Source organism: Rhizobium sp. R635 (genome assembly GCF_002211285.1).
GTDB lineage: Bacteria > Pseudomonadota > Alphaproteobacteria > Rhizobiales > Rhizobiaceae > Rhizobium.
This window is the reverse complement of the sequence record NZ_LOKX01000023.1, coordinates 115,344-228,829: the sequence shown is the minus strand read 5'-3', so window position 1 is coordinate 228,829 and position 113,486 is coordinate 115,344. Positions and strand designations below refer to the sequence as shown.

The 113,486-nt window shown below is 62.9% G+C and carries 101 protein-coding genes and 1 pseudogene (2 of these 102 cut by a window edge); 38 read left to right on the top strand and 64 right to left on the bottom strand.

Features of this window, described 5'->3' with window-relative positions; all coding sequences use genetic code 11:
- Window positions 1-184 carry the 3' portion of a cellobiose phosphorylase gene (locus ATY78_RS17800; protein WP_088683627.1) on the top strand. The gene continues 3,092 nt to the left of window position 1, outside the view, so the window shows 184 of its 3,276 coding nt (coding positions 3,093-3,276); its start codon lies off the left edge, out of view; its stop codon occupies window positions 182-184.
- A gap of 4 nt (window positions 185-188) precedes the next feature.
- On the opposite strand, the gene ATY78_RS17795 is transcribed toward ATY78_RS17800, so the two are convergent.
- From ATY78_RS17795 to ATY78_RS17770, 6 genes are all read right to left on the bottom strand, one after another.
- A complete protein-coding gene (locus ATY78_RS17795) occupies window positions 189-935 on the bottom strand; it encodes a FadR/GntR family transcriptional regulator (protein WP_088683626.1) in 747 nt (248 codons plus the stop codon).
- A 183-nt stretch (window positions 936-1,118) separates the two neighbouring features.
- Window positions 1,119-1,874 carry a 2-dehydro-3-deoxy-D-gluconate 5-dehydrogenase KduD gene (gene kduD / locus ATY78_RS17790; RefSeq protein ID WP_088683625.1) on the bottom strand — a complete coding sequence of 252 codons (756 nt, stop codon included), beginning with the start codon at window positions 1,872-1,874 and terminating at the stop codon, window positions 1,119-1,121.
- 5 nt (window positions 1,875-1,879) lie between these two features.
- Window positions 1,880-2,716, bottom strand: coding sequence for a 5-dehydro-4-deoxy-D-glucuronate isomerase (kduI, locus tag ATY78_RS17785; protein WP_088683624.1), 837 nt, complete (start codon window positions 2,714-2,716; stop codon window positions 1,880-1,882).
- A 123-nt stretch (window positions 2,717-2,839) separates the two neighbouring features.
- Window positions 2,840-3,160, bottom strand: coding sequence for a hypothetical protein (locus ATY78_RS28590; RefSeq protein WP_088683623.1), 321 nt, complete (start codon window positions 3,158-3,160; stop codon window positions 2,840-2,842).
- 162 nt (window positions 3,161-3,322) lie between these two features.
- On the bottom strand, window positions 3,323-3,469 hold the full coding sequence (locus ATY78_RS17775) for a DUF1127 domain-containing protein (RefSeq protein ID WP_011428254.1): 147 nt from the start codon (window positions 3,467-3,469) through the stop codon (window positions 3,323-3,325).
- 154 nt (window positions 3,470-3,623) lie between these two features.
- Entirely contained in the window at window positions 3,624-4,604 is a 981-nt protein-coding gene (locus tag ATY78_RS17770) for a 3'-5' exonuclease (RefSeq protein ID WP_088683622.1), read from the bottom strand.
- A gap of 115 nt (window positions 4,605-4,719) precedes the next feature.
- On the opposite strand from ATY78_RS17770, the gene ATY78_RS17765 reads away from it, so the two are divergent.
- A complete protein-coding gene (locus ATY78_RS17765; protein WP_088683621.1) occupies window positions 4,720-5,988 on the top strand; it encodes an NAD(P)/FAD-dependent oxidoreductase in 1,269 nt (422 codons plus the stop codon).
- Between the two features lie 211 nt (window positions 5,989-6,199).
- Complete coding sequence (locus tag ATY78_RS17760; RefSeq protein ID WP_088683620.1) at window positions 6,200-7,231, top strand: aldo/keto reductase; 1,032 nt, start codon at window positions 6,200-6,202, stop codon at window positions 7,229-7,231.
- A gap of 98 nt (window positions 7,232-7,329) precedes the next feature.
- Here ATY78_RS17760 and minE read toward each other — a convergent pair whose 3' ends face one another.
- The 4 genes from minE to ATY78_RS17740 form a co-directional block, all read right to left on the bottom strand.
- The gene (gene minE, locus ATY78_RS17755) at window positions 7,330-7,590 is read right to left on the bottom strand and encodes a cell division topological specificity factor MinE (protein WP_011428260.1); all 261 of its coding nucleotides are present in this window, start codon (window positions 7,588-7,590) and stop codon (window positions 7,330-7,332) included.
- Window positions 7,587-8,402 (bottom strand): septum site-determining protein MinD, encoded by an 816-nt coding sequence (gene minD / locus ATY78_RS17750; RefSeq protein ID WP_088683619.1) that lies wholly within the window; start codon window positions 8,400-8,402, stop codon window positions 7,587-7,589. The genes minE and minD overlap by 4 nt, the downstream gene beginning before the upstream one ends.
- Window positions 8,403-8,433: 31 nt before the next feature.
- Window positions 8,434-9,159: a septum site-determining protein MinC gene (gene minC / locus ATY78_RS17745; protein ID WP_088683785.1), complete on the bottom strand. Its 726-nt coding sequence runs from the start codon at window positions 9,157-9,159 to the stop codon at window positions 8,434-8,436.
- A gap of 334 nt (window positions 9,160-9,493) precedes the next feature.
- Window positions 9,494-10,084, bottom strand: a complete 591-nt coding sequence (locus ATY78_RS17740) for a TetR/AcrR family transcriptional regulator (RefSeq protein WP_088683618.1) — start codon at window positions 10,082-10,084, stop codon at window positions 9,494-9,496.
- A gap of 98 nt (window positions 10,085-10,182) precedes the next feature.
- Between ATY78_RS17740 and ATY78_RS17735 the strand changes: the two genes are divergently transcribed.
- The 3 genes from ATY78_RS17735 to ATY78_RS17725 all read left to right on the top strand — a co-directional run bounded on the left by ATY78_RS17735 (window position 10,183) and on the right by ATY78_RS17725 (window position 15,367).
- Window positions 10,183-11,301 (top strand): efflux RND transporter periplasmic adaptor subunit, encoded by a 1,119-nt coding sequence (locus tag ATY78_RS17735; RefSeq protein ID WP_088683617.1) that lies wholly within the window; start codon window positions 10,183-10,185, stop codon window positions 11,299-11,301.
- A complete protein-coding gene (locus ATY78_RS17730) occupies window positions 11,301-14,411 on the top strand; it encodes an efflux RND transporter permease subunit (RefSeq protein WP_088683616.1) in 3,111 nt (1,036 codons plus the stop codon). The genes ATY78_RS17735 and ATY78_RS17730 overlap by 1 nt, the downstream gene beginning before the upstream one ends.
- Before the next feature lie 134 nt (window positions 14,412-14,545).
- Window positions 14,546-15,367, top strand: a complete 822-nt coding sequence (locus ATY78_RS17725) for an oxidoreductase (RefSeq protein ID WP_088683615.1) — start codon at window positions 14,546-14,548, stop codon at window positions 15,365-15,367.
- Between the two features lie 116 nt (window positions 15,368-15,483).
- Here the strand turns inward: ATY78_RS17725 and purU are convergent, their stop codons facing one another.
- The 7 genes from purU to ATY78_RS17690 form a co-directional block, all read right to left on the bottom strand.
- Window positions 15,484-16,368, bottom strand: coding sequence for a formyltetrahydrofolate deformylase (gene purU, locus ATY78_RS17720; protein WP_088683614.1), 885 nt, complete (start codon window positions 16,366-16,368; stop codon window positions 15,484-15,486).
- Window positions 16,369-16,443: 75 nt separating this feature from the next.
- Window positions 16,444-17,751, bottom strand: coding sequence for a type III glutamate--ammonia ligase (gene glnT, locus ATY78_RS17715; protein WP_088683613.1), 1,308 nt, complete (start codon window positions 17,749-17,751; stop codon window positions 16,444-16,446).
- An 80-nt stretch (window positions 17,752-17,831) separates the two neighbouring features.
- A complete protein-coding gene (locus ATY78_RS17710; protein WP_088683612.1) occupies window positions 17,832-19,160 on the bottom strand; it encodes an FMN-binding glutamate synthase family protein in 1,329 nt (442 codons plus the stop codon).
- Between the two features lie 14 nt (window positions 19,161-19,174).
- Entirely contained in the window at window positions 19,175-19,861 is a 687-nt protein-coding gene (locus ATY78_RS17705) for a GXGXG domain-containing protein (protein WP_088683611.1), read from the bottom strand.
- A 57-nt stretch (window positions 19,862-19,918) separates the two neighbouring features.
- Window positions 19,919-20,824: a glutamine amidotransferase family protein gene (locus tag ATY78_RS17700; RefSeq protein WP_088683610.1), complete on the bottom strand. Its 906-nt coding sequence runs from the start codon at window positions 20,822-20,824 to the stop codon at window positions 19,919-19,921.
- Between the two features lie 88 nt (window positions 20,825-20,912).
- The gene (locus tag ATY78_RS17695) at window positions 20,913-21,596 is read right to left on the bottom strand and encodes a helix-turn-helix domain-containing protein (RefSeq protein ID WP_088683609.1); all 684 of its coding nucleotides are present in this window, start codon (window positions 21,594-21,596) and stop codon (window positions 20,913-20,915) included.
- 78 nt (window positions 21,597-21,674) lie between these two features.
- Window positions 21,675-22,631 (bottom strand): GlxA family transcriptional regulator, encoded by a 957-nt coding sequence (locus ATY78_RS17690; RefSeq protein WP_088683608.1) that lies wholly within the window; start codon window positions 22,629-22,631, stop codon window positions 21,675-21,677.
- Between the two features lie 87 nt (window positions 22,632-22,718).
- Between ATY78_RS17690 and ATY78_RS17685 the strand changes: the two genes are divergently transcribed.
- The 4 genes from ATY78_RS17685 to ATY78_RS17670 are packed head-to-tail and all read left to right on the top strand — an operon-like array spanning window position 22,719 to window position 27,753.
- A complete protein-coding gene (locus tag ATY78_RS17685; protein WP_088683784.1) occupies window positions 22,719-23,969 on the top strand; it encodes a sarcosine oxidase subunit beta family protein in 1,251 nt (416 codons plus the stop codon).
- Window positions 23,970-23,982: 13 nt separating this feature from the next.
- Entirely contained in the window at window positions 23,983-24,264 is a 282-nt protein-coding gene (locus ATY78_RS17680) for a sarcosine oxidase subunit delta (RefSeq protein WP_088683607.1), read from the top strand.
- Entirely contained in the window at window positions 24,261-27,215 is a 2,955-nt protein-coding gene (locus ATY78_RS17675) for a sarcosine oxidase subunit alpha family protein (RefSeq protein WP_088683606.1), read from the top strand. The genes ATY78_RS17680 and ATY78_RS17675 overlap by 4 nt, the downstream gene beginning before the upstream one ends.
- Entirely contained in the window at window positions 27,208-27,753 is a 546-nt protein-coding gene (locus ATY78_RS17670) for a sarcosine oxidase subunit gamma family protein (protein ID WP_088683605.1), read from the top strand. The genes ATY78_RS17675 and ATY78_RS17670 overlap by 8 nt, the downstream gene beginning before the upstream one ends.
- A gap of 159 nt (window positions 27,754-27,912) precedes the next feature.
- Here the strand turns inward: ATY78_RS17670 and ATY78_RS17665 are convergent, their stop codons facing one another.
- The 3 genes from ATY78_RS17665 to ATY78_RS17655 all read right to left on the bottom strand — a co-directional run bounded on the left by ATY78_RS17665 (window position 27,913) and on the right by ATY78_RS17655 (window position 29,705).
- On the bottom strand, window positions 27,913-28,776 hold the full coding sequence (locus tag ATY78_RS17665; protein ID WP_088683604.1) for a methyltransferase domain-containing protein: 864 nt from the start codon (window positions 28,774-28,776) through the stop codon (window positions 27,913-27,915).
- Between the two features lie 36 nt (window positions 28,777-28,812).
- On the bottom strand, window positions 28,813-29,460 hold the full coding sequence (locus tag ATY78_RS17660) for a TetR/AcrR family transcriptional regulator (protein WP_088683603.1): 648 nt from the start codon (window positions 29,458-29,460) through the stop codon (window positions 28,813-28,815).
- Window positions 29,461-29,561: 101 nt separating this feature from the next.
- On the bottom strand, window positions 29,562-29,705 hold the full coding sequence (locus tag ATY78_RS17655) for a hypothetical protein (RefSeq protein WP_190237489.1): 144 nt from the start codon (window positions 29,703-29,705) through the stop codon (window positions 29,562-29,564).
- A 43-nt stretch (window positions 29,706-29,748) separates the two neighbouring features.
- On the opposite strand from ATY78_RS17655, the gene ATY78_RS17650 reads away from it, so the two are divergent.
- Window positions 29,749-30,642: an NAD(P)/FAD-dependent oxidoreductase gene (locus ATY78_RS17650; RefSeq protein WP_088683601.1), complete on the top strand. Its 894-nt coding sequence runs from the start codon at window positions 29,749-29,751 to the stop codon at window positions 30,640-30,642.
- 250 nt (window positions 30,643-30,892) lie between these two features.
- Here ATY78_RS17650 and ATY78_RS17645 read toward each other — a convergent pair.
- Window positions 30,893-32,202, bottom strand: a pseudogene (locus tag ATY78_RS17645) (ATPase, T2SS/T4P/T4SS family).
- Window positions 32,203-32,680: 478 nt separating this feature from the next.
- Here ATY78_RS17645 and ATY78_RS17635 point away from each other — a divergent pair.
- Genes ATY78_RS17635 through ATY78_RS17585 form a run of 11 tightly spaced genes read left to right on the top strand, consistent with a single transcriptional unit; the run spans window position 32,681 to window position 43,032 of the window.
- Window positions 32,681-32,884 carry a hypothetical protein gene (locus ATY78_RS17635; protein ID WP_088683600.1) on the top strand — a complete coding sequence of 68 codons (204 nt, stop codon included), beginning with the start codon at window positions 32,681-32,683 and terminating at the stop codon, window positions 32,882-32,884.
- 13 nt (window positions 32,885-32,897) lie between these two features.
- Entirely contained in the window at window positions 32,898-33,461 is a 564-nt protein-coding gene (locus ATY78_RS17630; RefSeq protein WP_088683599.1) for a prepilin peptidase, read from the top strand.
- A gap of 5 nt (window positions 33,462-33,466) precedes the next feature.
- Entirely contained in the window at window positions 33,467-34,264 is a 798-nt protein-coding gene (locus ATY78_RS17625) for a TadE/TadG family type IV pilus assembly protein (RefSeq protein ID WP_088683598.1), read from the top strand.
- The gene (locus ATY78_RS17620) at window positions 34,261-35,904 is read left to right on the top strand and encodes a Tad domain-containing protein (protein WP_088683597.1); all 1,644 of its coding nucleotides are present in this window, start codon (window positions 34,261-34,263) and stop codon (window positions 35,902-35,904) included. Before ATY78_RS17625 ends, ATY78_RS17620 begins: the two co-directional genes overlap by 4 nt.
- A complete protein-coding gene (locus ATY78_RS17615; protein ID WP_088683596.1) occupies window positions 35,876-36,556 on the top strand; it encodes a TadE family protein in 681 nt (226 codons plus the stop codon). The genes ATY78_RS17620 and ATY78_RS17615 overlap by 29 nt, the downstream gene beginning before the upstream one ends.
- 1 nt (window position 36,557) lies before the next feature.
- Window positions 36,558-37,487, top strand: a complete 930-nt coding sequence (locus ATY78_RS17610) for a hypothetical protein (RefSeq protein WP_088683595.1) — start codon at window positions 36,558-36,560, stop codon at window positions 37,485-37,487.
- Entirely contained in the window at window positions 37,484-38,422 is a 939-nt protein-coding gene (locus tag ATY78_RS17605) for an RcpC/CpaB family pilus assembly protein (protein WP_088683594.1), read from the top strand. The genes ATY78_RS17610 and ATY78_RS17605 overlap by 4 nt, the downstream gene beginning before the upstream one ends.
- Before the next feature lie 22 nt (window positions 38,423-38,444).
- On the top strand, window positions 38,445-40,343 hold the full coding sequence (locus tag ATY78_RS17600) for an ATPase, T2SS/T4P/T4SS family (RefSeq protein ID WP_088683593.1): 1,899 nt from the start codon (window positions 38,445-38,447) through the stop codon (window positions 40,341-40,343).
- A 45-nt stretch (window positions 40,344-40,388) separates the two neighbouring features.
- Window positions 40,389-41,252, top strand: a complete 864-nt coding sequence (locus ATY78_RS17595) for a type II secretion system F family protein (protein ID WP_088683592.1) — start codon at window positions 40,389-40,391, stop codon at window positions 41,250-41,252.
- Window positions 41,249-42,154 (top strand): type II secretion system F family protein, encoded by a 906-nt coding sequence (locus ATY78_RS17590; protein ID WP_088683591.1) that lies wholly within the window; start codon window positions 41,249-41,251, stop codon window positions 42,152-42,154. Before ATY78_RS17595 ends, ATY78_RS17590 begins: the two co-directional genes overlap by 4 nt.
- A gap of 2 nt (window positions 42,155-42,156) precedes the next feature.
- On the top strand, window positions 42,157-43,032 hold the full coding sequence (locus tag ATY78_RS17585) for an FHA domain-containing protein (protein WP_088683590.1): 876 nt from the start codon (window positions 42,157-42,159) through the stop codon (window positions 43,030-43,032).
- A gap of 70 nt (window positions 43,033-43,102) precedes the next feature.
- Here the strand turns inward: ATY78_RS17585 and ATY78_RS17580 are convergent, their stop codons facing one another.
- The gene (locus tag ATY78_RS17580; protein ID WP_190237483.1) at window positions 43,103-43,501 is read right to left on the bottom strand and encodes a RidA family protein; all 399 of its coding nucleotides are present in this window, start codon (window positions 43,499-43,501) and stop codon (window positions 43,103-43,105) included.
- A gap of 154 nt (window positions 43,502-43,655) precedes the next feature.
- On the opposite strand from ATY78_RS17580, the gene ATY78_RS17575 reads away from it, so the two are divergent.
- Complete coding sequence (locus ATY78_RS17575; protein ID WP_088683588.1) at window positions 43,656-44,294, top strand: TetR/AcrR family transcriptional regulator; 639 nt, start codon at window positions 43,656-43,658, stop codon at window positions 44,292-44,294.
- Window positions 44,295-44,619: 325 nt separating this feature from the next.
- Here ATY78_RS17575 and ATY78_RS17570 read toward each other — a convergent pair whose 3' ends face one another.
- The 7 genes from ATY78_RS17570 to ATY78_RS17540 all read right to left on the bottom strand — a co-directional run bounded on the left by ATY78_RS17570 (window position 44,620) and on the right by ATY78_RS17540 (window position 55,672).
- A complete protein-coding gene (locus tag ATY78_RS17570) occupies window positions 44,620-47,025 on the bottom strand; it encodes a serine/threonine protein kinase (RefSeq protein WP_088683587.1) in 2,406 nt (801 codons plus the stop codon).
- 41 nt (window positions 47,026-47,066) lie between these two features.
- Window positions 47,067-48,278 (bottom strand): serpin family protein, encoded by a 1,212-nt coding sequence (locus tag ATY78_RS17565; RefSeq protein ID WP_088683586.1) that lies wholly within the window; start codon window positions 48,276-48,278, stop codon window positions 47,067-47,069.
- Window positions 48,279-48,292: 14 nt separating this feature from the next.
- Window positions 48,293-50,797: a trypsin-like serine protease gene (locus tag ATY78_RS17560; protein ID WP_088683585.1), complete on the bottom strand. Its 2,505-nt coding sequence runs from the start codon at window positions 50,795-50,797 to the stop codon at window positions 48,293-48,295.
- Complete coding sequence (locus ATY78_RS17555; RefSeq protein ID WP_088683584.1) at window positions 50,794-52,410, bottom strand: caspase family protein; 1,617 nt, start codon at window positions 52,408-52,410, stop codon at window positions 50,794-50,796. The genes ATY78_RS17560 and ATY78_RS17555 overlap by 4 nt, the downstream gene beginning before the upstream one ends.
- A 22-nt stretch (window positions 52,411-52,432) precedes the next feature.
- Complete coding sequence (locus ATY78_RS17550; RefSeq protein WP_088683583.1) at window positions 52,433-54,361, bottom strand: DUF4384 domain-containing protein; 1,929 nt, start codon at window positions 54,359-54,361, stop codon at window positions 52,433-52,435.
- 212 nt (window positions 54,362-54,573) lie between these two features.
- Window positions 54,574-54,951, bottom strand: coding sequence for a hypothetical protein (locus ATY78_RS17545; protein ID WP_088683783.1), 378 nt, complete (start codon window positions 54,949-54,951; stop codon window positions 54,574-54,576).
- A 130-nt stretch (window positions 54,952-55,081) separates the two neighbouring features.
- Window positions 55,082-55,672 (bottom strand): hypothetical protein, encoded by a 591-nt coding sequence (locus ATY78_RS17540; RefSeq protein ID WP_088683582.1) that lies wholly within the window; start codon window positions 55,670-55,672, stop codon window positions 55,082-55,084.
- A gap of 149 nt (window positions 55,673-55,821) precedes the next feature.
- Here ATY78_RS17540 and ATY78_RS17535 point away from each other — a divergent pair, with 149 nt between their 5' ends.
- On the top strand, window positions 55,822-57,426 hold the full coding sequence (locus ATY78_RS17535; RefSeq protein WP_088683581.1) for a hypothetical protein: 1,605 nt from the start codon (window positions 55,822-55,824) through the stop codon (window positions 57,424-57,426).
- A gap of 6 nt (window positions 57,427-57,432) precedes the next feature.
- On the opposite strand, the gene ATY78_RS17530 is transcribed toward ATY78_RS17535, so the two are convergent.
- From ATY78_RS17530 to ATY78_RS17500, 5 genes are all read right to left on the bottom strand, one after another.
- Window positions 57,433-58,692 (bottom strand): isoprenylcysteine carboxylmethyltransferase family protein, encoded by a 1,260-nt coding sequence (locus ATY78_RS17530; protein ID WP_088683580.1) that lies wholly within the window; start codon window positions 58,690-58,692, stop codon window positions 57,433-57,435.
- A gap of 16 nt (window positions 58,693-58,708) precedes the next feature.
- Entirely contained in the window at window positions 58,709-59,398 is a 690-nt protein-coding gene (locus tag ATY78_RS28895; RefSeq protein ID WP_245313591.1) for a tail fiber domain-containing protein, read from the bottom strand.
- Window positions 59,399-59,422: 24 nt separating this feature from the next.
- Window positions 59,423-62,002, bottom strand: a complete 2,580-nt coding sequence (locus ATY78_RS17510; protein WP_088683578.1) for a caspase family protein — start codon at window positions 62,000-62,002, stop codon at window positions 59,423-59,425.
- A 245-nt stretch (window positions 62,003-62,247) separates the two neighbouring features.
- Window positions 62,248-63,525 (bottom strand): L-fuconate dehydratase, encoded by a 1,278-nt coding sequence (locus ATY78_RS17505; RefSeq protein ID WP_088683577.1) that lies wholly within the window; start codon window positions 63,523-63,525, stop codon window positions 62,248-62,250.
- 85 nt (window positions 63,526-63,610) lie between these two features.
- A complete protein-coding gene (locus tag ATY78_RS17500) occupies window positions 63,611-64,345 on the bottom strand; it encodes an SDR family oxidoreductase (RefSeq protein WP_088683576.1) in 735 nt (244 codons plus the stop codon).
- 18 nt (window positions 64,346-64,363) lie between these two features.
- Between ATY78_RS17500 and ATY78_RS28990 the strand changes: the two genes are divergently transcribed.
- From ATY78_RS28990 to ATY78_RS17485, 4 genes are all read left to right on the top strand, one after another.
- Entirely contained in the window at window positions 64,364-64,486 is a 123-nt protein-coding gene (locus ATY78_RS28990) for a hypothetical protein (RefSeq protein WP_280950449.1), read from the top strand.
- Window positions 64,487-64,644: 158 nt separating this feature from the next.
- Window positions 64,645-65,430 (top strand): IclR family transcriptional regulator, encoded by a 786-nt coding sequence (locus ATY78_RS17495; protein WP_088683575.1) that lies wholly within the window; start codon window positions 64,645-64,647, stop codon window positions 65,428-65,430.
- A 72-nt stretch (window positions 65,431-65,502) separates the two neighbouring features.
- Window positions 65,503-66,339 (top strand): amidohydrolase, encoded by an 837-nt coding sequence (locus ATY78_RS17490; protein WP_088683574.1) that lies wholly within the window; start codon window positions 65,503-65,505, stop codon window positions 66,337-66,339.
- 207 nt (window positions 66,340-66,546) lie between these two features.
- Window positions 66,547-66,951, top strand: coding sequence for a helix-turn-helix transcriptional regulator (locus ATY78_RS17485; protein WP_088683573.1), 405 nt, complete (start codon window positions 66,547-66,549; stop codon window positions 66,949-66,951).
- 40 nt (window positions 66,952-66,991) lie between these two features.
- Here ATY78_RS17485 and ATY78_RS17480 read toward each other — a convergent pair whose 3' ends face one another.
- From ATY78_RS17480 to ATY78_RS17425, 13 genes are all read right to left on the bottom strand, one after another.
- Window positions 66,992-67,258 carry a hypothetical protein gene (locus tag ATY78_RS17480; RefSeq protein ID WP_088683781.1) on the bottom strand — a complete coding sequence of 89 codons (267 nt, stop codon included), beginning with the start codon at window positions 67,256-67,258 and terminating at the stop codon, window positions 66,992-66,994.
- Window positions 67,259-67,324: 66 nt separating this feature from the next.
- A complete protein-coding gene (locus ATY78_RS17475; RefSeq protein WP_088683572.1) occupies window positions 67,325-68,071 on the bottom strand; it encodes a TfuA-like protein in 747 nt (248 codons plus the stop codon).
- A complete protein-coding gene (locus ATY78_RS17470) occupies window positions 68,068-69,330 on the bottom strand; it encodes a YcaO-like family protein (protein ID WP_088683571.1) in 1,263 nt (420 codons plus the stop codon). The genes ATY78_RS17475 and ATY78_RS17470 overlap by 4 nt, the downstream gene beginning before the upstream one ends.
- A 12-nt stretch (window positions 69,331-69,342) precedes the next feature.
- Window positions 69,343-69,486: a hypothetical protein gene (locus ATY78_RS28585; protein WP_190237482.1), complete on the bottom strand. Its 144-nt coding sequence runs from the start codon at window positions 69,484-69,486 to the stop codon at window positions 69,343-69,345.
- 107 nt (window positions 69,487-69,593) lie between these two features.
- Window positions 69,594-71,546, bottom strand: a complete 1,953-nt coding sequence (locus tag ATY78_RS17465) for a BTAD domain-containing putative transcriptional regulator (RefSeq protein ID WP_088683570.1) — start codon at window positions 71,544-71,546, stop codon at window positions 69,594-69,596.
- 259 nt (window positions 71,547-71,805) lie between these two features.
- Complete coding sequence (gene nadC, locus ATY78_RS17460; protein ID WP_088683569.1) at window positions 71,806-72,705, bottom strand: carboxylating nicotinate-nucleotide diphosphorylase; 900 nt, start codon at window positions 72,703-72,705, stop codon at window positions 71,806-71,808.
- Between the two features lies 1 nt (window position 72,706).
- Entirely contained in the window at window positions 72,707-74,248 is a 1,542-nt protein-coding gene (locus tag ATY78_RS17455) for an L-aspartate oxidase (protein ID WP_088683568.1), read from the bottom strand.
- Window positions 74,245-75,216, bottom strand: a complete 972-nt coding sequence (gene nadA, locus ATY78_RS17450) for a quinolinate synthase NadA (RefSeq protein WP_088683567.1) — start codon at window positions 75,214-75,216, stop codon at window positions 74,245-74,247. Before nadA ends, ATY78_RS17455 begins: the two co-directional genes overlap by 4 nt.
- 69 nt (window positions 75,217-75,285) lie before the next feature.
- Window positions 75,286-76,182, bottom strand: coding sequence for a hypothetical protein (locus tag ATY78_RS17445; protein WP_088683566.1), 897 nt, complete (start codon window positions 76,180-76,182; stop codon window positions 75,286-75,288).
- Between the two features lie 258 nt (window positions 76,183-76,440).
- Window positions 76,441-77,247, bottom strand: coding sequence for a 3-methyl-2-oxobutanoate hydroxymethyltransferase (locus ATY78_RS17440; protein ID WP_088683565.1), 807 nt, complete (start codon window positions 77,245-77,247; stop codon window positions 76,441-76,443).
- A 30-nt stretch (window positions 77,248-77,277) separates the two neighbouring features.
- Window positions 77,278-78,504: an FAD-dependent oxidoreductase gene (locus ATY78_RS17435; protein ID WP_088683564.1), complete on the bottom strand. Its 1,227-nt coding sequence runs from the start codon at window positions 78,502-78,504 to the stop codon at window positions 77,278-77,280.
- 10 nt (window positions 78,505-78,514) lie between these two features.
- Window positions 78,515-78,829: a MocE family 2Fe-2S type ferredoxin gene (locus tag ATY78_RS17430; RefSeq protein ID WP_088683563.1), complete on the bottom strand. Its 315-nt coding sequence runs from the start codon at window positions 78,827-78,829 to the stop codon at window positions 78,515-78,517.
- 21 nt (window positions 78,830-78,850) lie between these two features.
- Window positions 78,851-79,939 carry a fatty acid desaturase family protein gene (locus tag ATY78_RS17425; protein WP_088683562.1) on the bottom strand — a complete coding sequence of 363 codons (1,089 nt, stop codon included), beginning with the start codon at window positions 79,937-79,939 and terminating at the stop codon, window positions 78,851-78,853.
- Window positions 79,940-80,071: 132 nt separating this feature from the next.
- Between ATY78_RS17425 and ATY78_RS17420 the strand changes: the two genes are divergently transcribed.
- Together ATY78_RS17420 and ATY78_RS17415 are read left to right on the top strand one after the other, a co-directional pair.
- On the top strand, window positions 80,072-81,100 hold the full coding sequence (locus ATY78_RS17420; protein ID WP_088683780.1) for a LacI family DNA-binding transcriptional regulator: 1,029 nt from the start codon (window positions 80,072-80,074) through the stop codon (window positions 81,098-81,100).
- A gap of 162 nt (window positions 81,101-81,262) precedes the next feature.
- A complete protein-coding gene (locus ATY78_RS17415; RefSeq protein ID WP_088683561.1) occupies window positions 81,263-82,075 on the top strand; it encodes a TIM barrel protein in 813 nt (270 codons plus the stop codon).
- A 59-nt stretch (window positions 82,076-82,134) separates the two neighbouring features.
- Here ATY78_RS17415 and cobM read toward each other — a convergent pair whose 3' ends face one another.
- Together cobM and cbiE are read right to left on the bottom strand one after the other, a co-directional pair.
- Window positions 82,135-82,893, bottom strand: coding sequence for a precorrin-4 C(11)-methyltransferase (gene cobM / locus ATY78_RS17410; protein WP_088683560.1), 759 nt, complete (start codon window positions 82,891-82,893; stop codon window positions 82,135-82,137).
- A gap of 4 nt (window positions 82,894-82,897) precedes the next feature.
- Window positions 82,898-84,130, bottom strand: a complete 1,233-nt coding sequence (gene cbiE / locus ATY78_RS17405) for a precorrin-6y C5,15-methyltransferase (decarboxylating) subunit CbiE (protein WP_088683559.1) — start codon at window positions 84,128-84,130, stop codon at window positions 82,898-82,900.
- On the opposite strand from cbiE, the gene ATY78_RS17400 reads away from it, so the two are divergent.
- A complete protein-coding gene (locus ATY78_RS17400) occupies window positions 84,129-84,896 on the top strand; it encodes a cobalt-precorrin-6A reductase (protein WP_088683558.1) in 768 nt (255 codons plus the stop codon). The two genes, cbiE and ATY78_RS17400, sit on opposite strands and share 2 nt — an antisense overlap.
- Here ATY78_RS17400 and ATY78_RS17395 read toward each other — a convergent pair.
- The 5 genes from ATY78_RS17395 to cobF form a co-directional block, all read right to left on the bottom strand.
- Window positions 84,860-85,624, bottom strand: a complete 765-nt coding sequence (locus tag ATY78_RS17395) for a precorrin-3B C(17)-methyltransferase (RefSeq protein ID WP_088683557.1) — start codon at window positions 85,622-85,624, stop codon at window positions 84,860-84,862. The genes ATY78_RS17400 and ATY78_RS17395 overlap by 37 nt on opposite strands.
- Window positions 85,621-86,352: a precorrin-2 C(20)-methyltransferase gene (locus ATY78_RS17390; RefSeq protein ID WP_088683556.1), complete on the bottom strand. Its 732-nt coding sequence runs from the start codon at window positions 86,350-86,352 to the stop codon at window positions 85,621-85,623. Before ATY78_RS17390 ends, ATY78_RS17395 begins: the two co-directional genes overlap by 4 nt.
- A complete protein-coding gene (locus ATY78_RS17385; RefSeq protein ID WP_088683555.1) occupies window positions 86,349-86,981 on the bottom strand; it encodes a precorrin-8X methylmutase in 633 nt (210 codons plus the stop codon). Before ATY78_RS17385 ends, ATY78_RS17390 begins: the two co-directional genes overlap by 4 nt.
- 2 nt (window positions 86,982-86,983) lie before the next feature.
- Window positions 86,984-88,366, bottom strand: coding sequence for a precorrin-3B synthase (gene cobG, locus ATY78_RS17380; protein ID WP_088683554.1), 1,383 nt, complete (start codon window positions 88,364-88,366; stop codon window positions 86,984-86,986).
- A gap of 72 nt (window positions 88,367-88,438) precedes the next feature.
- A complete protein-coding gene (gene cobF, locus ATY78_RS17375; protein ID WP_088683553.1) occupies window positions 88,439-89,203 on the bottom strand; it encodes a precorrin-6A synthase (deacetylating) in 765 nt (254 codons plus the stop codon).
- A gap of 203 nt (window positions 89,204-89,406) precedes the next feature.
- Here cobF and repA point away from each other — a divergent pair, with 203 nt between their 5' ends.
- From repA to ATY78_RS17355, 4 genes are all read left to right on the top strand, one after another.
- Window positions 89,407-90,603, top strand: a complete 1,197-nt coding sequence (repA, locus tag ATY78_RS17370; protein ID WP_088683552.1) for a plasmid partitioning protein RepA — start codon at window positions 89,407-89,409, stop codon at window positions 90,601-90,603.
- Entirely contained in the window at window positions 90,600-91,595 is a 996-nt protein-coding gene (gene repB, locus ATY78_RS17365; RefSeq protein ID WP_088683551.1) for a plasmid partitioning protein RepB, read from the top strand. Before repA ends, repB begins: the two co-directional genes overlap by 4 nt.
- 155 nt (window positions 91,596-91,750) lie before the next feature.
- Entirely contained in the window at window positions 91,751-92,965 is a 1,215-nt protein-coding gene (repC, locus tag ATY78_RS17360; protein ID WP_088683550.1) for a plasmid replication protein RepC, read from the top strand.
- A 180-nt stretch (window positions 92,966-93,145) separates the two neighbouring features.
- Window positions 93,146-94,279: an RHE_PE00001 family protein gene (locus tag ATY78_RS17355; RefSeq protein WP_088683549.1), complete on the top strand. Its 1,134-nt coding sequence runs from the start codon at window positions 93,146-93,148 to the stop codon at window positions 94,277-94,279.
- A 172-nt stretch (window positions 94,280-94,451) separates the two neighbouring features.
- Here the strand turns inward: ATY78_RS17355 and ATY78_RS17350 are convergent, their stop codons facing one another.
- The 3 genes from ATY78_RS17350 to ATY78_RS17340 are packed head-to-tail and all read right to left on the bottom strand — an operon-like array spanning window position 94,452 to window position 96,476.
- Window positions 94,452-95,162 (bottom strand): Bax inhibitor-1/YccA family protein, encoded by a 711-nt coding sequence (locus tag ATY78_RS17350; RefSeq protein WP_088683548.1) that lies wholly within the window; start codon window positions 95,160-95,162, stop codon window positions 94,452-94,454.
- A gap of 20 nt (window positions 95,163-95,182) precedes the next feature.
- A complete protein-coding gene (locus tag ATY78_RS17345; RefSeq protein ID WP_088683547.1) occupies window positions 95,183-95,950 on the bottom strand; it encodes an anti-sigma factor in 768 nt (255 codons plus the stop codon).
- Window positions 95,937-96,476: a sigma-70 family RNA polymerase sigma factor gene (locus ATY78_RS17340; protein WP_088683546.1), complete on the bottom strand. Its 540-nt coding sequence runs from the start codon at window positions 96,474-96,476 to the stop codon at window positions 95,937-95,939. The genes ATY78_RS17345 and ATY78_RS17340 overlap by 14 nt, the downstream gene beginning before the upstream one ends.
- 186 nt (window positions 96,477-96,662) lie before the next feature.
- Between ATY78_RS17340 and ATY78_RS17335 the strand changes: the two genes are divergently transcribed.
- A complete protein-coding gene (locus tag ATY78_RS17335) occupies window positions 96,663-96,971 on the top strand; it encodes a hypothetical protein (protein ID WP_088683545.1) in 309 nt (102 codons plus the stop codon).
- Between the two features lie 5 nt (window positions 96,972-96,976).
- Here the strand turns inward: ATY78_RS17335 and cueR are convergent, their stop codons facing one another.
- The 5 genes from cueR to ATY78_RS17310 all read right to left on the bottom strand — a co-directional run bounded on the left by cueR (window position 96,977) and on the right by ATY78_RS17310 (window position 110,236).
- Window positions 96,977-97,366 (bottom strand): Cu(I)-responsive transcriptional regulator, encoded by a 390-nt coding sequence (cueR, locus tag ATY78_RS17330; RefSeq protein ID WP_088683544.1) that lies wholly within the window; start codon window positions 97,364-97,366, stop codon window positions 96,977-96,979.
- Between the two features lie 9 nt (window positions 97,367-97,375).
- Entirely contained in the window at window positions 97,376-99,904 is a 2,529-nt protein-coding gene (locus ATY78_RS17325; RefSeq protein WP_088683543.1) for a heavy metal translocating P-type ATPase, read from the bottom strand.
- A gap of 115 nt (window positions 99,905-100,019) precedes the next feature.
- Window positions 100,020-102,629, bottom strand: a complete 2,610-nt coding sequence (treY, locus tag ATY78_RS17320; RefSeq protein WP_088683542.1) for a malto-oligosyltrehalose synthase — start codon at window positions 102,627-102,629, stop codon at window positions 100,020-100,022.
- 60 nt (window positions 102,630-102,689) lie between these two features.
- Window positions 102,690-104,771 (bottom strand): penicillin-binding protein 1C, encoded by a 2,082-nt coding sequence (gene pbpC / locus ATY78_RS17315; protein WP_088683541.1) that lies wholly within the window; start codon window positions 104,769-104,771, stop codon window positions 102,690-102,692.
- On the bottom strand, window positions 104,771-110,236 hold the full coding sequence (locus tag ATY78_RS17310) for an alpha-2-macroglobulin family protein (protein ID WP_088683540.1): 5,466 nt from the start codon (window positions 110,234-110,236) through the stop codon (window positions 104,771-104,773). The genes pbpC and ATY78_RS17310 overlap by 1 nt, the downstream gene beginning before the upstream one ends.
- 577 nt (window positions 110,237-110,813) lie before the next feature.
- Here ATY78_RS17310 and ATY78_RS17300 point away from each other — a divergent pair.
- A complete protein-coding gene (locus ATY78_RS17300) occupies window positions 110,814-111,254 on the top strand; it encodes a response regulator (RefSeq protein WP_088683538.1) in 441 nt (146 codons plus the stop codon).
- A gap of 15 nt (window positions 111,255-111,269) precedes the next feature.
- Here ATY78_RS17300 and ATY78_RS17295 read toward each other — a convergent pair whose 3' ends face one another.
- Complete coding sequence (locus ATY78_RS17295) at window positions 111,270-112,010, bottom strand: TetR/AcrR family transcriptional regulator (protein WP_088683537.1); 741 nt, start codon at window positions 112,008-112,010, stop codon at window positions 111,270-111,272.
- 171 nt (window positions 112,011-112,181) lie between these two features.
- Here ATY78_RS17295 and ATY78_RS17290 point away from each other — a divergent pair, with 171 nt between their 5' ends.
- Window positions 112,182-113,381 (top strand): multidrug effflux MFS transporter, encoded by a 1,200-nt coding sequence (locus ATY78_RS17290; protein WP_088683536.1) that lies wholly within the window; start codon window positions 112,182-112,184, stop codon window positions 113,379-113,381.
- Between the two features lie 16 nt (window positions 113,382-113,397).
- Here ATY78_RS17290 and ATY78_RS17285 read toward each other — a convergent pair whose 3' ends face one another.
- Window positions 113,398-113,486: the final stretch of a LacI family DNA-binding transcriptional regulator gene (locus ATY78_RS17285; protein ID WP_088683535.1), read on the bottom strand. 949 nt of this gene lie beyond the right edge of the window; only the last 89 of its 1,038 coding nucleotides appear in the window; its start codon lies beyond the right edge, outside the window; its stop codon occupies window positions 113,398-113,400.

Sequence of the window (113,486 nt, the reverse complement as noted above, 5' to 3'; positions counted from 1 at the left end):
CGACGGCGGATGGCGCATCTATTCGAGCGGACCCGGGCTTTATACCCGAAGCTTCGTCGAAAATATCCTGGGCTTCAAACGGCGCTTCGGCCGGCGTCAGCGCAAGCCGCTGCTGCCCACGGCTCACGCCTCCATCGATTTGCGGACCGATCACGCCGCCTGGCGTCGGCTGATGAAGCCGTAAAGGTTCAGGACGAGGTGCTGGCGTCGCGCAGCTCTTCGAAGCGCGCCGTACTTTTCGACAGGTGGGTGCGGATGGCGCGCCGCGCGGCGGCTTCGTTGCCGTCGCGGATCGCCGTGAATATGGCGTGGTGTTCCCTGCGCATGCGCGTTGCATGGCGCTTGCGCTCGGCAGCCGTCATCTTGTCCAGGCGCGCCCATTGCCGTGGCACCATGATGTTGCCGAACGTATCGAAGAGCCGGCCGTAATAGGAGTTCTGCGTCGCGACCAGAATGGACCGATGGAAGGCATAGTCCTCCTGCGCGCCATATCCGCCTTCTTCGAGCGCCTTGTCGAGGGCGTCGAGGCGATCCTGCATGCGGTCGATGTCTTCCTGGGTGCGCCGCAAGGCGGCAAGGCCGGCCGCTTCATATTCGACGCCGATGCGAAGCTCCAGCACGCGCAGGACCTCGTCGATCGACTGCAGGTCGTTCGGAATGATGGAGAAGGATCTCGGCGTCGGATCGTTCGAGACGAAGGCGCCGAGGCCCTGGCGGGTGGTGATCAGCCCCTTCGCCCGCAGTGTGGCAAGCGCCTCGCGCACGATCGTCCGGCTGACACCGGTCGCCGCCATGATCGCCTGTTCGGTCGGCAGGCGCTGGCCGGGCTGCAGGTCGCCGGACTCGATCTGCGCCATCAACGTATCCGCAAGGCCGCTGCGCAGGTTCGGCGGTTGCCGAGTGGTATTGAAGACCGCGTTGTCCCTGTCCGTCATCCCGTGTCGAATCCTGCCTGTCGATGCGGCTGCGCCCGCCTCATTTCCATTTGCTAACGCATGCCGGCCGGAAAGGCAAAACGACGTCGGTCACGGCAGCTCTATGCCGACAGCGCCACGCGTCGTTTCAGACGCGCGGCGCTGTTGCACTTTAAATTATGCAGTCGTCGTTCAGTGAGCGGATTACCGTGCCAGCCAGCCGCCGTCGACCGGCAGCACCGTTCCGTGCACGTAATCGGATGCCGACGACGCCAGGAACACCGCAGCGCCGCCGAGTTCATCAGGCGTTCCCCAGCGCCCGGCCGGAATGCGGGCGAGGATGGCGGCGTTGCGGTCGGGATCTTCGCGCAGTGCCGTCGTGTTGTTGGTGACGAAATAACCCGGCGCGATGGCGTTGACGTTGACGCCCTTGCCGGCCCATTCGCAGGCAAGCAGCTTGGTCAGTCCGGCAAGCCCGCTTTTCGAGGCGGTATAGGACGGAATGCGGATGCCGCCCTGGAAGGAGAGCAGCGAGGCGATGTTGATGATCTTGCCCCTGCCCTTCTCGACCATGTGGCGGCCGGCCGCCTGCGACAGGAAGAAGGCGGTCTTCAGGTTGACGTCGATGACCGCGTCCCAGTCTTCCTCGGTGAAGTCGAGCGCATCGGCGCGGCGGATGATGCCGGCATTGTTGACGAGAATGTCGAGGCCGCCGAAGGTGCTGATCGTCTCGTCGACGATCCCCTTCACCGGCTCGATGGTGGAGAGATCGGCCTTGACGACATGGAAGCGGCTTCCCGCCTGCTTCACCAGTGCTTCGGTCTCGTCCATCGAGGAGCGTCCGACGGCGACGATCGCTGCACCGGCCTCAGCCAGCGCGGCAGCGATGGCCTGGCCGATGCCGGTGTTGGCGCCGGTGACGACGGCAGTCCTGCCGGAAAGGTCGAAGGGATTTGCCACGGCGCTTACCTCAGATCCGCAACGGCGATGTGGTCCATGTCGGTAAAGCTCTTGTTGTCACCGGCCATCGCCCAGATGAAGCTGTAGTTACGGGTGCCGGCGCCGGAGTGAACCGACCACGGCGGCGAAATGACCGCCTGTTCGCTGGCGACGACCATGTGGCGGGTCTGCTGCGGCTCGCCCATGAAGTGGAAGACGCGCTGGTCGGCTTCGAGGTCGAAATAGAGATAGGCTTCCATGCGCCGGTCATGCGTGTGGGCCGGCATGGTGTTCCAGACGCTGCCGGTTTCCAGCATGGTGAGGCCCATGGTCAGCTGGCAGGACTGGCAGATCTCCGGATGGACATACTGGTAGATCGAGCGCTTGTTCGAGGTTGCCGGGTCGCCGGGGCTCAAGTGCCGCGCCTTGTCGCGGGTGAGCAGCACGGTCGGATGCGTGGCATGCGCCGGGGTCGAGACGAGGTAGAACTTCGCCGGATCGGCGGCATCGGCGCTTTCGAAGCGGACATCGCGCGCCCCCTTGCCGACATAGAGGCAATCATATTTGGCAAGATCGTAGCTCGTGCCGTCGACGACGATGCGGCCGGCCCCACCGATGTTCAGCGCGCCGAGTTCACGTTCGGCAAGGAAGGTTTCCTGCCCGATCGCCGTCGGCGCCGTCAGAGGCAGGCCGTTGCCGAGTGGTGTGGCGCCGCCGATGACCATGCGGTCGTAATGGGAATAGGTGAGCCGGATCTCGCCGCCTTCGAAGATGGTCTCGACCAGAAAATGACGCCGCAGCGTTTCGGTGTCGAAATTGCGCACGGCCTCGGGATGGGAGGCGTGTCTCACGTCGATCTGCATGTCGAATTTCCTTCAGCTTCGTTGTCGTCAGGCATTGTCGCTATCGCGGAAGCCGGTCTTGCCTGCCGTCTTCCGCCCGCGTGGGTATCTACCTGGTTACATAGTTGTACGACAAGTTGGGTGTCAACAGGTTTGTCCGGTGCTCGCTGGAGAAGGCACGCGGCCCGCAGGAACCTGGCAGCAAATCTGGGAATAACGGGAGAAATTGTCCGGGGTGATGACCGCCATCACAAAGCGGCCGCCCTCGGCGCGGTGCGGCATTTCCCTCGGCAAAATGAAAAAAGCCTGCCGCGGGAGGAGGTGCGGCAGGCTTTCGATAAAACCGAACGACAGCTGGGAGGAGGAGTGCTGCCGTTCCCGCAAGCGACCCTGGGAGGAGGATGGGGCGCCTGCATGTCCGAAGGGATGCGGGAGGAGGTGCATCGCTTCGATGGAAATAATCATACTTATTTCCTGCTCAGTTCATAGGCATTTCTTTGCAGGGCAGCTATGCGTTATGCGAAAAGCGGGCGGCTCGTCATCTGCCGGCAAGCGCAAAAAGTAAAGCGCCCGCTCGGGAGGAAGCAGGCGCTGGGCAAGTCTCGAAAAATGTAGTCTGCGTGGCCGTTAGCGGGCGATGGCTGCGCGCGCAACGTTGCGGATGTCGCCGCGGCCGATGCCGAGGTCGTCCAGTTCGCGCGTGGACATACGGCCCAGTTCAGCGACCGTCTGACGATACTTGCGCCAGTTGTTGAAAGAGCGTGCTACGTTCATGATGATCCCCTTTCCGTGGGCTTTCGAAGCTTAGCTGCCAGTCCTTGGCGCTTCGTTCGCTTCGATGAGCTTCATATAATACGGGACCTTCGATTGTTGCAGCGCCAATGCATCACTGCACCTATGCAGCAAATGCATGGATTGTCGAAGAGGGTCAGAGTTTGAAGCGGTCGAAGGCCGTCAGCCGCATGATCGGCGGGTCCGCTTCTTTCCACCGGTAGATTTCCGAGCGTAGATAGGAAAGCTCTTCGGCGAGATCTTCCTCGCCGATCTCGATCCACCAGGATTTCAGGCGGCCGTCGCTTCCATCCGACCAGCGGTAGCCCCGCGCCTTCAGGTGATCCTTCATCTCGAACGGGCTGTGCTCGGCAAAGATGCGGATACGGGAGCGCTGGCTGGCGCGGTAAAGCTCCGCGAAGGGGTTTTCACCCTCGCGCGGTGCCCGGTCGAGGATTTCGAGCAGGGCGTGGCAGTCGTCCACCGCGCGATGGCCTTCGTGGAAATAACCGGCCTGGCCGACGAGATAGCCGAGCTTCGTGCCCTCGAAACCGCGTGTGCTCCAGTCGATCTCCGAAACGGAACATGCCCAGGCTTTGCCGGCGAAGATCTTCGAGAAGGCCTCGCAGAACGGACGGTCGAAACCGGCATTGTGGGCAATGATCAGATCTGCCGGCTCGATCAGGGCGCTGAGTGTCCTGATATCGATGACCTGTCCTTCGACCATCGCATCGGTGATTCCTGTCAGCCGGGTAATCTCGGCCGGGATCGGCTTTGACGGCTGCTGCAGGCCGCCATAGATGCCGACGACATCGCCGACCGCGCCGTCATCGTCGAATGTGAAGGCGACCGCGCCGATTTCGATGATCTCGTCGCTGCGGTGGTTGAGGCCTGTCGTTTCGGTATCGAGAACGACGCCGAGCCGCGAAAATTCCGGTCGCCGGATTGCGGCAATCGGCCGGGGCGCGAGTTTTCTGAGGATGCGATAATTGCCGCTCTCCTCTAGCACCCGCGCCATGTCTTCCTCGGAGCGGGCGGCCGGCTGCGATTGCCGCCGGCGCGACGGACCGTGCGCCTTGGCGATCGCGGGCGATGCCTTGGCAAACATGTCGAGTTGCGAATCTCTGTTCACGCTCATCGGATCTATATGTCACGGAGACGCGGCTTAATCCATCGGGCGCGGCGTTATATCGAGCCCTTGTCTTTCAGGGAGAGGGAAGTTTAGCTGAGGATGAGCGATTAAAGGAGATCATATGCCCGGCGACAACGGCAAGGGTGCGGACGAGGACGTCGTCATCATCGGCGCGGGTGCCGCCGGCATTGCCGCAGCCCGCCGTCTGCAGGCAATCCGTCCGGATCTCTCCATCCTCCTGCTCGAAGCCGGAAATCGTCTCGGCGGCAGGGCCTGGACGGTCGGGCTGCCGGGAGCAGACAATGTCCGGCTCGACCTCGGCTGCGGCTGGCTGCATGGGGCGCGGACCAATGCCTGGACTGAAATAGCCGGCGAAGTCGGTTTGACGGTCGACCGCACGCCTGCGCCCTGGAATGGCGGGCGGCAGCTCGAGCGGGATGATGCCGACGCGCGTGCCTCGCAGGAGGCGATCGGCGCCTATTTCGAACGTCTCGAAAGCCATGAAGGCGGCGATACCGATCTGGCCGCAAAGCTCGAACCCGGCAATCCCTGGAACGGCCATATCCGGGCGATCGGCACTTACATCACCGGCGCCGAGCTGGAGCGGTCTTCGGTCGCCGACTACAACAGATACGATCCCGGCCCCGGTCCCGACTGGCGGGTGCGCGAGGGCTATGGGACGTTGATCTCGCGCTACGGCAGTCCGGTTCCCGCCAGACTCGGTGTCGAAGTCACGCGCATCGACCACCGCCATGCCGGCCGTATCGGCATCGAGACGAACCAGGGGACGCTCAGCGCCCGCGCCGTGCTCGTGACCGTTTCGACCAACGTGCTTGCCGCAGGCCGGATCGCCTTCGACCCTCCCCTGCCCGGAAAGGCTGAGGCGGCCGCCCGTCTGCCGCTCGGGCTCGCCGACAAGCTCTTCCTCAGGCTCGCCAATCCGGAGGCGCTGCCGGCGGATACGCATATGCTCGGCTCGACCAGCCGCGGTGCGACCGGCACCTATCAGCTGCGGCCGTTCGGCGCGCCCGTCGTCGAGGCCTATTTTGCCGGAGACCTCGCGCGTGATCTCGAGCGGGAGGGCCGAGAGGCTGCCTTTTCCTTCGCCGCCGATGAACTGGCAGCGCATTTCGGGGCGGATATCCGCAAGGAGTTATCGGTGGCCGCGATCTCGGCCTGGGCCGCGACACCCCACATCGGCGGCTCCTATTCCTACGCCGAACCCGGCGCTTCCGATTTGCGCGGGGAGCTTGCCGCGCCGCATAACGGGCGAATCTTCTTCGCGGGCGAAGCCTGCTCGCGCTCGCGTTATTCGACGGCGCACGGCGCTTACGAGACCGGCGTTGACGCCGCCGATCTTATTGCCGGTTCGTTTCAGCAGAATCCGTAAACGTTGTCGGAAATATTTTTTCCCACTTGTAGCACGGGCGGGATTGGCTATGCTGCCCTTGCCCCTCGCGCTACCCGAGCCCAGGGCGCCATACCTCATCCCGGCGGCAAGCCGCCGCCTCAAGCACGATATTGTCATTGATTGCAGGAGCCCCGGCTTCTACCCCGACGATTTCGCACGTCGGCTGCGGCATCCGTATGAGGAGGAAGAAATGGATTATCGCAAGCTCGGTCCGAGCGGGACCGTCGTCACCGCCTATTGCCTGGGCACCATGACCTTCGGCGCGGAGGCCGACGAAGCGGCCTCGCACAAGCTGCTCGACGATTATTTCGCCTGGGGCGGCAATTTCATCGATACGGCTGATGTCTACAGCGCCGGCAAGTCGGAGGAGATCATCGGACGCTGGCTGAAGGCGCGCCCGACCGAAGCCCGCCAGGCGATCGTCGCCACCAAGGGGCGGTTTCCGATGGGCAACGGGCCCAACGATATCGGCCTGTCGCGCCGGCATCTCGGCCAGGCGCTCGACGATTCACTTCGCCGCCTCGGCCTGGAGCAGATCGACCTCTACCAGATGCATGCCTGGGACGCGCTGACGCCGATCGAGGAGACGCTGCGCTTCCTCGACGATGCAGTTTCATCAGGCAAGATCGGCTATTACGGCTTTTCCAACTATGTCGGCTGGCACATCGCCAAGGCGTCCGAGATCGCCAAGGCCCGCGGCTACACGCGTCCGGTGACGCTGCAGCCGCAATACAGCCTGCTCGCGCGTGACATCGAGCTCGAAATCGTCGCGGCCTGCCAGGATGCCGGCATGGGCCTCCTGCCCTGGTCGCCGCTCGGCGGCGGCTGGCTGACCGGCAAGTACAAGCGCGACGAGATGCCGACCGGCGCCACCCGCCTCGGCGAAAACCCCAACCGCGGCAGCGAATCCTATGCGCCGCGCAATGCGCAGGAACGCACCTGGGCGATCATCGCGGCCGTCGAGGAGATCGCCAAGGCACGCGGCGTCAGCATGGCGCAGGTGGCGCTCGCCTGGACGGCGGCACAGCCGGCCGTGACCTCGGTCATTCTTGGCGCCCGCACGCCCGAACAGCTTGCCGACAATCTCGGCGCCATGAAGGTCGGGCTCTCCAACGAGGAGATTGCGAGGCTCAACGAGGTCAGCGCGCCCCAGCCCCTGGATTATCCCTACGGCAAGGGCGGCATCAACCAGCGCCACCGCAAGATCGAAGGCGGCCGCTGAGCCTTTCGCCTCTGCATGACGAGAACGGTCCGCATCAATAGAAAAGTCGCCATGCTTCCATGGCGACTTTCACAAGGAGGGGAAACTCGTCGTTGCCGTCAGGCGGCCTGCACGGCAGCGTTCAGCGGGATTTCGACATCGATCTCCAGGGTCGAGACAAATTCGTTGCGGTCGATCGTCACCTGAACCTTGTCGTGGTCGAGCTCGACATGCTTGGCGATGACCGCAAGGATTTCCTCGCGCAGCAGGGAGACGAGGTCCGATCCCGCCGAGGAACGCTCATGGGCGAGGAGTACCTGGAGGCGTTCGCGGGCGGCGGGCGCCGTGCGCTGCTTGTTGAAGAGACGGAAAATATTCATGCCGCTCTCCTTCCGAAGATCTTGCCGAAGATATTCCGCTTTTCCTCAGGGATCGCGATCGGCAAAGTTTCGCCGGCGAGCCGGCGAGCGGCGTCGAAATAAGCCATGGCGGCTGCGCTGCGGCTTTCCGCCAGCGTCACCGGTGCGCCGATATTGGAAGCGCGCAGCACGTCCATGCTTTCGGGCACGATGCCGAGCAGCGGGATGGAAAGGATCTCCAGAACGTCGTCGACCTTGAGCATGTCGCCGCGCTCGGCGCGGTTGGCGTCGTAACGGGTCAGCAGCAGGTGCTTTTCCATCCGCTCGCCGCGTTCGGCCTTGGCGGTCTTGGCATCGAGCAGGCCGATGATGCGATCGGAATCGCGCACCGACGAAACTTCCGGGTTGGTGACGACAACGGCAACGTCGGCATGGCGCATGGCAAGCGTTGCACCGCGCTCGATCCCGGCAGGGCTGTCGCAGATGATCCAGTCGAAATAGCGCTTCAGATCGTTGATGACGCGCTCGACGCCTTCGGCTGTCAGATTGTCCTTGTCGCGCGTCTGCGAGGCCGGCAGCAGGAACAGGGTTTCCAGCCGCTTGTCGCGGATCAGCGCCTGGGGAAGCTTGGCATCGCCCTGGATGACGTTGATCAGGTCGTAGACGACCCTGCGTTCCGCGCCCATCACCAGGTCGAGATTGCGCAGGCCGACGTCGAAATCGACGACGACGACTTTTTCATTGCGTTGCGCCAGCGCCGCTCCCAATGCGGCCGTCGAGGTCGTCTTTCCGACCCCGCCCTTACCTGACGTGACGACGATCACTTTCCCCATTTCTCTCTCCTTTGCCGTGGCCGCAGCCGGGTCAGATCAGTTTTTCCGCCATGATCGCATCCTCTTCGAGCCAGAGCTGAACTGCCTGTCCGCGAAGATTGGGGGCCATGTCTTCCGCCATTTTGTAGATGCCGTCGATTGCAACGAGTTCGGCCTCGAGCTTCCGGCAAAAGATCCGCGCGGATGCGTTTCCGATGGATCCTGCCATGGCTCGGCCGCGCAGCGCCCCATAGATATGGACGGAGCCGCCGGCGATGACTTCCGCGCCCGAGGCGACGGAGCCGACGATCGTGACGTCGCCTTCCGGGAAGATCACCGACTGCCCCGAGCGCACCGGTTCCCGGATGACGATGGATTGCGTCGTTGCCGGACGGATCTCGGTCGCCGCCGGTTTGCCGACCGGATCGGCAGGCTCATTCGACGCCTGAACCTCGATGTCGGAAGCGGAACGGCCGCCTTTGAGCGCCGGAGGCATGCCGGAGCCCAGAATGGAAGGCCGCGCGCCCTCGATGCCCATGATGCTGACATTGCGCTTGCCGAGTTCGGCAATGAGTTCCTTGAGCTGCGGCTTGTCGATCTGCAGATCCGTCAGGTCGAGGACGACGGGGCGTCCCAGGAAGAAGCCGGCCGAACGTGCGGCCAGATCGTCCAACCTCGCCAACCAATCGTCGAAAGGAAGGTCCGGGGACAACATGACGGCCAGGAAGGAGCGGCCCTTGATTCGGATAGAGCGAGCGTCTGTTAGCACTTTGGTCATCTGTGTGAATAAATCGTTGACCATCTGTACCGCCGACATGGTTAACAAAAAGTTAACGCGACCCCGAAATTCCCTAACGTAATGTCACTTCCGTCGGTCGATGAATTTATTTAAGCGAATGAAAAGATTGAATGAATATGAAGAGTGAATAATCCTCATATATGATCGGAATGAGGAGCTGTTGCTCGGCGATCACGTCGACACCATCAGGCGGTTCTCAGCGCTGCGTTAACCCCTCGGCGACTCACACTCTACGCTCGGAGGCGCAGCTTCCGGGGCTTGCCGGGAAGACGACGGTGCGATTGCTGTCGTCCGAGGAATGTCAGGCGGGATCTCATTCCTCCTCCGCAGTTTCACCCGCGATCCGTTTGACTGCATCGGCCGCGGCTTCGAGCAGACGCTCCGACATGCCCTGGTCGGTCATGATGCGAGAGATGGTTACGGCGCCCACCATGAGGGACAGGACGACCATGGCTTTGTCATAGGGTTTCGTGCCGTCCGATGCCGGGATCAATTCGTCGAGAATCTGAAGATGCGCCTCGATGCCATTCTGGAACGGGACTCGCACTTCTTCACTCTGGCGTGCCGCATCTGACCCAAGCGCAGCCAAGGGGCAGCCGTCACCTTTCTCTTCCTGGTGCCCGGTCGACAGATACATGCCGACAACCGCGGCGAAGGGATCGGCACTTCCGGCGGCAACCCGCGACCACCTGCGAATGGCGCTCTCCATTGCTCGGCCGGATGCCAGCGCCGCAAGATCATCCTTCGATGCGAACTGCTTGTAGAAGCCGCCTTGCGTCAGACCGGCCCCTTTCATCAGGTCCTTCAGGCCGATGCCGTCGAATCCATGCTCTCGGAAAAGCCGGCTTGCGACGTTGATCACCGTTTCACGATTGGCCTCGGCTTGAGCACGACTGACTCTCATTGCGATCTCCAATTAGATTTCATTTGACATCTATAGCGGAATTAGAGTTAGATCGCAATCTAATTCAAAGGCTGCGCCCGTCAATAAGGCTTACTGACATGAACCGCAAAATCCTCCTCGCCTCTTTCGGCCTTCTGGCGGCTGCCGGCGCCACGGCGTTCGTGCTTTTCGGAGTCTCCTCGAAAGGAAGCGCGCAAGCCGCCGATCCCCGAATCGCGCCGCCGTTCGTCAAACTGGTGGAAGCGAAGAAGCCGGAAACGGCCGAACGCGCCTTTACGGGCACCATCGCCGCCCGAGTGCAGAGCAATCTTGGTTTTCGCGTACCGGGCAAGGTCGTCCAGCGTTATGTGGACGTTGGCGAGCAGGTCGAAGCCGGTCAGCCTTTGATGCGCATCGATGAGACCGATCTGCGTCTCGCGCTGACTGCGAAACACAACGCAGTTGTCTCCGCGCAAGCTGTGTTGATCCAAGCGCAAGCCGATGAGAGACGCTACGCTGCTTTGGCGAAAAGCGGATTGGCGGCGGCTTCGCCGCAGCGCTATGAACAGGCAAAGGCGGCGCTCGACACTGCAACGGCTCAACTGGCTGCGGCGGAAGCGGAGGCAAGGGTCGCTGAAAACGCCGCAACTTACTCCTTGTTGGTTGCTGATGCTGACGGGACCATTGTCGAAACGCTCGGAGAGCCGGGTCAAGTCGTGACGGCGGGACAGATTGTGATCCGCCTGGCGCAGGCCGGCCCGCGCGAAGCGCTCGTCTGGCTTCCGGAGTCGCTGCGGCCGCAAATCGGCGAGATAGCCGACGCCAGCATCTACGGAAACGAGAGCCGGCAGGACAAGGCGCGGCTTCGGCAGATCTCCGACGCCGCCGATCCTCAAACCCGCACCTATGAGGCGCGCTGGGTTCTGGATGGCGCCGCAGCATCGGCGCCGCTGGGCGCGACGGTGACGATCAGAATCTCCAGCAGCGCCGGCCAATCGCATGCCGCGGTGCCGGTCGGCGCCTTGTTGGACGATGGCAGCCGAACCGGCGTCTGGGTCTTCGATCAGGCATCTTCGACCGTCCACTTCCGGCAGGTGAAAATAGAACAATTGGGTGAGGAGGTCGCGGTGGTTTCCAGCGTCAAATCAGGCGAGCCGGTCGTCGCTCTCGGTGCCCATCTGCTGCAGGACGGCGCCAGCGTGCGCACCAAGGTAGAACAGGCAGAGGCGGCAAACTGATGACCTTCAACCTCTCCGCGCTCGCTGTTCGCGAGCGGGCCGTTACGCTGTTCTTCATCGTCCTGCTGGCCGCCGCCGGCGCCTATGCCTTCGTCAAGCTCGGGCGCGCCGAGGATCCTTCCTTCACCATCAAGACTTTGACCGTGACGACCGTCTGGCCGGGCGCGACTGCGCGCGAGATGCAGGATCTGGTCGCCGAGCCGCTCGAGAAGCGCCTCCAGGAACTCACCTGGTACGATCGTGTCGAGACGACAACCCGGCCGGGATACGCCTTCTTGACCGTCACCTTGAAGGACAGCACGCCGTCCACGGCAGTCGAGGAGGAATTCTATCAGGCGCGAAAGAAGCTTGGAGACGAGGCACGGAGCCTTCCCCGGGGCGTGCTTGGCCCCTTTGTCAACGACGAGTACTCGGATGTCAGCTTCGGCCTTTATGCGTTGAAGGCCAAGGGCATGCCGATGCGTGAGCTCGTCCGCCAGGCCGAGGTGATCCGCCAGGATCTTCTGCATGTGCCTGGAGTCAAGAAGATCAACATCCTCGGAGAGCGGCCCGAACGGATCTTCGTCGAATTCTCCTATGCCAAGCTTGCCACCCTTGGCATTTCGGCCCAGGACGTCGCGGCCGCCTTGCAGCGGCGAAACACGGTGACGCCGGCGGGATCTATCGATACGCGCGGGCCGCAGGTCTTCATTCGCTTCGATGGCGCCTATGACAGTATCCAGGCGATCGCCGACACGCCGATCGTCGCGGCCGGACGCACGTTGAAACTCTCGGATTTTGCCGAAGTGCGGCGCGGCTATGAGGATCCGGCCACCTATCTCATTCGCCATGACGGCGAGCCCGCCATCATGCTTGCCGCGGTAATGCAACAGGGATGGAACGGTCTGGAGCTAGGCAAGGCCCTGGAAGAAAGATCCGCCGCGATCGCGAAGACCCTGCCGCTCGGCATGACGCTCGCCAAGGTCAGCGACCAGGCCGTCAACATCGAGGAAGCCGTCGGCGAGTTCATGCTGAAATTCGCCATGGCCCTCGGCGTCGTATTGTTCGTCAGCCTTGTCAGCCTCGGTTGGCGTGTCGGCATCGTCGTGGCTCTGGCCGTTCCGCTGACGCTTGCGGTCGTCTTCCTCATCATGCTGGAGACCGGCCGGTTCTTCGATCGCATCACTCTCGGAGCGCTCATCCTGGCGCTCGGCCTTCTGGTCGACGACGCCATCATCGCCATCGAGGTGATGGTGGTGAAGATGGAAGAGGGGATGGATCGCATCAAGGCGGCCGCCTATGCCTGGAGCCATACGGCGGCGCCCATGCTATCCGGCACGCTCGTAACGATCATCGGGTTGATGCCCGTCGGCTTCGCCCGCTCGACCGCCGGCGAATATGCCGGCAACATCTTCTGGGTCGTGGGCTTTGCGCTCATCGTATCCTGGATCGTTGCGGTGATCTTCACGCCCTATCTCGGCGTCAAGATGCTGCCGGCGATCAAACCGGTCGAAGGGGGCCATCACGCCATCTATAACACCCCGAACTACCGGCGCCTGCGGCGGCTGATCGAGTTTACCGTGCGCCACAAGTTCGTCACCTGTGCGGTGGTCGTAATCGCCATGGGAACCTCCGTCGTTGGGATGGGAGCGGTGAAAAAGCAGTTCTTCCCGACGTCGGACCGTCCCGAAGTCCTCGTCGAAGTCCGCATGCCGGAAGGCACCAGCATCGAGACGACGACGGCAGCGGTCAAGAAGCTCGAAGGGTGGCTGCAGAAGCAGCCGGAGGCAAAGACCGTCACGAGCTATGTCGGTCAGGGCGCTCCCCGCTTCTTCTTTGCCATGGCGCCGGAATTGCCGGACCCGTCTTTCGCCAAGATCGTCGTGCTGACCCCTGACGCTCACACGCGCGAGGTATTGAAGCTTCGGCTGCGTGCGGCCATTTCGGACGGGCTTGCCCCCGAGGCCTATGTCCGCGTTACGCAGCTCGTCTTCGGGCCTTACACGCCGTTTCCGGTCGAGTTCCGGATCACCGGCCCTGATCCGGAGCAATTGTACCAGATATCCGAAAAAGCCCTCGATATCATGAAGAGCGTGCCGGATGTGCGCCAGGCAAACCGCGATTGGGGCAACCGCTCGCCGGTGCTGCGCTTCGTTCCCGACCAGGATCGGTTGGGCCTCATCGGCCTGTCGCCGGCCGAGGCAGCGCAGCAGCTGCAATTGCTGCTGAGCGGAATTCCGATCACTGAGGTTCGCGAGAATATCCGCAACGTGCCTGTCGTTGCGCGCAGTGCCGGCGGAAACCGGCTTGACCCGTCACGATTGGCAGACTTCTCACTGATGAGCCGGGATGGGCGACAGGTCCCGCTCGATCAGATCGGCCATTCGGAAATCCGGTTTGAGGAACCGATCCTGAAACGTCGTGACCGCACGCCTGTCATCACCATCCGGTCCGATATCAACGAGGCGTCCCAGCCGCCAGAAGTATCAGAGCAGATTCTAAAGGCGCTTCAGCCGCTGATCGCCTCGCTGCCTGTGGGGTATCGTATCGAGATGGGCGGGAACATCGAGGAGTCGCTCAAGGCCAACGCCGCCCTCGTCAAAATCTTCCCGGCAATGATTGCCGCCATGCTGATCGTGATCGTGCTGCAGGTCCGCAGCCTGTCGACGATGACCATGGTCATGCTGACGGGGCCTCTCGGCCTTGCCGGGGCGGTTCCGGTGCTGCTGCTCTTCGATAAGCCCTTCGGCTTCAATGCCATTCTTGGATTGATCGGGCTGGCGGGAATTCTGATGCGCAATACCTTGATCCTGACGGAACAGATCAAGGAGAACAAGTCAGCCGGTCTCGACGATTATCACGCCGTCATCGAGGCGACAGTGCAGCGGACGCGTCCCGTCATCCTGACAGCCCTTGCCGCCGTCCTTGCCTTCATTCCTCTCACCCATTCGGTGTTCTGGGGGTCGATGGCCTATACGCTGATCGGCGGAACGGCGGTCGGCACAGCGATGATCCTGCTCTTCCTTCCCGCTCTCTACGCCAGCTGGTTCCGCATCAAGCCGACGAAAAATGAAGGCCATGCAAATTCACCAAGCGCCGTGGAGTTAGCAACGGCGATGGCTGCCGAGTGATGTTCTGCGAAGCGGTGATGGCGTTTGACGTGCCGGAAACCGGGCGAATTCGCGAGAGCAACTCTGGCCGAAAAATCGCTAGAGAATAAAAAGTTATTGATAATCAACTGCTTGATAAGAACCAAGGAGCATGCATGTCTAAAAATAGAGTTGTCGTGATTACCGGAGCATCCTCCGGAATAGGCGAGGCGTCAGCCCGCCTTCTTTCACAAAACGGCTTCCAGGTCTTCGGGGGCGTCCGCAACCCGGCACGTGTCAACGCCATTCCCGGCGTGCGCTATGGGACTGTCGACGTGACCGACGACGCCTCGGTCTCCAATTTTGTTCAATGGGTGTTGTCCGAGGCAGGCAAGATTGACATCCTAGTCAACAATGCCGGCGTTTCGCTGGTCGGCCCTGTCGAGAACACGTCGCCTCGCGAAGCGCAAACGGTATTCGATGCCAATGTTTTCGGCCCTTTGCGCATGATGCGCGCTGCTTTGCCTTCCATGCGCGCCGCTCGCAGCGGGCTGATCATCAATATCAGCTCGGTCCTCGGTTTCCTGCCGGCGCCGTTCATGGGAATATATGCCAGCAGCAAGCATGCACTCGAAGGATTGTCGGAATCGCTGGATCATGAGGTTCGTGAGTTCAACGTGCGCGTCGTGCTGATTGAGCCGACCTTTACGAACACCAAGCTCGATGTAAACGCGGCACAGACCGAGGCGCCCTTGGGAGCCTATGCAACGCAGGCTGAGGCGACCATCAAGGCGGTACAAGCCCAGATCAAAACCGCGCCGTCGCCTATAAAAGTTGCGGAGAAGATATTGGCGGCAATCAATGGCCCATACAAAATGCGTCAACCGGCCGGCGGCCAGGCAACGCTTCTAAGCCGGCTGCGCAGGTTTATGCCGGCAAGCGCGGTCGACAGCAGCCTGCGCAAGACATTCGGCTTCGGAAAGCGTCCTGTGTCCTAAATCTTGCCCAAACTTCCAGGCGGCGCCGGCTGACCTGTCGATTTAGCAAGCGTGATAACCGCAGCGCGGCCGAGCGACTGGCGGAACACGCTTGCCTAAATTTCCGGCCGGCCGGCTCAGCCCATGCGTTCGGAGGCGTAGCTTCCCGGGCTTGCGGGGAAGACGACGGTGCGATTGCCGTTGATGAAGGTGCGGTGGTGGATATGGGCGTGAATGGCGCGCGCCAGCACCTGGGCTTCGACGTCGCGTCCCAGCGAGACATAGTCCTCCGCCGATTGCGCATGGGTGATGCGCACCGTGTCCTGCTCGATGATCGGACCTTCGTCGAGATCGGCGGTGACATAGTGAGCCGTCGCGCCGATCAGCTTCACGCCGCGCTCATAGGCCTGCTTGTAGGGGTTGGCGCCCTTGAAGCTCGGCAGGAACGAGTGATGGATGTTGATGATGCGGCCGGACATCTTTTGGCAAAGCGCATCCGAGAGGATCTGCATGTAGCGGGCAAGAACCACCAATTCGGCTTCCGATTGCCCGACGATGTCAAGCAAACGCGCCTCCGCCTCAGCTTTGTTGGCCTTGGTCACGGCGATGTGGTGGAAAGGAATGTCGTGGTTCACGACCAGCTTTTGATAGTCGTGGTGATTGGATACGACGCCGACGATATCGATCGGCAGCGCGCCGATGCGCCAACGGTAGAGAAGATCGTTCAGGCAATGCCCGAAGCGGGATACCATGAGGATGACCTTCATCCGGCGCGAGGCATCCACCAGTTCGAAATTCATCTCGAACTGCTTGGCGACCTTTGCGAACCCTTCCCGGATTTCCTCGTGCGTTGCGCCCTCTTCCGAGACGAAGGTGACTCTCATGAAAAATTTCGTGTTCTCGATATCATCGAACTGGGAGGCGTCGATGATATTGCAGCCTTTCTGGGCAAGGCAACCCGATATCGCGGCGACGATGCCGCGGGTCGACTTGCATGAAACCGTAAGAACGTACTGAGACATGGGGACTATCCGAACGAAGGAAAAAAGACCCGTGCCGATGGCACGGGGCAAGCGGCCGCGGATGCGGCTGGGAAATCAAATGTCCAGAGTGGTGCTCCGCTCCCACTCGGTAAAGTGTGAGCAATAGGTATTCCACTCGCCATGCTTCAGTTTGAGGTAGGCGGAGGAGAACTCCCGGCCAAGCGCCGCTCGCAATTCTTCGTCCTTCTCGTATTCACGCAGCGCGTCGAGAAGATTGAGGGGCAGCTTCGGAGCGTCGGTGACGCTATGTCCGTCACGATACATATCGATATCATAATGCCTGCCGGGATCGGCTTGCGATCGCATTCCCGAAAGGCCGGCGGCGATGATGATCGCTTGCAGAAGATAAGGATTGACCGCGCCGTCGGGCAACCGGAGTTCGAAGCGGCCGGGACCCGGCACACGTACCATGTGCGTGCGGTTGTTGCCCGTCCAGGTGACGGTGTTCGGCGCCCATGTCGCGCCCGAGATCGTTCTCGGAGCGTTGATCCGCTTATAGGAGTTGACGGTCGGGTTCGTGACGGCGGCCAGCGCCGAAGCATGTTTCATGATCCCGCCAAGGAAGGTCTTGCCCTGGGCAGAGAGCCCGAAAGGCATTTCCTTGTCCGCAAACGCGTTCACCCTGCCGTCGATATCCCAGACCGAGATATGGGCGTGGCATCCGTTCCCGGTCAGGCCCTTGAAAGGCTTCGGCATGAAGGTGGCGCGAAGGCCGTGCTTTTCGGCGATCGACTTGACCATGAACTTGAAGAAGGAATGTTTGTCCGCCGTCCTGAGGGCATCGTCATATTCCCAGTTCATCTCGAACTGGCCGTTCGCATCCTCGTGGTCGTTCTGGTAGGGCTTCCAGCCAAGCTCGAGCATATAGTCGCAAATCTCGGCAATGACGTCGTACCGGCGCATCACCGCCTGCTGATCGTAGCAGGGCTTCTCTGCGGTATCGAACTGGTCCGAAATCACCGAGCCGTCCGGAGAGATGAGAAAGAACTCAGGCTCGACGCCGGTTTTCACCCGGAGCCCCTCTTTCGCAGCTTCCGCGACCAGTTTTTTCAGCACCACACGCGGCGCCTGCTCGACAGGCCGGTCGTCCATGACGCAGTCGGCGGCAACCCAAGCGACGTCCTTCTTCCATGGGAGCTGGATGACGGAGGAAGCATCGGGAACCGCGAACAGATCGGGATGGGCGGGCGTCAAATCGAGCCAGGTCGCAAAGCCCGCGAAACCGGCGCCATCATTCTGCATATCGGCAATGGCTTCAGCCGGGACCAGTTTGGCGCGTTGAGCGCCGAACAGGTCAGTGTAGCTGATCATGAAATATTTGATGCCTTTGTCTTTGGCAAAAGCAGCAAGGTCCAGTGTCATACTCGTTCCCCTTTGGATTTCTTGGAGACACCTTGGTTATGGATATGAGACGGCCGGGTCTTTTGCCCGGCCGGTAGAAATCAGAAGCCTCCCTTGCCGGGAATCCAGTTGGTGCCGGCGAGCGGCACCTGCGCCATGGCCGATGCCTCGATCGTCAGCGCGACGAGGTCTTCCGGCTCGAGGTTGTGCAGGTGGTTCTTGCCGCAGGCGCGTGCGATTGTCTGTGCCTCGAGCGTCATCACCTTGAGGTAGTTGGCAAGGCGGCGGCCGGCCGCGACCGGATCGAGGCGCTTTGCGAGTTCCGGGTCCTGGGTGGTGATGCCGGCCGGGTCCTTGCCCTCATGCCAATCGTCATAGGCGCCGGCCGTCGTGCCGAGCTTCTGATATTCCTCTTCCCAGTGCGGATCGTTGTCGCCGATGGCGACGAGCGCCGCCGTGCCGATTGCGACGGCATCGGCGCCGAGCGCCAGGGCCTTGGCAACGTCGGCGCCCGAGCGGATGCCGCCGGAAACGATGAGCTGCACCTTCCGGTGCATGCCGAGATCCTGCAGCGCCTGAACGGCCGGGCGAATGCAGGCAAGCGTCGGCATGCCGACATTCTCGATGAAGACGTCCTGTGTGGCCGCCGTGCCCCCCTGCATGCCGTCGAGCACGACGACGTCGGCACCCGCCTTCACGGCAAGGGCCGTGTCGTAATAGGGGCGCGCGCCGCCGACCTTGACGTAGATCGGCTTTTCCCAATCGGTGATCTCGCGCAGCTCCATGATCTTGATTTCGAGATCGTCGGGGCCGGTCCAGTCCGGATGGCGGCAGGCCGAGCGCTGGTCGATGCCCTTCGGCAGGTTGCGCATATTGGCGACGCGGTCGGAGATCTTCTGGCCGAGCAGCATGCCGCCGCCACCGGGCTTGGCGCCCTGGCCGACCACGACTTCGATCGCGTCGGCGCGGCGCAGGTCCTTCGGATTCATGCCGTAACGCGAAGGCAGGTATTGATAGACCAGCGTCTGCGAATGGCCGCGTTCTTCGTCCGTCATGCCTCCGTCGCCTGTCGTGGTCGACGTGCCTGCGATCGTCGCACCGCGGCCGAGCGCTTCCTTGGCATTGCCGGACAGCGCGCCGAAGCTCATGCCGGCAATGGTGATCGGCGTCTTCAGCGTGATCGGCTTCTTGGCGAAACGCGAGCCGAGCACCACCGTCGTGTCGCACTTCTCCCGATAGCCTTCGAGCGGATAGCGCGAGATCGAGGCGCCGAGGAACAGCAGATCGTCGAAATGCGGAACCTTGCGCTTGGTGCCGGCGCCGCGGATGTCGTAGATGCCGGTGGCCGCCGCGCGGCGGATTTCGGCGAGCGTGTAATCGTCGAAGGTCGCGGACTTACGTGGCGGGGTGTAAGGGTTGTGATAGCTCATGGATGTCCCTCGCCTCAATACGCGTCGGCGTTGTCGATGTTGAAATTGTAGAGTTTGCGGGCCGAGCCGTAGCGCTTGAACTCTTCGGGCCTGACGCCCGTCACGCCCGCCTTGTCGAGCAGCTCGGCAAGCTTTTCCAGATGCTCCGGCCGCATCTCCTTCTCGATGCAGTCGGAGCCGAGGCTCTTGACCTCGCCGCGGACGAACAGCTTGGCTTCGTAAAGCGAATCCCCCAGCGCATCGCCGGCGTCGCCGAGCACGACGAGATGGCCGGACTGGCCCATGAAGGCCGACATGTGGCCGATGCTGCCATGAACGACGATGTCGATGCCCTTCATCGAAATGCCGCAGCGCGAGGCCGCATTGCCCTTGATGACGAGCAGGCCGCCCCGGCCCGTGGCGCCGGCATACTGGCTGGCGTCGCCCTCGATGACTACGGTGCCGGACATCATGTTTTCGGCAACGCCCGGACCGGCCGAGCCATGAACCGTAACCCTGCCGCCGTCGTTCATGCCGGCGCAGTAATAGCCGACCGATCCTCTGACGGCGACCGTGACCGGGCTGTCGATGCCGACGGCGACGGCATGGCTGCCGCGCGGGTTGATGACTTCGAATTCGGTGTCGTTCGCCCCTTTGGACAGGGCATGCAGGGCGCTATTCAGTTCGCGGAGAGGGGTGTTGGAAAGATCGAATGTGGGCATTGGTACCTCGTTGGTCGGAGAGACGGCCCGAGCCGCCTCTTGGCTTTCAGGCGCCCCTCAGGCGGCCTTGTCGTGATCCCAGAAGTAAACGGTTGCCGGTTCCGGCTCCCAGACGCGGGCATTCTCGATGCCGGGAAGGTTGACCAGCGCGCGGTATTCCGAGCCGAAGGCGACGTACTGGTCCGTCTCGGCCATGACGGCGGGCTTGCAGGCGATGGGGTCGCGCACCACGCCGAAGCCGGACTTGGTGCCGACGACGAAGGTGAAGAAGCCGTCGAGATCGTCGAGCGCGCCGGTCAGCGCCTGGCCGAGATCCTTGCCCTTGGCCATTTCGGCTGTGAGATAGGCGGCGGCGACTTCGGAATCGTTCTGCGTCTCGAAGGTCATGCCTTCGCGCACCAGTTCGCGGCGCAGATTGTTGTGGTTGGAGAGCGAACCGTTGTGCACGAGGCACTGGTCGGCGCCGGTCGAGAACGGATGGGCGCCGAGCGTGGTGACGGCGGATTCGGTCGCCATGCGGGTATGGCCGATGCCGTGGGTTCCGCTCATCGCGCGGACGCCGAAGCGGGCAACGACGTCTTTCGGAAGACCGATTTCCTTGTAGATTTCGACGCTTTCACCCGAGCCCATGAGGCGGACTGACGGGCGGATACGTTCGAGCGCCTCGCGCACGTCTCCAAGCTTGGAGGCATCAAGCTCGATGACCGCATGCGTGCTCTTGATCCACACATGAGCCTTGATGCCGGCTTTCTCCAGGTCGCCGGCGAGGCCTTCGAAGTCCACACCCGGATTGGCGGACTGGATGGTGATTTTCGCCTTGCCCTCGGCAGAGCCGCCATAGATCGCGATGCCGGCCGAATCCGGCCCGCGATCGGTCATGGTGATCAGCATGTCCGAGAGCAGGTTTCCCAGCTGGGGCTCAAGGCTCTTGTCCTTGAGGAACAATCCAACAATGCCGCACATAGCCGTGCCTCCTTTCGTGTTGAGAAAGGACTAGCAGGTCTATTTGTGGAGTTCAACTTGGAAGAATAATTTTTTCTTCTCAGGCAAGTCAGCTTCTGGAGTTCAGCTGGGGATAGCTGATGATCGAGAGGTATTTGCTCGGCAGTTTCACCAGCTGCTCCGGCCCGTGCGGCGCATCGGCGTCGAAGAACAGGCTGTCGCCCGGCTGCATATGGAAAAGCTGATCGCCGTGGCGATAGATCACCTCGCCCTCGAGCATGTAGAGGAACTCCATGCCCTCGTGCTGGAAGGTCGGGAAGACGTCGGAATCGGCCGTCAGCGTGATGAGATAGGGTTCGACGATGACGCCGCTGGTGTTGTTGTCGATATGGCCGAGCAGATTATACTGGTGGCCGGCGCGGGTGCCGCGCCGTTCGAGTTCGACGCCCTGCCCCGCCTTGACGAAGACGGCATTGCGCGGTTCTTCATAGCGGCGGAAGAAGGCCGTCAGCGGCACGCCGAGCGCCCGCGACAGCGATTGCAGCGTCGTCAGCGACGGCGAAATGTTGCCGTTCTCGATCTTCGACAGCATGCCGAGGGAAATGCCGGTCGCGGCCGCGAGATCGGTGACGGTAATGCCGAGTTTCTTGCGATAGGCGCGGACCTCGTGGCCGATCGCCATTTCGAGGTTGTTTTCCTTCGGTTCCCGAACGGCGTGGGGATCCTGAGAAAAAGGGACCCGCCCGCCGGCTGCGTGTTCCTGCTTGTCCGCAGCGTCACCTTTGGAGTTCATCGATTTTCCCGTCACCTTCTATTTTATTCGGACGCGACCCTATCGTGGCAGTGAAATTTTCTCAACCGTGAGGAAAGCCTATTCCTGCCGCGCCTGACGCGGAGCGATGCCGTAAACCGCGCGGAACATGCGGGAAAAGTGGCTCGGACTGGAAAAGCCGGTGGCGACCGCGATTTCCGATATGGAGAGCGGGCTCTGCTTCAGCAGCCGTTGGGCATGCTGCAGCCTGATCCTGTGATATTGATCGAGGAAGGTGGTTCCGAGATGGGCTGAAAACAGCCGGTCGAGATGACGGGGAGTGACGCCGGCAATGCGCGCCATGGCGGCCCGGTCGAGCGGCATCTCGATCGTCTCCTCCATCCGTTCGAGAACGTTGAGCAGGCCGGGGTGGTAGACGCCATAGCGCTCGGCGAGCGAGGCGCGCTGCGGCGCGGCGGGTTCGTTGACCTCCGTGTGCAGATACCAGTCGCTGACCCGGCGGGCGAAATCCGGCCCCATGCGCTCGCCGATCAGCACATGCATCATATCGAGGGCGGAGATGCCGCCGCCGCAGCTGATGCGGTTGCCGTCGATCATGAAGCGCGCCTGGCGCGGCGTGAGGTCCGGGAAGGCTTCGAGAAGGGCGGCCGCATATTCCCAGTGAATGGTGAAGTCTCGGCCGGCAAGCAACCCGGCGGCGGCCATCAGATAAGGGCCGCCGGAAATCCCGCCGATCCTCACGCCCTCGCGCGACAGCTGCCTCAGGCAGGCAAGTACGCCCGGATATCGCCACTCCCGAGGCGAACCGCCGGCGCAGACGAAGGCGGTGCCGAGGCCCGATCCCCTGAGGGGAAGAGGTTCGGCGGGCACGCTGACGCCTGAGGAGGAAAGCGCCGGCGCGCCATCCGGCGAAAAGGTCGAGACGCGATAGATCTCTCGTCCGGCCAGAAGGTTTGCCGCCCGCAACGGCTCGGTCGCCGAGGCATAGGACATCAGTGCAAATCCCGGAATCAGGATGAAGCCGACCGCCTGGACGTTTCTGGTATCGGAGGACATGTCTCTTTTCTAGCTGCAAGTGTCCTTATTACGCAAGTCGAATGCGGTCTTTCTGTCATCATGGGCCTGTTCTTTTCGGATTCACCCATGCGCTATTCCGCTTTTTCGATCTTCCTGAACGGCCTTCGCGGCAACAAGAGCTGGGCGCCGGCCTGGCGCGATCCCTCACCGAAGCCGCATTACGACGTCATCATCGTCGGTGGCGGCGGCCATGGTCTTGCCACCGCTTATTATCTCGCCAAGGAGTTCGGCATCACCAATGTCGCCGTTCTCGAAAAGGGCTATCTCGGTTCCGGCAATATCGGCAGGAACACGACGATCATCCGCTCGAACTACCTGCTTCCGGGCAACAATCCCTTTTACGAGCTGTCGATGAAGCTCTGGGAAGGCTTGGAGCAGGACTTCAACTTCAACGCCATGGTCTCGCAGCGCGGCGTCCTCAACCTCTTCCATTCCGACGCGCAGCGCGACGCCTATACGCGCCGCGGCAACGCCATGCGGCTGCACGGGGTCGATGCCGAGCTCCTCGACCGGCAGGCGGTGCGCAAGAAATTGCCCTTCCTCGATTTCGACAATGCCCGCTTTCCCGTGATGGGCGGCCTCTTCCAGCCGCGTGGCGGCACGGTGCGCCACGACGCGGTCGCCTGGGGTTATGCCCGCGGCGCGGACAGCCGCGGCGTCGATATCATCACCCAATGCGAAGTCACCGGCATCCGCACGGAAAACGGTGAAGTCACCGGCGTCGAGACCAGCCGGGGCTTCATCGGCTGCGGCAAGCTGGCGCTCGCGGCCGCCGGCAATTCCACCGTCGTCGCCGATATGGCCGGCCTCCGCCTGCCGATCGAAAGTCATGTGCTGCAGGCCTTCGTCTCCGAAGGGCTGAAACCCTTCATCGACAATGTCGTCACCTTCGGCGCCGGGCATTTCTACGTGTCCCAGTCGGATAAGGGCGGGCTCGTCTTCGGCGGCGATATCGACGGCTACAATTCTTACGCCCAGCGCGGCAATCTTGCCACGGTCGAGCACGTCGCCGAAGCCGGCATCGCGATGATCCCGTCGCTGTCGCGCGTGCGCTACCTGCGCTCCTGGGGCGGCGTCATGGACATGAGCATGGACGGCTCGCCAATCATCGACCGCACCCATATCGACAATCTCTATCTCAACGCCGGCTGGTGTTACGGCGGCTTCAAGGCCACCCCCGCCTCCGGCTTCTGCTACGCCCATCTGATCGCCCGCAATACGCCGCACCAGACGGCGCGCGCCTTCCGGCTCGACCGTTTCGCGCGCGGCTATCAGATCGATGAAAAGGGCGTCGGCGCCCAGCCCAATCTGCACTGAGGACATTTAGACGATGGCGAGCCTGATTTCATGTCCCCATTGCGGCGCCCGGCCCAAGGAGGAATTCTCGATCCGCGGCGATGCGAACCTTGTCCGGCCGGCGCCGGATGCCGGAGCGGATGTCTGGTACGACTATGTCTATCTGCGCGACAATCCGAAGGGCCGGCACAGAGAATATTGGCACCACTCTTCCGGATGCCGTCGCTGGCTGATCGTCGAGCGTGATACCGTCACCCATGCGGTCCATGGCGTCAGGGATGCCGCCCTTGCCAAGCTCGGCGGAGAACCGGCATGACGAGCTTTCGTCTTTCCTCCGGCGGCCGTATCGACCGCGCCAGGACACTGGGCTTCACCTTCGACGGCAAGGCGCTGCAAGGCCATCCGGGCGACACGCTCGCTTCGGCGCTGCTTGGCAACGGTATCCAACTCGTCGGCCGCAGCTTCAAATATCACCGCCCGCGCGGCATCCTGACGGCGGGTGCCGCCGAACCGAACGCGCTGGTGACGACAGGCAGCGGCGGGCGCACCGAGCCGAATACGCGCGCGACGATGATCGAGCTTCACGAAGGGCTGGCGGCGAAGAGCCAGAACCGCTGGCCTTCGCTCGGCTTCGATGTCGGCGCGGTGAACGGGCTGCTCTCGCCGTTCCTCAGCGCCGGTTTCTACTACAAGACCTTCATGTGGCCGGCGGCCCTCTGGGAAAAACTCTACGAGCCGGTGATCCGCAAGGCGGCGGGCCTGGGGCGGGCCTCCTATGAGGCCGATCCAGATGCCTATGAGAAATGCTGGGCGCATTGCGACCTGCTCGTGATCGGCTCCGGCCCTGCCGGTCTTGCCGCAGCACTGACGGCCGGCCGCGCCGGCGCGCGCGTCATTCTCGCAGACGAAGGCCCCGATCTCGGCGGCAGCCTGCTCTCGGACAGCGGCGCCGTCGACGGCAAGCCGGCGGACGCTCTTCTCGGCGAGCTGCTGGCCGAACTCGAAGGGCTGGCGAATGTGCGCCGGCTGCCGCGCACGACGGTGTTCGGCTGGTACGACGACAATCTCTTCGGCGCGGTCGAACGTGTGCAGAAGCATGTGGCGCTGCCCGATCCGGATCGTCCGGTCGAACGGTTGTGGCGTATCGTCGCCCGCCAGGCGATCCTTGCGACAGGGGCCGAGGAGCGGCCGCTCGTCTTCGGCGGCAACGACATTCCCGGCGTGATGATGGCAGGCGCCATGCGCAGCTATCTCAATCGGCAGGCGGTAGCACCTGGCCAAGGCACGGTGATCTTTACTACCAACGATACCGCATATGACACCGCCGCCGACCTCGAAGCCGCCGGCCTTCGAGTCGCCGCGATCGTCGACAGCCGCGCCGATGGCGGCAAGAGCTGGCAGGGCCGCGCCGAGGTTCTGCGAGGCGCCCGGGTTATCGATGCAGAGGGCGGCAAGCGCCTGCGCGGCGTCAGTATCGAGACCTCAGGCGGCCTTCGCCGGATCGAAGCCGATGCGCTTGGGATGTCCGGCGGCTGGAGCCCTATCATTCATCTTGCCTGCCATCGCGGCGGCAAGCCGCAGTGGTCGGAGGAGGCCTCGGCCTTTCTGGCGCCGTCTGCGCAGGAAGGTCTTGCCGTTGCCGGCGCGGCCGCCGGCCTTGCGCAAACCGCAGCCTGCCTCGGCGATGGTGCGGCAAAGGCCGCTGCCGCATTGCAGGCAATCGGCCTCGCCGCGGAACCGGCCTTTGCTTCTGCCACCGAAACGGCTCAGCACGCAAAGCCGCTCTGGTCGGTCAAAGGCTCGAAGGGCAAGGCTTTCGTCGATTACCAGAACGACGTGCATCTCAAGGACCTCGGCCTTGCCGTGCGCGAAGGCTACGGCCATGTCGAGCTTGCCAAGCGTTATACCACCAGCGGCATGGCGACCGACCAGGGCAAGCTCTCCAACATCAACGCCATCGGCATTCTTGCCGAGGCACGCGGCGTTTCGCCTGCCGAGGTGGGAACGACGACTTTCCGGCCCTTCTATACGCCGGTCTCCTTCGGCGCTTTGACCGGGGCGTCGCGCGGCAAGGATTTCCAGCCGGCGCGCAGATCGCCGCTGCACGGCTGGGCGAAAAAGAACGGCGCGGTCTTCGTCGAAACCGGCCTCTGGTATCGCTCCTCCTGGTTCCCGCGCGCCGGCGAGACGATATGGCGCGAAAGCGTCGATCGCGAAGTGCTGAACATCCGCAAGAATGCCGGCCTCTGCGACGTCTCCACCCTCGGCAAGATCGAAATCTTCGGCAAGGATGCAGCGACCTTCCTCGACCGCGTCTATTGCAACGGCTTCGCCAAGCTGGCGGTCGGCAAGGCGCGCTACGGCATCATGCTGCGCGAAGACGGCTTCATCTATGACGACGGCACCACCAGCCGCTTCAGCGAAGACCATTTCTTCATGACGACGACGACGGCGCTTGCCGCCGGCGTGCTCACCCATCTCGAATTCTGCGCCCAGACGCTCTGGCCGGAGCTCGACGTCTGCTTCGCCTCCTCGACCGATCAATGGGCGCAGATGGCGGTTGCCGGGCCGAAGTCGCGCGCCATCCTCTCCGAGATCGTCGACGAGGATATATCGGATGCGGCCTTCCCCTTCATGAGCGCCCGCAAGGTGTCCTTATTCGGCGGCCGCCTCGAAGGCCGGCTCTTCCGGATTTCCTTCTCGGGCGAACTCGCCTACGAGCTGGCCGTGCCGGCCGGCTACGGCGAAAGTGTTGCCGATGCCATCATGGCATCAGGGGAAAAGCACGGCATCTCAGCCTACGGCGTCGAAGCGCTCGGCGTCATGCGCATCGAAAAGGGCCACGTTACCCATGCCGAGATCAACGGCACGGTAACACCTGGCGATCTCGGCTTCGGCCGCATGGTTTCATCGACCAAGCCGGATTTCATCGGCAAGGCGATGCTCGCCCGCGAGGGCCTGCAGCATCCCGAACGGCCGCGCCTCGTCGGCGTCAAGCCGCTCAATCCGGCAAGCGGCTTCCGCACCGGCTCGCATATCCTCGCCGAGGGTGCTGCGGCGACGCTCGAAAACGACCAGGGCTATGTCACCTCAAGCGCCTTCTCGCCGAGCCTCGGCCATACGATCGGCCTTGCGCTCGTCAAGCGTGGACCGGAACGCATCGGCGAAAAGGTGACGGTCTGGAACGGCCTGCGCAACGAATTCACCGATGCGGTGCTCTGCCATCCCGTCTTCATCGATCCTGAAAACGAGAAGCTTCATGCCTGATCTTCCCCAGCACAAACCGGTTCTCGCCTGGACGGCACATAACGGCATCTCCGGAGCAGGCATCCGGCTGGAGGCGTTGCCGGAGGGCTATTTGCTGCACGTGCTCGGCGCGATCGAGCCGGCGGCACTTGCCGCGGAATTGGCCAAAGCCCGCTTTACGAACAGCTCGGTCCGCAAGGCCGGCTTCCACCAATGGTTCGTCGCCGGTGACGAGCCGCTTCTGCCGGCAAGTCTCGACGCGCTCGCAGCCGCACTCGCTGGAAAAGCTTTCGTCATGGACCAGAGCCACGGGCGGGTCCGCATCAGCATTTCCGGCCGATCCTCACGCCTGCTTCTTTCAAAGGGCACCGCCATCGATCTCGATCCCGCCGTCTTCCCGGAAGGCAGTGCGGCGATGACGATGGTCGGTCATATCTCCGTGCAGATCGCGCGCACCGGCGACGACAGCTTCGAACTCATGGTCCTGCGCAGTTTTGCCGAAAGTCTGTGGCACGAGCTTAAGCATATGGCGACAAGCGCCGAAAAGGATAGCGCATAAAGGCTATCGTTGCCGTCAACTGCTAATGTTTGTCCATGGATGGAAAGAGATGATCGGCGTCGTTGCTGCTCTATTTCCCCCGTCGCGAGATCGCAAACAAGGCTCTGCCCGCCGCGCTTGCCGTGGCATGTTGAGGGCTATAACGCCGGTCAATCCCTGTCAGCTTGCCGGATTGCGCGCCGTGACGATCCACACTGCGCCGTCGATCATCACCGACCGCTCGCGAGTGCAGCCCGCGAAGACGGCACGAACCGCAGCCGAGGCGCGGACGCGGATATCGTCGGGCTGATCAGCGAGAGCGCGCGACAGCGGGCCGACCTCGAGTGTCATCTTCACCGCGTCGTCGAGCGCCGCATCCCGCGTCTGCCCCTCGCCGAATGGGATGGAGGCATCGAAGGGCGCGATAGCGACATCGGTGAAGCCAGCCGCCGTTAGAATACGCGCCACACGCCCCCGGTCACCAAACGAGAACGGGCCGGGCGCTTCGGGACCGGGCGGCGTCATCGCCGGAATGATTCCTTTCATCGCGCCCATCGGCAAACGCACCCAATCATTCTCGGCTATGCTGCGCCAGCAGACGAAAGCGACCCGGCCGCCCGGCCGGAGCGCGCGGCGCATATGAGTGAAGGCCGCCGCGGGATCGTCAAAAAACATCACCCCGAAACGCGAGAACAGAATGTCGAACGCCCCTTTTGGAAGCTCGGCGCTGCTGGCGTCGGCCACTTGGAACATGGCCGCCGAATGCTGCGGTGCTAGCGCGCGCGCTCTATCGATCAACGGTTCGGATATGTCCACGCCTAGCACATGGCCTCCCGCGCCGACGCGATCGGCTAGGTCCAGACTAGACGCTCCCGCGCCGCAGCCGACGTCCAGCACGCGTTCACCCGCGACGGGCGCGGCTGCTTCGATCGCGGCCTGGCCAAACACCGCCATCATTGCATCGAGCCGGGCCTGGTAGGCGACCCAGCGCTCCCCGCTTTGGCCTTTCCAGTCGGCTACCTGATAAACATCTTTCTCTGTCATGCCATGATCCTTGTTCTGATCCGTTCTTTAACCAGGCTATCCCCCCGCCTGGTTGTTGCGACCGTGCGCGGCGATGAACATGGCGACGGCCGACCGGCAATAGGATTCGATCTCGTCGTCGTCCTCTGCTTTAGCCTCATCGAAGCGTGCGACAAGCAGGAGATCGGAGCCTTTGAAAAGCGCGGCAAACAAGCGGGCAGACCGGAGAGGATCGGGCACGTTCAGAACCGCCTTCGCGTGCAACTGGCGCAACAGGGCCTCGATTTGGGCGATGATATGGGCGGGGCCGGCTTCGTAATGGAGCTTGCTTAACGACTTTTGGTTCGTCTTGTCGGCCATGACCATGGCTTCGACACTGCGGACGTCCGGGCTCAACAGCGTGCGAAGGAGGGATGATCCCAGCGCCATGAGTTGATCTTCGGCCGAACCGTCGACGCCTTCAAAAAGGGCTTGTGGTGCAAACTGATGGCAGCGGGTGGCGACGGCCGCGCTGAACAGCGCCTCCTTGTTCTCGAAGTGCCGATAGATGCTGAGCTTTGATATCTTCGCTCGCTGGGTGACCTTGTCCAATGTCGTCGCTTGAAAACCCAATTCCACAAAGAGTTCGTATGCTACGTCGACTATCGTTTGGCCAAGCGCCTCGTTGGCTGGCCGGCCGCGCCGGCCTCGACTATTTTCGGACACGACTATTAAGATCCTTGACAGTATCGTTATTCATGCTTTACGATACCATGTAGTATCAAAAATATGCAAGTTAAAGAGGGGATTTTATCCTGTCCTCCAAATCAAGTTTCCCCTGGCCGCACGGCGATATCGAATGCGGCATTGTGCCGACTGCCAAAACAGTGATGGGCGAATTTCACGCCGATGCCGAAGCCCTGCTCGCTGCCCGTCTCGAATGCGTATCGCTGGACGATATTGCGCGCCAAGCCCAACTCAACCCTCTCCATCCGCAACACGGAGCCCATTACCATGGATGACGTCATCATCATCGGCGGCAGCTTTGCCGGTCTCGCCGCCGCCTTGCAGCTCGGCCGTGCCCGCCGCAAGGTCTCCGTTCTCGATACCGGCCTGCCGCGCAATCGCTTCGCCGGCCACTCGCATGGTCTGCTCGGCCACGATCACAAGCCGCCGCTGGACATCCTGGCCGAGGCGCGGCAGCAGCTGGCGCGTTATCCTACGATCAAGCTGGTCCGTGCCCGGGCCGAAAGTGTCTCCGGCGCAATCGACAACTTCTCCGTCCTCACTGGCGATGGCGAAAGCCTCAAGGCGCGCCGCGTGATCCTGAGCTATGGCATCGCGGACCAGATGCCTGATGTTCCCGGCTTTGCCGAAAGCTGGGGCACCTCCATCGTGCCCTGCCCCTATTGCGACGGCTTTGAAGTCGCCGGCCAGCATTGGGGCCTCGTCTGGTCCGGCCGGCAGTCGCACAATCAGGCCAGGCTTTTCCACGATTGGACCGACAGGTTGACGCTGTTCGCCGATGGTCATGATATTCCGCCCGATATCCGGGCCGATCTCGCACCTCGCAACATACCTGTCGTCGAGGGCCGGATCACGGGGATCGTCCATCACGGGGGCCATAGCGCCACCGTCAAACTCGACACCGGCCCCGATGTCGCGGTCGACATCCTGTTCGCCCATCCGCGCAACAAGCCGTCCGCCAGCCTGCATGAATCACTGGGCCTCGCCACAGTCGATACGCCCAGCGGCATCGCCCTCAAGGTCGATGATCGCCGCGAGACCAGCATGCCCGGCATCTACGCCGCCGGCGACCTCGCCAATCCCGGAATGCCCTCGGTCACCACGGCATCATGGCAAGGTGCGATGGCGGGTATCTTCGCCCAGCAGTCGATGCTGGTTTGAGAGCCGCGAATTCCTTCTCCGGGTTCTGGCGAGGACGAGCGCGCCGCCGGCGCTGGTTCCTCAGCCTCGGATTTCCGGAGCAGGCATCCGGCTGGAGGCCCTGCCGGAAGGCCATCTACGGGAGCATCGTGGCCGGCGACTGGCAGAAGAACGCACCCTGGCGCAAGAAGCGCCAGTAAACACCGGGGAAGGTAACTATGCTTGCCTCCCTCGACGCATCATGCCGGGCAGACAGTCCGCCAACAGGCTTTCAAGTCGTTGCCCGCGCGGCGGCTTCGGCCTTCATCCATTCCGCTCGCTCCGCACCTTGCAGCTCTTCCATCGCATCGGAAGCGAAGCTCGGCCCGACTCCGGTCCAGAGCAGGGCGCCATCGGAATTGGAATGACCGTCGCCTTCCAGCTTGTAGATGCTCTCGACGATATACTGGCCGTCGTCGTTGAGGCCCTTGATCTCGGAAATCTCGATCACCCGGCGTCTGCCGGTGCGCTTGAAGCGGGCGATCTGGACGACGACGTCGACGGCCGAGGCGATCTGGGCCCTGAGCGGCCGGAGCGGCATATCGATGTCGGACATCAGCGCCAGCGTCTCCAGCCGGTGCAGGGCATCGTAGGGTGTATTGGCGTGCACGGTCGAAAGGCTGCCGCTGTGGCCGGAGGTCATCGCCTGGATCATGTCGAGCGCCTCGCCGCCGCGGCATTCGCCGACAATGATGCGGTCGGGCCGCATGCGCAGGGACGAGCGGAACAGGTCGCGGATGCTGGCGCCGCCGCGGCCGAAACGGTCGGGCTTGGTCACTTCGAGATAGACCACGTGCTCCTTACGGATCTGCAGTTCCGAGGTGTCTTCGATGACGATGATGCGTTCGTGATCGGCAAAGGCTTCCGACAGCGCGTTCAGCATCGTCGTCTTGCCGGTGCCCGTGCCGCCGGAGATGATGACGTTCTTCTGCAGCCCGACGGCGGCCTGCAGCAGCGACAGCGACTCCTCGGTCAGGCTGCCCTGGGTAACGAGATCGCGGATGCTGCGATGCTCTTTCAGAAAGCGGCGAATGGAGATGCAGAGCCCGGTGCGGGCGGCCGGCGGCTGGATCATCTGCACGCGTGAACCATCCGGCAGACGGGCTTCCACGCTCGGCTCCTCCGGCGTCAGCCGCTTGCCGGAGAATTGCGCGATGCTGCGCGCGGCCGATTCCAGATCCTCGCGGCTGGCGAAGCGTGTATCGGCGCGTTCGAGCTTGCCTCGCCTTTCGACGAAGATGTCGGAGGTTCCGTTGATCAGGATTTCGGAAACGCTCGGGTCCTCGAGAAGGAAGCGGATCGGTCCCAAGAGCTTGTCCAGCGCCCGAGTCAGGACCTGGAAGGTCGCCTGTTCGGCGGCATCGTCAGAAACGGCCTTCATCAGAGCGGCATCCCGACAAGAACAGTGCTCATGCCGAACAGCGTTACCATCATCTGAACCGCGGTCGGAAAGAACATCATCAGTGGAATGAGGACCAATGCAAGTATCAAGACGCTGCTCATCGTTTCCATGTTCTTTCTCCGGAACGACTGAAGGGTCATGCCCAATATGTCCGATAAGCTTAATCCAGATCGCCAAGCAATGCCATGGGCGCGTTCCGCGCGGGCGGGTGAGATGGCTGCGCCGCCCAGGATATTCTATCGCCTTGAAAGGATTGGCCAATTATGGGGCAGTGGACGATATTGGGCCAAATCGCGGCAGGCTGCGCCTTTCGGGGTGAAAATTGAGCTAATTCAGATGATTAGCTAGAAATTATCCTTGTCGATTCCGTTTCAACAGGCAATGCCTCCAAGACAATTGGAACCCTTCGTTTCGTTTGCTTGACGGAGGGCTGGCCTTGGGCGCACTCTTGGGTCTTAATGGTGTTGCTCAACAAGCGTTGGCCACCGGGGAAGATAAACCGAAGCAGAAAATATCATTGAAACGAGCAACGTGCCGGTTCGAAACGATATCGTATTCTTGCTTTATCTTCACCAAGGTCTTCGATCCGAAACAAACTTGGGAACGAGGAATACGCAGATGTTTGAAAAATTCAAGACTCTCGCAATTGCACTTCACAAGGACGAGCGCGGCGACATGGCCCAGATCGTCCTGGCCGTCGCGCTGATCGTCATTCCGCTGATGCTGCTCCTGCTCGCATTCGGCAAACAGATCGGCGAGTGGTTCAACGAAAAGAACACGGCTCTCTCCGACGCCGAGAGAATTCCTGAGCCGGGCCAATAAGCGGATCCGTGTCATGGACATGACCTACGATCTGACCCAGATGCCTGCGGCGACGGCTCTTGCCGTCGCCTGCGCCACGACCGCGGCGGTGCTCGATCACCGCCATGGTCACATCCCGAACGCCGTGACCTATCCGTGTTTGCTGACCGGCTTCATGCTGGCAGCCATCAGCAGCGGTTCGGCAGGGATCGGCCTGGCTTTTGCCGGCCTGCTCGCTGCAGGCCTGATCTTCATCATCGCCTTCGCAGCCGGAAGCTGCGGCGGCGGCGATGTCAAGCTGATGGCGGCGCTCGGCGCCATTCTCGGCCTCTGGCCCGCCATCGACGTGATGCTCGCATCGCTGATGGTCGGCGGCGTCATCGCCGTTTTCTCGATGGCGCGAAGGGTTGACTGGAGCGCGCTGCTGCGGGCTGTCGGATTGTTCGCCCTGCTCCTGCCTGCCGGTTTCCGCAGCGCCGCTTCGGTGCTGAAGCCGCGCGAAACAGATCATACCGTCCGCTTCGGCGTCGCCGCAGCCCTCGGACTTCTCTGGTGCCTGTTCATACCTGATTTCACCCCTCTTGCCCTTGTGAGGTAACGGCAATGCGCCCTGAACTCGAACGCCCCACTTTCAACGGTGCCTTCTGGAGTTCGATCCTGCACTCGCGGACCTTCTGGATCCCCGAGGATCACGGCGCCCTCTTCGGTACCTTTGCGATCGCCCTCGTACTCTTCGCCTCGATGCTGCTGCTGCCGCGGCTTTCCGCCCGCCGGCGCCGGATATCGGAGCTTCACCGGGATGTGTCGGGCAGCACGACGATGATGGATTTCGTGCTCGTCACGCCGATCTTCGTCTTCTTCATGTTCGTGGTCTTCCAGTTTACGATCCTGGCGAAAAACCACCTCTTCACTCATTATGCCGCCTATGCGGCGGCGCGCAGCGCCCGCGTCTATTTCTGCCCGGCCCTGCCGATCACCATCCGGAGCATCATCGACCCGAAGACCTGCGATGACGATGCCGCCCCCGGCAAGGCCGATCTCGCCGCCCGTCTGGCGCTGATCCCGGCCGCCCCCTACGACCAGCTCAAATGCGTCGGCGCCTGCCAGCCGCCGGAAGAGGCGCTGAAGGCCCTTGCCGATGCGTCGGGCCTTTCGAAGAACTGGCGCGCCATGCGCAACCAGGCCCGTTACATGTTCGATCCGCAGAATGTGACCGTCACTGTCGATCGCGCGCCGATGGCACTCTATGCCGCCATCAGCCGCACTCCGCATGTGCCCGTCACCGCCAAGGTGGAAGCGCGTTTCCTGCTGCTCGAATATGCCGGCTGGGTCTTTGCCCGCGGCCAGAGGAAGGACGGGCGCTACTACACGATTTCGACGGCGGAGGTGAACCTGCTATGACACCGACCTTCATCAAACGTCTGCACCGCGACGATCGCGGATTCCTCTCGCCGATCATCCTCTACATGACGATCGCGCTCGCGCTGATGATCGTCTGGATCTTGAACACCGGCCAGATGATCTACGACAAGCAGCGCACGCAGGATACCGCCGACGCCGCCGCTCTCGTCCATGCCGACTGGGAAGCACGCTATCTCAACATCATGGCGATGAACAATGTCGCCTCCTCCCAGGCAACCGTTGTCATGGCGACGTCGGTCGCCTACCAGCTCACGACGGCGGAACTGGCCCTGCGCTCGGGTGTCATTCTGGCGAAGCTTGCCGAATATTCCTTCACGGAAGGCTTCGGGCCCGCATCCCTGCTGCCGCCGCTTCCGCCGATGCCCTATTGCCCCGGCTGGCAAAAGGTCCCGATCGTCGGCGGCATCATCTACGGCGCTTGCCTGGCGTTCCAGGGGTTCCGGGCGACCGAAGCCACCAAAGCACTTGCATATACGGTGGCGGCACAAGTCAAATACGATCCCTGGGGTCTCATCAACAAGTCCAGTGACATCATCGATGCGATGAACGACCTGAACGATTACCTCGTCGAAAGCTTCCCGCAGCGTGTCGGCAACGAAGCTCTGCATCTGGTGCGCTTGAATAAATCGGACCACGTCGTTTTCCATCCGCCGTGCGAAAACTGCGGCCAGGCTGGTGAAGGTGCCGGCGGCAACCTGCCGGTGGATCGCGATGGCGTCAATCCGGCCGCTGCCTATACCGAAATGTGCCTTGCCATGTCCTATGGCACCCAGGGACAAGATCCGCTCCTCATGCGCGGCGAGTTCGCCAATCGTGGCTTCCCCAACGGCAAGGGTCCGTTGACGGCAGGCGGTGTCGACGGCAGCCACATCCGCGACTGGGTCAACCACGAGAGCGGCATCGACGATCAGCTGGTGGAGTTCTACATCTTCTATGAAGCCTTCGGACCGGCCTATCTGAGCAAGATCCCGTTCAAGGCGATCGTTGAACAATGGGCCGGCGATCTCGGCTTTTGGGAAGAACTGGCGCTCGATGTCAGCTTCTGGCTCGCGGACAAGGTCTTCGGCGTCGGCTTCGGCATTACCAACCCCTTCCAGCTGCCGATCGATGTGCCGCCGCGCTATTCCGATGCGCAGACAAAAGACGAGAACGATTTCACCCGCAAGTTCGACATGATCTGGAATCAGGTCTGCGGTCCGGCGGGCGGCGCGATCTCCGTGGCCGGCGCCAGCCTGCCCGTCGTCTCCTTCCCGAAGCCCTACTGGCTGAAGGGGCGCATCCCGTTCAACTTCACGCCCTTCGGCGGCGACCAGCTTACCGATTACCAGACGCTGGCGGTCGTTTCGCGTGCGCCTCGCGCCAGGCTTCAGGTCCGCCTGTTCAAGGACAAGACGCCGTCCGCCTATGCGCTGGCGCAGAGCTGGGTCCATAATTACACGGCCTTCGATCTCTACACGCAGGACTGGCTTGCCTCGCTTGCGCCGGCAACACTCGCCGACGATATGGGCGCGGTTTCCAACACGATCAAACAAAGTCCGGCTGCCGATAGTTTCACCGGCCTGACGCGCGTCTTCGACCAGGGAGGAGCCAATGCCTGGGCTGCCGTCAACACACACTGAACATACGGGCGGCGCTCCGGCCGGCGGGCTGCTGATGCGGCTCCACAGCGACAGGCGCGGTCTTGCCTCGATCGAATTCGTGCTCGCCGCGCCGGTCATCCTGCTGATCGTGATTTTCGTCATCCATGCGAACAGGATCTCCACCAAGAAGGTCGGAACCATGCTCGCCATGCGCAATGCCGCCTTCGCCGAAGCCAATGGGCTGAATTGCACCTCCGACTTCTCGAACGCCTTTCCGATCCCGGCCTTGCCTGCCCTGCCGGGAGGAGACGCCATGAATTGCTCGCGTACACCTTCTCATGAGGGCGACGGCGATCCGCAGCGCACCTTCGTCTGGGACGACGTGCAGAATACGCTGAAGAGCGATGGTCGCGACTTCGGCGATATGGTCGGCGACCTCGCCAACGAGAAGCCGCAGTTGGTTACGGCAACGGCCGACCGTGTCTACAAATTCAGGGATTCCGACGATCTCGATACCATCCGGAGCATTCGCTGGAAGGATGCCTTCACGGTGGACGACTCGACGCTCTTTGCCTCGCACAACAACGACACCACGCGCCGCGGCTACGATCCGACGCTGCGCCGGGAGATCCGCGACGTGGCCAGCGACTCCGGCGATCTTTTCGACGGCGTCTTTCCGGGAGCGAAATGAGATGAGACAGGGCGCACGCATCTCCTTTCGTTTCGCCGGCCATCTCGCCGGCCTGGCGCTCGTCATCGGCCTTGCCGCCGTGGTTCTGGCCACGCCGGGCCGCGCCGAGGTCTACAAGGATTTCAGGGCGACGCTGAATTCGATGCTGGCCGGCATTCTCGGCTCTCCGGAGCGCGCGCCGCGCGATCTCGTCATCAACGGCCAGCCGCTGCAGTTCACGCCCTATCAGAGCGATCGCAGCATTTCCGATATCACCGACGAATGGCTGCGGGTCTTGGCTGCCAACACCCGGCCTGCCTTGCCGAAAAGCAGCGACAAGCAAGAACTGACCGCCGTCATCGCGGCCAACATGCTGATCGTCCCGAGGACGAGCCGCGTCCGCGACGATCTCGCCGTGGTCGTGCGCTTCTTCGATGGCGACGGCGAGGCCGCGCTCGACTATCTCAGGCGGCAAGATCCGAACAATCCTTCGGCGAGAGCGCCGATCCCGGGCGTCTCGATCATGATCCGCCGTCCCGCCGATGCGCCGACGACCGAGGTGCTGATGAGCCGCTTCGACGATGTCGCGGCGACGCTCCCTGCCTTTGCGGCTCCCGCCGATGTCAGCAGACTGCCGCCGTCACTGCGCCCGCCGGCGGGCGTCGAAGTGCTGAGCGATATCGGTGATCGCGACAAGGGCCACATGTCGCGCACGGTGGTGTCGAAAGGCACGCTGTCCGCCGCGCGCTGGTCGGATGCGCGCGCCGATCTTCTGGCCCGCGACGGTTTCACCATCGAGACGCCGCCGGCCCAGCGCGGCAGAGTGACCGCCCTTTATGGCCGGCGCGGCAGCGTCGAGGCTAACGTTCTCTATACCAGCAGCAAAAGCGACGGCAGGACCGTCGAGGTCATTCAAATCAGGCAACCCTTCGTCGAAGGAATAACACCATGAACTGGAAGCTCATTGCGGCTGTCATCGTCGGGCTCATCACGGGCGTTCTGCTGTATTTCTGGACCGAGAGCGTCAAGAACGAGCAGACGGCCTATGCCTTCATGCGGCTCCAGCCTGACAGGAAGGTCACGAGGGGACAGGCGATCACGCCCGACATGCTCGCCGAACCGGTCATGCTGCCGGAAAGCTTCGGGCCGCTCGCCAAGCTCGCCGTGCCTGCTGCAAGCGCCTATCAGGAATGGCTGAAGGACAGGACGGCTGCCGCAGACATTCCGGCCGGTTCCGTGCTGCTTTTCCAATATTTCGACGATGCCGACGGCGGTCGCCTGACGACGATGATCGCGCCCGGCAAGCGTGCTTTGACCCTTCCCGTCAACGCGGCCGCAGCGGTTGGCCACTTCGTCGAGCCGGGCAGCTATGTCGATATCCTCGGTACGGTCGATGAGCCGGTCGAGCCCGTGGCGCCTGCCGCCGCGACCCAGCCTGGAGCCCCCGGCCAGCCTCCTGCCGTTCCCGGTCAGGCGCCTGTTGCCGCCGGGCAGCCGCAGGCTCCGACCCAGCCGCAGTCGCCGGTCGAGCAGATGCTGAAGAACTATCTGACCCAATATCCCGGCGCCGACGAGAACGATGTCAACGCTTACCGCAAGCAGGCGCAGGACTATAGGCTCGGTATCAGCTCGCGCACCCGCGTCGTTACTCGTACCTTCCTGCAAAATGTCAAAGTGCTGGCCGTTGGCGCCGCGACGACTGCCGAGGGTGCCATCACCAAGGCCAATAGCACCTACAATAACGTGACCGTCGAAGTGACGCCGTCGGAAGCCGAAATGCTGATTTTTGCCCTTGGCCAGTCGAACGGCAGCCTGAACCTCGTGCTGCGCAATCCCGCCGACAACAGTGTCGAGGACCTGCCGAGCATCAACTGGACGCGCATGTGACGGCCGCGTGAGGGAGTGAGCCATGCTGTTGAAGATTTCCTATGAGGACGGCAGCGGACGGGAGGTGATCCCGCTCTCCTCGAATGAGACCTATTTCGTCGGCGAAAGCAGCACGCTTTCGCTGCCCGCCGGCGCCGGTGTCGTGCGTCTGCGCGGCAGCCATGTTTCCTCACCGCAATTCGTGCTGCGGAAATCCGGCCAGGGCTGGTCGGTGCAGCATCACGGCCGCAATCCGACGCGGGTCGACGACCAGCCGCTCAGGGCCGGCACGCCGGTCGCGGTATCGGCCGGCATGTCGATCTGGGTGCCGAACGTCACGATCGAACTCGTCGAGCCGGCTGCGGCACCCGAAGCGGTGACGCAGTTTCCCGATCAGGAACGCGTGCTCGCCCTGCAGATGGAAATTCACGAGCGCCTGCTGAAGGACACGCAATACGACCGGCTGGTGAAATCCTCCGATTTCGGCCGCGAGGAGACGCGAAGCCGCATTCGCGAACGCCTGGACATGTTCATCAAGGAAGCGTTGGACAGCGCGCCACAGGATCTCGTCGTCCTCGTCATCAGGAACGCTGTCTATCGCTGGCTTGCCAAACGCATCGCCCGTACGACGCGGCGCGACGCCTCGTCGAATGCGGCAGCTCTGATCCGCGAGGAGCAGGACAATCGCCGCCTCTTCGATGTCGGCAAAGCGCTGATCTCGGCCTTGCAGCTCAAGCTCAATTTCGAGTCCACCCGCTCGGACTTCGCCCAGCTCGACACGCGTTTCAGCGCTGCCTTTCAGGCCAGGCAGGCGCTTTTCAACGCGGGCGACCGTTACGAGATCGCCCATACGCACCTGCGCTCCAATATCGAAGAACTGATGTACCGCTGGGGCACGATCTCGGAACTCATGGATCTCGACGTCATCTCGGAAATCATGGTGACGCGCTATGACGAGATCTACGTCGAGAAATTCGGCCTGCTGGAGCGATATCCCTTCGCCTTCGCCAACGAGCGGCAACTGATGAAGGTGATCGAGCGCATCGCCGTCGATTCCAACCGCTCGATCAACGAGAGTGAGGCGATGGCCGACTTCCGCATGCCTGACGGCTCGCGCGTCAACGCCGTCATTCCGCCGCTGGCGGTCAGAGGCGCCTGCCTCACCATCCGCAAATTCGGCGGCAAGTCGCGGCTCGATATCAGCAAGCTCGTTACGGCAGGTGCGCTCAGCGAGCCGATGCGCGCCTTCCTGGAGGCGGCCGTGCGCGCCCGCAAGAACATCGTCGTTTCTGGCGGCACCGGTTCCGGCAAGACGACGCTCTTGAACAGCCTGTCGCAGTTCATCCCTGTCGGCGAGCGCGTCGTCGCCGTCGAAGACACGTCCGAACTGCAGCTTGACGGCATCCATGTCGTCTATCTGCAATCGCGGCCGAAGACGGCGGAGTCGGAGACGAGCGTCACCATCCGCGACCTCGTTCGCAATGCGCTGCGCATGCGCCCCGACCGCATCATCGTCGGCGAGTGCCGCGGCGCGGAGGCGATCGACATGCTGCAGGCGATGAACACCGGCCATGCCGGCTCGATGACGACGGCGCACGCCAACACGCCGCAGGACATGATGACCCGCCTGGAGGTGATGGTGCTGCAGGGCCAGAGCTCGCTGCCCGTCACGGCGATCCGCCAGCAAATCGTCGCCGCCGTCGAACTCGTCGTGCAATTGAACCGCCTGGAGAACGGCCGGCGCGCCATCACCGAGATATCGGAGGTGATAGGCATCGATCCGGATACCGGCCTCGTCATCGTCGAGCCGATCTTCAATCTCGTCGGCCGCGCCGGCGGGCAGGCGGTGCATGCCTTCACCGGGTACCTGCCGACCTTCGTCGCGGAACTCGTTGAATTCGGAGAGAACGGCGAGATCAAGAAACTCGATATGTTCGTCTAGGGTGGCTCAGGTTTTCGCGGAATCTTTTGTTTTTAGGGGGAAGCCATGGATATCAGCATTCTGCAGATTTTTACGGTCGCCCTCGGCGCGGTGACGGCGGGGCTGCTCGTCTGGGGAGCGCCGGTGCGCTGGCCGGCGCCGCTTCTGCGCGCGACCGAACGAGATATCGCGCTCGCCAGCGAAGCGGCGCAGGTATTCGGGCGCGACGCCGTTCCGCCCTATACGATGATCCTTGCCTACGGCATCACGGCGATCGTCGTCTTCGCGATCATCTCGCTGATCTTCGGGCCGATCTTCGGCATCGTCGTCGCGATCCCGGTCGCCTTCTTCCTGCCCAAGGCGATGATCCGCTATTTCCTGCAGCGCCGCTGGCTGCAGATAGAATCCCAGCTTCCCTACGCCGTCGACCAGATCGTCTCGGCGGTGCGCACCGGCAAACCGCTCGCCGTCGCCGTCAATGCGGTCGCCGATACCGGCCAGATGCCGGCCTCGCGCGAATTCGAGCGCATCGCCCGCGAGCAGAAGCTCGGCATCGGCCTGGTCGAGGCGCTGGATCGCCACGGCCGCAACGTGCCGAGCCTGCATTTCAAGATGGTCGATGCCGCGCTTGGGCTCTTTGCCCGCCAGGGCGGCGACATTTCCGAGCCGCTGACGGAAATGTCGAAATCGTTCAAGGAAATCTGGAAGCTCGACCAGAAGATCACGACCTCTTCGTCGCAGGCGCGCATGAACTTCCGCGTCGTCAACGGCGGCGCGCTCTTCATGATCCTGATGATCTTCTTCGGCCAGCCGGAGTTGATCGACAAGGTGTTCGGCAACGCCATCGGCATCGTCATCGCGATCGTCGGCGCCATTCTCTATGCCACCGGCTTCTTCTGGATGCGCTCGATGATGAAGGTGTCGGTATGATGTCGCAAATTCCTCTTGGCCCCATCGCCATCGTTTTTGCCGGCATTACGGCGGCACTCTTCGTCTGGTGGCTCGGCGATCTGCTCGGCAGCATCCAGGTCGTACGCCGCAGCGCGGGCGGCGATGGCCCGCCGCCGAATATCGTCGACAGCATCGGCATGCGCACGCCTGTTGAATTCGTGCTGAGGCATTTCGAGCCGGTGCTCGCCGATTTCGGCGCGCAGCTCGAACAGAAACTGATCTATGGCGGCCGGCCTTTCGGCGGCGTGACGGGGCGGGAATATATCGCGCTCCTCGTCGTCCTGAGCCTCTTCGGCTTCGTCCTGCTCGGCCTGCTGTTCGGCATTGCGAGCGGCAGCGTGATCGGCGGGCTTGCTGCCGGCCTGATCCTCGGCTTCATCCCTGCCATCTATTTCTGGGTCGTCGCCGACGACAAGATGCAGGACCGCAAGGAACGCATCTCGCGCGAATTTCCCTATTTCCTCGATCTTGTCGTCATGACGCAGCAGGCGCAGGCTACCCTGCCGGAAAGCCTGAGGCTCTACGCCGAGGCTGCCCCCGGCACCGTGATGAGCGAGGAAATCGAACAGACGCTGAAGGACGTGGCGCTCGGCACCGGCATGATCGAGGCGCTGCAACGCCTGGAGGCCCGCATGACCGCCGAGGAGGTGGTGCGTGTCATCCGCGCCGTGATCCAGGGTGAGGTCGAGGGCAGCAACCGTGTCGAGCTGTTGCGCGAACACGCGCGCGACCTGCGATTCCGTCGCTGGGAGAAGGCGGACAGGGCCAGTGAAAAGCTGAAAGCCAAGATCGTCATGCCGGCGATGATGATCGTCGTCGCGATCCTTCTCCTGGTGCTGGCGCCGGCAATTGTCGAGATGATGTCGAGTGGGATGTTCTGATCATGGTCTTTTCCTTCTTTCGCGGAAACAAACCAAGCCTTCTGCAGACCGGCCCTGGCGGCCAGAGCCGCAGTCACGTGCTCGACCGGCCGGAAATGTCGATCGGCCGGGCCGGCAATGCCGATATCGTCGTCGACGATCCCTTTCTGGCGCCGATCCATGCGCGCATCGAACGGCAGAGCGACGGCGGCTTCATCATACGCCGGATGGGACTGAACCCGATCATGCTGCGCGGCGAGGCGCTGCTGCAGACCGCTTCGCTGAAAACCGGCGACAGCTTCCGTCTCGGCAAGGATGTCGAATTCCAGTTTCTGGAGAAGGCGCCCGCCAAGGAGGCGCTGAAGAAGGAGGCGGCCAAGACAACCGACGGCAAGCCGAAGAAGCCGCTGCTCAAGCAGCCGGCCTTCCTCGCCGGCATGGGTGTCGCCTATCTCGCCATCGTCGGCATCGTCGCCTACGTGATCCTCTCCGATAGCGGCAGCGCGGACGGCGGCCCGACTGCCGAGCGCATCCACGCGGAAGCCGCCCGCATCCCGACATGCATCAAGAACGCCCGGCGCATGCGCCAGGTTTCCGAGCAGAGCTTCAACGGCGCGGTCGGCGGCCGCGTCGGCCGCGACGGCGATGCGACCTATGCCGCCCTTTCGCTGGCAACAGAACCCGCCGACGACGCCGCACTGGCGAAAGCCGCCGAGCCGATCGTCGAGGCCTACAAACGCACTGCACTCGCGGCCCTCGCCTCGGAAACCCGCGGCAACAACACGCTGGCGCAGAGCCTCTACCAGCAGACCTACGATCTCGTGCCCGACATCAACTGCCCCGCCGCGCGTTTCGCGCTGCAGCGGCGGGCGGCGGTGAAGCCGCCGGCGCGGCGGTGATGCTGGTTCTACACGTTGTTTGCTGGCAAACAGGCTTGCTCGTCATCGGCCGGACGAGCCGGTGGCGATATTACGGACCTGCCGGAATGCGGGCGATGACCTTTATCTCGAAGTCGAAGCCGGCGAGCCAGTTTACGCCAAGCGCAGTCCAGTTCGGATAGGGCGGCTTGCTGAAAATCTCCTGCTTGACCGCCAGGATGGTTCCGAACTGGTTTTCAGGATCGGTGTGGAAGCTGGTGACGTCGACGATATCATCGACCGTGCAGCCCGCGGCGCTCAGCGTGGCCTTTAGATTTTCAAAGGCGAGCCGCACCTGGCGTTCGAAATCCGGTTCCGGGGTTCCATCGGAACGGCTGCCGACCTGCCCTGATACGAACAGCAGATCACCGGATCGGATCGCGGCGGAATAGCTGTGCTCCTCGTAAAGGGCGTGCCTGCCGGCAGGAAAGATTGCTTCGCGTTGGGGCATTCTGATCTCCCTTTGTTGTTGGTGACGGCAGATGAGAGCGGAGTCGTGCTTCACAAGCTCGCTCTTCATTTGATATACGGTGCGTATGTGAAATAATGGCATACGCTTCGTATGTCAAGTTCATATACGCTCGGTATGTGAATTGGAGGTTTGAATGGGCAAAACGCGCAGCGAAACGATGCAGGAAAACCGCGCCAAATTGATAGCGGCGGCGCGCAAGGCTTTTGCCGAAAAAGGGTACGCCTCGGCGTCGATGGACGAGCTGACGGCGGATGCTGGCCTGACACGCGGGGCGCTTTACCACAATTTCGGAGACAAGCGCGGGCTCCTGGCGGCGGTCGTCGACCAGATCGACACCGAAATGGCGGCGCGCGCCAAAGAGATCGGAGCCCGGGCTGATAACGATTGGGAGGGCCTGCTCGCAGAGGGTGCGGCCTATATCGAGATGGCGCTCAATCCGGAAGTCCAGCGCATCGTTCTGCTCGACGGGCCTGCGGTATTGGGTGACCCCTCGCAGTGGCCCAGCCAGAACAATTGTCTACAGGTGACCAAAAGCGCTGTGGAGCGGCTCATCGCACGAGGCATCCTCAAGCCGCTTGACGCGGAGGCGGCGGCCCGGCTGCTCAGCGGGGCGGCCCTCAATGCCGCTCTCTGGATTGCCGCGAGCGAAAACCCGCAAAGCGTATTGCCGAAGGCGGTCGAGGCCTTTCAAGCCTTGGCGGCTGGTCTGCTTGCGGAGCGTTTCGGAATACGGACACCTAAGCAGCGCCGACTACATGAACCAAGAGGTTGAGGCCGTTAAAGCCTAGCCCTTTGAATTGTGAGCGCGATTTCCGCAAGCGTCCCAAGCGCCAAAGCTATTGCTATAACGTACACGCCCTGATCAATTGCATCGCCTGTAGTGGTATTGCCCAAGTAGCGGGGGACGAAGACTTCAGGCGGTCCAATAAATCCGGCTGCGATTGCAAATGCAACACCGACCCTGAATACGGCAAATATTAACGTGAGAATCGCAGCATAACGAGTTGCGTGTGAGAAAAACAACGTGGCCCCCAAATATTTATACCAATACCTGTCGCATTGATCTCAGAAAATCGCCACTGGACATGGTTGCTCGCTCACCGCAATTCCGCGGTAACCCGGAAGATGCCCCCCGCCGACGCATCCGAGCAGACCACGAAGGTCGAGCCCTCCTGCGCCATGAAGGCGACGTTGCCGCCGGCTTCGCAGGGGGTGGCGCTCCATTGCAGGATGATGTCGCCGTTATCCGGGAGCTTTTCCGTCGGGATTTTCGCCGCACTTGCCATCCATTCCGTCGCCGACGGCAGGTGGACGGGTGCGTTCAGTTGCTTCGACAGCCAGGCGGTATAGTTCTGCGCCACGGCGAGCGGCACGTCGTCGGCCGGCTGCTGCGGATTGTCGGCATAGGCCTGGGCGGCGGCGGGGTCGGAGTTGGCGGTGTAATATTCCGCCATCTCGGCGCGGGTGACGGCTCTCGTCTGCATGCAGAAGGACTTTTCCACCTTAACTGCGCCGTTGGCAACGCCGAGCATGCCGCCAAGCTCCTGCAAGGAGGAGGTCATCAGCCTGACATTGTCGAGAGGATAGTTTCCCGCCGGGACGGTCTCAAAGGCAAGCTTCGGCGAAACGGGGCAGAAACCGCGCGCCGACAGCGCTTCGAGATCGGCAAGGATCGGCTGGTAGGCTGCGATGGCGAGCTTATAGGCCTCGGCGGTGTAGCGGCCATCGGCTTCGCCGAGCTTCGGCTGGATTGCCGTAAGCGTCGGATCGGCGGCACCAGCCCGCGTCTCGATCGAGGTATAGAGGTCGGCGACCTTCTGCTTCAGCGCCGTCGCCTCGTCCTTGGCCGCCATGACATCGGCGATCAGCGCGTCGAACAGCTTAGTCGCATCGCCATAGCCTGCCATGGCCGCCGGCATCTGCCATTGCTCGCCCTTGGTCTTGGCGTCCGCCATCAGCCCGTTCGCCTTGGTAAAGTCGGGGCTATCGCCGGCGCCGACGCGGTTGGCGGTGTCGCGCTTGGCCGCCGCGTCCTTTTCCGCTGCCGTGAGCGCGTTGAGCGCCTTGGCGAGGTCGTCGAAACCAGTCTTGGCTGCGTCGTAGCCGCCGACCGCGCCGTGCATCTGCTGGGCGGCCGCGCTGTCGGCGGCGGCCTTCATTTTCGTGTCGGCTTCGGCAAAAGCCGGAGCCTTGTCGCCGCCTGCGGCGGAAGCTGCGGCCCTCGCCTTCTCGGCATTTTCCTTCGAAATGGCGATCAGCGCCTTGCCGAGGCTGATGGCGGCTTTCTGGTAGCCCGGAAGCGCCTGCTCATAGTCTTCGTCTTTCAGCAGCGCATCGGCGGATGTTAGCGCCGTTGCGCCCGTGTCGTAGGAAAGCTTCGCCTCGTCACTGGCCGGACGCTCCGGCGCCTTGGCGGCGATTGCCTTCTCCTTGCGGCTTTCGGCCTCTTTCTTCCAGGTGCCGACATCGGCGACGAGTTTCGGGTCCGGCGCCAGCAGTTTCGGGATGGTGACGACGCCGACCCCGATGCAGATCAGCACCAATGCGCCGATCATCGCGAGCTTGGCAGGCGTCCACTTCTTCGGCTTCGGCGCTTCCGGCTGCTGCGGCATGCCGCCGCGCGGATCCCATGTCATCGCCTGCAGGCCCGTCGTCACACGGGTATATTCGCCGAGCGCATCGGCGCCCATGCGCGGGCGGGCGGCGGGGTCGCGGCTCAGCATCCTTTCGATCAGGCTGGCAAGCCCCTCGGGGAAGCCGGGGATCAGCACGTCGAGGCGTGGGAAGATATTGGAAGGGTCGAGATGGATATTCTTCCAGCTCTGCTCGCGCTGGTGTTCGTCCTCCCAGACCATGACGCTGTCGAAGACGCTGGCATAGGTCTGGCGCGGCAGGAAGAGCTTGTAGGCGATCATGCCCATCGCATAGATATCGAGCGCCGCGGAGGCGGAGAAGGTGCCGCTCGCATAGATCTCCGGCGCGCCGAATTCCGGCACGTAGGGCGGGATGATGTGCTCGCCGATTTTGGAAATCAGGTGCAGGTTGCCGATCCTGACCGAGAGGCCGGAATAATCCTCCGATACGTAGATGCACTGGTCCGTCAGCGCATTGTGGGCGTAGCCGGCGCCATGCAGCGTCGCCAGCCCCTCCAGGATGTGGCGGCCGATTTCGACGGCGCGATCGTGCGCCACCATCTCTACTTCGTCGAGATACTGGTGCAGCGTCTTCGACGGCCGCTTTTCGACGATATAGAAATTGTCGTCTTCCGGCGATGGAGGGATGAGGTCCTCGATTTCGACGAAACGCCGCGCGGTCAGCGATTTCGCCTCGTTGACCGAGGTCCAGACCCGCTCGAAACGGGCTTTGTCCAGTTTCAGCGCCACATCGGGCGCGACGATGAAGACCGAACGGTCCATTCGCTTATCCTCGGCGGGATAGACGATGAACTCGTTCTCATAGACCGGCTCGCCGATCGTGTAGCGGGCGATCAGATCACTTCTCATGCACTTGTCCCCCTGCGATCATCTTATGTCTGAAACGATTGCTATTCGCCTGCCAGTAATGGATCGCCGATAAGGCCTGCGGCCAAGAGCAGGCCGGTCTTGGTATCCCGAAGCGCGAAGGCGAAGCGGGCATCGGCCATCACGCGCACGAGTTTCGGATCGATGCTCCGCTCGGTGATCACGGCCGTTGCCGCCGCCGCTTCCGTGCCGTTTTCGTCGACCTTGATCATCGTCTTCTGCAGGACGCGTGACAAGCTTATGTTTTCCTTGGTAAACCCTGGAAAGGCCGCATCCTTGGCCTTTTCAGGCGCCAGTCCCATCGCATCGAGTACCGGCATCAAATCACGCCCATCGTTCAGCGAAAAGCGGGGAAGGAAGATTTCGCCCTTGCAGGGTTCGAATTTCTCGCCCTGAAGCCAGGAGGCAAGGGCCTTCAGGTCGGAACCGCCGACGCCCTTGCCGGAGCGCGCCGCGATCACGACCATGCGGTAAGTCTCGCCCGCATAGGCAAGGTCGACGGCGGCGAAATTGTCGTCGAAGCGGAATTTCTGCCCGTCGCCGGCAAGATGCATCATCGGAACCGAGGTCGTCGAACCATCAGGCCGCCGGAAGGGAGCCGCGGGGCTCTGAGCCTCGAAAGAGGTTTTCCAGCGGGCCTTGAAGGAGAGCGCGCCGAGGCTGATGAAGCCGCCGCCGGGCGGCGCATCGAGGATCGCCGGAATGGCGTCCCGCGTCGCCTGCCTGACCCAGCCATTGATGTGCTCGACGGATTTCGGTCCGTCCAGATCCTCGATCGTGGGTTTGATGCGGTGGCCGGCGAGCATGGAAAGCGCATCGGGGGCGAGCACCAGCTTGTCGTCGAAGACGATCGTGACCCCGGTCGCGAGCGGCGCATCCGCGGTGGGCGGCGTCTCGGAGGTCATCGCGTCGAGCACCTTCTCCGGTCCCTTCGCCGAACCGCCGAAGCCGAGGCCTTTGGCGATCGCCGCCTTGCCTTCCTCCGAGGCGCCGAGGCTCGCAAGACCAAGTGCCGCGGCAAGGCTTGCCGGCGAGACCATGATGTTTGCCGCCCCTTCCTTCGCCAGCGTGCGGTCGATCAGATCGGCGGCAAGCCCGGCCTGCGCGGCAAGGATCGTCTTGCTGTCAGAGGCCTCGCCGGCGTGCGCGGGTGCGAGTGCCATCAGGGAAGCGGCTAGAGCAATTCCAGCAAACGTGCGCAGCTCGAGCCCCGCCAGCAGGATGGATTTCGACATGGTTCGCTCCTCTGTTAGCGGATGCGATAGAATTTGGAATCGAACGACCATTTGCTCTGGGCGCCGGTCTCGTCGTCGCCGACGATCCTGAGGCTTCGGGCAAGGTCGTAGACATAGTTGAAGGCGGCGCGCTGGCCGACGAGCGGTGTCGGCACGTCGGGAAGGTCGAGCACTTCGATCGGCTTGTCGCTGAGGATGGCGACGACCATGCCGACGCCGGCCGGCCCCTCCACCTGATATTCGAAACCGATATAGGGGTTGCGCGCGTCGGGCACGACCACGGGCCTTGCCGGATCGAGCCGGTTGTCGCCGCCCTTGGCATTCGGCTTCAGGCCCATCGAGCGCTTGTTCGGGTAAAGCTGGGTCAGCTTGCCCGAGGCATCGATATCGACCAGGATCAGGTAGCCTGGCTTCTTGGTGGAGACGCGCATCGCCACCTTGTCGCCGATGCTGACCGAGGTGCCGGGCAGCACGTCGACGGCAACGCCCGCCTCGTTGTCGGTCTTCAAAGTGTTTTCGACGGCGGCGACCGGCGTCTTTGCCTCCTCGCCGGTAACGACGTCGCGCCCGAGCGCATCCGGCAGGCCGTAAAATTGCGGCACCGGCGTGAAGCGGCAGTCCTCGGCATGCGCCCGGCAATATTCGTCGGATTTCCGCCTGACGTAATCGAGCAGGGCCGCATTGCTGACATTCGGTTTGTCGGCGGCGCGCGCGACCCCTTCCTGCACGCCCTCGATGAAGCGGCGGGTGAAGACACCGGCCGCCGGCTTGGCGTCCCGGTCGACCAATGCCCACTGCCCCGCATTGACGGCAGACCAGACCATTGCCGTTTCACCGCCGAAGGAGAATTTAGCTTCCTTGCCGGATTTGTTCGGCGGCTCGAGCGCCGCCAGCGCCGGGCCAAGACAACGCACGGAACCGCTGCCCGGCGCGGCCACCGCACTGCGGCTGCCGGGGCCGACATGGCAGGCGTCGATCAGCAGCGTGACGCGGCGGTCCTTAAGGCTATTCAGCCGGGCGGCGATTTCGGTCTCGCGGATCTGGTTGGTGACGGTGACCTTGCCGTTCTCGCGCACCAGCTTCGCATCGGCGGCAACCAGCGTCGGGCTCGTCGTTGCTTCCGCTCCCATTTCCTCCGAGCCCTGGCCGCTGAAATAGAGAAAAACGCGGCTTCCGGGCGTCGACTGGCGGACCAGCCAGTCGTCGATTTCGGCAAGGATCGCCTCGCGGCCTGCCTTGCGGTTGGTCAAAGTGTGGATCTGTTCCGGGCGATAGGAAAGCGTCTTGACGAGGAAGAGCTGCATTGCCTTCACGTCGGTCGCCGATCCCGTCAGCTTCGCCTCGCGCATCTCGTAGTCGTCGATGCCGATCAGCAGGGCTCGGTCGCCGGGTGAGCTTTGGATCGCCGGCGTCTGGACAACGGGCGGCTGGACGGCGGGTTCGTCGGCGACGGGCTTGTCAGCGGGTGTTTCGGTCGTGTCGGCCGGCGCCGTATCACCGGCTGGTGGGGTGACGATGCCGAGGTTTGCCTCTTCCTGCCCGGACGGCTTCTGCTTCGTTGCCGCGTCGGCCGTGGTTGTCGAAGCGACCTGGTCGCCGGCAGCCGGCCCCTCGGTATCGGGCACGTCGCCATCCGTCTTGGCGGCGATCCAGCCGCGGAAGGCGGCAACGCGGGTATAGACGCCGTAATGTTCGGCCTCGGCGCAGCCGGCGCCCCAGCTGACGACGCCGAGCTGTATCCATTTCTTGTCCAGGCGCTGGGCGACCAGCGGGCCGCCGCTGTCACCCTGGCAGGCATCCTTGCCGCCTTCGGCATAACCGGCGCAGACATTGCGCTCGTCGATCGGGTTCATGCGCATCGAGCTCTCGCGATAGGCAGCACGGCAGTCCTCGCGCGAGACGATCGGCAGCTCGACCTCCTGCAGCTCGGTCGGCAGGTATTTGTCGTCCCAGCCGTGATCGGCCTTGGTGTAGCCCCAGCCTGTGACGACGGCTGTGCGGCCGGCGGCTTCCACCTGTTCATCCCCAGCGGAGGCGAGAATTACGGGCTTGGAGACGGCGGGCTTGGTAAGCTTGATGAGAGCGATGTCGTTGGCGAAGACCTTGCGGTCGAAATCCTCGTGGATGATCACGTCCTCCACGCCAAGGCCCGGCTTGTCAGGCCCGTCGACTGATATCACCTTGTCGATCTTCGATTTGCCTTCGACGATCAAGAGGTCGCGGGCGAAGAGATCCTGCTTGCCGGAGCGGCCGCTGGTGACGCAATGGGCGGCCGTCAAGATCCAGCGCGGCGCGATCAGCGAACCGCCGCAATGGCCGCCGAAGCGGCCGCGCTGTTCGGGATCGGGCGCCAGGATCTTCACCTGCCAGGGCCATTTGCCCTTCTTCGCCGCCTGGCCGCCGATGACGCGCCCGCCATCCTCGCCGGCGAAATCAGTATCCTGCTGCGCGAGCACCGGCGAGGCCAGAAGCATTGTGACAGCCGCAATGTTGAGGACCCTGCTGATCGACGTGCTCATAGCTTGGCTCCGGCGGAGGTATAGAGGACCGTAAATCCGACGCGCGCGCCCTCGGGCAGGAATTCGCCGAGACGTTTGGCGATATTGCCGGCGGTGCGGCGCCTGTCGTTCTGTTTCAGGAATTCCACGAGGGCGGGCATCGGGGTTTCAGAGGTGACGGCGACGAGCAGGTCGGTACCGAAGGGGGCGACGACGGAAAGATCGAGATCGAAGGTTGCCGACATCTCGGCATCGACCTCTCTCTCGCCGGGATAGAGGAACTGCACGGTTCCATCGCCGGTGATATCGAAGAGCACGAGCTTGCGGCCTGATAAATCCGAGATCGTGACGCCGACGCGTTCGCCGTCGCGATGGACGGCATCGGAAGGTGTGACACGCACGGTCTGCGGGTTTGTCTCGGACAGTCGCTTCAGCGTGTCGAGCGCGGCCATCCGGTCGACGACGAAAGGCATGTCGCCTGCGCCGACGCCGGAAGCGACGACATCGCCGCCGGCAATCGCCTCACGCTTTTGGGGGTCGAAGACGAGGTCGGCATCCGCAGCATCAGCCAGCTTGAACGGCGTCAGGGCGGGCTCGATACCCTGCAGCGGCGCGTCGGAGCCAAGGGCGGCCACGCTGATCGGCGCGGGCTCGGCCGGCGGCGGGACGCTTGATTTTTCCGCCGCCGGCTGCGCCCCCGCCCCTTCGTAACGATAGACGACCACACGATCGAGATCGGTTCCGAGCGGGCTTTCGGTGAAGACGTTCTGCCGCTGGTCGGTGAATTGATAGACGGACTGGCGGACATATTCGAAGAGTTCGCGGCGGCTGACGGTGCCGTCGCCGTTGCGGTCGGCGGCTCCCTCGAAGGCGCGAGCGGTCGCATAGCTCAGTGCGCCGCGCTTCTGGGGAATGCCGGGAATTGATATTTCCGGCGATTTGGTCTTGTCGTCGACGGCGGCAAGGAAGGTCAGCCGTTGGTAATCGAAGCCGGTGGAGAGCGCATCCGCCGTGGTCGAAATCGGCGTGAGATCGTCCTCCTCGATCGTATAGGAAGGCGCCTGCCGCCAGGTGATCTCGGCGCCGCGGGAATCGACGTTGCGGGTCATGCCGCCGGCATGGCAGGTATCGGCGATGAAGAGGACATCGGCCCCCTTGGACTCCAGCTTGTGGATCAGCACCTTGAATTCGTCGCCGAAGATGCGCTCGCGCGATCCCGGCAGTCGGGTGTCGAAGCCGGCAAGCACATAGACTTCGTCGCGGCCGCTCGGTTTCGAGCCCTTGACGCGTTCCGGCTCGCTCGACCCATGGCCGGCGATGCCGAGGACGACGAGATCGCCCTCGCCCGCTCTTTCGGTGACGGCTTCGATCGCACGGAAGATGCCCTCGCGATCGGCCGCGCCGTTTTTCAGGACCGTCATGTCCTCGACGCCGACCGAGCGCAGCGACAGGGAAAGATCCTCGGCATCGGCGACAGCGCCGTGCAGCGGCGGAACGTTGCGATAGAGGTCGATGCCGATCAACACAGCCCTGACCGTGCCGCGTGAGGGAGCTTCGATCGTCCTTGCCAAGCCATCGGTCGCGGTCATGGCAAGGAAGGCAAGTGCTGCGGCCATGGAACGGGATGCGGACATGGCCAAACCTCCCCTCGCCCAGCTATTCGCGGCGCCATTCGACGCGGCGGTTCAGCGCGTCGATATCGTCTTCGGTGAGGTTCGCCGTCGCCGTGACGTCCACCGGTTCGGAGGAGCCGCGGCCTTCGGCGTCGATCGTCGCATCGATGCCGTGGCTCTTCAGGAAATCGGCGACGGCCTGGGCGCGGCGCTCGGAGAGCTTCTGGTTATACTCGTCGCCGCCGCGCCGGTCGGTGTGGCCGATCAGGATGATGCGGCCGGGGTTCTGTTCCTTCAACGCTTCCAGCAATTCCTGGGCGGCCTCCGTGCCGATCGAGGTGAAGGTCGACTTGTCGAAATCGAAGGTGATCGGAACCGGAATGGAGACCGGCACGATGCCGCGCACATTCTGCGAATAGATGCCGCCGAGCACGCCGCTGCGGTGATCCTTCTCCGCCGGCACGAAGCTGCCTTGCGGATTGTCGCTCGTCGGGTTGGCGGCAAGGATGCGGGCCTGGGCGGCGCGCTGGATGAGGTCGGAGATGGTGTCCGCAGGTGGCGCCTTCGGCGTGCGGGTCTCGTTCTTGATGATCTCGATCGCCTGCTGATAATCGGCGGCGGCATCGGCAAAGCGGCGGGCTGAGAAATAGATCTCGCCGAGGGTCGCGGAGGCCTGCCAGAGCACCTGCGGGCTGTCGGCGGCAACCAGCAGCGGTTCGTAGTCGGCGACCGGCTTGTCGGCGGCCATCATTTCCTGGGCTGCGGCGAGCCGAAGGGCTGCGACGCGGCGCTGGGCGTTGATCTGGAACTGACCGCAATCGGCGCTGACGGCGATCGCATCGGCTTCCGTCGCTGCGGCATTGATATCCTTAGCGGCAACCGCGGTATTGAGTTTGTCGAGAAGGGCGTCGCAAACAGGCGTATCGGCATTCGCCATCTGGAATTCTTCGCTTTCGCCGGCAGCCTCCGGCTCGGCCGAGCGGCCGAGATTGATCTGCGGCATCTTGATACCGAAGCCGCCGGGAAGCTTGAATTGCGGCATCTTGATCTGCGGCATCGGCAGTTTCGGCATCTTCGTCTGGGACGATTGAGACGACTGCGCCGGCCGGTTGGACGTGCTGCCGGTGGCAGGGCCGATCAGTTCCAGCTCATCGGCGGCAAGCTCCTGGCCGGGCGCCAGATTGGTGACGATCTTGTATTTCTTCGGCGGCTGCGAGGTTGCCTGCTCCACGGGCTTCGGAGCCGGCTTCTTCGGCTTTTCGATCGCCGGTTCCGGCTTCTTGGCGACCTCCTGTTTCACGACAGGCTTCGGTTTCGGAGCGGCGGCCGGTTTCGGCGGCTTTGCAGCCTGTTCGACCGGTGCGGGTTTGGCTGCGGGGGCCGGCTTTGCGGCCGGTGCGACGGCGACGGGCGGAACGGCAGCCATGCTGTCGACCGTCGTCAGCATCAGCGTCTTGCTGCTGATCTTCGTGCCGAGGCTTCGGGCTTCTTCGAGACTGCGGGAAACGGCGTCCATGCCGCCGTCGATGGAGCGGAACATACCGCTGCCGCTGCCGCCGAGATCGGCGAAGATGGTCAGTGGTTTGGAGGAATAGAAGACCTTGATCTGCTCCTGGCCGACCGGGCCGGAAACCTGCAGCCTGGCGCCGCTGGCGGGATCGGGCACCTGAACGCGCTTGCCGGGGGCGACCAGCGCATCGGTCTGGTACTTGTTCGGGAAAAGCTTCACGACGGCGCCGTTCGGCGAAACGTTCAGCACCGTGACATAGGCATTTTCGGTCGATTGGATGAAGAGGCCGACGACTTCGCCGATGGCATATTTGGCTTCCGCGCGGTCGAAGGTAATGCTGACTGGCCCGCTCTGGGCCGGCGCTTCGGTGAGTGTGCGTTCGTTCTGTGCCTCGACGGCGGGAACCATCGAAAAAAGCGAAAGGAATGTGGCTGCGGCTAGGATGGCTTTGCGGTTCAGCATTGGAAAACCTCCCTCTTCGAACAATCTCACACTGTCTTGAAGATGAGAATAGCACTGACCGGCGAAATTGGGATGGCTTTGGCTGTCTTGCTTGAGGGAGGGTTACAAATTATTTGGAGCCTCGAAGAAACCGGCGGGGCAAAGACGTGAGCAAGACTCGCGATCGGCAATATCCGCCGCTCTCTATAGTCCGTTCGACTGCTGAAAGAATGTTAGTTCTTGGGTTTCTGGCCTGCCGATTTCAAAATCGAGATCAGGTCGCTCATACCCTCCGGCGAGGAATTATAGAGCCAAAGAATATCCGGATTGTCCGATGTGAATTCCTTGCCGGCGCCCGCGCCCATGTCGCGGCCGGGCGAAGTCGCATCCGGCAGCTTGCTTTCGCCGGGCGTCAGACCCTCGGCGCGTTCATGCTCGGCGATGATCGCGACAGCTGAGGCAAAGGCCTTTTCGTCATGCTGGCGCAGTGCCGCGAGCGCGGGATTGCGCGCCGCAAGCGCATCCTCGACCGGCCCGGCATAGCCAAGCCCGGGCATCTCAAGCGCCAGGAGAAGGCCGATCGACAGGGTTATGAGCCGGGATTTCGTCATGGTCGTCAATCCGTTATCGAGCTGATGGGCCAGTACGGCAGTCACGACGACAATAGGGAGAGGCCAGAAGGAAGGCAACGGCGCTCGGTGCCAATCGATTGGGAGGGTTGAAATCGGCCGGCCACCGATATCAAAGGATCTTCATCTGCTGCAGGCCGAGGCGGAGATTGCGCAGCATCTCGCCGAAGATCTCCTCGATCTTGCCGGTCGACCAGACGACCATGGTGCCGTAGGGCGAGCGCTTGCGCTGCATGAAGCCCGCCGTCTCGAAATCGATCAGCGTCTTGCGGCAGGTCTCGCTCGACATGACGGCGACGAGGAAACGGGCGAGATTGGACTGGTCGATCGCCCCTGCCTTTTCCGCCCAGTTCTGGATCAGCCGCGGCTTGGTGTCGGCCGTGAACATCGAGGCGAGCGCGCGATCCTGTGAAAGCCCCAGGCGCTGCAGCTTGGCCGGATCGCGGGTGAGCGAAACCACATAGTCGTTGTGCAGATCGGCGAAACGCTCGATATCCTCGGCAGTGTTGATACCGAAGACTTTCATGGAATAGAGGAACTCGGCCATCAGATAGGTCGGCTCGGAGCGCAGCTGCGCCAGATGCTTCTCGTCCGTGCTGGCCGAGGCCGCGCAGACGCGATCGGAGAAGCCTATTCTGGCCGCGCGCACCTGCTCCAGCAGGCTGACATCGAGCGCCAATTCGTCACCGTTCCATTCCAGCATAAGCATTCCCTGCCAGCAAAACTTCGAGACGATGAACTTGTACTATCGCCGGGGCAGATCTCCAAATCGTTTGGAAAGCAACGGCTTGCTGAGGAGGCGCATCTATCCTAACATTTTAAGGACTTGACGGTCTTTCGGGGGTCGAGGCAATGCGTAGTTCAGGGTCGCATATTCTGTTTGCCGCGGCACTTGCGGTCGCCTCGCCGATTTTCGCCAAAGACACTGTGATGATCGAGCTTCGCAGCGGCGACGGTGCGCGTTCGGTCGGGATCATCTCCGCCGGCGAGGAAGTGGAGGCATCCGGGCCTGCGGCGATCACCGTCGGCGACGACGGCACCATCTACATCCTCGACCAGAACAACGGCCGGGTGCTTGCCGTCGATGCCGAGCGCTCGCAGGCCGATCCGGAAATCCTGCCGCTGCCGGAGAATGCCGCGCCGGAGGATCTCGCCGTCGTCCATAACGAACTCTATCTCTGGTCGGATGGCATCGTGCCGCTCGAGCGTTCTACCGATGCCGACGGCCGGTCGCAGACGCTGCGCGCCGTCGATGGCGGCGATGCCGACGACTACACACGCTCGGTCTTTGCCTCGATGGGATCGGTGCCGCCGGGGCCGCTGAACAGCATCATCGACGAGATCGGCCGCAGCACCAGCCGGCCCGAGGCTCGCCCCCCCGTCATCCAATATGTGCCGAGCCGCGGGCTCGGCGATATTGTCGCGGAAGTCTCGTCTACGAACGACAAGGCGGAAATCCTGCTTCGGCGCAGCAGTTCGGAAGAGAATTTCCTCTCGCTGCAGCTCGCCTCCGATGGACGGATCGGCACCGTCGAGCTTCTCGACATCGATACGACAGGCAGGCCCTATGCGCTGGTCGAACTCGTACCCGCCGACCGGCCCGATCGTACCGGCATGCTGGTCGTGCGCTTTACGCCGAACGGAGCGATGGACCGCGTCTACGACCTGCCGATCGAAGCCGGCACGGTATTTTCAAGGCGCTTCGTCGCGATCGGCCCGCGCGGCGACGTGCTCTTTCTCCGTTCGCAGGAAAGCCGGGCGCAGGTGCTGAAACTCGACGGGCGCGAGCCCGGCCGCAAGCTCGCCGTCGCCAAACCCGCAAAGCCGCTGAACACAGGCAAGCCCGGCAAGGCGCCGAAGGTCGCGATCGTGCCGAAATCGCGGGGCGACGTCATCGAGCGCGCCATCGGCTTCGAGACTCTGAACTGGCTGGTAACGCCGACGGCCTACGGCGGAGATCCCGGACCGGGCTGCGCCAACATGAACCGGCTGCGCCGCCCGATCTACCTGATCGGCAAGCGCGGCCAGACGGTAAAGGGCGTCCCTTACTGCTGGGGCTGCAAGACGCCGCTCGAGGGTTTCATCAGCGGCGTTGAAAAAGGCCAGACCGCCGGCAATGTCTGCACCAAGAGCGCGCCGCAATCCAACATTCTCGGCGTCGATTGCTCCGGCTTCGTCAGCGACGCCTGGGGCCTGAAGATGCATGTGTCGACGCGCGCCATGCCCGGGATCACCAAGCGCCTCTCCGACCCCTGGTCGATGCGCCCGGGTGACGCGCTGAACAAGCCGGGCTCGCACGTCCTGCTGTTCATGCGCTTCACGGATGACAAGAAGGTGGAGGTGATGGAGGCCTCGCCGAACGCCTGCAAGGGCCGCGTCTGCCGCAACACCTATTCGCTCGGCAGCCTGCTGATGCGCGGCTACCAGCCGGTGCGCTTCAAGGGGCTGGATGGCTGAGCAGTCTCACGCCGCGGGTCGTGATGCCAACCGCCGCTTCGCCATCGCCAGAAGGCCATGTGCGGCTACGCGTGCCGCATAATCCCGATAGGCTGGATCTTTGCTGAGCATGCGCTCCTCGGCGCGTGCGCGCAGCAGATAGATAAGGCTGACAATCGCAAGCATACCGGCCCGCGCAAGTCCCTCAGTGAGGCCGCTGGCGATAAAGCCCGGAAGCGCAAACAGCCACCAGGCGATGTTCTTCGAGACATAGGCCGGATGTTTGATGAAGCGGTAGGGGCCTGACGTGATGATGCCGCGATGGGTGAGATTGGAGAAGCGCGGCCCGAAGGCGATGGTTGCCCAGACATAAACCAGAGTACAAAGCAGCGTCGCCGAGCTCCAGAGAATAAACGCCGCCGATCCCTCCGGTATCACGCTTTCCCAACCTGGCCCTTCGCCATAAGGGACAAAGGCCTGTGAAATCACGGGAAAAAACGGCTCGTAGCAGATGAGGCAGACGAGCCAGCCAAGGACCGTCGTCTCCGTCGCCCTGACATGCCATCCGAAAAGCTTGAAGGTGGCGATGTACCCGCCGGCCGCAAGCACGATGTCGACAAGAAAGGCAAGCCGCATCAGGCCTTCGAACCAGGCAGCCGAGAGCGGCGGAAACGCCCATGCCGGCTTGTCCACGAGATCGGCAACACCCTTCATGCCGCCTGAGAACATCAACACAAGAAAGAAGCATTTGATCGCAAGCAGGCGCAATGCGAACAGCACGTCTTCCTCACGAAAATCCTGCATCAAAACTGCGCGCCCAACCTGATTGAGATAATCGTCGGGCTCTTCTGCGATCAGATCGGTGGCCATGACATAGAGAATGGTGGCAATGGCAAGCGCGATAGAAATGGGGATGGTCGTATGGCTGGCCTCGATGACCCATTGGACTGCCGACGATTGCGTGAAAAACGGAAAGACCGAACAGGCGATGACGGCCATGCCGAAAAGCGCGGCGAGGCCGACGAGCTTCGTTCCGATACGACGCCAGAAGGCAGTGCCGGCCTCCTCCCGCTTCGTTCTCGATGCATAAGCCCGGCGCGCCGCTGGTATGCCGTCAGCGGCGATCCAGGCAAGAAGCAGGCAGAGCAAGGCAAACGCCATCGCCTTGCCGGGCTCGAGTCGCAGATAGGCCGAGAGCGCAATGCCGACGATGCCTCCGACAATGGTCGCAGCCTGAATGACGAGAGGGCTTCCCATCAGGGTATCCCGGTCCTTCGGAGATGGCACACGCTCGCCTTCTCGATCAGCGTGCCGTTTGGGAGGCAAGCTGCCGGCGGTGGTCTGAAGAGCGCATCCGAGCCGACTGCCCCGCAAGCGCTACCACTGCTTCAGCCGTCAGAGAAGATGCATCCCCCGGAAGCGAAATCATCGCGATATCGAGCTTGTCGTAATCGACCATATAATAGCCCGATCCGGTTTCGATGACGGCCTCTGGCCTGATCGCCAGCAGATCCTGCGCCATCGTGCCGACGAACATCGGGCCTCCCCAGATGTAGCGGAAGACATAGACCGGTATGCCTTGAGCCGAGGTGCCGAGCCGACGGATATCGGTCTTCAGGCGGCGATCCGACCACGAACCGCCGGTGGAGCTCGAACTGGAGGAAGAGCTAGAGGAACTGCTCGAGCTGGAAGAACTGCTTGAACCCGAGGAGCTGCTGGAACCAGAGGAACCGCTAGAGCCGGAAGACCCGCCCGAACCGGATGAGCTCGAACCGGAATCATTACCTGAGCGGCCAAAAGTCGTTTGATTGCCCGGCGCGGCTACCTTTCTGACCGCTGGAGTCTGTTTCCTGACAGACTGCTGGCTGGTCGGCTCTTGACTGCTGAACAGGGTCTGGGTGCCCGGATCGAAAATGCAACTCTGCAGGATCGCCCCTGAGCCGGCGAGAAAGGTCGAGCAAAGCAGAACACGGATGATGAGCTTTCTGGTCATGTAAGGCGCCCCCGGATCGCCATTTTAGAAGAGATCGTATCTCGGATTTCGCTTGACCCACGTCGCCTTGGCGAGCTTGACGAGCCTGTCGTCCGGCGATTTGGACTTGGGAATTGCCTTCTGTTCCTCTGCAGTCAGCTCGGCGGCAAAGGCCTCTTCTGCTTGCTTCTTTGCCGCAGCAGGCAGCTTCTTGAGTTCAGCCAGCGCCTGGTTTTTCGGATCGCCGCTGCCCGGCATGTTGATTGCGGTCGCCAGTGCGAAATAACGAGCCGCAGTGGCAAGGCTGTCTGCGTCCGTGCCTTCTTCCTTCGCCAGATTGGCGCGGTCGAGTGCACCCCAGTAATCGCCGCGCTCCGCGCCCATCTCCAGCCACTTCACCGCTTCGGCCTTATCAGCGGCAACGCCGACACCGTCGCGATACATGCGCCCGAGATTTGTCGGAGCATAGGGCTGGCCACCTTCCGCCGCCCGCGTGAAGAGATCGATTGCTTTGGGAAGGTCCTGCGGCGCACTCTTTCCCAGGCGATACACTAAAGCGAGATTGTTCAGGGAATAGATGTCGTTCCGTTCGACGCCTGCCTCATAGAAGCGGATGCCGCGATCCGGATCGGCGGGAACGTTGACACCGTTCAGGAAGATGTAGCCGAGCTCGTTCATCGCATAGGTATGGCCGAGATCGGCAGCCTTTAGGATCAAGCGCAATCCTTCTTGCTGGTCGGCCTTGATGCCGCGGCCGTAATAGAGAGCCTTGCCGTAGCTAAGCAGGGCGAAGGGATCGCCCTTGGCAGCGCCACCCTTGGCGATCTGACTTGCCTTGGCGGCGTCGCGCGGAACGGAAGCGCCGAATTCATAGAGGCTCGACAGTTCGTAGATCGCCCTTACATGCCCCGCATCCATAGCCTTCTTAATCGTCGCAAAGGCCGTCTTCGTCTCGCGGTTGGCAAGCTGGGCGCGGCCGAGTTGGTAGACGAAGCGTGCGACCTCGGGATAGGTTTTCATCGCCTCCGTGCAGGCGGGCACAGCCACGTCCGGATCGATCTCGTTCGGCAGCTTGCCTGCGGTCACGCCCTGCAGGTCGAGGGGGGCTGCGGCTGCGGTGTCGCAGGCGTCGAGGGTCGGTTTGAAGGTGACGGTTGCGGGCGGCAGGTCGTCGTTGGCGGCCTGCAGCGTCATGGCGAAGGTCTGGTTTTCCGTGCCGATCTGCGGCTCGTAGGATAGAGCTGGAATATCCGCTGCCTCAAGCACGTGGCCAAGCCCGATCACCCGGTCTGCGGCGCGCAGCGTGCCCTTGTCTGGCAGGGCGGCGACCTTGAAGGTCATTTCCGCGCCCGAAGCCGGGACTACGGGAAGGTTGGCCTTGATGGGGCCGACGCCGATCGTCGTGTCGATATCACGCGGCAGTTCCTTCAGATAGGCGCCGGCATCGGCAAGCCGCGCCTGTTTCTCCTGTTCGAGCTGGGCCAGCTTGGCCCCGGCATCGGCCGAAACGGTGATGGCGACCACGCCCTGAGTCGCCTGGCCGTAAGGATCGCTCACGGTATAACCGATTAGGCCGACGGTGCCGGCCGCAACGCCCGATGAATCATAGGTCAGCGCCGTCAGCGCCGCGGCGGGAAGCTTGGCGCCCTGCTCCAGCGGCTTGCCGTCGAAGCTGAGCTTGCCGGTCTGGGGGAGTTGGTTGATGGTGACGAGCAGCGCCGAACCGGTCTCGTCATGCGGGGGTGCGATCGTCAGCTTCGTGGCTGCGGCTCCTTCCGGCACGCTCGCCTGCTGCATCGGCTCCACACTTGGCGGCGGCGGCGCCGGGATGAAATAGAAGCTGTCCATCAGCGAGGAGTTTTCCCAGGGCACCTGCTTGCCGTTGGTCATGGCGATCACGTCGCGGCGCACATCGGTCAGGACTTGGCGGATTTCCTTGTTGGGTTCGCTGGCGCGCTTGATGAAGGATTCGGAATAGGGGCTGAGCGCCCCCTCGCCGTCGAGGGCCACCTGGCCCGGTTCGGTGGAGAAGGCGATCAGGCTGCCGAGGTCGCTGTCGATGCGCGCAAGCCCCCGCGTCGCGCCGATCGGCTCCAGCTTTTCAGCCATCCAGAATTTCTGTGCGTTGAACGGGTTGTTGCGGCAAGCATCGAGGAAGATCAACTGCACGCGCGAATTCTGCTTGAGGTGGTTCAGGATGAGGTCGAGCGGCATGGTCTGCGTCTCGACGTCATAGGGTGTTTCCAGCGTGGCATCGACCGGCACGATGAAATTCTGGCCGCCCACCTGGATGCCGTGGCCTGAATAATAGATGAGGCCGGCTTCGGCGTTGCCGGTCGAGCGCAGGAAACGGCGCACCGTATCTTCGAGCGCGATGCGGTCGACATTGACGCCGATCGTCACGTCGAAACCGGCTGCGCGCAGCGTGTTCGAGACCTCTTCGACATCATTGGCGGGATTGGGAAGCGAGGGCAGCGTCTTATAGACCGAGTTGCCGATGACGAGCGCGACGCGGCGTCCCTTCTCTTCGGTGACCGCGGCATGCGCGACGGCGGCCGACAGCAGTATTGCCGCGGCGGTCAGCAGATAGGCGCACAGTCTCTTGACATCGTGAAACTTGGGCATGGCTCGATCGCAAACATTCTATTGTTTCTGCTCAATAAAATTTGCTGGCCCGCTGGTGCAGAGCCCCCTCCACATTCACGTTTCAAAAATATTCCTGACAGCTAAAAAAAGCAAGCTTCGCCGCCTCCAAGAGAATTGGAGCAGCCCTTCCAGATTGGAAGCCTGCGGCCGGTGAGGAAAGACTATGGAGAGGCGGAACTGATCATGCGGACGGCATTTGATACGTCAGTTCCGACGAAATTTCCTTAGCCTGGAAACGTATAGTTGCTGATCGAGGCCGGCTTCATCTCGATGGAGAAGCCCGGCAGGCTGGGTGGCATGTAAGCGGCGTTCTCGATCCGGCAGGGATCGACGAAATGTTCGTGCAGGTGGTCGACATATTCGATGACGCGGCCGTCCTTGGTGCCCGACACCGCGAGGTAATCGATCATCGACAGGTGCTGTACATATTCGCAGAGGCCGACGCCGCCGGCATGTGGCCAGACCGGCAGATTGAACTTCGCGGCGATCAGCAGCACGGCGAGGACCTCGTTCAGCCCTCCCATGCGGCAGGAATCGATCTGCACGATATCGATCGCGCCCTCGGCGATGAACTGCTTGAACATGATGCGGTTCTGGCACATCTCGCCGGTCGCGACCTTCACCGGCGCGATCGCCTGGCGGATCTTGCGATGGCCGGCAACATCGTCCGGGCTTGTGGGTTCCTCGATGAAGAAGGGCTTGGCCGGCGAAAGCGCCTTGATCCAGTCGATCGCCTGGCCGACGTCCCAGACCTGGTTGGCGTCGATCATCAGATAGCGATCGGGACCGATCACCTCGCGGGCGATCCTGAGGCGCCGGATATCGTCTTCCAGATCGCGGCCGACCTTCATCTTGATATGGTTGAAGCCGGCGTCGATCGCCTCCCGGCAAAGGCGGCGCAGCTTCTCGTCCTCATAACCCAGCCAGCCGGCCGAGGTCGTGTAGCAGGCGTAACCCTCTTTTTCGAGGATGGCGATGCGCTCCGCCTTGCCGGCTTCCGCCTTCTTGAGAATGTCGATCGCTTCGTCGCGTGTCAGCACGTCGGTGAGATAGCGGTAGTCGACGATATCGGCGATCTCCTCAGGCGACATTTCGGCGACGAGCCGCCAGACGGGCTTGCCGGCCTGCTTGGCGAGCAGATCCCAGACGGCGTTGACGACCGCGCCGGTCGCCAGATGAATGGCGCCCTTTTCCGGGCCGATCCAACGCAATTGGCTGTCGCTCGTCAGATGCCGCCAGAACTTGCCTGGATGGGCGAGAACCTCGGCAAGGTCTGCGCCGACGACGAGATGGCGCATCGCCTCGATCGCCATGCAGCAAATGTCGTTGCCGCGGCCAATGGTGAAGGTCAGGCCGTGGCCGGCAAGACCGGGCGTGTCCGTATCGAGAATGACGTAGGCGGCCGAATAATCGGGATCGGGGTTCATCGCATCGGAGCCGTCAAGGCTTTGCGACGTGGGAAAGCGGAGGTCGAAGACGCGGAGATCGGTGATGCGGGTCATTGTTGTTCCTCCCGATTATCATTGTATGGGCCGAAGGCTGTGGCCGACCGGCCGGCAGCGCTGCCGGCCGCACCATCAGCTGAGGTCAGATCGTCCAGCCGCCGTCGATGGCGATCGCCTGGCCGGAGGTGTAGGTCGCGCCTGCGAGATAGACGGCGAGATCGGCGATTTCCTCCGGCGAGCCGAGCCGGCCCATCGGCTGACGGGAGATGAAGGCGGCGCGCGCCGCGTCATAATCGCCTTGCGCCCGCATGCGGTCCTGCAGCGACGGGCTTTCCACCGTGCCGGGGCAGATGGCGTTGCAGCGGATGCCTTGGGCGACGTAATCGGCGGCGACCGCTTTGGTCAGCCCGATGACCGCCGCCTTGGTGACGCCGTAGGCGAAGCGGTTCGGCACGCCTTTGATGCTGGAGGCGACCGAGGCCATGTTGATGATCGCCCCGTCCTTGCGCTCGAGCATGCCCGGCAGCACGGCGCGGATGGTGCGGATCATCGCTTTGACGTTGAGGTCGAAGGCGAATTCGAGGTCGGCATCCTGCATTTCGAGGATCGAGCCCGCATGAACGAAGCCGGCGCAGTTGAACAGCACGTCGACGGCGCCGATCTCGGCGACGAGGGCCGTGACCGCACCCCCGTCGAGCACGTTCAGCTGATGAGTGGAAACGCCGGTTTCCGCGGCCAGGCTTGCGAGCGCATCGGTATTGATGTCGGTCGCGTGGACCTTGGCGCCGGCTGCGGCAAAGGCCGCCGCCGTCGCCCGGCCGATGCCCTGGCCGGCGGCGGTGATGAGAACGGTCTTGCCGGAAAGTCTGTTTGTCATGTCACGGGCCTTTTCTTGATGTCTCTACGCTGGACGATGGATGCGGCTGTGCTTCAGGGCTCGGCCATGATGAAACAGCTCGCCGTCACCGTCCATCACCAGCTTTCCCCCGCGCGCGTCGAGGTGGTTCTGGCAAGGTGAGCGCAACATGCCACCTTGCTCCGATTGGCTGCCTGTCTTCAGCCATGATTTGTCTGTTTATAGACAAACAGACGATCGTCCCAGGGTCAAGTGCGAAGTTTTCCTTTTCCGGTCGCGGTTCTGCGTATATGCAGAGCAATATTCATAGGAGGAAGGAAATGGAAGCCGACGAGTCCGACCGCTACCGCGCTCCTGCCCTCGACAAGGGCCTCGATATATTGGAGTTGCTTGCCGGCGTCGACAGCGGCCTCACCCAGGCGGAGATCGCCAAGCGGCTCGATCGCAGCCCCAATGAATTCTACCGCATGCTCGATCGCCTGGTGCGCCGCGGTTACGTCACGCGGCTCGACGGCGACCGCTATTCGCTGACGCTTAAGCTCTTCGGCCTGGCGCAGCTGCATGCGCCGGTGCGCCGGCTCGCCTCCTATGCCACGCCGCTGATGCGGGATTTCGCCCAGCGCACGCGCCAGGCCAATCACCTCGCGGTCTTCGATCGCGGCGCGGCAGTCGTCATCGCCCAGCAGGAGGCCCCGGATTACTGGGGGTTCTCCATCCGTATCGGCGCCCATATCAGCTTGTTCGACACCGGCTCGGGCCATGTTCTGCTTGCCTTCCGCAGCGCGGAGGAGCGGGAGATGATGATCTCCGAACATGTGCGCAGCCGCGCCGATATCGAACTCGGCGCCGAATTCTACGACCGTCTCGACCAGATCCGCGAGCGCGGCTACGAGATGATGGCGAGCGCCCAGACGGCGGGCGTCTATAATCTTTCCGCGCCGGTCCTCGGGCCGGACGGGCGCTGCATCGCTGCCCTCACCTGCCCCTTCATCGCGCTCGTGAACGCGCCTTCGGCGCCCGATATCAGCCAGACCATCCTGCTGGTGCAGAAGACAGCCGCCCAGCTTTCGCTGCTGGCTGGGGCGGATGTCCTCAATCCTGGCTGACGGCCGGGAATTTCTATTTGAACAATCCATTCACTGGAGATAGCTTGCCAGGATCACTCTGGAGGAGAGAGCCTGTTGATCGACACCCATCTGCACATTATCGACCGCTCGGCGCTGCCCTATCCCTGGCTCTCCGGTGTGCCCGATCTCGATCATGATTTCCTCTACGAGACCTATGCGGCCGAGGCCCGGCGCTGCGGCATCACCAAGGTGCTCCATATGGAGGTGGACGTCGATCCCGCCGCCATGCAGGCCGAGACCGATCACATCAAGACTGTTGCTGCCCGCGAGGGCAGCCTGATTGCCGGCGCCATCGTCTCCTGCCGGCCGGAAGAGAAGGACTTTGCCGCCTATCTCGAGCGGCAAAAGGCCGATCCTTTCGTCAAAGGGTTCCGCCGCGTGCTGCATGTCGTCCCCGACGCTGTGTCGGAAGGCGCGCTTTTCCGTGAAAACATCCGGCGCATCGGCGGCAGCGGTCTGACTTTCGACCTCTGCACATTGCCGCATCAGGCGGGCCGCGTGACCGCGCTTATCGATCTTGCGTCTGACGTGCAGTTCGTGCTCGACCATTGCGGCGTGCCCGATATCCGCTCGGATGCTTTCGAGCCCTGGAAGGCCGGTATCTCGGAGATTGCCCGGCGGCCGAACGTCATCTGCAAGATCTCCGGCGTCGTCGCCTATGCCGATGCCGGGACATGGACGGCTGAGACGCTGAGACCCTATATCGAACACGTCATCGCGAATTTCGGCTGGGATCGTGTCATCTGGGGCAGCGACTGGCCGGTCTGCACGCTCGGCGGCGGACTTTCCACATGGGTGGCGGCGACCCATGCCGTCCTTTCCTCCAGCAGCGAGGCGGAGCGTTCCAAGCTGCTTTTCGCCAATGCGCAGCGCCTCTGGTCGCTCTGACCTCACAAAATCATATGATGTGCTGTATCTCGCAAAAGTGCTACTTTGGCATGTCTTTTGCTTGTTTAATGATGAAGCAACGCAAATGTTTCGGTTTGGGACGACGTACCACCAAACAATTGCTAGCTTTACTCATCTCAGGTAAAAGTTGTCAGGCAGGGATTTGGCGAATAACTTCATATCCGCTGTCTTCAGGAGGGAAAAGAAATGAAAGAAGAACCGCATGCAGTGGATGTTCACGTCGGAAAGACGATCCGTATACAGCGTCTGCTGAGGAAGGTTTCCCAGACGGAACTGGGCGAACGTGTGGGTGTCACGTTCCAGCAGATCCAGAAATACGAAAAAGGCTCAAATCGCGTTTCCGCCAGCATGCTGGTCGAAATCGCCGGCGCGCTGAAGGTCGATGTCAGAACGTTTTTCGACGATCTGTCCGCTCCTGATACAGCCAACGACAACCCCGCTCCCAGCGAGGAATTCGTGATTTCGCGCGAAGGCGTTCTTCTCAACGCGGCGTTCTTCTCGATCAAGAACGAAGCGCTCCGCAAGAAGATCCTGAAACTCGTCCAGGCGATCGCCAACACCGAGCAGTTGGAAAGCGACGCGGCCGAATAAACCGCTTGTCCTTACGCGGTCGGGGCGGGCCGCATGAGGGTTAGTGGCGGTCGATCAGGATCAGATTCTCGCTGGCATCCTTCATTGCGATCTTGGCCTTGCTGCCGAGCAGCTTCTCGAGATTGACGTCAAGTTCCCTGTCGGGATCTATGCCGTCCCAATCGATGACGACCTGCAGCAGCGCCATGTTCGTCAGGTGCATCAGATTACGCAGCTGAAGCTTTTCAGCCTCCTCCTTGGCTGCCGACAGCAGCCGGAAGATCCTTGCGTATTCGCTGCCTGTACCTTCGCTATGTTGTTCAAACATCGTTCCCGCCTCTTTGGTCGTGGAACCATACGATTCCATCGCCAGTGCATCTTTCTGCCGCGACCGTTATTCTAGCGTTACAGGAGTCACAGTCCGCGTGACTTCGGCGTGCAAAAGCTCCCAGTGGGAGGTTGCGGCAAAGCGCCAGTCACGGTCGACGGGCAGGAATTCGTCCCGGCGCAGCCAATCCAGCACCAGCCGCGCGTCGTTGCGCTTGCGTTCGACGCGGTTCGTGCGGATGGCGGCGAGGATGTGGTCGCGGCGCGGCTTGCGGGCGAAATGGCACTCGTCGACCACCTTCGCATAGGTGCGCTCGGAAAAATGCAGGAAGCGGCCGGCAAGCAGCAGTTTCTTGCGCTCGCCGGGGGAAATCTCGCCGCCGGCGTAAAGCGCCTCGATCGTCGGCTCGAAATCGACCCAGGGCACGGAGAGCGGCAGCCAGCCGAGTTCCTGCGGAGCATGCACCAGGGCGACGGCTTCGTCGTCGAGCAATCGGCCCGTCTCATAATCCTCGAAGATCGAACCGATGCCGACCATGCCGAAGGGAGCGCATTCGGCTGCCCGCAACGCGCCCATGCTGGCGCCGCCGGCAACGGCGACATCATGTTCGAGCGCGTAGAGGATTTCCTTATGCCAAACCGACGGCAGATCGCCGAAATAGCCGTCGACGAGGCCGATCGCGGTGGCGCCGTCCTCAACGGCTTTCAGGATGTCGCCGCAGGCGGCCGGCGGGCGGAAATCGATGCGAGGAGACATCGCTCTTGCCGCGGCCAGATCGCTTCCGAGGCTCGGGCCGACGAACAGCACCTTCATGATTGGGCTCCCCTCATGGTGTTGACGGCGCGCATGCCGAGCTGGATGTACTGGCCCGAGATGTCGACTTCCAGACCCGGCACGATCACCCTGACGACCGAGACCGGCAGGTCCCGATGCGCAAACGGCACGACGATGATCTGCTCGACGCCGGTTGCCGTCAGCCGGTCGGCAATATGACCGATGGTCTCCTGGATCGTCGCCGGGCGGCGGTGACGGGCCTGGAACGGGCGCATCCGGCCGTCGCCCTCGCAGAGTTCGACAACCTGCTGCATCGCCGCACTCTGGTCGAGCCGCTGATAGATGCGCGGCGAGAAATCGTCGCGGCTGCCGGCAATCGCGGTCAGCCGGCTCTGCGCCGCTTCGGTAATGGCGCGCAACGCGGCGCGCACGGGATCGGGATGGCAGCCGCAGCCGCCGCAGACATAGGACCAACGCGCATCGACACGGTCGGAAAGATTGCCGGGCATGATGACGGCCAGAAACGCGGGAACGCCGATATCACTGGTCATGTCGAGCAGCAGCAGCCGCATGCCGGCGCGTGCGATCCGGTCGGTCATGATGTCGATGACGGCATCGCCGAAGGAGGCGGGATCGATGCGGCTCTCCTTCAGGCGCTCAGGCGATTTCAGCTGGGTCAAGGCCCAGGCGTCGCGCTCCACCAGCTCGCAAAGCCCATGCAGCACCGCTTCGGACGGCGTGTTGCCGGAGGCAAGGCCGTCGCTCGATTGCTCGAAGCCCGGCGGCCTCTCGCCGCGATGATCGAGGCCGACGAGCCACCAGGGCACGAAAACGCTGCTGCCGGAAAGGATGTCGAGGCCGGAGCACCAGGGAATGGGGCTATTTCCGATCTCGTCAGGGGCGCAGCGTGCGACATTGTCGAGATCGATCATGGCGGCGCGTTCCGCCCGCATGCCGGCAACGGTCGCCTGCGTCAGGTCGGCGGGGGCAATTTCCGCAATCCGCGTCTCGATCGCCTCCATGGCAGCCGAGGCCATGGCGGCTTCGTTGTCGATGCCCTTGCCCTGAAAGACGGAGAGCGTATGGCTGTTCGGCCGCGTCGCGAAGGCGACGGGAATGTTCAACACATCGAGCGCGGTCAAGAGGCCGACGCGCGTAACACCGAATTCGCGCAGATGCGGCCTGATTGCTGCCAGCGTCTGAGCCGGCGTGACCGCGCGGTCGTGATATTCGCTGACGCCGGCCGATGATCGTTCGAGATCACCGGCAAGCTTTTCAAGATCGGCGAAAGCGGACATACGATCTTGTCCTTAGCGGAATCTCAGTGCGTGCGTCAGGTTTTCGAGCCCATTGCCGGAAACGTTGAGTTCGTCCTGTTTCAGGGCTGCCCTCGCGGCTGCAGAGAAACGCAGCGACTGTGCCTGGACTGGGGTGGTTTCAGCATTCGTCTTCATGTTCGATCTCCGATTGGTCGGGACAGCGCCTTGCTGCCGTTAACCATCGGAGGGAAACATTGCCTGCGTCATTTAAGCGTTACAGGCTTCGTTAAAAAGCGATGCAATCAGGGAAGACCGGCAAGCTGCAGGCCTTTTATCAACGGTTCCGTAAAGGCGGGATCGCGATCGGGGACGAAATGGCGGATGTCCTCGCTGCGGAAATCGGGGAAGTTTTCGAGCACTATCCTGGCATAGTTCCCGGCCTTGTCTGTATTGCCGGCCATGGCATGCGAGGCGGCAAGCAGTCGGGCCGTCGCCTGTTTCGTCTTCACAGGTTCCAGCGCTTCGATTGCCTTTTCGTACTCTTCGCGCATGAAGTGGATGCCGCCGAGATTCCAGTAGTAATAGTCCGGCGGCAAGGGATTGAGCTTGAAGGCCGCGCGGCTGAGCTCGAGCGCCCGATCGAAATCGCCGTCATGGGATAGTGCGTCGGCAAAATCGGCAAGGATATCCGCATCGTTGGGATTGAGATCCTGAGCCTGCTGGAAATATTCCAGGCTTTCGTCGAAGCGGCGGCGATAAAGCGCCACGAAGCCGAGTTCGCGGTAGGCCCGGCCGCTGTTCGGGTCGGACTGCTGCGCCAGCCGCGCCGCGCCATTCGCCTCATCGAGAAGATCGGTGTCCTGCATGCCGCGGATCAGCCATTCCATGCCGAGAGCGCGTGATACGCCGGCATGGGCGGCCGAGAAATGCTCATAACGGTTGAGCGAGGATTTGAACCATTTGCGCGCCTGGCGCAGGTGCTGCAGGTCCGTCTGGGCGATCAGCCGCTTGCCTTCGAGGTAGAGACGGTAGGCGGACGCCGGCGCCTCGCCGATCGGCATCGCCAGTTCATGGCGCTCGATCGTATCGGCGAGCGAGGAGACGATCCGCCGGGTCAGATGCGCGAAGGATTCGCTGATCTTCTGCATCACCAGCGGCAGTTCCAGTGCCCAGATCACCTCCGACGTCGTCGTCCGCGTCAGGCGGCAGGTCGCATAGACATCCTCGTCGCGGCCCTGGATGGTGACGTAGACCGCATAGTCGAAGCTGAGGTCGAGCGGGCCGGGGACGGCGCGCGAAGGGTCGACCGAGCGGCTGAGGATCTCGAGGCTGGTATGGGCCGCAATCACCTTGAAGCCGCGCTGCTGGCTGAGCCCGATGGTGACGTCTTCGAGCAGCGCTCTGCCGACGCGTTCCATCAGCGGATCGGTGAAGATGCTTTCCGGCGGCAGGATGATGATGCGCGGCTGGCCGAGCATATCGGCGAACATGCCGGGCGCCAACGGACGTTCCGGCGTCACAACCTGAGCTGCGGGGATCAGGCCGAGTTCGCGGGCGAGCGCTGTAGTGCTCTCTTCCGGCTCGGTATCGAAATCGTCCTTCAGCTGGCTCTTGCACTTCAGATAGGCCTGACGCGCCGCGGCCGGATCGTTCATCCTGACATGAAGGCGCATCAAGGCGCGATAGGCCGTCTCGTTGGCAGGGTCGAGTTCCAGCAGACGCTTGGCAAGGGCTACCTGTTCTTCATCGGACCGATCTTCCGATGTCTCGACCAGCCGGGTGAGATGGGCCGAGCGCAATTCGTCGATACGCTGGCGCTCGAAGGTCAGCCAGTCTTCCGCACCTTGCGTCGGCGACTTGGCGCCTTCCAGCAATTCGCCGTTGAGCATGCCGCTGTCTTCGGGCGCGAGCGGCCCTTTCCGCTTCAAGATGCGGACGTCGACCTCCCAGCCGCTGCCCAGTCCGATATGGGTTCTGGTCGCGGCGAGAAGCGGCGGAAGGTCGCCGGGAATGCTCTGTTCGATGCGGGCGAGCAACTGACGCAGGCTCCCTGCCCGCTTTTCCGGCAGTTCCGATTGCCAGAGCTGCCGCCTGATCGTTTCGCGGTCGAGTTCGAGATTGGGTTCGGCCGCGAGCATGGCGAGGAGAAAATAAGATTTCTCCGGCAAGGGGAGCTCTTTCCCCGCCGCCATCAATCGCGGTCTTCCGAGCAGGCAGAGCCTATTCGTCGACACCTCTCCGGATGTCCCTTGCATTTCGGTTCTCACCCCAGAAAGCCAGGCGCGCAGAGGCGCCGGCCAATCGGTGATCATGTTAGTGCTATAAGAGCGCCGCGCATAGCGTCTTTGCTATAAAAAGAAGAAGTTTCATCGAATAATTGCATCTTTTCGCGCCGGCTGTGGAGGAAAATGCTTAGCCAACACTTGATGCGGCAAGGTTCGGCGTCTCATTACGGCACGTTATTTCAACTGTCGCCGTCGGCGCAGCTCAAAATCGATCGGCACACTTAGAGGATCATCGTGCCTGGACGATCCGTTTTGCGCCGGTTTCCGCCACCGTTGCCGCCTCGACGAAATCGAGCCCGATATCGAGCACCGGCGCGCTGTGTGTCAGCCAGCCGATGGAAATGAGATCGACCCCGGACGCCGCGATTGCGGCGGCCGTTACCGGCGTGACGCGGCCGGATGCTTCGCTGATGGCCCGGCCGGCGATGATGGCGACGGCTTCGCGCAACTGATCCGGCGTCATGTTGTCGAGCAGAACGGCATCGACGCCGACTTCCATCGCCTCACGCAATTGATCCAGCGTATCGACCTCGACCTCGATCTTCACCATATGACCGACACCGGTCCGCGCCCGGCGGATCGCCTCCGTGATGCCGCCGGCGATCGCGACATGGTTATCCTTGATCAGCACCGCGTCGTAGAGCGCGAAACGGTGGTTCATGCCGCCGCCGGCCCGCACTGCATATTTCTCCAGCGCTCTCAGCCCCGGCGTCGTCTTGCGCGTGCAGGCGACGGAAGCCTTGGTGCTCTTGATGGCGGCGGCAATCTCGGCCGTGACGGTCGCAATGCCAGAGAGATGACCGAGGAAATTGAGCGCGGTGCGCTCGGCGGTGAGCAGGCCGCGCGACGGGCCTTCGATGGTGGCGATCACGTCACCCGGCTTGACCGCATCGCCGTCTTCGAGATGGCGGAGCATGGTGATTTCGGGATCGACGAGGTAAAAGGCGAGTTCGGCCGCATCGAGGCCGGCAATCACCCCCGGTTGACGGGCGGCCATCACCACCGTCGAGCGATGCTCCTTCGGAATGACGGATGTCGAGGTGATATCGCCGGCAAGGCCGAGATCTTCGAGAAGGGCTGCGCGCACCAAAGGTTCGACGATCAGGCGCGGGAGGGGAACGAGGCTCATCTCAGGCACTCCTTGCAAGCGTATAGGGCGGTGTCGCGTGGGCGATTTCCAGGGCGTCCGACAGGCCCATCCGCCGCCGCTGCGCATCGGCGAGCCTCAGCGGAAAATCGGTACGGGCATGGGCGCCGCGCGATTCCATTCGCAGGCTGGCAAAGACGGCGATCAGCAGAGCGACGATAGCGGGATCGGCGGCAGGGCCGGTGCTTTCGGCGAGCGGCAGCAATGCGGCGATCGCTCCATTCACGGTGCCCGCGTTGCGCAGCACGCCGAGATGGCGCGAGACGATCGGCCGGACGAGCGATGCATCGGCCGGCGCCGGCAGTTTTGCGGCAATGACCGAGCCGATACCATTTGCCGGCACGCCGGATGTATCGCGCGCGGTCCGCATGCCCATCACAGTCGCCTCCAACAGCGAGTTACTGGCGAGCCGGTTTGCGCCGTGCAGGCCGGTGGAAGCCGCTTCCCCCGCCACCCAGAGACCGGGCACCGAACTGCGGCCATTCGCATCCGTCGCAACGCCGCCCATGTGATAGTGAACGGCCGGGCGCACCGGGATGAGGTCTGTCGCGGGGTCGATACCGACCTCGCCGCAAAGGGCTGAAATGACGGGGAAGCGCATGGCAAACCGGCCGCCGAGAGCATTGCGGGCATCGAGGAAGACCTTGCCGCCACGGCCGATCTCGGCGCTGATCGCTCGCGCCACCACGTCGCGCGGCGCAAGCTCGGCGCCCGATATGCGGGCCATGAACCGTTCGCCCTTTCCGTTGACGAGCAGGGCCCCCTCCCCGCGCACCGCCTCGCTGACGAGCGCCAGCGGCCTGCGGCGTGAATCGAGCGCCGTCGGATGGAACTGCACGAACTCCATGTCCGCGAGATCGGCACCCGCCCTTGCCGCGAGCGCGATGCCCTGGCCGAAATTGCCCATCGGATTGGTGGTCGCGTCATAGAGCCCGCCGATGCCGCCGGTGGCGAGCACCACCTTGGACGTCGGAAGGATGGCCGCGCCATTCGCGGTGGCGCAGAGCAGGCCCGCCACATGGTCGCCGGTCATCAGTATCCGCCGAGCCTCGAAGCCTTCGAGCACGGTGATCGAGGGTGTTTGCAATACCGCCCGCACCAGGGCGGCAGTGATCGCCGCCCCGGAGCCGTCGCCTTCGGCATGGACGATGCGGCGGCGGCAATGCGCGGCTTCCAGCCCGAGCGAGAGTTCGCCCGCGGCATTCCTGTCGAAACGTACGCCTGCCCGTTCGAGTGCGGCAATCGCCGCCGGGGCTTCGGCAATGATGCCGGCGGCAACCGCCGGATCGCAGAGCCCATCGCCGGCGGCAAGCGTATCGGCAAGATGCAGTTCAGCACTGTCATCCGCGCCCATGCTGGCGGCGATGCCGCCCTGCGCCCAGGCGCTCGATGTCTCGGCGCCAAGGGCGGCGCGGGTCACGATGACGCAGGGTTCCGGCGCCAGCGTCAGGGCGGTCATCAGCCCGGCAAGGCCGCTGCCGACGATGACGGTGCGCCCTGCCAGCTGTTCGAGGATCTCGGTCATATCGCCAGCATCCTCTCAACGGCGCGGCGTGCAGCAACGGCGATCGCCGGATCGACCGTGACTTCGTGACGGTTTTCTTCGAGCGCGGCGCGGATATTGGCGAGCGTGATCCGCTTCATGTGCGGGCAGAGATTGCAGGGCCGGATGAACTCGACGTCGGGGTGATGAACGGCGACATTGTCGCTCATCGAGCATTCGGTGAGCAGCACGACCCGCGCCGGCTTTTGCGTGCCGACGTAATCCGACATCACGGCGGTCGAGCCGGCGAAATCGGCTTCCGCCACGACGTCAGGCGGGCATTCCGGATGTGCGAGCACGGTCACGCCGGGATGGTTTTCGCGCAGCTGGCGCACGTCGTCGGCAGTGAAGAGTTCATGCACCTCGCAATGTCCATGCCAGGCGATGATTTCGACATCGGTCTCGCGGGCGACATTGCGCGCCAGATATTCGTCCGGGATCATCAGCACCTTCGGCACGCCGAGCGATTCCACCACCTGCTTGGCATTGCCCGAAGTGCAGCAGATGTCGGAGGCGGCCTTCACCGCGGCCGACGTATTGACATAGGTGATGACGGGGACGCCGGGATGGGCCTGGCGCAGCAGCGCGATATCCTCCGGCGTGATCGAGTCCGCCAGCGAGCAGCCGGCGCCGAGATCCGGGATCAGCACGGTTTTCTCAGGGTTCAGAAGCTTTGCAGTCTCGGCCATGAAGTGCACGCCGGCAAGCACGATGACATCCGCATCGACCTCGATCGCCTTGCGGGCAAGCGCCAGGCTGTCGCCGACGATATCGGCCACGCCATGGAAGATCTCCGGTGTCTGATAGTTATGGGCGAGGATGACGGCGTTGCGGCGGCGCTTGAGCTCGAGGATCGCGTCGACGTCATTTTCGTACGTCATCCATTCGGCTTTGGGGATGACGCGGCTGACGCGGTCGTAGAGCGAGGATGCGGAAACAGCGTGATTCATGACCGGCTCCTGATTATGCTCGATTTGAGCATATTATGGGCAAAGACATATTCTCATACTGAGCATATGTCAATTGCGGGAGAGCGGTAATTTCGTTCCGGCGAGCGCGCGTTCTTCGAGCACCGTATGGCGGAAGCGGAAGAGCTTGGCCGGCCGGCCGCCGGTTTCGCTTTCCGTTCCGCCGGTTTCCTCGACCAGCTCCTGCTGTTCGATGAGGCGGCGGAAATTCTGCTTGTGCAGCGTCAGCCCGGCCAACGCTTCGATGGTGCGCTGCAATCTCAGCAGCGTGAAACTGTCCGGCATGAGTTCGAAGACGACGGGACGGTATTTGATCTTGGCGCGCAGCCTTGCGATCCCGGTCGCCAGAATGCGGCGGTGGTCGGCAAACATCGCCCGGCCGAGATTGGCTTCGGCTGTGCATCCCGCTTCGGCGACGAGCCCTGCTTCATAGAGCAGTTCATAGCGCTGCAACGCGAGATCCTCGTTCCAGCCGCCGCCGTCGAGGCCGAAGGTGAAATCCGCCCGGCGGTGGCGATGATCGCGCCGCGCCGGGTCGGCATCGGCCCAGCTTCTCAGGCGCGCCATGATCTCGTCGAGCACGGCCGGCCTTCCCTGCCGATGATCTTCCCAGGGGAAATATTCGTACCAGCCGTGCCACCCCGGCCGGCCGGCGCCCGACTGTTCGTTGACGAGGCCGAGATAGCTGATCGAGATCGTCCGGCCGCCGAGGATTTCGTTGTTCCGGTCACGGTCCGCGAAGGTATAGAGCTGTTCGAGATAACCGACCGGGTGCTCCGTCTGCTCCTGAACCCATTCGCGCAGGCCTGATTGCAGTGTGCGATGACCCATTTCGAAGGGGCCTGACGGCAGCGCATTGCCGGAACGGATCGTCATCACACGCGGCTCGTCTCCCGTCACAGCGACGAGCACCGCAATCAATTCCGCATGCGCAAAGCCGATCGTCACAGGGGGCTGAATACTCCGTTCCGAATGAATCGAACGGATCATTCCTGACACAGGCCGGCGCGGAAGCCAATGGAAGGCTCCCCTTCTCCCCAGCGAGAAGGTGCCCGTAGGGCGGATGAGGGGGCCGCTCGGCACGCCATGCATTGCCCTTCGCTTACGCTCAGGGCCTCGCTCCTATCGTCGCTCGCCCCCTCATCTGCCCTGGCGGGCATCTTCTCTCCGCTCTGGAGAAGGGGGAAGCGTCGAGCAAGGCCGTCTTCAGATGTTACCCATCTTCAGCTGGTCCAGAAACATCCTGAGCTCCGCTTCATCAATGCCGACGCAATGGCGCTTTTCCGGATAGGCGCCGGTCTTGACGTCCTCGGCGAACTCCGTGAAGGCGGCGATGCGCTCGCGTTGCAGCCGGTCATATTCGGCGGCGAAGTTGCGATAGACCTTGGCGTGGCGCGGAGTGTGGTCGCGATTGGCGCCGAGCACGTCATCGGCGAAGAGATATTGGGCGTCGCAGCCGCTGCCGGCTCCCATGGAAATCATCAGCATCGAGGTGTTGCCGCTGATGGCGGCCGCGACCTCGCCGGGGACGACTTCGATTTCGGCGGCGAAGGCGCCGGCCTCTTCCAGCGCCTTGGTCTGCCGCAAGATCTCGGCGGCACTCGCCGCCGTCTTGCCGACGGCGCGGAAACCGCCCGTCCAGGTCGCCTTCGAAGGGATCAGTCCGAGATGGCCGCAGACGGGGATGCCTTCATCCCGCAGGCGCCGGATCGTCTGCAGGCTTGCGGCGCAATAGACGGCATCGCCGCCGGCCTTCAGCGCCGCGAAGGCGGCACGGAGATAATCTTCCGCCGAGACGTGATCGCCATATTCGAGCCCCGGAATGGCAAAGGGCGTCGGCGCGATCTCGCGAAAGACCGGGCCGAGCAGCGATGGCGGCACCGAGACCATGTCGATTCCAGCCTTCTCGGCCGCTTCGGCCTCCTCCAGCGTGGTGACGCGCAGCATGGTGAGCTGGCGCTTGCCCTTTTCCGCAAGCAGATCGGCGACCGTCGCGCGCTTATGTTTCTTCATTGTCAATTCCTTTGAAAAAGAGAGGGCGGCTCAGGCGGCCAGAAGGGATTTGAGCTTAACGTCGCTGGCTGTGAGCGCAGCCGGATCGGGATGAGCGCGGGCCGCGATCAGCATTTCGGCGAGGCGGATGTCGCGCGCGATCGTGTTGCCCGGTCCGATGCCGCTCGCGGCGATCAGCCGGCCAGCGGCATCGAGATGGAAGAGAATGAAGGCGCCAGGGCCGAGGTCGCGCCGCAGATGCAGGACGGCTCCATCGGCGAGGCCGGCAATTTGCAGCGTCATGTCGTATTGATCCGACCAGAACCACGGCACAGCCGAAACGGCTTCGTCGAGGCCGAGCATGTTGGCCGCGGCCAATGTGCCCTGCTCCTGGGCGTTGCGCCAGGATTCGAGCCTTACCCGCAGGCCGTCATAGATCGGCAGGGGGAAGGAGCAGCAGTCGCCGGCCGCAAAAACGTCAGGGGCGGAAGTCTGCAGATAGGTGTCGACGGCAATGCCGTTTTCGATTGTCAGCCCCGCCCTTTCGGCGATCTCGACATTCGGCCGCGCGCCGATGCCGACGAGAGCGAGATCAGCCTCTATGATTTCCCCGGTCGACAGTCTGATCACCGCCTTTCCGCCTTCCTCGGTCAGCGCCGCGATGGAGACGCCGCAGCGGACATCGACGCCCTCGGCGCGATGGCGCTCGGTGAGGAGATGGGCGATTTCTTCAGGCACGCCGCGCTTCAGCACCCGCTCCAGTCCCTCGACGACGGTGACGCCGGCGCCGAGCAGCCGTGCGGTCGCCGCAAGTTCCAGTCCGATGAAGCCGCCGCCGATGATGGCGATATGCCGCCCCGGCTTCATCGCATCGCGTAGCGCTGCCGCATCGTGATGCGTCCGCAACGAACGGATATGCGGACTGTTCTCCGAAGCACCGGGAAGCGAACGCGCGCTCGCGCCTGTTGCAAGCAGAAGCTTGTCATAGGAGAGCGTCGTGCCGTCGGAGAGCGTGACGGTCCTGGATGTGGTGTCGAAATCCCTCGCCTCCAGGCCGGTCAGCAGCCGGATGCCGCTTTCTGTGTATTTCTCCAGTGTGGCGATGAATTTCGGATCGGCCGCATCGGCGGAGCCGGCCTTCGAAAGCGGTGGCCGCTCGTAAGGGTGAAGGGGTTCGGCGCCGACAAGCGTTATCTCGCCGGCAAAGCCCTTCTCCCGCAAGGCGAAGGCGGCGCGCGCACCGCATTCGCCGGCTCCGATGATGACGAAATGAGCCACGTCTGCCTCCTCAGATCGAGATGAAGACGCTGCCGCCTTCAACCTTTACCGGATAAGTCCTGAGGTTGACGCAGACCGGCGCGCCCTTGGCTTCGCCCGTCTTGTAGTTGAAGCGGCCATTATGTTTCGGACATTCGATGATCTCATCCATGACAAGCCCGTCGGCGAGATGGATATGTTCGTGCGTGCAAAGCCCGTCGGTCGCGAAGAACTCGTCATCCGGGCTGCGATAGACTGCAAAGGTGCGTCCCTCATGATCGAAGCGGATGACATCCTCTTCGTCGATCTCGTCCTTGCCGCAGACTTCGATCCAGTTTCCGCTCATATTATCCTCCCTCGATCGTGATTATTGTGCCGCCGGGGCCAGTTCGTTGTGGAATTCTTCGCGATAGGGCCGAGCGGTTGCCGGCAGTTCGCGTTTCAGGAAGTAGTCCTCGTTGCGCAACTGGCGCAGGAAGGCCGGGATCATCTCGCGATAGCCGGACCAGATCGACGGGTTCGGCGCCGGCAGGTCGTGCTTGATCATCGCATGCAGCCTGGGCAGTGCGTGGTAGGGCACCATCGGGAACATGTGATGTTCGACGTGGTAGTTCATGTTCCAGTAGATGAAGCGGCTGATCGGGTTCATGTAAACAGTGCGGCTGTTCAGCCGGTGGTCGATCACATTGTCGGCCAAGCCGCCATGCTGCAGCAGCCCGGTCAGAACATGGTGCCATGCGCCGTAGAGGCGCGGCAGGCCGATCAGCATCAGCGGCAGGATCGAGCCCGTGGCGATGGCGGTCGCGATCGTGACGATATAGATGGCGAGCCATATACGGGCGAAGCGGATCGCCTTCGGCTGCTCCATCTCGGGAATGAAGGTCTTTTCCGCCGCGCTGATGACGCCGAAGGCATTGCGCAGCATGTCGACGACCGCATGCCAGGCGTCGAGGATGCCGAAGAAATTGAGGACCAGCCGGACGAGATCCGGCGGCCGCATGACGGCGATTTCGGGATCGCGGCCGACGATGACGGTATCGGTGTGGTGGCGCGTATGGCTCCAGCGCCAGGTCACCGGATTGCGCATGATCATGAAGCAGGCGATCTGGTAGACGGCGTCGTTCATCCAGCGCGTCTTGAAGGCGGTGCCGTGACCACATTCATGCCAGCGGCTGTCGGAGGCCGAGCCGTAGAGCACGCCGTAAGCGAGGAAGAAGGGTATCGCGACCCACGAGCCCCAGAAGTAAATGCCGAGCCCGGCAAAGACGACCATGCTGCCAAGCCAGATGATGGTGTCACGGATCGCCGGCGCATCGGAGCGCTGCATCAGCGCCTTCATCTCCTTGCGCGGAATCTCGGTGTGATACCACTCGGCTGCCGCCAGCCCCGTCTCGACGGCGGTGCGGCCGCTTTCGCCGAGCAGGTCATAGTCTCGTTTCTTTGTCTGGATCGCCATCATCCGCCTCCCGCTATGCTGTTGCCGGAGAGAATAGGTTGACTTTCGAGGGCGCTCAATGCAGCCTTGATATATTCTATCAAAAGCCATCAAGAATGGCTTGCATCGATGATCGAATCCATCAGGAACACCATGCGCCGCCCCACCATATCCGATCTTGCCCGCGCCTCCGGCGTCAGCGTCGCCACCGTCGACCGCGTTCTCAACGCTCGCCACCGCGTACGGGAGGAAACGGCGCGGCGGGTCTATGATGCGGCGCAGGAGATCGGCTATCACGCCGTCGGCCTGATCAGGCAGCGGGTTTTCGAGGATTTGCCGCAATACCGGCTCGCCTTCCTGCTGCAGAAGCCGACACAGCAGTTCTACCAGGCATTTGCGCGTGAGATCGAAGCGGCGGCGCGAACGGTCACGAACGTCCGCATCCAGGCGCATATCGACTTTCCGTCAGCCTCCACGCCGGCTGCGATCGTCGAGAAACTCAAGGCTCTCGGTGCGCGCAATCAGGCCATTGCCCTGGTTGCGCCTGATTACCCCGCGGTGACGGCCGCCATTGAGGAGTTGAAGGAAAAAGGCGTCCCGGTCTTCTCGCTCCTCTCCGATTTCGCGTCGGGCGTGCGCACGGGCTACATCGGCGTCAACAACCGCAAGGTCGGCCGCACCGCCGCCTGGGTGATTGCGCGGACGGCGCATAAACCCGGCAAGGTCGCCTGTTTCGTTGGCAGCCATCGTTTTCATGGGCATGAGCTTCGGGAAATCGGCTTCCGCTCCTACTTCCGCGAAAATGCGCCGGAATTTGATGTCATCGACACGCTGATCAACCTGGATACGCCCGAGATCACGCACGAGGCTACGTTAACGTTGCTGCAGAAACATCCCGATCTTGCCGGGCTTTATGTCTGCGGCGGCGGCATGGAAGGAGCAATCTCGGCATTCCGGGAGGAGAACCTGGGCGGCAAGGTCGTGCTCGTGGTCAACGAACTGACGCCCGACAGCAAAGCAGGTCTTGCCGATGACATCGTCGCTATGGCGATCGGCACTCCCCTGCCTGCGCTCTGTCAGGAGTTGATGGTGCTGATGACGAACGCCGTCGAAAACAGCGAAGCCGCCATCCCCGGGCAGTTCTTCCTGCCCTTCGACATCTACCTTTCCGAAAACATCTGAGGAATGATGGAATTCTATCATGTCGGCTGAAATTCTCTCACCAATGAGAGCGGCGGCCGGCGATGATGGATGGATTGGCGGGCGAATTCGGATAGAGATTCGCTCACTCATTCACGAGGAACCGCTCCGCCTGCCCGCGGAGCCGAGGAGGATATATCCGTCATGACTTCGATCCGCTTTGCGCTCAACCACATGGCTGCGCCATCGCTTGCCATCGACGATTTTTTCGCGCTGGCAAAGTCGCTCGGTATCGACTCCGTCGAGATCCGCAACGACCTTTCCGGCAATGCGATTCTCGACGGCACCAAACCCGAAGCGATCAGGCAAGCGGCGACCAATCATGGTCTGACAATCATTTCGATCAACGCCCTGCAGCGTTTCAACGAATGGAATGAAACGCGCGCTGGGGAAGCGCAGGAATTGATCGATTATGCCCACGCGTCCGGCGCGAAGGCGCTCGTCCTCGTTCCGAAGAACGACGGCACCGGCTGCGCCGATGGCGAACGGCAGGCCAATCTGCGCGAGGCTCTATCCGCGCTGAAGCCGATGCTTGATAAGGCCGGCATCATTGGTCTCGTCGAGCCGCTCGGTTTCGAGATCTGCTCGCTGCGCTCGAAGACCGAAGCGGCTGACGCAATCAAGGAGCTTGGCGCCCAATCGACCTTCAAGCTCGTCCACGACACCTTCCACCATCACCTTGCCGGCGAAGCCGCGACCTTCCCTGACCTGGCCGGCCTCGTGCACATCTCGGGCGTCAGCGATCCTTCCGTTTCCGTTGCCGATATGCGCGATTCCCATCGTGTGCTCGTGGACGGCGACGACCGGCTCGACAATGCCGGGCAGATCAAGGCGCTGCTGCAGGCGGGCTATCAGGGTCCGTTCTCCTTCGAACCCTTCGCGGCGGAAGTACATGCGGTCAAGGATCCGGCCGGTGCACTGCGCGCCAGCATGGATTATCTGACGGCGCGGGTTTGAGCCGAGTAAATTTGCCTGTTTTGTTATTCGAGAGGCCGCGCCACCAGCGCGGCCAGCAGCTATTCCCTGCCCCTGAATCGACGCTGATAAGCGGGATCATAGAGAGAGCTCCCGCGGAAATCTTCCGTTGCGAGAGACGGGCCGACGAAGATGATCGCCGTACGTTCGATCGGTTCGGCTGCAACCTTAGCCTCGATATCGGAAAGCGTGCCGCGCAGGATGCGCTCATCCGGCCAGGAAGCCTTGACGACGATCGCGACCGGGCAGTCTGCGCCGTAAAGTGGCGTCAGCTCCTCGACCGCTTGCTTCAGGGCATGGATCGCCAGATGGATCGCCAGTGTGGCGCCCGTCGCGCCGAATTTCGCGAGCGTCTCTTCGTTCGGCATCGGTGAGGCGCGGCCGGAAACGCGGGTGAGCACCAGGCTTTGGGCGACGGCCGGGATGGTCAGCTCGCGCCCGAGCACGGAGGCTGCGGCGGCAAAGGCGGGCACGCCCGGCGTCATCGTATAGGCGATGCCGTGTTTTTGAAGCCGGCGCACCTGCTCGGCCACCGCGCTCCAGACGGAGAGGTCGCCGGAATGCAGCCGGGCGACATCCTGGCCGGCGGCAGCGGCGCGAAGATACTCCGCCTCGATTTCGTCGAGCGACATCGGCGCGGTATCGACGATGCGCGCGTCCGGCGGGCAATATTGAAGCAGTTCCGGCGAGACGATCGAGCCGGCATAGAGGCAGACCGGGCACCGGGCGATCAGATCGCGGCCGCGCACCGTGATCAGATCCGCAGCACCCGGCCCCGCGCCGATGAAATGCACCGTCATCCGATTATCCTTTCGTCCAGCGCCACTGCGTCACCGGCATCGCCGGCCGCCAGCCGCTCATGCTGCCCACAGGCCCCGCGCGTGATATTTCGATCCGTGTCAGCGAGCCGCCGCGTTTTGCGTGTTCGGAGAGAAGCACGGCTTCCATCTCCAGCGTCACGGCATTGGCAACGAGCCGCCCTCCCCGCTTCAGCGCGGCAATCGCGGCGTCTATCACGCCGGGTTCGCTGCCGCCGCCACCAAGGAAGATCGCATCCGGTTCCGGCAAGCCCTGCAGCGCATCTGGGGCTGAACCTTCGACGACGGCGAGATGCGGCACGCCGAAGGCGGATGCGTTGCGGGCGACACGTGCGGCCCGCTCCGGCGATTGCTCAACGGCGATTGCCTTCAGGCTGGGATCGGCCAGCATCCATTCGATGGCGATCGATCCAGAACCGGCACCGATATCCCAGAGCAGTTCGCCGTGACGCGGCGCGAGCGCCGAAAGCGTCATCGCCCGGATTTCGCGCTTGGTAATCTGCCCGTCATGCTCGAACAGCTCAACCTCGAGGCCTGCGGCAAACGGCAGGATGCGGGCCCCCTCCCCTGCCGAAATCTCAAGTGCGCAAACGTTCAGGGGATCGATGTCCACGAGATCGAAATCTGCAGAAATGGTTTGCCTCTGCCGCTCCCGCGCACCGCCGAGCGCCTCGAGCACCGTAAGCTGCGACTGACCGAAACCGGCGGCGGCAAGCAGGGCCGCCAGCTCGCCGGGTCCCTTCTCATCAGAGGTCAGCGCGAGAATGCGCCGTCCTGGGTGCAGATGCGGCCGGACCAGGTCGATCGGCCTTCCGTGCAACGAAATCGTTGTGACGTCCTGCAATGGCCAGCCCAAGCGGGAGGCGGCAAGGCTGAAGGCGGACGGCGCAGGAATGGTGTGGATCTCTTCTGCCGCCACGCGACGGGAAAGGGTTGCGCCGACGCCGTAGAGAAATGGATCGCCTGAGGCAAGCACGACGACCGGTGTGCCGCGCCTTTCGAGGATCGCATCGACCGAGCGTTCGAACGGGCTTTGCCAGGAGAGCTTTTCGCCTGTGATGAGCGATGCGGCGAGCGCGTGGTGCCGGGCCCCGCCGAAGACGGCGGGTGCGGTCGCAATCAGCCTCTTCGCCTCCTCGCCCAGCCCGGCTGGACCAGCTTCGCCGATGCCGATAATAGTCAGCCAGCGTCGGCCGGAAGGGGGAGAAAGATCAGACATGGGAAGACCCCGCATCCTCATTCTCGGCGGCACCAGCGAAGCGCGCCTGCTCGCCGAAGCGCTCGCGGCGCGTGACAATTGCGATATTCTTCTGTCGCTGGCCGGCCGCACTGAAAAACCGGCTGCTCAGCCGGTTCCGGTTCGTATCGGCGGTTTCGGCGGTGCTATGGCACTCGCCGATTTTCTGACGACCGGTGGATATGGGCTGGTGATCGACGCTACACACCCTTTCGCCGAACGAATTTCCGCCAACGCCGCCTTTGCGGCGGAGACCACCGGTATTGCTGCAATCGCTCTGCGCCGTCCCGAATGGCAGCGCCTGCCGGGCGATCGATGGCAGGATGTGCAAAGCATTCCGGCGGCCATCGCAGCGCTCGGCCCCTCCCCTCGCCATGTCTTCCTGGCGACGGGCCGGCAGGGCGCGCATTACGCAGAAGCGGCGCCGCAACATTTCTATCTCATCCGCAGCGTCGATCCCGTCGATCCGCCGCTCGCGCTTGTCGATGTCAACTATGTGCTTGATCGCGGCCCGTTCACGCTGGAAGGCGAATGCGCCTTGCTGAGACAACACCATATCGACGTCATCATCGCGAAGAACAGCGGCGGCGCCACCTATGCGAAGATCGAGGCGGCCCGCCTGCTTGGCATCGAGGTGATGATGGTCGCGCGCGCGCCGGCCTCCACGCTCACCGTGGTCGAAACTGTCGAGGCGGCGCTTGCGGCGATCGATCACCTCTTTTCTCCGGTCATGAAACGGGGGGTATAGACGAGATCCAGCTTGCCGGGGCGCTCGATGATCCGCGTTTCGGCCGAGCCGATGATGATGCAGGTCGCCATATCGGCAATCGACGCATCCGCTTCCGACAAAGGTTGCACCGCGATGCGTTCGTTCTCTCTCCCGGCTGCGCGGCCGAAAATGACGGGAGTTTTTGCCGGCAGATGGTGGCGCAACAGCTTGAAAGCCTCGCCGAGTTGCCAGGGCCGCGCCCGGCTGATCGGATTGTAGAGCGCGATCACAAAACCGGCTTTCGCTGCCAGTTCAAGACGGTTCTCGATGATATTCCAAGGCTTTAGGTTGTCGGACAGCGATATTGCGCAGAAATCGTGACCAAGCGGTGCGCCGGCTCTTGCCGCCACCGCGAGCATCGCGGTGACGCCGGGGAGCACGGTGAGATCAACAGTGCGCCAGGCGGCCGGCCCATTCTCGATTGCCTCGCAGACGGCTGCCGCCATGGCGAAGACGCCGGGATCGCCGCCGGAGACGACGCAGACCTTCGCGCCGTCCGCTGCCATGGCGAGGGCGGCCCCTGCCCTGTCGAGTTCCTCGCGATTGTCTGAAGCATGCCGCAGCTGATCGGGACGGAGCTGCAGCCTGTCGAGATAAGGTCCGTAGCCGAAGAAATCCGTCGCCGTCTCGACCGCCGCCAGCGCTTCCGGGGTCATCTGCTCGGGATTGCCGGGGCCGGTGCCGATCACGAAAAGCCTGCCGTTCATCGGTTACCCTCCCAGCCCGGCACCAGCACGAGCGAGAAATACGGCGCATCGCCTTCGCCCCTGTCGGCAAGCTTTTCCATCGCCGCATTCGCCATCGTGCCGCGCTCGACATAGACGGCCTCCCCAAGACGGCCGGCTGCCGCTAAAGCCCGGCGGATCTTCGGCAGATTGCGGCCGACCTTCATGATGACGGCGGCCTGCGTATCGACGAGGCGGCGGGTCAATTCAGCTTCGGCCATCGTACCGGGCAGTACGGAAAGCACATCGTCGCCCTGGACGATCGGCATGCCGGCCAGCGACCAGCAGCCCGACATGGCGCTGATGCCGGGGATCACTTCCGTGGGGTAGCGGGTGGAAAGCCTGACATGCAGGTGCATATAGGAGCCGTAGAAGAGCGGGTCCCCTTCGCTGAGAATGGCGACGGTTCGCCCGGCATCGAGATAACAGGCGATGGACTTGGCAGACTGGTCGTAGAACTCCGTGATCAGGTTCTGGTAGCGTTCGTCCCCCTTGTCGATCTCGGTGGTGACGGGATAGTAGAGCGGCAGCAGCGTGACCCAAGGTTTCAGCAGCGGTTCGACGATCGCCTTGCCGTTGCCGCCCCTGCCCTGCTTGGCAAAATAAGCGATGACATCAGCGCCTTCGATGGCGCGCACGGCCTTGAGGGTCAGAAGCTCCGGGTCGCCGGGACCCGTGCCGACACCAATGAGACGGCCTGGTGTCGTCATAGGCCCGGCCTCGCCAGCGCATTGATGGCCGCAGCCGTCATGGCGCTGCCGCCGAGCCGGCCGCGCACGATGGCAAAGGGGACGCCATAAGAATTTTCCGCCAGCGCATCCTTAGATTCCGCCGCGCCGACGAAACCGACGGGCATGCCGAGGATCGCCGCCGGTTTCGGCGCGCCGTCGCGCAGGAGTTCGAGAAGATGGAAGAGCGCGGTCGGCGCATTGCCGATCGCGACAATGCTTCCGCCGAGCCGATCGAGCCAGAGATGCATCGCGGCGGCCGAGCGTGTATTGCCGATCTCACGCGCGAGCTCCGGTGTGGCGGGATCGCGCAGCGTGCAGACCACCTCGTTCAGCGCCGGCAGCCGGGCGCGCGTGACGCCGTAGGACACCATCTCCGCATCGCAGAAGATCGGCGCCCCGGTCTTCAGCGCGTCGCGCGCGGCGCTGACGAAATCGGCTGAAAAGACGAAATGCTCTGCCGCTTCCACGAGCCCGCAGGCATGGATCATGCGGACGGCGATTTCGGCCTGGTCTTCGCTGAAATGCGAAAGATCGGCCTCGGCGCGGATGATGGCAAATGAACGCTCGTAGATCGCGTCGCCGCTGCGGATATAATCGTAGTCTGGCATTCTTATTCCTGTCGCAGCGCCTTAGAAACGCCGGTTGCGCCAAGCCGTGTAAGGCAGGCGGCAGCCGATTCGCCAGCGCCTCTGTTGTCTTCGATGGACCGGGCGAGCCTCTCTATAGCGAAATCGATCCGACCGCCAGCGATCCGTTCGTCCGGCTGATCCGCCGCAAGCCCGTTGAGGATGAGGTCGTAACCTTCAGCCGATCCGGTCAAGGTCAGTGTGGGCCGGGCATGGGCACAGCCCTTCGAGCAGCCGGAGAAATGGACCGTCAGCGAGCCATCGAAGAGAACGGGTGCTGCGGTCATGAGGCGGCGTGCCAAAATTCTCGTCTCGTAGAAGGCCGAGCCGCAGGCGCCGGCACCGGCGCAGGCAGCGATGTATTCGCTTTTTTCGCCGGGTTGGGTTGTGAAGCCATGTTTGCTCGCGGCGATCAGCAGAGCCGGCGCGGCCTCTGCCGGAAACCCGGTGAAGAAGAAGCCGCGATCGGGCGCAAGCCGGACGGCCGCCGCGCCATGGGCTTTTGCGTCGTCGAGCAGGGCGGTCAGGTCGGACGCCCTCATCTGCCCGAATTCCGGCCGGACGCCGAGCACGTGTTTTCCGTCCTTCAGCCGGTGCAGGCCGGCAAGCGATGTCTTTGCCATAGGAGACAGGTTAAGTCGGATGACGTCCATGGTGGGAAAGCGCGCCCGCAGAAGCGCCGGATCGATATCCCTCGCCCGCCTGCTCTGCCCGAGGATTACCAGCAGGCTCAGAATTTCGCCAACGGCTGATATCGCCGTCTCTGCGGGGCCGATCGCGACCGGTGTTGCCGTCTCGCCGTCGCCGTTGATCGCAACGAGCCATTCTGCGTCGGGTTGCGCGACGACACGGATGTCTGCGGAAAGCGCCGACGAGCCGAATGCTCCGCCGCCATCGATGACGATCGACAGTTTCGGCGCAAGCCGCGGCGAAGCGAGCGGCTCACGGAGTTCACTGCGCAATGCCAGCTCCATTGCCGCCGGATCGCCTGCCTCTTCCGGATCGATGCCGTGCAGCGGCGAGATTTCGATCGCCGGTCCGTTCGGCACGGTGATCCCGGCGGCTTCGATATCGGAAGCAAGCTGGCCGACGGTCTCGGCCCGTAGCCCGCGGATCTGCAGATTGCCGCGGGCGGTGATCTCGAGAGTGCCGTTTCCATGCGCCGCGGCAGAGCCGGCAAGTGCAGCAAGCTGCGACAGCGTCAATGCGCCGCCGGCCGGCCGCAGCCGCACGAGCAGGCCGTCGCCCGTCGGCATCGGCGCGGCGAGGGCGGGGCAGGCGCCGCGCACGCGCGTCTTCGCCGCCGCGCGATGATCGCCGTCCGTCGCATCTCTCCTGTCGATCGCCTTGGCGGTCTCTGTGCCCATTCTTCATCCTCTGTCCGTTTCTTACAGGATCGCGGCGGGTGCGGCAAAACATGATGGAAACGGTCGGCTCGGCTATTCCTCGAAATCCCGCCCCTTGCGCAGGAGATAGATGTCCATGATCCAGCCATGCCGTTGCCTGGCTTCGGCCCTCAGCTCCTGGATATCGGCCGCGATATCGCCGAGCCGCCCGGATCTGACGATCTCATCCTCGGTGCCGAGATAGGCGCCCCAGAAGATCTCGGCATCGGGATCGTCGATTTTCGCAAAGGCCTGTTCGCCGTCGAGCATGACGACCGTTGTGGCCGCCTGGAGCCCGTCCCGCGCCAGCCTGCGTCCGGTGGTGATCTCGACCGGCTTGCCGACGAGGTTGACCGGGATTTTGTGACTGGCCGCCAGGGCCTGGATACTGGTGATGCCGGGAACGACGCTGTAATCGAAATCCAGGCTGGCATCCTGCCGCACGCGTTCGATGATGCGGATCGTGCTGTCGTAGAGGCTGGGATCGCCCCAGACCAGAAAGGCGCCGCTGCCGCCATCGGTGAGGCCGGCGATCAGCTTTCCATAGATGCCGGCGATCTCTCCATGCCAAGCGTCGACGCTTTGCGTGTAGCTTCTGTCCGCCGTCTGCCTTTGCGGCACTGCGAATTCTGAGATCCGGATCCCGGACCGCGTGATATATCGTTCGCAGATCTCGCGGCGGATCTCGGCGAGCTCTTCCTTGCCGCTACCCTTGACCGGCAGGAAGATCACGTCGGCCGCGTTCATCGCGTTGATCGCCTGTATGGTGACGTGCTCCGGGTTGCCCGTGCCGATGCCGATGATATGGATGTGCTTCAAGCCGATACTCTCCTTTGAGTCCTGGCGGTCTTGCAGAAAAAGCCGGGCCGTCGCAAGGGCAGGGCAGGGAGTTGGCCGCGGCCAACCGGGCTGGGGACGGCCCTCCGGCCCCTATTGTTGCCGTAAATCCCGAATCGTGTCACTTTCGATACGCTTTTTGACGCTATGTTGACAGAAAAGCGCATCGAAAAGGATTGGGTGTTTTGGACAACATTAGCGTATCGACGACAGATGTGCGGATCGAGCGGCATGCGAACCAGCTTTCGCGGCAACTGAAGCTCCTCCGCGACAAGCTGTTTCCGCCGCTTTCGCAGAAGACGCTGCGCACATTCTCTTCCGGCGAAGCCGCCCAGATGATCGGCGTATCCGATGGCTATCTTCGCCAGCTTTCGCTGGATGGCAAGGGCCCGCAGCCGGAACTTTCCCAGAATGGCCGCCGCTCCTATACGCTCGGCCAGATCAATGAATTGCGCCATTATATGGCAAGGCTCAAGCCGAAGGACGCGCTGTCCTATCTTCCCTGGCGGCGCCCCGGCGAGAAGCTGCAGACGGTTGCCGTCACCAATTTCAAGGGCGGCTCGGCGAAGACCACGACGACGCTCTATCTGGCGCAGTATCTGGCGCTGGAAGGGTATCGGGTGCTTGCCATCGATCTCGATCCGCAGGCCTCGCTCTCTTCGATGCTGGGCGTCCAGCCGGAATTCGATCTTTCCGATGGCGATACGCTCTATGGCGCCATCCGCTACGATGCGGCTCGCAAGCCGCTGAAGGACATCGTCCGCAAGACCTATTTCGACGGGCTCGATCTGGTGCCGGGCAATCTCGAACTGATGGAGTTCGAGCATGAAACGCCGCGTGCCCTGAATGACCGTCAGAAGCCGGCCGAGTTGTTCTTCCGTCGCGTCGGCGTGGCTATTGCCGAGGTCGAGGCCAATTATGACGTCGTGGTGATCGACTGCCCGCCTCAGCTTGGCTATCTCACGCTTGGCGCGGTCTGCGCCGCAACGTCGCTGCTGATCACCATCCATCCGCAGATGGTCGATGTTGCTTCCATGTCGCAATTCCTGCTGATGACCTCGGATCTGCTCTCCGTCGTGCGTAAGGCCGGCGGCGATCTACAACATGATTTCATCAAATATATCGTCACCCGTCACGAGCCTTTCGATGCGCCGCAGTCGCAGATCGTGGCGCTGCTTCGCAGCCTCTTCGGCGACGACGTGCTGACGGCCACCATTCTCAAATCCACGGCAATCGCCGATGCCGGCCTGACAAAGCAGACGCTTTTCGAAATCGAGAAGGGGCAGGTGCGGCGCTCGACATATGACCGGGCGCTGGAATCGGTCAATGCCGCCAACGGCGAGGTTCTTGCCGGCATTCACAAAGCCTGGGGCCGCACATGAGCAGACGCGATCGCCTGAAAGGTCTTTTCGACGATACGGCGCAGGAGTTGGCCGCGGCCAACTATGAGCAACCTTCCGTGCGCGGAGCTGCCGGTCCGGTTCGGACGATGGCGCTGACCCTTGGCCGGATGGAAGAAGAGAGCAGGGCGATGGAGGAGGCCTTGCTTTCCGGCGAGCGCATCGTCGAGCTCGACCCCGAGCTGATCGATTCCTCCTTCGTTCGTGACCGTCTTGCCGATCAGCCTCTCGATGCCGAGGACGAGCTGGTGCAGTCGATCGCCGAGAACGGACAGGAAGTGCCGATCCTGGTTCGCCGGCATCCCGACGATGAGAGCCGCTACCAGATCGCATACGGCCATCGCCGCCTGCAGGCCGTCAAGCTGCTCGGGCGAAAGGTGCAGGCGATCGTCCGCAAGCTCGACGATACCGATGTCGTCATCGCGCAGGGGATTGAGAATTCGGCGCGCCGAAACCTTTCCTATATCGAGCGCGCGGTCTTTGCGCTCAATCTGGAATTTAAAGGGTTTGAGCGTCCCGTTATCATGAAGGCGCTGTCGACTGACAAGACGGAGCTTTCGAAGCTGATATCCGTCGCAAAGGCGATCCCCGCCGACATCGTCAGGCTGGTTGGAGCGGCACCCGGCATCGGCCGCCGCAAATGGATGGCGCTTGCCCAGGATTGGAATGGGGCGACAGCGGCGCGGCTAGCGAAGCTCGTCGCCTCGGAACGTTTCATGGCGGAAGAAAGCGACCGCCGATTCGAGCTTCTGGTTGGTGAGCTCGCCAAGAAAGAAGCGAAAACCGAGCCCACGGAATATGACTGGAAGCCGAAGAGCGGCGGCAAGATTGCCGGCCGGATCAAGAGCGCCGGCAATTCCTTCACGATCGCGTTGAAAACCGGCGATGCGCCGGATTTCGGCGCTTACATTTCACGCCGTCTTGATGAGCTTTACGAAGCCTATCGGGCCGGCAAGTTGCAAGCAGGAGAGTAGGCCGCAAAAGAAAAAAGCCTCCGAACGTTGCCGTCGCGGAAGCCTTTCTCATATCTGGACAATCTGAGAATCGCACTTCCTCGAATCACTGTCAAGCATCTTCGGCATCCTTTTGGGTGGTAAGATTTCTTTTGCCTTGAAAAAAGGTGAGGGACATGGAGCCTCAATATGTATCGACGCCCTTTGGGCGGCGATCGATGACGCTTGGCATGCTGGCAAGTCAGGAAAACGCCAGCAAGGTCGATCCGGATGCGTCGGTCGACAAGTGGAAGATCTTTCGCGCGCTCTGCGAAGCAAAGGACATGGTCGGTGTATCCGATCGTGCGCTCGCCGTTCTCAACGCGCTGTTGACCTTCTATCCGAGAAACGAGATTGCCGAGGCCAACGGCTTCGTCGTCTTCCCCTCGAACGAGCAGCTCTCGCTGCGAACACACGGCATGGCCGGCACGACGCTGCGGCGGAACCTGGCGATGCTGGTCGAGGCAGGCCTGATCATCCGGCGCGATAGCCCGAATGGAAAACGCTTCGCCCGCCGGAACGGCGAGGGCGGGCTTGGAGAGGCCTTCGGCTTCAGCCTGGCGCCGCTCCTTGTCCGCGCCCGCGAGATCGAGGCGCAGGCGGCGCAGGTAATCGCTGCCAAACTTGAATGGAAGCGCCTGAGAGAGCGTCTGACGCTCTGCCGGCGTGATATAGCCAAACTCATCGAGATCGCGCTGGAAGAAGGAATTGCGGGTGAATGGCTCGATATGCAGAGGCATTTCACCCTGCTTTCGGCCAGTCTGCCACGTCGTCCGTCGACGGCCGAGATGGAAACTTTGCTGGAAGATCTCGAAGCGTTCCGTGCAATGATCGTCAAGACGCTGGAAACGAAAACGAAAACAGAAAAAACAGACGCCAATGATAGCCAAAACGGTCGGCACATACATAATTCAAACCCACACCCCATATCTGAACTTGAACCAAGCTTCGAAACGAAGCAGGGCGCGAAGCCGGAGGAGGAACCGCGGCCGTGGCGTGAGCCGCCGAAATCTTTCCCTCTTTCCATGGTGCTGCAGTCCTGCCCCGAGATCACCGCTTATGGGCCGGGCGGCGGAATCGGCAGCTGGCGGGATCTGATGGCCGCTGCCGTCATCGTCCGTTCCACTCTTGGGGTCAGCCCCAGCGCTTATCAGCAGGCATGCGATGTCATGGGGCCGGAAAATGCCGCGACAGTGATCGCCTGCATTCTGGAAAGGGGCGGGCATATCAACTCGGCCGGCGGCTATCTGCGTGATCTGACGCGACGGGCGGAGCGCGGCGAGTTCTCGCTCGGGCCGATGCTGATGGCATTGATGCGGGCAAATGGTCCGGCAACGAGGAAAACCGGGTGAGCCGGCAACAAAAAGTTTCACACCAGCTGCGGCGGTTAAGGAGAGATGCGGGCCGGCGCTTCGTCACTTCAACCGCTTTCTCCCCAGCGCTTTCATTGAAAAACGACGTTAACCATGTCATAGATGACGGAATAAAACGTTCGTTTTGCTTCCATTTGTGAAAAACCGTAAAGGTTAACAATGCGCTACGACATTGACGGTGCAATGCTGCAAAGCCTGCTTCCGGCCATCGCCGCCGCTGAGGATGCGATTGCGCGGCTGGACGAGCGAGTGCTGCGTTCCCCGGTGGGTGAGGGATTTGCCGAGCGCAGCCATTTCTTCGATGCGGCGGGCGCGCTCTGGGTGGCCGGTGAGCTCGTGCATGTCGAGGACCTCGTTCTGCACGATGCGCACATGGATAGCCGAGCTCCGAGCCACGAGTTGACGATCGCCCATTCCGTGTTGCGGACACGCCGCCGCATATGGACCGGCGAACCCTCCTGGGCCCTTGGAGCCTCGGGCCTTGCGACTTTGACTGCGACGCTCGGGGAAGGGGAGGGGAGCGCACAGGAAACGAAGCGGCCCGACGCTGAAATCGAGACAGGCGAAGATGGCGAGGACGAGGATGCGCCGCTTGCTGCCGAACTGGCGGAGATCGATGCGCTTCTCGCGCGCTCGCAGAAGCTCCTCGATATCCATGCGGGAAAGGCGCCCGCAGACGAGCCAGCTGCGGCTCCCGCGACGCGGCGAAACGACGATCCGCTCGGCTTGCTCGGCGACGATGAATGGGACGAGGAGCAGCGGCTTGCGGAGTGGCGGAGCGTGCTGCCGTTGGCGGAGGCCTTGCCGCCGGTTCTTGGCGCGGCCATTCTCTTCGAAGCCTGGGAGAGGATCGAGCCGTTGCGGCGTCAGCACTGGCTCGGCGGTCTCCTGGTTGCAAGCCATCTGCGCGCCCGCGGCAAGGTCGCCTCGCATCTGTTTTCTTTTTTCGGCGGGCTGAAGCTGGTGCGCCACGAGCGCCGTCGTGCGCGTGACCGGGCTACACGGCTGCAGGCTTTTCTCGAGGCGATGCATCTGGGGGCTGCGGCCGGCCTGAAGGAGATCGACCGGTTGACGTTGGCGCGCACGCAAATGGAGCTGCGCTTTCGCGGTCGCCGTTCGAACAGCAGCCTTCCGGAGCTTGCCGATTTCATCCTGTCGCGGCCGATGGTTTCGGCGGCGATGATCGCCCGTCATCTCCGTATCACCCCGCGCGGCGCGCTGAACCTGGTCAACGAGATCGGCATTCGCGAAATCACCGGCCGCGGCCGCTATCGCGCCTGGGGCATCATCTGACGCATGTCACCCAAAAGTGTGACGCGGTTTTGGGGCAACGACATGCATAAAACAAAGACGGCCGGGCATCGAGCCCGGCCATCTCCTTTTAGGTGAGCACCCGATCTGCCATCCTGTCACAGATTGCAGACCGGGCGCTCTTGCGCTTCCATTGCCCCCAGAAGCGCGGTCCTTATTCCCGCTCGCCCGTGAAGTTGAGCAGAAGTTGGAAGATGTTGACGAAGTTCAGGTAGAGCGAGAGCGCACCGAAGACGGCGAGCTTCTGGTTCGATTCCTGATCGTAGTTCTCCGAATACTGTTCCTTGATGTTCTGCGTGTCGTAGGCGGTGAGGCCGACGAAGACGACGATGCCGATCACGGAGATCGCGAACTGCAGCGCGCTCGAACCCAGGAAGATGTTGACGATGCCGGCGATGATGATGCCGAAGAGACCCATCATCAGGAACGAGCCCATCTTCGAGAGGTCACGCTTCGTCGTGTAGCCGTAGAGGCTGATGGAGCCGAACATCGCAGCGGTGATAAAGAAGGTCTGCGCGATGCTCGTCTTGGTGAAGACCAGAAAGACGGAGGCGAGCGACAGACCCATCACGGCGCAGAAGGCCCAGAAGGTGAGCTGCGCCGTGCTGGCGGACATCGTCTGGATGCGGAAGGAGAAGAAGAAGACGAAGGCGAGGGGTGCCAGCATCACCACCCACTTCAGCTGCGAGCCAAAGAGCGGCACGTAGAGGGCCGGCGTCGAGCCGACGACGAAGGCGACGAGGCCCGTGATGACGAGGCCGAGAGCCATATAGTTGTAGACGCGCAGCATATGCTGGCGCAGGCCCTCGTCGAAGAGCGCCTGGGTGCCGGCCGCGGCGCCGTAGCGGGAATTGATCGGGTTCATGCTGATCTCCTCGGTTTGAACTAGTAGAGCGAGCGGGCGAGCCGCTCGGCCGCCTGATCGAGATTGAAGCTGCTATCGTCGGCGATCAGCGCATAAGCGACTTCGCCGATCTGCCAATAGGCAGCTTCGGTTTTTTCGAGCGCGACATGGCTGACCGGCTGGACCTCGAAAGCGCCTGGCCGGACGGCGAAAAGCGAAAGCCGCTTTCCATTCGTTTCCTCGATCGCCATTTCGACGCTGGGACCGAATTCGGAAGGGAAGATCTGCACGTCGGCGACCTTCCAGTCCTTCGGCAGTTCCGGCATCACGATTGCCGTGGCGGCGCGAATGTCGTCGGCGCTGGAGATGGTCGGCTTCTGTGACGGCATCGATTCGCGCAGTGTCACCGTCTGATAGGCGCGAACCGCGTCTTCGACATAGGCGGGCGCCGGAACGGAAGCCGCAACCTCGGTCGCCGAGAAGGCGCCGAAGGAATTGTGCGCCACCCAGCCGGCGGCAATCAGAACGCCGACGGCGGCGATGCGCTGCATCGAATGGAAGATGCGGCCATAGGAAAGGCCACGTTCCAGCCGGCGGGCGGCGTCGCGGGTCTCGGCGCGGCCGAAGGCGCTTTCGCCGGCGAGCGCCAGGCGCAACTCACCCTTCATGCTGAGGTCGGCCATGACCTTGGCGGCAATTGCCGGGTGGTCGGAAAGATAGGATTCCACCTGGATGCGGCGAGCGACATCGAGCTCGCCATCCACATAGGCGTCAAGATCGGCGTCGAGGATCGGATCAATTGCTTTCATTGCCGTTGCCTCCGATTAGTTTCAGATGCGAAACACGCGGCGTCTTCTCCTCGAATTCACGCAGCTGCGCGCGAGCGCGGGAGATGCGGGACATCAGCGTACCCACAGGGATGCCGAGCGCCTGAGCGGCTTCGTTATAGGAAAGGTCTTCGATCGCCACGAGATGCAGCGCCTCGCGTTGTTCCTCCGGCAGGTCGAAAAAGGCGTCGCGCACCTGCTGCAGGCGCACGGCATGTTCCTGGCCCGCCGGCAGCGACTGCTCGGCTTCGACGGCTGCCTCATCGTGGCGACGTGTCAGCGACCGGTTCCGGCGAAGACGGTCGATGTGGGCATTGTGCAGGATCGAAAGAAGCCAGGTGCGCAGGTTGCCGCCGCTGCGGAAGCTCTTGCGCTTCTCGTAGGCGCGCACCAGCGCATCGTGCACCAGATCCTCCGCCTCGTCCGAGCTGCGCACCAGCGAGCGAGCATAGCGCCTCAGCGCGGCAAGCTGACCGATGACGTCGAAGGGGCGTTCTTTGCGTTCCATGATTGAGTATACGGATGTGCGATGAATTTTATTCCAGCGAAAGAAAAAAATCGTACGGGCTGAGGGCCGCTGCCTGAAAAATAATCAAAATATCCTTCTCCAATGGACATGCACCTTAAATCGGCGATTGTTTATGACAATTACATCACAGATCATGGCGCGCTGATTTGAAGGGGAAAACAAGGAATGAAGGAAAAGAAGCGGGTCTACGAGGCTCTCGTGGACGGCGCCATGGAAGGGCTGACGGATCAGGCGCTCTATGATTTCGTCAAGGCGCGTTGCCCGAAGGCCACCAGCAAGAAGATCGTCCGGGCCTCGCTCCTCGCGCTCACCGATCCTCATCTCAGGGACCGCAACATTCTCGACGTGATCTATGCGCTCGCGATCAAGCATCGGCTGGATGAAGGCGTGCTGGATGACGGCGAAGACGAGGAGCCCGATGAACCGGTCGCCTCTATCCCGGCGGCCAACCAGAACACGCGCCGGTTGTCCTGAACTGCTCAGCCGCCGTCTGAAAGCTCTTCTAGGATCGGGCAGTCCGGCCGGTCGTTGCCATGGCAGGCATGTACGAGGTGCTCCAGCGTCAGCCGCAGTTCCGTCAGTTCGCGGATTTTGCGGTCGATTTCGGCAAGCTTGATCTGGGCGATGTCCTTGACGTCGGCGCTCGCCCGACCCCTGTCCTCGTAAAGCGCCAGCAATTGCCGGCATTCCTCCACGGAAAAGCCGAGGCCGCGCGAGCGCTGCAGAAAGCGCAGTTTGTGGACGTCGGCCGCGTCATAGTCGCGGTAGCCGTTTCCGCCCCTTTCGGGGCGGATGAGGCCGATATCCTCGTAGTAGCGGATCGTCTTCGAAGGCAGGCCGGATCGTTCCGATGCTTCGCCGATATTCATCGCCGTCTCCTATAGTTTCGCAAAGCGCAGTCTCAGCGCATTCGATATCACCGAGACGGACGAGAGGCTCATCGCCGCCGCGGCGATCATCGGCGATAGCAGCAGCCCGAAGACGGGATAGAGCACGCCGGCCGCGACGGGAACGCCGAGGGCATTGTAGCCGAAGGCGAAGCCGAGATTCTCACGAATGTTGCGCATCGTCGCCTCCGCCAGCCGCCGTGCTCTGACGATGCCGGTGAGATCGCCTTTCACCAATGTGATGCCTGCGCTCTCCATCGCAACATCGGCGCCGGTGCCCATGGCGATGCCGACGTCGGCAGCTGCAAGTGCCGGCGCATCATTGACGCCGTCGCCGGCCATGGCGATGACTGCGCCCTTGGCGCGCAGTTCGTCGATCAGCGCCTTCTTGCCTTCCGGCAACACGTCGGCGCGCACTTCGTCGATACCGAGGCTTTTTGCCACCGCCCGCGCCGTGCGCTCATTATCGCCTGTCGCCATGATGATCTTCAGGCCGCTGTCGTGCAGCGCCTTGATGGCAGCAGCCGTCGTCGGCTTTATCCGGTCGGCGACGGCGACGAGGCCGGCAAGCGCACCGTCGAGCGTCACGAACATCACCGTCTTGCCGTCGCCGCGCAGCGCGTCGGTCTTCTCGGCAAGTGCTGCCGGATCGATGCCGAGATCGGCGAGCATCGCCGCATTGCCGAGCGCCACTGTCGTGCCGCCGGCAAGGCCCTGGACACCCTTGCCGGTCCTTGCCTCGAAGCCGGTGACGTCGACGAAGGGAACACCGCGTTCCTCAGCGCCGGCAACGATCGCCTCGGCCAGCGGATGCTCGGAGCCGCGCTCCAGGCTTGCTGCCAGCGACAGCAGCCGGTTTTCTTCGACGCCGCCGAAGGCGACGATATCGGTCAGCCTCGGCTTGCCCTCGGTCAGCGTGCCCGTCTTGTCGACGATCAGCGTATCGACCTTGGAAAAGCGTTCCAGCGCTTCGGCGTCCTTGATCAGCACGCCTTCCCCGGCGCCGCGCCCTGTCGCGATCATGATCGACATCGGCGTTGCCAGGCCCAGCGCGCAGGGGCAGGCGATGATCAGAACCGCGACGGCGGCAAGCAGCGCATTCGCCATGCGCGGCTCCGGCCCGACTGCGGCCCAGGCCAGGAAGGCAAGGATGGCGACGATGACGACCGCCGGCACGAAGAAGGCGGATACCCGGTCGACCGCGCCCTGGATCGGCGCACGGGAGCGTTGCGCTTTGGCGACCATGTCGACGATGCGCGACAGCACCGTGTCCGCACCGACCTTCTCAGCCGTCATGACGAGGGTGCCGTTCTTGTTGATCGTGCCGCCGGTCAATACATCGCCCTTCGATTTTTCGACGGGCAGAGGCTCGCCTGTGATCATCGATTCATCGATCGTCGACTGGCCCTCGAGGACGGAACCGTCCACCGGCACCCGCTCGCCGGGGCGCACGCGCAGCCGGTCACCGGTCTGGATCTCGTCGACCGGCACGTCGTTTTCGCTGCCATTGGCATGGATACGCCGCGCCGTCTTCGGCGCAAGGTCGAGCAGGGCGCGGATCGCCGAGCCGGTGCGCTCGCGTGCCTTCAATTCCAGCACCTGGCCGACGAAGACGAGCGCGACGATGACGGCGGCCGCTTCGAAATAGACGGGCACGGCCATGCCATGGCCACGGAAGTCCATCGGGAAGATGCCGGGCGCAAGCGTGGCGACGACGCTGTAGACATAGGCCGTGCCGACGCCGAGACCGATGAGCGTCCACATGTTGGGGCTGCGGTTGACGAGGGACGCCCAGGCGCGGCGGAAGAACGGCAGGGCGGCCCAGAGCACCACGGGGCTCGCCAGCAGGAGTTCTATATATGTCGCCAGCGGTTCACCGATCGCTTCGCGAAGCGGCAGGCCGAGCATCGGACCCATGCCGAGCGCAAGCAGCGGCACTGCGAGGATGGCGCTCACCCAGAGCCGCCTTGTGAAATCGACGAGTTCCGGGTTCGGGCCCTCGTCGGCAGGAGGAACGCCCATCGGTTCCAGCGCCATGCCGCATTTCGGGCAGTCGCCGGGACGGTCGCTGACGACCTCCGGATGCATCGGACAGGTATAGAGCGTGCCTTTCGGCGCCGCCTTTGCCGCCGGACGGCTGCCGTTCCGATAGGCTGATGGATCGGCTTCGAACTTTGCCTGGCAGCCGGCCGAGCAGAAGTAGAATTTCTCACCTTCGAATTTCAGGAAATGTTTCGCGGCCGAGCGGTCGACGCTCATGCCGCAGACAGGGTCTTTCGCGGTCATATAATCCTGCGGCGCGGCGGCAAACTTCGTCCGGCAGCCCTCCGAGCAGAAATGATAGGCCCGGCCCGCATGATCGAGCGATGGCTTGCCGCCCTGCGGATCGACGGTCATGCCGCAGACAGGATCCCGAATCACCATGTCAGGGGTCTTCTCCTGATGGTCGTGGCCGCAACGGCAGCCATTGCCGCCATGGGCGTGGTTATGATGATGATCGTGTTCGTGATTGGTATTCATGCCTATCTCCTGTGCCCGGAAGGGCAGTCAGATAGGCTTATCCACCTTCCAGCAACTGGAAGGTCAAGCCCTAATTTGGAGAGCCGAATTTTAAATCGTCTGGGAAGTTCAACGCTCAGATCGGGCTGATCAATCCGACCGGCTGGCTGCCGAGCAAGGCGGCGACGGAGATGCTGCCTCCGGGTTCGATGGTCTTTCCCGTTACCAGATCCGCCTTCAACCCGTGAAGAGGGGAGGGTATGGCGATCGCCGTATCTTCCCAGAATTCCGGACCGGCGAAGAGAACGCCGGGATCGAGCCAGCCGAACATCAGCCGCGGCGCCACGGTGATTGCGAACTCGTCATTGTGCACCCGGGCGAAAGCAAGAACATGGTCGCGCCGGTTGCCCGTCACTTTCAGCGGCAGGTAGTCACCTCTGGCGAAGAGGGCCGGGTGCCGCAGGCGCAGTTGCAGGCCGATTGCGATGATGCGCTGCTTCAACGCCGCCGCCTGCAGTTTCGCGATCGGTCCGGCTTCATCGAGCCAGGCCTTCAGCCGTTCGTGCTCGACCGGCCGGCGGTTGTCGGGATCGACGAGGCTGAAATCGAAACCTTCTGCGCCCTGGTAGATGTCGGGAATGCCGGGAGCGGTCAGCTTGAGGAGCGTCTGCGACAGGCTGTTAAGATAACCCGCCGCGATGAACGGCTGCAGCACCTTTTCGAAATCTTCGAGAAAAGCGTCATTCTCGGGCGATACCAGCGCCGCCGCATAGGCCGTGACCGCCTCCTCATACGCGGTATCCTGGTCCATCCAGTCGCTGTGCTGCTTTGCCTCGCGCACCGCCTTCCCAGCATAGGCCGTAAAGCGTTCGCGAAGCTCTTCCGTCTGTCCTCTGTCGAAATCCTCCGGCCAGACGCCGGCCAGCGCCTGATAGAGCATCCACTCGACATTCGGCTCCGGGGCCGCGCCTTCAGGCAGATCCTTCACCCAGGACTGATTCATGTCCCGCCAGCGCGCCACCGCCTGTACGAAAACATCGGCGCCTTCGCTGAGCGCATAGAGCCTCGCGCGGGCATCCTCCCCGCGTTTGGTGTCATGGGTGGCGCTTGCCGACAGGCCATGCGGCTGCAGCCGCGCGCGCTCCGCCATCCGACGATGGAATTCCTCGGGGCCACCCGGCGCCCTGCCGGGTTCGCCGCCCACCTCGTTTGCGGCGAGCAGCCTGTTGTAGCGGTAGAACAGCGTGTCCTCGGTCGCCTTCGCCATCACCGGCCCGCTCAATTGCTGGAAGCGAATGCGGAACTCGTGGGCTGCATCGCCTTCGACCTTGCCTTCGAGAAGTTTCAGCACATGGTCGAGCGCCCGCCGATCATCCAGGCGCGTCATGGCCTGCGATGCGGTGGCGGCAAGCACTGCCGAATCCTGCCAGGCGAGCGGGCCGCCGTCGCCATAGGTGCGGTAGACGGGAAAGGCGATCAGCAGTTCCCTGAGCGCGCCGGCAATCTCGTCTCGTTTCTCCTCGGGAAAGATGCCGGCGGCGATCGATACCAGCCTGTCGGTCTCGCCGGCGAAATTGCGTTCCACCATCAGCCGCTTGGCGATCCGCCGGCCCTCATCGAGATCAGCCGCTTCGCCGGCGATGCTGCGATAGGCATCGTCCAATATGCGCAGCCCGCCGCCATCGATGAAGAGTTCGCTCATTGCGGCGATGAATTCATATCCGGTGGTGCCGGCCACCGGCCAGCTCTTCGGGAGGACCTCGCTCGCCCCGAGGATCTTTTCGACGACGATGTAAATGTCCGGTCCGGCTTTCGCCCGTAGCTGGTCGAGATAGGCTTTCGGCTCGGCAAGCCCGTCGACATGATCGATGCGCAGGCCCTGCACCTTGCCTTGGCGCACCAACTCGATCACCAGCCGGTGCATCTCCTCGAACACCGAGGGATTTTCGACACGGGTGCCGACCAGGCCGGTCACTTCGAAAAAACGGCGATAGGTCAGATGCCGCGCCGCCTCCTTCCAGTGGGTCAGCCGCCAGTGCTGCCCCTCGTGCAGGCTTTCGAGGAAATCTCGATCGGAGGAGACATCCTCGAGCTTCTGCCGCAGAACCGCCCGATCGCCGCCTTCGAACAGGATGTCGCGCATCGCGCGGCGGAAGCCCTCGCCTGATGTCACGGCCGCAGCTTCCGCCATTCTCGTTGCAACCGGATCGTCGAGCCGGTTTGCGACCGCCCCGTAGCTGCTGGGGTTCAGCGGCAACAGCGTCTCGAAATAAGCGAAGGCGAGGTTGCCGTGCGTTTCGTCGAGCACGAGGCGCAACTCGCCGGCGTCGAGCGCGCGATCAAAATCCTGGCCGAGCTGCGGCAGGGTCAGCGGTTCGCTCCAGTCGATGTCGAAGTGGCCGGCATAGGCGCTTTGCCGGCCGAAGGCCAGCACATCGCGCCACCAGGCGTTTTCCGGTGAGGCGGCCATGTGATTCGGTACGATGTCGAGGATCAGCCCCATCCCTGCCGAAGCCAGGCTTTCCGTCAGCCGGTCGAAGCCTGCCCGGCCGCCGAGCGCCGGATCGATCTCGTTGGCATCGGTGATGTCATAGCCGTGGGTCGAGCCGCTGGCGGCGGTAAAAATCGGCGAGGCGTAGAGGTGGCTGATGCCGAGGGTCTTGAGGTAGGGAATGAGGCCGCAGGCGCGATCGAAGGTCATGCCGTTGCGGAATTGTATCCGGTAGGTCGCGGTCGGAAGTGTCATGAGGCCGCCTGCCGTTGGAGTGGGGCCTTCTTCAACGGTTGCGGCCGCGTTTTTGTTCCCTCAGTCGATGAAAACGCCCACGCTTGCTGCGCGGCCGGTTGAATCGATGACGGTCAATTTCGAATAGCCGCCGCCATCCGGCAGCCATTGCTGGGTGCGCCGGCGTGAGAGATCGGGCAGCGGCTTGCCGTTGGCAAGCCAGCGGAAGGGGGCGCGGCCGCCCTGCAGCTTCAGCATCAGCGGCGACAGGTCGCCTGCTCCGGCTCCGAGATCGATGTGGGCGCCCTCGGGCGGATAGACGATCTGCGGCGCGGCCTCGCGGCCGGAGGCGACGAGCAGGCCGCTGGCATTCAGCGCAAAACGCCGCTGGCTGATCGGCAGCTCGGATTGGGCGATGCGCACGGCGCCGGCGGGCGGGCGGGGCAGCGGGGTCGTCGCGATGCCCGATTTGGCGAAACCCTCGAACAGGATGGGCGCGGCGGTGCCGTAGCCGGTCAAGCCGGGCACGGCGCCGTTGTCGGGCCGGCCGACCCAGACGCCGAGCACATAGCGTCCGTCATAACCGACCGACCAGGCGTCGCGATAGCCATAGCTCGTGCCGGTCTTGTAGGCGATGCCGCGCTGCGGCGCGCCGGCCGGAGGGATGACGCCGGAGAGGATATCGGCGACGTTCCAGACTGAGACCGGCTCCAGCATCGGCTCGCCGTCGATCTTGCCGGGTACACCGGTGATGCCGTCTCCGAGCCTTGCCGGCTGGCCGCGATTGGCGAGCGCCGTATAGAGCTGCACCAGATCCTTCAGCGTGATGCCGACGCCGCCGAGACCGATCGCCAGCCCCGGCGTTTCGTTCGGCGGCAAAGCAGGGCGCACCTCCGCGCGGCGGAAGCGCACCAGCAGCCGCGACGGCCCGACGGCGTCGAGCAGCTTGACGGCCGGTACGTTCAGGGAGAGCTGCAGCGCCTCGCGCACGGTGACGTCGCCCTGGTAGCTCATGTCGAAATTGCGTGGCCGGTAGCCGAAGAAATCGGCCGGCCGGTCTTCGATGATCGTCTCCTGGGAGACGAGGCCCTGCTCGAAGGCGAGCCCGTAGATGAAGGGCTTCAGCGTCGAGCCCGGCGAACGGTTGACGCGTGTCATGTCGATCCAGCCGGAGCGGCTGGCGTCGAAATAATCGGCCGAGCCGACTTCGCCGATGATCTCGCCTGTCTGCGCATCCGCCATCACCATGGCGAGCGAAAGCTTCGGCCCGAGCTTCATAGCCGCGGCCCGCGCGACCGACTCCAGCCCCTGCTGCACCTGTTTCTTCAATGTCGTCTGGTGCTTGAGGACCGCAGGTTCCTTGCGGGTTGCCGCCTCGGCGACATGGGCGGCGAGCGCCGGCAATTGCATGCGCCGCATGGGAATGGCGACACCCTCGGCCCGCTCCGCCTCGCCGTCGCCGACGACTTCAGCCACGGCGACGCGGTCGAGCACGCGCTTGCGCGCCTCTTGCGCCGCCTTGAGATTACGGTCCGGCCGGCGCCGTTCCGGCAATTGCGGCAGGGCGACGAGCAGAGCGGCTTCTGCGACCGTCAGGCGTCGCGGCTCCTTGCCGAAATAAGCAAGGCTTGCGGCGCGCACGCCCTCCAGATTGCCGCCATAGGGCGCGTGGGTGAGATAGAGGTCGAGGATCTGTTCCTTTGAGAGCCGCCGCTCGATCTGCACCGCGCGCGCAAGCTGCAGGAGTTTTGCCGAAAACGTGCGTTCCGGGCGCGGCTCGATCAGCCGCGCCACCTGCATCGAAAGCGTCGAGGCGCCGGAAACGATGCGGCCATTGCTGATGAATTGCAGGCTTGCGCGCCCAAGCGCGAAAGGATCGACGCCGCCATGGTCATGGAAGCGCCGGTCCTCATAGGCGATCAGCATGCGCAGGAATTGCGGATCGACGTCGGCGACAACAGTTTTCAGCCGCCAGCGACCTTCCGAGGTTGCGAAGGCGCGCAGCAATTGCCCATCGGCATCCAGGACCTCGGCGGAGATCACATCCGCCTTGTCGAGCGGCGGCGGAAAGGCCCGGTCGGCGACGTCGAGCGCGAAGAGAGCCGCGCCGGCGAGAATGACGCCGGCGGCGGATCCGATCGCAAACTTGCGCCACAGCCCCATTATTGTGCCGCCATGACCTCCATCTTGCCGGTCGCCGTGCGGGCCGAAAGCTCGGGCCTGTACATGTCCTCGACGCTTGCGGCGGGATGATCGTAGGTGCCGGGAGTTACGGCGCGCACGACATAGGCGACGTTGAATTCGCGCTCGTCGCCCGACGCGCGGTTGAAGGCGGCGACGAAGCGATCATAGCGGAATTCCGTATGGGCGGCCGATATTTCGCCGATCCAGTCGAAATTGGTCATCTGGGCGCTGTCGACGAGGTTCGGATTGTCGATCTCGAAGCCTGCCGGCAGAAGATCGGTGATGACGATGCGCGAAGGCCAGTCGTTGGTTTCCCGCACATGGATGACGACGACGTAGCGCTCGTTCTGCTTCGCCTCGCTGACATTCGCCTGCTCGCCGTCGAGCGTGTAATAGCTGCGCTCGATGGTGAAGCCGTCGCCGCCGGCCGGCAGCGGCACCGTCGGAGCGGCAACGGTGGTGACAACCGTCGAAACGGCGTCGTTCGTCTGGTTGGTCAGCGTCAGCGGATGGCCGGCAAGGGCATCGCCGCTCATTCGCGCCATGTAGGCGCCGCTGTGCGAGGCGCCGTTGACGTCGATTTTCAGGTCGTCATCGCCGCCTTGGATGGCGCGCGCGGCAAGCAGCATCCAGGTCTCTTCCTGAGTGCTCTTGTATTTGCTGCGTCCCCATTCCTTGGCGACGGCCTTGGAAAGTTCCGGAATGACCGGCGGCACCGGCCGGCTTTCGGCGGCGAGAGCCAGGATCGCCGCGCCGTCGCGCAGGATCGTGCCGTAGTCGGTGCGCGACAGGTTCACGCGTGAGACCATCGACTGTTCCGACATCTGCAGCGCATCGAGGAAGATGTTCTTCGAACGCTGCGCATCGCCGTAAAGCGCTAGCGCGGCGGCGATATGCGCCTTGGCGAGCGGCGTCGGGAAGTCGTTGATCATCGTATCGGCATAATAGCGCAGATCGCTGATCGCGGCCTTCTTGTTGCGGGCAAGGACGTAGATGGCATAGGCGATCTGATCGCCCTGGCCCTTGATGTCGGTGGTGTAGGACAGTGTGTTCTGCAGGTTTTCCAGCGCCTGCACGAAGGCTCTTTCCGGCACGTCGTATTTCTGCTCGCGAGCCCGCGTCAGGAAGTCGGTGACGTAGGAATCGAGCCAGACATCGCCTGAGTCAGGGCCCCAGAGGCCGAAGCTGCCGGCGGACGCCTGATAGGAAAGCACGCGGTAGATCGCATCCTGGACACGTTGGCGCACGTCGTCGTCGTTTTCGATGCCGGCTTGCTTCGCCACTTCGGCAAGGTAGAGCAGCGGCAGCGCCCGGCTGGTCGTCTGCTCGGCGCAGCCGAAGGGATAACGGTCGAGCGTCATCAGCAGTGCCGGAATGTCGAAGGCGGCTGAACGCGTGACGTTGACGCTGATCGAGGCGCCCGGCAGCACGCTGTCGGCCAGCAGGTTCTTATCGACGGTGAGTTTTGCTCCCGGCTTCAGCGCCAGCACCCTGCGCTGGGTGATCGGCAAGGAGGAGGGGCGGACCGGCACGTCGACCGTCTGATCGAGCGAAAGGCCGGAGGCGCCGGAGAGGTTGATCGAGACACTGCCGGCCCCCGGCTGCTTGCCGACGAGCGAGAGCGTCAACTCGGATTTCGCGCCGGCTTCGAGGCGGATCGTCTGCGAGACGGAAGCCTGGTCGATACCGACGGCATCATTGCCGGTCAGTTGCAGCTTGTAGTCGCCGGCCGGCGCATCGGTATTGGCGATGTCGAGGCGCAGATTGGCCTTGTCGCCAGGAGCGAGGAATTTCGGCAGGCTTGCCGTCACCACGACGGGATCGCGGATGATGACGTCCTTGACGCCGTGTCCGACGCCTGATTTCGACCAGGCGACCGCCATGACGCGCGCCGTGCCGTTGAATTGCGGAATGTCGAAGGAGACATTGGCCTTGCCCTCGGCGTCGAGCTTCACCGGGCCTGAGAAGAAGGCGACGAGCTTCTGCGTCGGCGGGCTCGACTGCAGCGCCACGGCACCGCCGTCACCGCCGGTCCGGAGCTTGCCGGTCACACCAAGCGAGCCGTCGATCAGGCGGCCGTAGAGGTCGCGGATTTCGAGGCCGAGCTGACGCTGGCCGAAATACCAGTCTTCCGGATTCGGCGGTTCGTAGCGGGTCAGGTTGAGAATGCCGACATCGACGGCGGCAACGGTCACATAGGCATCCTCGTTGGCGCCGGCGCCCGTCACCTGCAGGCCGATGTTCAATGGTCCGCGCGGCAGCATCTTTTCAGGCGTGTCGAGCGCCACCTGCAGCGCGCGCTGTTCGGGATCGACCTTCAGCCATTTGACGCCGATCGAGCGCATCGGCATGTGGCTGTCCTGGGCGTCGCCGGGGCGGAAGAGTGTGGCGGTCACATAAGCGCCGGCGCCCCAATCGGATGTGACCGGGATGTCGACCTCGCCGCCGGTCTCGCCCATCGTGGCGTTCTGCACGGCGACCAGCTTTTCGGTTCCGGCCGTCACCATCAGTTCGCCGCCGTAGCGCGAGGTGATTTTCAGCTTGGCCGTCTCGCCGACCTTGTAGCTGTCCTTGTCGAGGGCGATTTCCAGCCCGTCGGGTGTTTCGGTGGAGGTCGAGGCCACGAACCAGCCGGCCTCGAATTCGACGCTGGAGGTGGGGCCGTCGACATCCGGGCTTTCCACTTCGAGGCGGTAGCGGCCCCAGGTCACCGGCACGGAAATCTTGCCGCCGTCCATCGTCGCGTCGACGCTGCCGTTGGCGACCTGCTCGGCTGTGTAGACCGGCTCGTATTTCCACGCCGTTCCCTCGCGATACCACTGATATTCGCGATTGAGGCTGTAGAACTTCCAGCGCAAGCCTTTCGTTTCCTGCTTCTGGCCGTCGGCATTAACGCCGATCACCGTGAAATTGGCGATCGAGTTTTCAGGCAGGTCGTCGGAAAATTCCGGCTTGATGCCGATCGAAGCGCCCTGGTTCTTCACCGGAATGACGAGGGAGCGCTCGATGGCGCGCCCGCCTGCCTCCTGCATGCGCATATAGACCGTGGCGTTGAGAAGCTGGGTCGTGGCCGGCAGGTCGCTGATCGTGAGGTCGGTCGAGGCTTCGCCGTTCTCGTCGAGTTCGGGCAGGCCGTCGATCGGCAGGCGCGAATCTTCGCTCGCCTCCTCGTCGGCGAGGCCGAAGAGGAAGCCCTTATAATCGGCGCTCTCGCGCGTCGGCTTGACGACGACGTCGCCCTCGAGCGTCAGGCCGGCTGCCGGAGCGCCATAGAGATATTTGCCGGAAATGGTGATCGTCGCCGGGGTATCGGGACCGATTTCCTTGGCTTCGGTCTTGATCTCCATCTCGGTGCGATCCGGCACGAAATCGTCGACCAGGAAGCTCTTGGTGGCGATCGCCGTGCCCTTGGGGTCGGTATAGATATTCATCGTCCAGGTGCCGCGCATGGCGTTTTCCTGGGTCGGGAAATCGATGGAATAACCGCCAAGATTGCTGGTCTGGCTGACGATACGCCGGTCTTCGACGCCATCGGGGCGGCTGAAGATGAAGGTGAGCGGCAGGTTCTCGATGGCGTTGCCGTCGGTGTCGCGGGCGAGCGCCTGCGCATGCACCGTCTCGCCGGCGCGGTAGATGCCGCGTTCGGTAAAGGTCAGCACGTCGATCGCGCCGGGTGCGGCGCGGCCGGTCACGCCGCGGTCGGAAAGGTCGAAGCCGGCGCGCGTCATGTCGAGGAAGACATAGTCAGACGTGCCGTTCTTGGCGGCAATGACGGCGGGCGTCAGCGCCGCCGTGCCGCGGATCAGGCCGGCGGTGAAGGTGGCGCGACCGTTTTCGTCTGTTGTCGCGGTGCCGAGCACCTCGTTGTTCTTGGCGAGCAGTTGCAGTTCGACGCCCGCGATCGGCTTTGCCGAAGCGAGCGAGCGGGTGAAGACGTTGAGCCCGTCCGTGCCGGCATAGGTGGTGATGCCGATATCGGAGACGAGGAACCATTGCGTCGCCTGCGAATCCCACTCCTGCGACGGGCCGGTTCCTGCCGTTGCGGTCATCACGTAGATGCCGGGCTTGCGCTCGGGCAGGGCTTCGTCGACGGGGAAGCTCGTGACGACATCCTTGTTCAGCTCGTTGGCGATCTCGATCGAGCCCTGCCAGACGAGTTCGCCGCTCTGGTCCTGAATGTTCTGAGCGCTGTAGCCGTCGAGCTGGCTCAGGAACTGCGAATTCGTCAGCAGCGGCGCAATGCCACGATCGCCGATGCGATAGAGTTTCAGGTTGGCCGAGGCGAGGTTGACCGAGACGATCGGGATGCCGCGGCGCGCCGTCGAGGGCAGCACGAAGCTGTCGCCGGTGAAGCGCACCATCTGGGTGCGGTCCTTGATGTAGACGTCGATGCTGACGGGTGCGTCGAGCACCTCGTCGACTGAAGACGGCAGGCCGGTACGGAAGGCGATCTTGTAGGTCTCGCCATGCGTCAGGCCTTCGACGCAGATCTGCTTGCCCTTGGTTTCGACCGCCTTCGGCGCCGCGCCGTTCAGCGTCACGAAGGGCGTGTAGTCGGTGGTCTTGACGAGCGCTTCGGAGAAGGTGACGCAGGCGCGCGGCGTGGCGCTGTCGGCGTCGACCGTATGTTCGGTGATGCGGAAGCCCTGCGTCGATTTCAGCTGCAGGTAGGCGGCCTGCACATCCTTGGCGCCGACGAGCGCCAGGCTCGCCTTGTAGGCGTCGAGCGCCGGACGGTAATTGCCGTTTCGTTCCAGCGCATTGGCAAGGACGGCGAGCGCCTCGGCCCGCTTGGCCGTCGTGCGCGTCAGCTCGTAGCCGTTCAGTGCGTCGAGCACGGCTTGGCCCGTGATGCTGCTCTCGGAACTGCCGAACGAAATTGCGGCGCGGGCGGTTTCGAGCCAGAGATCACCATCATCCGGCGTGATCGACAGTGCGCCATGGAAGGCGATCAGCGCGTCGGTCAGGTTGTTGGCGGTCATGTCGAGGCGAGCGTTGGCCGTCAGGCTGTCGACCCCCTGGCCCTGCTGGCCGTCGGTCAGGGCAAGATTGTCCTTGAAGTCGTGGGCCTGCTGGATGAGATCGTTCGTCAGGAAGGTCAGGCGTGGCGGCGCCCCGATATCCGGTTCCTTTTGAGTCGCTGTCTCGACGATCTTGCCGGCGATGGCGCCGGGGAAGGCGTTCATCGTCTTGAAGTCGGATTTCAGGAAGCACCACTTCACCTTGGGATTGTAGGTGAAGGCCTTGCAGCTCTTGTCGCCGATGCAGGAGGTCTTGCACTGGTCGAGCGAAACATTCTGCTCGGTGCGAAGATCGAAGCCGAAGAAATCGGCGTCCTTGATCGTCTGGATGTCGCGCTTGGTGTCCGCCGCGGTGGCGGGAAAGCTGATGGCGATCGTGGAAAATGCGATTGCGGCGAAAGCGAAGAACGAGCGCACGGACATAGGTTCCCCCCGGAATGCTGGCTCTGACCGGCGGGCACTCTCCTCACTCCTCACGAGATTGTCAACTCAACTTGAGCGTTGTTTCACCTTCACACAGACGCTTTCGTCCGGCTGTCATATCGATGGAAGCGATGGGCCGCTTTTTGCAAGGGTGAGCAATGATTTGGATGGCTGCCAGAGGCAATGCAAGGTTCACGATTTTCGGCCATGGCGGCTTTACCACATTCCTTGCAGCCAATGGCCTCTTGCTCGCTGTGGGTGCAGCAGGTGCGGCCGGGGCCGCCCGCAACATGCTGCCGAGAATCGAGAGCCTGAAATTGTTTTCCTTCTCGCCAGAAGATCGGGGACTGATTAGCCCGTCGGTCGCAGCGCCGTGACGGCGGCAGAGGCGGCCGCTTTTGCGCGAAATTCACATCGTTAAAAATTTATCAATGTTAACAATATCTTAAATATGGAAAATCGCGTTTCACGGCGGAACATAACGTCGAGTTGCCCGTTACAGCCATGAGTTTTGGGCAGGGATAGCTGCCGGAGCGGATCCCTCTTTCGAAGTATGTGCGTAACAAGGGGATATATCATGGCCACCAATGTCGTGCGGCGCTGGCAACGAGATGATCTCATGAATCAGAGAGTATTGATCGTCGAAGATGAATTTCTGATCGCCCTGGATCTCGGGGCGACGGTGGAGAGCATCGGCATGCAGGTGGCGGGTCTTGCGCATGATCGCGAACAGGCGCTGCGGCTGGCGCCGCTTGCCGACATCGCTTTCGTCGACGTCAATCTCGCCGATGGGCCGACGGGGCCTGAGATCGGCCGGCAACTGGCGGAAGAGCACGGCATCGCGGTCGTCTTCATGACCGGCAATCCCGAGATGGTTGCCGATGGGATCAAGGGCGCGGTGGGCGTGGTTCAGAAACCGGTCATGCCTTCGGTCGTCGAACAATTGGTGAAATATCTTGCCGCGCGCCGCGTCGGCATGTTCGCGGTCGTTCCCAAGCAGATGACGGTATTTGCCTGATCGGGCTTGTCTCGATCAGCCGGAAACGGCTGCAAGCTGCGGCTGGACGCCGGCCTTTTCCGTCGCCGGCCTGCCGTAAGCCTTGAGAAAAGTGCGCACCGCGTTGCGGGCGGCTTTTTCCAGTTCTTCGTCGGTGGGCATCCCGCCGAAAAGCACTGACATTTGCAGGTCGGCATTGCCGAGCGCCACGAACTGGCGGGCGGCGACGTCGAAATCGTCGATGACGAGCGCGCCCTTGTGAGAAAGCCGCGCGAAAAGCGCCGACAGCGCCGTGGTCAGCTTGCCCGGCCCGTGCTGGCGCCAGCTTTCGAAGAGGTGTGGATATCGCTCGCCTTCCGTCTGCACCAGCTTGCGCAGGAATTTTCCGTCGTGATTGCAGATGCAGTTCTTGTTGAGGCGCACGACGAAGGCCGTCAGGTCGTCCTCCAGATTGTCGGCATTTTCTGGGAAGGTCGACAGCATGGAGAAGAGCATGGTGTTGGCGCGGTTCATGACGTCCTCGACGACGGCGACGAACAGCGTTTCCTTCTCGCGATAGTGATTGTAGATCGTCTGGCGCGATACGCAGGCAACGGCGGCGATCTCGTCGATGCTGGCGCCGGCGAAACCCTGGCGGCAGAAGACGTCGGCGGCGGCATCCAAAATGGACATGCGCTTGAAGCATTGTCCGCGCTGGGTATGCCCCGTCATCCTGCCTGCGGGTGTCATGCGATCTTTCATGAGAACGAGGATAAGACGTCTTGACGACTTAGACAATGGCGTCTAATTTTACATCCGTGTCCAAATTTATTGACACCCCTGGTTTCGCCGCTGGAGATATGAGCTCCCAACTTCGTCTTCGCGCGGAACGATCATCATTAAACCTCGAGGCAATGCGCGGAGCGACGATCCGATGCTTCCGCTGCGCTTTTATGAAAGATCACCATTATGACGGCTTCATTCTTTCGCATTGCCCTCATTCTCGGCCTTCTCTCGGCCATCGGGCCTTTTGCCATCGACATGTATCTGCCTGCACTGCCGTCCATCGGCCAGGACCTGCATGCCGATAACAGCGTCACCCAGCTGACCCTTCTCGCCTTCTTCATCTCCTTTGCGCTCGCCCAGCTCGTCTATGGTCCGCTGTCGGACATGTGGGGCCGCAAGCTGCCGCTCTATCTCGGTATCGGCGTCTTCGCCGTCGCCTCGATCGGTTGCGCGCTGGCGACCGATATCGAAACGCTGATCGCCTTCCGCTTCGTCCAGGGTATCGGTGGCGCGGCCGGCATGGTCATTCCGCGCGCCATCGTCCGCGACATGCACACCGGTGTGCAGGCCGCACGCCTGATGTCGCTGCTGATGCTGGTCTTCTCGATTTCGCCGATTCTGGCGCCGCTGACCGGCAGCGCCGTCATCGAATTCTCAGGCTGGCGCGGCGTGTTCTGGGCGGTGACCATCGCTGCCGCGATCGGCCTCGTCCTGCTTTCCACCCAGCTTGAGGAAACCCGCCCGGCCAAGGAGCGCAACGGCAGCGGCCTTGGCAGCGCCATGAGCGCCTACCGGCGGCTGCTTGCCGACCGCAATTTCCTGACGCTGACCTTCATCGGCGGTCTCGGCATTTCGAGCTTCCTCGTCTATCTCGCCAACTCGCCCTTCGTGCTGATCCAGCACTACGGGCTGACGCCGACCCAATATAGCTTCGCCTTCTCGATCAATGCCGTCTCCTTCTTTGCGGTATCGCAGGCGACCGGCTGGCTCGGCGAACGCTTCGGCCTGGTGCGCGTCATGCGGATTGCGGTCAGCGCCTTCGCGCTTGCCATGGTCGTCATGGCGGTGGTGATGGCTGCGGGCTTCAACCAGCTGCCCGTAATGGCAAGTTTCCTGTTCATCGGCTATGGCTGCCTCGGTCTCGTCATCCCGACGAGCGCGGTGCTCGCCCTCGAGGATCACGGCGAGATCGCCGGCACGGCCTCGTCGCTGATGGGCACGCTGCATTTCGTCATCGCCGCAGTTGCCATGGTCATATCGAGCATCTTCTTCGACGGAACGGCCGTTCCGATGGCCGCCGGCATCGCGCTTTGCGCCTTCTCGGCCTTCGTGCTGACGCAGGCAACGATCGGCCGCCGCGCCGCGGTTGCCGCCGCCGAGTGACCGGCTCTGAGGAGGTTCAGCTCGCCAGCGTGAAAGCGTCGCTTTCACCGGGAACGAGTTCCAGCGGCCAGATGCGGTTGCGGGCGCCCTGCGGATAGTGATCGG

Excerpts from the sequence above, each read along its gene's own strand:
- ATY78_RS17795 (WP_088683626.1), bottom strand. The coding sequence starts at position 935 with ATGACGGACAGGGACAACGCGGTCTTCAATACCACTCGGCAACCGCCG.
- kduI (WP_088683624.1), bottom strand. The coding sequence starts at position 2,716 with ATGCAGATCGACGTGAGACACGCCTCCCATCCCGAGGCCGTGCGCAAT.
- ATY78_RS28590 (WP_088683623.1), bottom strand. The coding sequence starts at position 3,160 with ATGATTATTTCCATCGAAGCGATGCACCTCCTCCCGCATCCCTTCGGA.
- ATY78_RS17775 (WP_011428254.1), bottom strand. The coding sequence starts at position 3,469 with ATGAACGTAGCACGCTCTTTCAACAACTGGCGCAAGTATCGTCAGACG.
- ATY78_RS17770 (WP_088683622.1), bottom strand. The coding sequence starts at position 4,604 with ATGAGCGTGAACAGAGATTCGCAACTCGACATGTTTGCCAAGGCATCG.
- ATY78_RS17765 (WP_088683621.1), top strand. The coding sequence starts at position 4,720 with ATGCCCGGCGACAACGGCAAGGGTGCGGACGAGGACGTCGTCATCATC.
- ATY78_RS17760 (WP_088683620.1), top strand. The coding sequence starts at position 6,200 with ATGGATTATCGCAAGCTCGGTCCGAGCGGGACCGTCGTCACCGCCTAT.
- minE (WP_011428260.1), bottom strand. The coding sequence starts at position 7,590 with ATGAATATTTTCCGTCTCTTCAACAAGCAGCGCACGGCGCCCGCCGCC.
- minD (WP_088683619.1), bottom strand. The coding sequence starts at position 8,402 with ATGGGGAAAGTGATCGTCGTCACGTCAGGTAAGGGCGGGGTCGGAAAG.
- minC (WP_088683785.1), bottom strand. The coding sequence starts at position 9,159 with ATGACCAAAGTGCTAACAGACGCTCGCTCTATCCGAATCAAGGGCCGC.
- ATY78_RS17740 (WP_088683618.1), bottom strand. The coding sequence starts at position 10,084 with ATGAGAGTCAGTCGTGCTCAAGCCGAGGCCAATCGTGAAACGGTGATC.
- ATY78_RS17735 (WP_088683617.1), top strand. The coding sequence starts at position 10,183 with ATGAACCGCAAAATCCTCCTCGCCTCTTTCGGCCTTCTGGCGGCTGCC.
- ATY78_RS17730 (WP_088683616.1), top strand. The coding sequence starts at position 11,301 with ATGACCTTCAACCTCTCCGCGCTCGCTGTTCGCGAGCGGGCCGTTACG.
- ATY78_RS17725 (WP_088683615.1), top strand. The coding sequence starts at position 14,546 with ATGTCTAAAAATAGAGTTGTCGTGATTACCGGAGCATCCTCCGGAATA.
- purU (WP_088683614.1), bottom strand. The coding sequence starts at position 16,368 with ATGTCTCAGTACGTTCTTACGGTTTCATGCAAGTCGACCCGCGGCATC.
- glnT (WP_088683613.1), bottom strand. The coding sequence starts at position 17,751 with ATGACACTGGACCTTGCTGCTTTTGCCAAAGACAAAGGCATCAAATAT.
- ATY78_RS17710 (WP_088683612.1), bottom strand. The coding sequence starts at position 19,160 with ATGAGCTATCACAACCCTTACACCCCGCCACGTAAGTCCGCGACCTTC.
- ATY78_RS17705 (WP_088683611.1), bottom strand. The coding sequence starts at position 19,861 with ATGCCCACATTCGATCTTTCCAACACCCCTCTCCGCGAACTGAATAGC.
- ATY78_RS17700 (WP_088683610.1), bottom strand. The coding sequence starts at position 20,824 with ATGTGCGGCATTGTTGGATTGTTCCTCAAGGACAAGAGCCTTGAGCCC.
- ATY78_RS17695 (WP_088683609.1), bottom strand. The coding sequence starts at position 21,596 with ATGAACTCCAAAGGTGACGCTGCGGACAAGCAGGAACACGCAGCCGGC.
- ATY78_RS17690 (WP_088683608.1), bottom strand. The coding sequence starts at position 22,631 with ATGTCCTCCGATACCAGAAACGTCCAGGCGGTCGGCTTCATCCTGATT.
- ATY78_RS17685 (WP_088683784.1), top strand. The coding sequence starts at position 22,719 with ATGCGCTATTCCGCTTTTTCGATCTTCCTGAACGGCCTTCGCGGCAAC.
- ATY78_RS17680 (WP_088683607.1), top strand. The coding sequence starts at position 23,983 with ATGGCGAGCCTGATTTCATGTCCCCATTGCGGCGCCCGGCCCAAGGAG.
- ATY78_RS17675 (WP_088683606.1), top strand. The coding sequence starts at position 24,261 with ATGACGAGCTTTCGTCTTTCCTCCGGCGGCCGTATCGACCGCGCCAGG.
- ATY78_RS17670 (WP_088683605.1), top strand. The coding sequence starts at position 27,208 with ATGCCTGATCTTCCCCAGCACAAACCGGTTCTCGCCTGGACGGCACAT.
- ATY78_RS17665 (WP_088683604.1), bottom strand. The coding sequence starts at position 28,776 with ATGACAGAGAAAGATGTTTATCAGGTAGCCGACTGGAAAGGCCAAAGC.
- ATY78_RS17650 (WP_088683601.1), top strand. The coding sequence starts at position 29,749 with ATGGATGACGTCATCATCATCGGCGGCAGCTTTGCCGGTCTCGCCGCC.
- ATY78_RS17635 (WP_088683600.1), top strand. The coding sequence starts at position 32,681 with ATGTTTGAAAAATTCAAGACTCTCGCAATTGCACTTCACAAGGACGAG.
- ATY78_RS17630 (WP_088683599.1), top strand. The coding sequence starts at position 32,898 with ATGGACATGACCTACGATCTGACCCAGATGCCTGCGGCGACGGCTCTT.
- ATY78_RS17625 (WP_088683598.1), top strand. The coding sequence starts at position 33,467 with ATGCGCCCTGAACTCGAACGCCCCACTTTCAACGGTGCCTTCTGGAGT.
- ATY78_RS17620 (WP_088683597.1), top strand. The coding sequence starts at position 34,261 with ATGACACCGACCTTCATCAAACGTCTGCACCGCGACGATCGCGGATTC.
- ATY78_RS17615 (WP_088683596.1), top strand. The coding sequence starts at position 35,876 with ATGCCTGGGCTGCCGTCAACACACACTGAACATACGGGCGGCGCTCCG.
- ATY78_RS17610 (WP_088683595.1), top strand. The coding sequence starts at position 36,558 with ATGAGACAGGGCGCACGCATCTCCTTTCGTTTCGCCGGCCATCTCGCC.
- ATY78_RS17605 (WP_088683594.1), top strand. The coding sequence starts at position 37,484 with ATGAACTGGAAGCTCATTGCGGCTGTCATCGTCGGGCTCATCACGGGC.
- ATY78_RS17600 (WP_088683593.1), top strand. The coding sequence starts at position 38,445 with ATGCTGTTGAAGATTTCCTATGAGGACGGCAGCGGACGGGAGGTGATC.
- ATY78_RS17595 (WP_088683592.1), top strand. The coding sequence starts at position 40,389 with ATGGATATCAGCATTCTGCAGATTTTTACGGTCGCCCTCGGCGCGGTG.
- ATY78_RS17590 (WP_088683591.1), top strand. The coding sequence starts at position 41,249 with ATGATGTCGCAAATTCCTCTTGGCCCCATCGCCATCGTTTTTGCCGGC.
- ATY78_RS17585 (WP_088683590.1), top strand. The coding sequence starts at position 42,157 with ATGGTCTTTTCCTTCTTTCGCGGAAACAAACCAAGCCTTCTGCAGACC.
- ATY78_RS17580 (WP_190237483.1), bottom strand. The coding sequence starts at position 43,501 with ATGCCCCAACGCGAAGCAATCTTTCCTGCCGGCAGGCACGCCCTTTAC.
- ATY78_RS17575 (WP_088683588.1), top strand. The coding sequence starts at position 43,656 with ATGGGCAAAACGCGCAGCGAAACGATGCAGGAAAACCGCGCCAAATTG.
- ATY78_RS17570 (WP_088683587.1), bottom strand. The coding sequence starts at position 47,025 with ATGAGAAGTGATCTGATCGCCCGCTACACGATCGGCGAGCCGGTCTAT.
- ATY78_RS17565 (WP_088683586.1), bottom strand. The coding sequence starts at position 48,278 with ATGTCGAAATCCATCCTGCTGGCGGGGCTCGAGCTGCGCACGTTTGCT.
- ATY78_RS17560 (WP_088683585.1), bottom strand. The coding sequence starts at position 50,797 with ATGAGCACGTCGATCAGCAGGGTCCTCAACATTGCGGCTGTCACAATG.
- ATY78_RS17555 (WP_088683584.1), bottom strand. The coding sequence starts at position 52,410 with ATGTCCGCATCCCGTTCCATGGCCGCAGCACTTGCCTTCCTTGCCATG.
- ATY78_RS17550 (WP_088683583.1), bottom strand. The coding sequence starts at position 54,361 with ATGCTGAACCGCAAAGCCATCCTAGCCGCAGCCACATTCCTTTCGCTT.
- ATY78_RS17545 (WP_088683783.1), bottom strand. The coding sequence starts at position 54,951 with ATGACGAAATCCCGGCTCATAACCCTGTCGATCGGCCTTCTCCTGGCG.
- ATY78_RS17540 (WP_088683582.1), bottom strand. The coding sequence starts at position 55,672 with ATGCTGGAATGGAACGGTGACGAATTGGCGCTCGATGTCAGCCTGCTG.
- ATY78_RS17535 (WP_088683581.1), top strand. The coding sequence starts at position 55,822 with ATGCGTAGTTCAGGGTCGCATATTCTGTTTGCCGCGGCACTTGCGGTC.
- ATY78_RS28895 (WP_245313591.1), bottom strand. The coding sequence starts at position 59,398 with ATGACCAGAAAGCTCATCATCCGTGTTCTGCTTTGCTCGACCTTTCTC.
- ATY78_RS17510 (WP_088683578.1), bottom strand. The coding sequence starts at position 62,002 with ATGCCCAAGTTTCACGATGTCAAGAGACTGTGCGCCTATCTGCTGACC.
- ATY78_RS17505 (WP_088683577.1), bottom strand. The coding sequence starts at position 63,525 with ATGACCCGCATCACCGATCTCCGCGTCTTCGACCTCCGCTTTCCCACG.
- ATY78_RS17500 (WP_088683576.1), bottom strand. The coding sequence starts at position 64,345 with ATGACAAACAGACTTTCCGGCAAGACCGTTCTCATCACCGCCGCCGGC.
- ATY78_RS28990 (WP_280950449.1), top strand. The coding sequence starts at position 64,364 with ATGTCTCTACGCTGGACGATGGATGCGGCTGTGCTTCAGGGCTCGGCC.
- ATY78_RS17495 (WP_088683575.1), top strand. The coding sequence starts at position 64,645 with ATGGAAGCCGACGAGTCCGACCGCTACCGCGCTCCTGCCCTCGACAAG.
- ATY78_RS17485 (WP_088683573.1), top strand. The coding sequence starts at position 66,547 with ATGAAAGAAGAACCGCATGCAGTGGATGTTCACGTCGGAAAGACGATC.
- ATY78_RS17480 (WP_088683781.1), bottom strand. The coding sequence starts at position 67,258 with ATGTTTGAACAACATAGCGAAGGTACAGGCAGCGAATACGCAAGGATC.
- ATY78_RS17475 (WP_088683572.1), bottom strand. The coding sequence starts at position 68,071 with ATGAAGGTGCTGTTCGTCGGCCCGAGCCTCGGAAGCGATCTGGCCGCG.
- ATY78_RS17470 (WP_088683571.1), bottom strand. The coding sequence starts at position 69,330 with ATGTCCGCTTTCGCCGATCTTGAAAAGCTTGCCGGTGATCTCGAACGA.
- ATY78_RS28585 (WP_190237482.1), bottom strand. The coding sequence starts at position 69,486 with ATGAAGACGAATGCTGAAACCACCCCAGTCCAGGCACAGTCGCTGCGT.
- ATY78_RS17465 (WP_088683570.1), bottom strand. The coding sequence starts at position 71,546 with ATGCAAGGGACATCCGGAGAGGTGTCGACGAATAGGCTCTGCCTGCTC.
- nadC (WP_088683569.1), bottom strand. The coding sequence starts at position 72,705 with ATGAGCCTCGTTCCCCTCCCGCGCCTGATCGTCGAACCTTTGGTGCGC.
- ATY78_RS17455 (WP_088683568.1), bottom strand. The coding sequence starts at position 74,248 with ATGACCGAGATCCTCGAACAGCTGGCAGGGCGCACCGTCATCGTCGGC.
- nadA (WP_088683567.1), bottom strand. The coding sequence starts at position 75,216 with ATGAATCACGCTGTTTCCGCATCCTCGCTCTACGACCGCGTCAGCCGC.
- ATY78_RS17440 (WP_088683565.1), bottom strand. The coding sequence starts at position 77,247 with ATGAAGAAACATAAGCGCGCGACGGTCGCCGATCTGCTTGCGGAAAAG.
- ATY78_RS17430 (WP_088683563.1), bottom strand. The coding sequence starts at position 78,829 with ATGAGCGGAAACTGGATCGAAGTCTGCGGCAAGGACGAGATCGACGAA.
- ATY78_RS17425 (WP_088683562.1), bottom strand. The coding sequence starts at position 79,939 with ATGGCGATCCAGACAAAGAAACGAGACTATGACCTGCTCGGCGAAAGC.
- ATY78_RS17420 (WP_088683780.1), top strand. The coding sequence starts at position 80,072 with ATGCGCCGCCCCACCATATCCGATCTTGCCCGCGCCTCCGGCGTCAGC.
- ATY78_RS17415 (WP_088683561.1), top strand. The coding sequence starts at position 81,263 with ATGACTTCGATCCGCTTTGCGCTCAACCACATGGCTGCGCCATCGCTT.
- cobM (WP_088683560.1), bottom strand. The coding sequence starts at position 82,893 with ATGACGGTGCATTTCATCGGCGCGGGGCCGGGTGCTGCGGATCTGATC.
- ATY78_RS17400 (WP_088683558.1), top strand. The coding sequence starts at position 84,129 with ATGGGAAGACCCCGCATCCTCATTCTCGGCGGCACCAGCGAAGCGCGC.
- cbiE (WP_088683559.1), bottom strand. The coding sequence starts at position 84,130 with ATGTCTGATCTTTCTCCCCCTTCCGGCCGACGCTGGCTGACTATTATC.
- ATY78_RS17395 (WP_088683557.1), bottom strand. The coding sequence starts at position 85,624 with ATGAACGGCAGGCTTTTCGTGATCGGCACCGGCCCCGGCAATCCCGAG.
- ATY78_RS17390 (WP_088683556.1), bottom strand. The coding sequence starts at position 86,352 with ATGACGACACCAGGCCGTCTCATTGGTGTCGGCACGGGTCCCGGCGAC.
- ATY78_RS17385 (WP_088683555.1), bottom strand. The coding sequence starts at position 86,981 with ATGCCAGACTACGATTATATCCGCAGCGGCGACGCGATCTACGAGCGT.
- cobG (WP_088683554.1), bottom strand. The coding sequence starts at position 88,366 with ATGGGCACAGAGACCGCCAAGGCGATCGACAGGAGAGATGCGACGGAC.
- repB (WP_088683551.1), top strand. The coding sequence starts at position 90,600 with ATGAGCAGACGCGATCGCCTGAAAGGTCTTTTCGACGATACGGCGCAG.
- repC (WP_088683550.1), top strand. The coding sequence starts at position 91,751 with ATGGAGCCTCAATATGTATCGACGCCCTTTGGGCGGCGATCGATGACG.
- ATY78_RS17355 (WP_088683549.1), top strand. The coding sequence starts at position 93,146 with ATGCGCTACGACATTGACGGTGCAATGCTGCAAAGCCTGCTTCCGGCC.
- ATY78_RS17350 (WP_088683548.1), bottom strand. The coding sequence starts at position 95,162 with ATGAACCCGATCAATTCCCGCTACGGCGCCGCGGCCGGCACCCAGGCG.
- ATY78_RS17345 (WP_088683547.1), bottom strand. The coding sequence starts at position 95,950 with ATGAAAGCAATTGATCCGATCCTCGACGCCGATCTTGACGCCTATGTG.
- ATY78_RS17340 (WP_088683546.1), bottom strand. The coding sequence starts at position 96,476 with ATGGAACGCAAAGAACGCCCCTTCGACGTCATCGGTCAGCTTGCCGCG.
- ATY78_RS17335 (WP_088683545.1), top strand. The coding sequence starts at position 96,663 with ATGAAGGAAAAGAAGCGGGTCTACGAGGCTCTCGTGGACGGCGCCATG.
- cueR (WP_088683544.1), bottom strand. The coding sequence starts at position 97,366 with ATGAATATCGGCGAAGCATCGGAACGATCCGGCCTGCCTTCGAAGACG.
- ATY78_RS17325 (WP_088683543.1), bottom strand. The coding sequence starts at position 99,904 with ATGAATACCAATCACGAACACGATCATCATCATAACCACGCCCATGGC.
- treY (WP_088683542.1), bottom strand. The coding sequence starts at position 102,629 with ATGACACTTCCGACCGCGACCTACCGGATACAATTCCGCAACGGCATG.
- pbpC (WP_088683541.1), bottom strand. The coding sequence starts at position 104,771 with ATGGGGCTGTGGCGCAAGTTTGCGATCGGATCCGCCGCCGGCGTCATT.
- ATY78_RS17310 (WP_088683540.1), bottom strand. The coding sequence starts at position 110,236 with ATGTCCGTGCGCTCGTTCTTCGCTTTCGCCGCAATCGCATTTTCCACG.
- ATY78_RS17300 (WP_088683538.1), top strand. The coding sequence starts at position 110,814 with ATGGCCACCAATGTCGTGCGGCGCTGGCAACGAGATGATCTCATGAAT.
- ATY78_RS17290 (WP_088683536.1), top strand. The coding sequence starts at position 112,182 with ATGACGGCTTCATTCTTTCGCATTGCCCTCATTCTCGGCCTTCTCTCG.